The 115,343-nt window shown below is 48.4% G+C and carries 92 protein-coding genes and 2 pseudogenes (1 of these 94 running past the window's edge); 42 read left to right on the top strand and 52 right to left on the bottom strand.

Annotated features, from left to right (window positions below; all coding sequences use genetic code 11):
- The 3 genes from eat to L6J37_RS13580 form a co-directional block, all read right to left on the bottom strand.
- Positions 1–486, bottom strand: partial view of an ethanolamine permease gene (gene eat, locus L6J37_RS13590; protein ID WP_237795472.1) — the 5' end (the start) only. The gene continues 948 nt to the left of window position 1, outside the view; 486 of the gene's 1,434 nt are visible here — the first part of the coding sequence; the start codon lies at positions 484–486; the stop codon falls past the left edge of the window.
- 424 nt (positions 487–910) lie between these two features.
- Positions 911–2,344, bottom strand: coding sequence for a DUF1254 domain-containing protein (locus L6J37_RS13585; RefSeq protein ID WP_237795471.1), 1,434 nt, complete (start codon positions 2,342–2,344; stop codon positions 911–913).
- A 403-nt stretch (positions 2,345–2,747) separates the two neighbouring features.
- Entirely contained in the window at positions 2,748–4,322 is a 1,575-nt protein-coding gene (locus L6J37_RS13580) for a methyl-accepting chemotaxis protein (RefSeq protein WP_192016182.1), read from the bottom strand.
- A 481-nt stretch (positions 4,323–4,803) separates the two neighbouring features.
- Between L6J37_RS13580 and L6J37_RS13575 the strand changes: the two genes are divergently transcribed.
- The 3 genes from L6J37_RS13575 to L6J37_RS13565 all read left to right on the top strand — a co-directional run bounded on the left by L6J37_RS13575 (position 4,804) and on the right by L6J37_RS13565 (position 7,475).
- The gene (locus L6J37_RS13575) at positions 4,804–5,853 is read left to right on the top strand and encodes an alpha/beta hydrolase family protein (protein ID WP_237795470.1); all 1,050 of its coding nucleotides are present in this window, start codon (positions 4,804–4,806) and stop codon (positions 5,851–5,853) included.
- 100 nt (positions 5,854–5,953) lie between these two features.
- Positions 5,954–6,901: a helix-turn-helix transcriptional regulator gene (locus L6J37_RS13570; protein WP_237795468.1), complete on the top strand. Its 948-nt coding sequence runs from the start codon at positions 5,954–5,956 to the stop codon at positions 6,899–6,901.
- Between the two features lie 262 nt (positions 6,902–7,163).
- On the top strand, positions 7,164–7,475 hold the full coding sequence (locus tag L6J37_RS13565) for a GIY-YIG nuclease family protein (protein ID WP_237795467.1): 312 nt from the start codon (positions 7,164–7,166) through the stop codon (positions 7,473–7,475).
- A gap of 372 nt (positions 7,476–7,847) precedes the next feature.
- Here L6J37_RS13565 and L6J37_RS13560 read toward each other — a convergent pair whose 3' ends face one another.
- The 17 genes from L6J37_RS13560 to L6J37_RS13480 form a co-directional block, all read right to left on the bottom strand.
- Positions 7,848–9,716: a pilus assembly protein TadG-related protein gene (locus L6J37_RS13560; RefSeq protein ID WP_237795466.1), complete on the bottom strand. Its 1,869-nt coding sequence runs from the start codon at positions 9,714–9,716 to the stop codon at positions 7,848–7,850.
- 255 nt (positions 9,717–9,971) lie between these two features.
- A complete protein-coding gene (locus tag L6J37_RS13555) occupies positions 9,972–10,307 on the bottom strand; it encodes a DUF3613 domain-containing protein (RefSeq protein ID WP_237795465.1) in 336 nt (111 codons plus the stop codon).
- The gene (locus L6J37_RS13550; protein WP_192016175.1) at positions 10,307–11,062 is read right to left on the bottom strand and encodes a tetratricopeptide repeat protein; all 756 of its coding nucleotides are present in this window, start codon (positions 11,060–11,062) and stop codon (positions 10,307–10,309) included. Before L6J37_RS13550 ends, L6J37_RS13555 begins: the two co-directional genes overlap by 1 nt.
- A gap of 59 nt (positions 11,063–11,121) precedes the next feature.
- The gene (locus L6J37_RS13545) at positions 11,122–12,018 is read right to left on the bottom strand and encodes a type II secretion system F family protein (RefSeq protein WP_192016174.1); all 897 of its coding nucleotides are present in this window, start codon (positions 12,016–12,018) and stop codon (positions 11,122–11,124) included.
- Positions 12,019–12,201: 183 nt separating this feature from the next.
- Positions 12,202–13,098, bottom strand: coding sequence for a type II secretion system F family protein (locus tag L6J37_RS13540; RefSeq protein WP_237795464.1), 897 nt, complete (start codon positions 13,096–13,098; stop codon positions 12,202–12,204).
- Complete coding sequence (locus L6J37_RS13535) at positions 13,095–14,354, bottom strand: CpaF family protein (RefSeq protein ID WP_225445208.1); 1,260 nt, start codon at positions 14,352–14,354, stop codon at positions 13,095–13,097. Before L6J37_RS13535 ends, L6J37_RS13540 begins: the two co-directional genes overlap by 4 nt.
- Before the next feature lie 35 nt (positions 14,355–14,389).
- Positions 14,390–15,493, bottom strand: a complete 1,104-nt coding sequence (locus L6J37_RS13530) for a hypothetical protein (RefSeq protein ID WP_218385123.1) — start codon at positions 15,491–15,493, stop codon at positions 14,390–14,392.
- Between the two features lies 1 nt (position 15,494).
- The gene (locus tag L6J37_RS13525) at positions 15,495–16,625 is read right to left on the bottom strand and encodes a type II and III secretion system protein family protein (protein ID WP_237795463.1); all 1,131 of its coding nucleotides are present in this window, start codon (positions 16,623–16,625) and stop codon (positions 15,495–15,497) included.
- Between the two features lie 41 nt (positions 16,626–16,666).
- Entirely contained in the window at positions 16,667–17,719 is a 1,053-nt protein-coding gene (gene cpaB / locus L6J37_RS13520) for a Flp pilus assembly protein CpaB (protein ID WP_237795461.1), read from the bottom strand.
- Between the two features lie 64 nt (positions 17,720–17,783).
- Complete coding sequence (locus tag L6J37_RS13515) at positions 17,784–18,263, bottom strand: TadE family protein (protein WP_192016169.1); 480 nt, start codon at positions 18,261–18,263, stop codon at positions 17,784–17,786.
- The gene (locus L6J37_RS13510) at positions 18,251–18,652 is read right to left on the bottom strand and encodes a prepilin peptidase (protein ID WP_237795460.1); all 402 of its coding nucleotides are present in this window, start codon (positions 18,650–18,652) and stop codon (positions 18,251–18,253) included. Before L6J37_RS13510 ends, L6J37_RS13515 begins: the two co-directional genes overlap by 13 nt.
- Positions 18,652–18,864 (bottom strand): Flp family type IVb pilin, encoded by a 213-nt coding sequence (locus L6J37_RS13505; RefSeq protein ID WP_237795459.1) that lies wholly within the window; start codon positions 18,862–18,864, stop codon positions 18,652–18,654. The genes L6J37_RS13510 and L6J37_RS13505 overlap by 1 nt, the downstream gene beginning before the upstream one ends.
- A 191-nt stretch (positions 18,865–19,055) precedes the next feature.
- Complete coding sequence (locus tag L6J37_RS13500) at positions 19,056–20,330, bottom strand: GGDEF domain-containing protein (RefSeq protein WP_237795458.1); 1,275 nt, start codon at positions 20,328–20,330, stop codon at positions 19,056–19,058.
- 267 nt (positions 20,331–20,597) lie between these two features.
- The gene (locus tag L6J37_RS13495) at positions 20,598–21,554 is read right to left on the bottom strand and encodes a LysR family transcriptional regulator (RefSeq protein ID WP_218385181.1); all 957 of its coding nucleotides are present in this window, start codon (positions 21,552–21,554) and stop codon (positions 20,598–20,600) included.
- A gap of 339 nt (positions 21,555–21,893) precedes the next feature.
- Positions 21,894–22,247 carry a RidA family protein gene (locus L6J37_RS13490; RefSeq protein WP_120512607.1) on the bottom strand — a complete coding sequence of 118 codons (354 nt, stop codon included), beginning with the start codon at positions 22,245–22,247 and terminating at the stop codon, positions 21,894–21,896.
- A gap of 101 nt (positions 22,248–22,348) precedes the next feature.
- The gene (locus L6J37_RS13485) at positions 22,349–24,112 is read right to left on the bottom strand and encodes a sulfatase-like hydrolase/transferase (RefSeq protein WP_237795457.1); all 1,764 of its coding nucleotides are present in this window, start codon (positions 24,110–24,112) and stop codon (positions 22,349–22,351) included.
- Positions 24,113–24,347: 235 nt separating this feature from the next.
- The gene (locus L6J37_RS13480; RefSeq protein WP_192016163.1) at positions 24,348–24,890 is read right to left on the bottom strand and encodes a 3'-5' exonuclease; all 543 of its coding nucleotides are present in this window, start codon (positions 24,888–24,890) and stop codon (positions 24,348–24,350) included.
- Between the two features lie 205 nt (positions 24,891–25,095).
- On the opposite strand from L6J37_RS13480, the gene L6J37_RS13475 reads away from it, so the two are divergent.
- Positions 25,096–25,884: an AraC family transcriptional regulator gene (locus L6J37_RS13475; protein WP_237795456.1), complete on the top strand. Its 789-nt coding sequence runs from the start codon at positions 25,096–25,098 to the stop codon at positions 25,882–25,884.
- Between the two features lie 23 nt (positions 25,885–25,907).
- On the opposite strand, the gene L6J37_RS13470 is transcribed toward L6J37_RS13475, so the two are convergent.
- From L6J37_RS13470 to L6J37_RS13455, 4 genes are all read right to left on the bottom strand, one after another.
- Entirely contained in the window at positions 25,908–27,428 is a 1,521-nt protein-coding gene (locus tag L6J37_RS13470) for a putative bifunctional diguanylate cyclase/phosphodiesterase (protein ID WP_237795455.1), read from the bottom strand.
- Positions 27,429–27,836: 408 nt separating this feature from the next.
- Positions 27,837–28,586 carry a PEP-CTERM sorting domain-containing protein gene (locus tag L6J37_RS13465; RefSeq protein WP_218385096.1) on the bottom strand — a complete coding sequence of 250 codons (750 nt, stop codon included), beginning with the start codon at positions 28,584–28,586 and terminating at the stop codon, positions 27,837–27,839.
- A gap of 320 nt (positions 28,587–28,906) precedes the next feature.
- Positions 28,907–29,404: a copper resistance protein NlpE gene (locus L6J37_RS13460; RefSeq protein ID WP_192016159.1), complete on the bottom strand. Its 498-nt coding sequence runs from the start codon at positions 29,402–29,404 to the stop codon at positions 28,907–28,909.
- Entirely contained in the window at positions 29,401–29,670 is a 270-nt protein-coding gene (locus tag L6J37_RS13455) for a hypothetical protein (RefSeq protein WP_192016158.1), read from the bottom strand. Before L6J37_RS13455 ends, L6J37_RS13460 begins: the two co-directional genes overlap by 4 nt.
- A 142-nt stretch (positions 29,671–29,812) precedes the next feature.
- Between L6J37_RS13455 and L6J37_RS13450 the strand changes: the two genes are divergently transcribed.
- The gene (locus L6J37_RS13450) at positions 29,813–30,856 is read left to right on the top strand and encodes a hypothetical protein (RefSeq protein ID WP_192016157.1); all 1,044 of its coding nucleotides are present in this window, start codon (positions 29,813–29,815) and stop codon (positions 30,854–30,856) included.
- 119 nt (positions 30,857–30,975) lie between these two features.
- Here the strand turns inward: L6J37_RS13450 and L6J37_RS13445 are convergent, their stop codons facing one another.
- The 15 genes from L6J37_RS13445 to L6J37_RS13375 all read right to left on the bottom strand — a co-directional run bounded on the left by L6J37_RS13445 (position 30,976) and on the right by L6J37_RS13375 (position 46,452).
- Positions 30,976–34,104 carry an efflux RND transporter permease subunit gene (locus L6J37_RS13445; RefSeq protein WP_237795454.1) on the bottom strand — a complete coding sequence of 1,043 codons (3,129 nt, stop codon included), beginning with the start codon at positions 34,102–34,104 and terminating at the stop codon, positions 30,976–30,978.
- Positions 34,091–35,179 carry an efflux RND transporter periplasmic adaptor subunit gene (locus tag L6J37_RS13440; RefSeq protein ID WP_225445206.1) on the bottom strand — a complete coding sequence of 363 codons (1,089 nt, stop codon included), beginning with the start codon at positions 35,177–35,179 and terminating at the stop codon, positions 34,091–34,093. Before L6J37_RS13440 ends, L6J37_RS13445 begins: the two co-directional genes overlap by 14 nt.
- A gap of 179 nt (positions 35,180–35,358) precedes the next feature.
- Positions 35,359–36,687 (bottom strand): vWA domain-containing protein, encoded by a 1,329-nt coding sequence (locus tag L6J37_RS13435; protein WP_237795453.1) that lies wholly within the window; start codon positions 36,685–36,687, stop codon positions 35,359–35,361.
- Positions 36,684–37,211, bottom strand: coding sequence for a TadE/TadG family type IV pilus assembly protein (locus L6J37_RS13430; protein WP_237795452.1), 528 nt, complete (start codon positions 37,209–37,211; stop codon positions 36,684–36,686). Before L6J37_RS13430 ends, L6J37_RS13435 begins: the two co-directional genes overlap by 4 nt.
- A complete protein-coding gene (locus L6J37_RS13425) occupies positions 37,208–37,687 on the bottom strand; it encodes a TadE/TadG family type IV pilus assembly protein (protein WP_218385090.1) in 480 nt (159 codons plus the stop codon). The genes L6J37_RS13430 and L6J37_RS13425 overlap by 4 nt, the downstream gene beginning before the upstream one ends.
- Complete coding sequence (locus L6J37_RS13420) at positions 37,687–38,544, bottom strand: tetratricopeptide repeat protein (protein ID WP_330872798.1); 858 nt, start codon at positions 38,542–38,544, stop codon at positions 37,687–37,689. Before L6J37_RS13420 ends, L6J37_RS13425 begins: the two co-directional genes overlap by 1 nt.
- A 13-nt stretch (positions 38,545–38,557) precedes the next feature.
- On the bottom strand, positions 38,558–39,466 hold the full coding sequence (locus L6J37_RS13415) for a type II secretion system F family protein (protein ID WP_192016151.1): 909 nt from the start codon (positions 39,464–39,466) through the stop codon (positions 38,558–38,560).
- A gap of 5 nt (positions 39,467–39,471) precedes the next feature.
- On the bottom strand, positions 39,472–40,392 hold the full coding sequence (locus L6J37_RS13410) for a type II secretion system F family protein (protein WP_218385086.1): 921 nt from the start codon (positions 40,390–40,392) through the stop codon (positions 39,472–39,474).
- Complete coding sequence (locus L6J37_RS13405) at positions 40,386–41,711, bottom strand: CpaF family protein (protein ID WP_237795451.1); 1,326 nt, start codon at positions 41,709–41,711, stop codon at positions 40,386–40,388. Before L6J37_RS13405 ends, L6J37_RS13410 begins: the two co-directional genes overlap by 7 nt.
- Positions 41,711–42,856, bottom strand: coding sequence for an AAA family ATPase (locus L6J37_RS13400; RefSeq protein WP_237795450.1), 1,146 nt, complete (start codon positions 42,854–42,856; stop codon positions 41,711–41,713). The genes L6J37_RS13405 and L6J37_RS13400 overlap by 1 nt, the downstream gene beginning before the upstream one ends.
- 4 nt (positions 42,857–42,860) lie before the next feature.
- Complete coding sequence (locus L6J37_RS13395) at positions 42,861–43,433, bottom strand: hypothetical protein (protein WP_218385083.1); 573 nt, start codon at positions 43,431–43,433, stop codon at positions 42,861–42,863.
- Between the two features lie 14 nt (positions 43,434–43,447).
- Entirely contained in the window at positions 43,448–44,821 is a 1,374-nt protein-coding gene (locus tag L6J37_RS13390) for a type II and III secretion system protein family protein (protein ID WP_225445204.1), read from the bottom strand.
- Between the two features lie 30 nt (positions 44,822–44,851).
- Positions 44,852–45,778: a Flp pilus assembly protein CpaB gene (gene cpaB / locus L6J37_RS13385; protein WP_237795449.1), complete on the bottom strand. Its 927-nt coding sequence runs from the start codon at positions 45,776–45,778 to the stop codon at positions 44,852–44,854.
- A gap of 31 nt (positions 45,779–45,809) precedes the next feature.
- Positions 45,810–46,259 (bottom strand): A24 family peptidase, encoded by a 450-nt coding sequence (locus tag L6J37_RS13380; RefSeq protein WP_237795493.1) that lies wholly within the window; start codon positions 46,257–46,259, stop codon positions 45,810–45,812.
- Entirely contained in the window at positions 46,252–46,452 is a 201-nt protein-coding gene (locus tag L6J37_RS13375; protein ID WP_218385080.1) for a Flp family type IVb pilin, read from the bottom strand. The genes L6J37_RS13380 and L6J37_RS13375 overlap by 8 nt, the downstream gene beginning before the upstream one ends.
- A 213-nt stretch (positions 46,453–46,665) precedes the next feature.
- On the opposite strand from L6J37_RS13375, the gene L6J37_RS21435 reads away from it, so the two are divergent.
- Both L6J37_RS21435 and L6J37_RS13365 read left to right on the top strand, forming a co-directional pair.
- Entirely contained in the window at positions 46,666–49,686 is a 3,021-nt protein-coding gene (locus L6J37_RS21435; protein WP_237795447.1) for an Lcl domain-containing protein, read from the top strand.
- 17 nt (positions 49,687–49,703) lie between these two features.
- Positions 49,704–50,405: a DUF1566 domain-containing protein gene (locus L6J37_RS13365; RefSeq protein WP_237795446.1), complete on the top strand. Its 702-nt coding sequence runs from the start codon at positions 49,704–49,706 to the stop codon at positions 50,403–50,405.
- A 286-nt stretch (positions 50,406–50,691) separates the two neighbouring features.
- Here L6J37_RS13365 and L6J37_RS13360 read toward each other — a convergent pair whose 3' ends face one another.
- On the bottom strand, positions 50,692–52,695 hold the full coding sequence (locus L6J37_RS13360; RefSeq protein WP_237795445.1) for a replication initiator protein RctB domain-containing protein: 2,004 nt from the start codon (positions 52,693–52,695) through the stop codon (positions 50,692–50,694).
- A gap of 1,290 nt (positions 52,696–53,985) precedes the next feature.
- On the opposite strand from L6J37_RS13360, the gene L6J37_RS13355 reads away from it, so the two are divergent.
- From L6J37_RS13355 to L6J37_RS13335, 5 genes are all read left to right on the top strand, one after another.
- On the top strand, positions 53,986–55,203 hold the full coding sequence (locus tag L6J37_RS13355) for an AAA family ATPase (RefSeq protein WP_192016141.1): 1,218 nt from the start codon (positions 53,986–53,988) through the stop codon (positions 55,201–55,203).
- A gap of 3 nt (positions 55,204–55,206) precedes the next feature.
- Complete coding sequence (locus tag L6J37_RS13350; RefSeq protein ID WP_237795444.1) at positions 55,207–56,184, top strand: ParB/RepB/Spo0J family partition protein; 978 nt, start codon at positions 55,207–55,209, stop codon at positions 56,182–56,184.
- Positions 56,185–56,294: 110 nt separating this feature from the next.
- Positions 56,295–58,394 (top strand): tRNA(Met) cytidine acetyltransferase TmcA, encoded by a 2,100-nt coding sequence (locus tag L6J37_RS13345; RefSeq protein WP_237795443.1) that lies wholly within the window; start codon positions 56,295–56,297, stop codon positions 58,392–58,394.
- Between the two features lie 289 nt (positions 58,395–58,683).
- Positions 58,684–59,088, top strand: coding sequence for a hypothetical protein (locus tag L6J37_RS13340; protein ID WP_237795442.1), 405 nt, complete (start codon positions 58,684–58,686; stop codon positions 59,086–59,088).
- Between the two features lie 305 nt (positions 59,089–59,393).
- A complete protein-coding gene (locus L6J37_RS13335) occupies positions 59,394–61,064 on the top strand; it encodes a DUF342 domain-containing protein (RefSeq protein ID WP_237795441.1) in 1,671 nt (556 codons plus the stop codon).
- A gap of 105 nt (positions 61,065–61,169) precedes the next feature.
- Here the strand turns inward: L6J37_RS13335 and L6J37_RS13330 are convergent, their stop codons facing one another.
- Positions 61,170–62,474: a sigma-54-dependent transcriptional regulator gene (locus L6J37_RS13330; RefSeq protein ID WP_237795440.1), complete on the bottom strand. Its 1,305-nt coding sequence runs from the start codon at positions 62,472–62,474 to the stop codon at positions 61,170–61,172.
- Positions 62,471–64,288 (bottom strand): sensor histidine kinase, encoded by a 1,818-nt coding sequence (locus tag L6J37_RS13325; RefSeq protein WP_237795438.1) that lies wholly within the window; start codon positions 64,286–64,288, stop codon positions 62,471–62,473. The genes L6J37_RS13330 and L6J37_RS13325 overlap by 4 nt, the downstream gene beginning before the upstream one ends.
- A 256-nt stretch (positions 64,289–64,544) precedes the next feature.
- Between L6J37_RS13325 and pdxH the strand changes: the two genes are divergently transcribed.
- The gene (gene pdxH, locus L6J37_RS13320; protein WP_237795436.1) at positions 64,545–65,180 is read left to right on the top strand and encodes a pyridoxamine 5'-phosphate oxidase; all 636 of its coding nucleotides are present in this window, start codon (positions 64,545–64,547) and stop codon (positions 65,178–65,180) included.
- Positions 65,181–65,222: 42 nt separating this feature from the next.
- On the opposite strand, the gene L6J37_RS13315 is transcribed toward pdxH, so the two are convergent.
- From L6J37_RS13315 to L6J37_RS13300, 4 genes are all read right to left on the bottom strand, one after another.
- Complete coding sequence (locus L6J37_RS13315) at positions 65,223–65,933, bottom strand: helix-turn-helix transcriptional regulator (RefSeq protein ID WP_237795435.1); 711 nt, start codon at positions 65,931–65,933, stop codon at positions 65,223–65,225.
- A 563-nt stretch (positions 65,934–66,496) separates the two neighbouring features.
- Positions 66,497–67,687, bottom strand: a complete 1,191-nt coding sequence (locus tag L6J37_RS13310; protein WP_237795434.1) for a putative manganese transporter — start codon at positions 67,685–67,687, stop codon at positions 66,497–66,499.
- A gap of 86 nt (positions 67,688–67,773) precedes the next feature.
- Complete coding sequence (locus L6J37_RS13305; RefSeq protein WP_192016132.1) at positions 67,774–68,730, bottom strand: AEC family transporter; 957 nt, start codon at positions 68,728–68,730, stop codon at positions 67,774–67,776.
- Positions 68,731–68,782: 52 nt separating this feature from the next.
- Positions 68,783–69,061 (bottom strand): hypothetical protein, encoded by a 279-nt coding sequence (locus tag L6J37_RS13300; RefSeq protein ID WP_237795433.1) that lies wholly within the window; start codon positions 69,059–69,061, stop codon positions 68,783–68,785.
- Between the two features lie 399 nt (positions 69,062–69,460).
- Here L6J37_RS13300 and L6J37_RS13295 point away from each other — a divergent pair, with 399 nt between their 5' ends.
- The 4 genes from L6J37_RS13295 to putP all read left to right on the top strand — a co-directional run bounded on the left by L6J37_RS13295 (position 69,461) and on the right by putP (position 76,149).
- Positions 69,461–70,246, top strand: coding sequence for an AraC family transcriptional regulator (locus tag L6J37_RS13295; RefSeq protein WP_237795432.1), 786 nt, complete (start codon positions 69,461–69,463; stop codon positions 70,244–70,246).
- A 371-nt stretch (positions 70,247–70,617) separates the two neighbouring features.
- Positions 70,618–73,728 (top strand): bifunctional proline dehydrogenase/L-glutamate gamma-semialdehyde dehydrogenase PutA, encoded by a 3,111-nt coding sequence (putA, locus tag L6J37_RS13290; RefSeq protein WP_237795431.1) that lies wholly within the window; start codon positions 70,618–70,620, stop codon positions 73,726–73,728.
- A 29-nt stretch (positions 73,729–73,757) separates the two neighbouring features.
- Complete coding sequence (locus tag L6J37_RS13285; RefSeq protein ID WP_237795430.1) at positions 73,758–74,459, top strand: aldehyde dehydrogenase family protein; 702 nt, start codon at positions 73,758–73,760, stop codon at positions 74,457–74,459.
- Positions 74,460–74,652: 193 nt separating this feature from the next.
- Positions 74,653–76,149, top strand: a complete 1,497-nt coding sequence (gene putP, locus L6J37_RS13280; RefSeq protein ID WP_218385054.1) for a sodium/proline symporter PutP — start codon at positions 74,653–74,655, stop codon at positions 76,147–76,149.
- A 61-nt stretch (positions 76,150–76,210) separates the two neighbouring features.
- Here the strand turns inward: putP and L6J37_RS13275 are convergent, their stop codons facing one another.
- A complete protein-coding gene (locus L6J37_RS13275; protein ID WP_237795428.1) occupies positions 76,211–76,663 on the bottom strand; it encodes a MarR family winged helix-turn-helix transcriptional regulator in 453 nt (150 codons plus the stop codon).
- Between the two features lie 125 nt (positions 76,664–76,788).
- Between L6J37_RS13275 and L6J37_RS13270 the strand changes: the two genes are divergently transcribed.
- From L6J37_RS13270 to L6J37_RS13215, 12 genes and pseudogenes are all read left to right on the top strand, one after another.
- On the top strand, positions 76,789–77,214 hold the full coding sequence (locus L6J37_RS13270) for an organic hydroperoxide resistance protein (protein WP_237795426.1): 426 nt from the start codon (positions 76,789–76,791) through the stop codon (positions 77,212–77,214).
- A gap of 181 nt (positions 77,215–77,395) precedes the next feature.
- Positions 77,396–78,589, top strand: coding sequence for a tetratricopeptide repeat protein (locus tag L6J37_RS13265; RefSeq protein ID WP_237795425.1), 1,194 nt, complete (start codon positions 77,396–77,398; stop codon positions 78,587–78,589).
- 141 nt (positions 78,590–78,730) lie between these two features.
- A complete protein-coding gene (locus tag L6J37_RS13260; protein ID WP_370630687.1) occupies positions 78,731–79,396 on the top strand; it encodes a CatB-related O-acetyltransferase in 666 nt (221 codons plus the stop codon).
- A gap of 272 nt (positions 79,397–79,668) precedes the next feature.
- Positions 79,669–80,862: an acetate/propionate family kinase gene (locus L6J37_RS13255; protein WP_218385043.1), complete on the top strand. Its 1,194-nt coding sequence runs from the start codon at positions 79,669–79,671 to the stop codon at positions 80,860–80,862.
- Between the two features lie 374 nt (positions 80,863–81,236).
- Positions 81,237–81,683: a pyridoxamine 5'-phosphate oxidase family protein gene (locus L6J37_RS13250; RefSeq protein ID WP_218385041.1), complete on the top strand. Its 447-nt coding sequence runs from the start codon at positions 81,237–81,239 to the stop codon at positions 81,681–81,683.
- A 1,218-nt stretch (positions 81,684–82,901) separates the two neighbouring features.
- Entirely contained in the window at positions 82,902–84,353 is a 1,452-nt protein-coding gene (locus L6J37_RS13245) for a class I tRNA ligase family protein (protein ID WP_237795424.1), read from the top strand.
- Positions 84,350–85,351, top strand: coding sequence for a hypothetical protein (locus L6J37_RS13240; RefSeq protein ID WP_218385037.1), 1,002 nt, complete (start codon positions 84,350–84,352; stop codon positions 85,349–85,351). The genes L6J37_RS13245 and L6J37_RS13240 overlap by 4 nt, the downstream gene beginning before the upstream one ends.
- A 547-nt stretch (positions 85,352–85,898) precedes the next feature.
- On the top strand, positions 85,899–86,951 hold the full coding sequence (locus tag L6J37_RS13235) for a hypothetical protein (protein WP_218385035.1): 1,053 nt from the start codon (positions 85,899–85,901) through the stop codon (positions 86,949–86,951).
- Between the two features lie 62 nt (positions 86,952–87,013).
- Positions 87,014–87,892, top strand: coding sequence for a GHMP family kinase ATP-binding protein (locus tag L6J37_RS13230; RefSeq protein ID WP_218385033.1), 879 nt, complete (start codon positions 87,014–87,016; stop codon positions 87,890–87,892).
- Between the two features lies 1 nt (position 87,893).
- Positions 87,894–88,859 carry a pyridoxal-phosphate dependent enzyme gene (locus tag L6J37_RS13225; protein WP_218385031.1) on the top strand — a complete coding sequence of 322 codons (966 nt, stop codon included), beginning with the start codon at positions 87,894–87,896 and terminating at the stop codon, positions 88,857–88,859.
- The gene (locus L6J37_RS13220) at positions 88,856–90,085 is read left to right on the top strand and encodes an ATP-grasp domain-containing protein (protein ID WP_218385029.1); all 1,230 of its coding nucleotides are present in this window, start codon (positions 88,856–88,858) and stop codon (positions 90,083–90,085) included. The genes L6J37_RS13225 and L6J37_RS13220 overlap by 4 nt, the downstream gene beginning before the upstream one ends.
- A 193-nt stretch (positions 90,086–90,278) precedes the next feature.
- Positions 90,279–91,415, top strand: a pseudogene (locus L6J37_RS13215) (ISAs1 family transposase).
- An 11-nt stretch (positions 91,416–91,426) separates the two neighbouring features.
- Here the strand turns inward: L6J37_RS13215 and L6J37_RS13210 are convergent.
- From L6J37_RS13210 to tnpA, 4 genes and pseudogenes are all read right to left on the bottom strand, one after another.
- Positions 91,427–91,606 (bottom strand): annotated as a pseudogene (locus L6J37_RS13210) (IS256 family transposase); the annotation flags it as partial.
- Positions 91,607–91,633: 27 nt separating this feature from the next.
- Positions 91,634–93,136 (bottom strand): IS66 family transposase, encoded by a 1,503-nt coding sequence (gene tnpC, locus L6J37_RS13205; RefSeq protein WP_237795423.1) that lies wholly within the window; start codon positions 93,134–93,136, stop codon positions 91,634–91,636.
- Between the two features lie 88 nt (positions 93,137–93,224).
- The gene (gene tnpB, locus L6J37_RS13200; protein ID WP_218385025.1) at positions 93,225–93,569 is read right to left on the bottom strand and encodes an IS66 family insertion sequence element accessory protein TnpB; all 345 of its coding nucleotides are present in this window, start codon (positions 93,567–93,569) and stop codon (positions 93,225–93,227) included.
- Positions 93,566–93,865 carry an IS66 family insertion sequence element accessory protein TnpA gene (gene tnpA, locus L6J37_RS13195; RefSeq protein WP_218385023.1) on the bottom strand — a complete coding sequence of 100 codons (300 nt, stop codon included), beginning with the start codon at positions 93,863–93,865 and terminating at the stop codon, positions 93,566–93,568. The genes tnpB and tnpA overlap by 4 nt, the downstream gene beginning before the upstream one ends.
- A gap of 829 nt (positions 93,866–94,694) precedes the next feature.
- Here tnpA and L6J37_RS13190 point away from each other — a divergent pair.
- The 13 genes from L6J37_RS13190 to L6J37_RS13130 all read left to right on the top strand — a co-directional run bounded on the left by L6J37_RS13190 (position 94,695) and on the right by L6J37_RS13130 (position 114,860).
- Entirely contained in the window at positions 94,695–95,945 is a 1,251-nt protein-coding gene (locus L6J37_RS13190) for an ATP-grasp domain-containing protein (protein WP_218385021.1), read from the top strand.
- Complete coding sequence (locus L6J37_RS13185) at positions 95,942–96,868, top strand: DMT family transporter (protein WP_218385018.1); 927 nt, start codon at positions 95,942–95,944, stop codon at positions 96,866–96,868. Before L6J37_RS13190 ends, L6J37_RS13185 begins: the two co-directional genes overlap by 4 nt.
- A complete protein-coding gene (locus L6J37_RS13180; protein WP_218385016.1) occupies positions 96,865–97,344 on the top strand; it encodes a GNAT family N-acetyltransferase in 480 nt (159 codons plus the stop codon). Before L6J37_RS13185 ends, L6J37_RS13180 begins: the two co-directional genes overlap by 4 nt.
- Positions 97,345–97,368: 24 nt before the next feature.
- Entirely contained in the window at positions 97,369–98,679 is a 1,311-nt protein-coding gene (gene ectB / locus L6J37_RS13175; protein ID WP_218385015.1) for a diaminobutyrate--2-oxoglutarate transaminase, read from the top strand.
- Entirely contained in the window at positions 98,676–99,953 is a 1,278-nt protein-coding gene (locus L6J37_RS13170; protein WP_237795422.1) for a SidA/IucD/PvdA family monooxygenase, read from the top strand. Before ectB ends, L6J37_RS13170 begins: the two co-directional genes overlap by 4 nt.
- Before the next feature lie 14 nt (positions 99,954–99,967).
- Complete coding sequence (locus tag L6J37_RS13165) at positions 99,968–100,363, top strand: cupin domain-containing protein (protein ID WP_218385010.1); 396 nt, start codon at positions 99,968–99,970, stop codon at positions 100,361–100,363.
- Between the two features lie 12 nt (positions 100,364–100,375).
- A complete protein-coding gene (locus L6J37_RS13160; protein ID WP_218385008.1) occupies positions 100,376–101,938 on the top strand; it encodes a class I tRNA ligase family protein in 1,563 nt (520 codons plus the stop codon).
- Positions 101,935–102,471, top strand: coding sequence for a DUF3291 domain-containing protein (locus tag L6J37_RS13155; RefSeq protein ID WP_218385006.1), 537 nt, complete (start codon positions 101,935–101,937; stop codon positions 102,469–102,471). Before L6J37_RS13160 ends, L6J37_RS13155 begins: the two co-directional genes overlap by 4 nt.
- Before the next feature lie 24 nt (positions 102,472–102,495).
- Positions 102,496–103,515, top strand: a complete 1,020-nt coding sequence (locus L6J37_RS13150; protein ID WP_218385003.1) for an ABC transporter substrate-binding protein — start codon at positions 102,496–102,498, stop codon at positions 103,513–103,515.
- 440 nt (positions 103,516–103,955) lie between these two features.
- Complete coding sequence (locus L6J37_RS13145) at positions 103,956–105,599, top strand: ShlB/FhaC/HecB family hemolysin secretion/activation protein (RefSeq protein WP_237795421.1); 1,644 nt, start codon at positions 103,956–103,958, stop codon at positions 105,597–105,599.
- Between the two features lie 17 nt (positions 105,600–105,616).
- Positions 105,617–112,342, top strand: a complete 6,726-nt coding sequence (locus L6J37_RS13140) for a two-partner secretion domain-containing protein (protein ID WP_237795419.1) — start codon at positions 105,617–105,619, stop codon at positions 112,340–112,342.
- 89 nt (positions 112,343–112,431) lie between these two features.
- Complete coding sequence (locus tag L6J37_RS21430) at positions 112,432–114,519, top strand: DUF6862 domain-containing protein (RefSeq protein WP_237795418.1); 2,088 nt, start codon at positions 112,432–112,434, stop codon at positions 114,517–114,519.
- A 2-nt stretch (positions 114,520–114,521) separates the two neighbouring features.
- Positions 114,522–114,860: a hypothetical protein gene (locus tag L6J37_RS13130; RefSeq protein ID WP_192017279.1), complete on the top strand. Its 339-nt coding sequence runs from the start codon at positions 114,522–114,524 to the stop codon at positions 114,858–114,860.
- 109 nt (positions 114,861–114,969) lie between these two features.
- Here L6J37_RS13130 and L6J37_RS13125 read toward each other — a convergent pair.
- Positions 114,970–115,343: hypothetical protein (locus L6J37_RS13125; protein WP_237795417.1), on the bottom strand; the 374-nt coding region annotated here is incomplete at its 5' end.

The raw sequence follows: 115,343 nt of genomic DNA, 5'->3' as shown, positions 1-115,343 counted from the left end.
TGCTTCTCCGGCACCCCACAAATGGATACCGACGAACACACAATAAAAAGCCGCGTATACTATGGGCCCGTCAATACCGATTAACTCATTCACGTAGCCGCCGATAAAAATCGCAATCGCGGCAGGGGCAATGGCATACTCCAGCAAGATAGCGGTACCGGTCAGAAAGCCTCCCCACGGCCCCATGGCGCGACGGGCAAAACTGTAACCACCACCAGCAGTGGGAATCGATGACGACATCTCGGCCAGACTCAGCACCAGGCACATATACATCAGCCCCATGACTATCGTGGCCAATAGCATGCCGCCAAACCCTGCCCGCTCTAAGCCAAAGTTCCAGCCAGCGAAATCCCCGGAGATCACATAAGACACACCCAGGCTTGCCAGCAGTACCCAGCCTGCCACGCCTTTTTTGAGTTGTCGTTTACTTAAGTATTCGTCAGAAACGGTATGGGTTTCGACGGCTTGCTCGTTGCTGCCAGACATAACTTTTCCTTTTCTACAGTGAATGAAGTTAAATCGCACATCTTGTTAAGCTTTTGTTAACTTAATGGCGACATCTACTGCCCGGCAACAAGAATCAGTTAGGCTAAAACTAAGGTATAAGTTTTATTAATAGTAAGCGGCATTTCCGTGACGGCGAGCCGCTATGTGATGAATTTTAAGAAGAAAATAGCAGGTTTATGTGTTCGCTTATGTGTGACCGCTGATGCCGGGGCAAGACAGGAGCGAACGCCAGTGCAATCACCTCGGGTACCAGAAGCAAAACCGCTAACAGCAAAGAGGGGGGATGAAATAAGCACCGGCAGCATCTGAACATAACGAAGAGACCACCCCATGCTGCGGCGCATTATCACAACGCAGAATGGGGTGGTCTTTGTAAAATGATTCAAAGCACTGCAGGGTTACATCATTTTGCAGCCGGAACCGGAACCGGTTTTGGCTTCGGATAGTCACCGCTAATGATGGCTTTATCCGGTCCGTAGTTTCGCAACACAATCCAGAATGGTCCATCGGGTGATGGCAACCAGTTACTTTCCTTATCCGGCCCAGGTGACTCATGCTGGAAATAAATCGTTAATGAACCGTCATCGTTGCTTTTTACTCCCGGAGTCGTACTTGACAGCGAATATCGGTTGATAGGGTTTTCCACCAGCCATCGCTGTGGCAGTTTATACATAGTGAATGACCAGAAATATTTCACTGGTGGTATCTGCCCCGCAGGAAAAGTCACTGAATAATTATTTTTACTGGCATCAAGAGGCTGATCATTCGAATCAAGCGGAATAGAAAAATATACTGCCTGCTCATTAGCATTACCAAAAATACCCAGCACAACCCCCAATGTCCGCTTCAGATAATCCGTGCCAATCCGCTCGCGACTGCCAAACAGTGTGCCTGAATCCAAAGTAGGATCGTTTCCGGCTTTCTGGAATTCGGCCAGCGCATCCTGTACCCCCGCTCGCATCGCATCCTGAATCGAAGGATCTAAGGCTGAAAAGTCAAAAGGTTCGCCCGTGCCAATGCCTAAGGCTTTGAGTTTATTGTACTCCGCGGCATCATTCGCATTGGGTGACGTAAACGGGAGAAGAAAGTCAGCGTAGCGCCAGAATTGATCTGTTTTTTCATCGCCTTCTGTCCATGCCGGCCAGTCAATGGCCGGTGCTGGCGCTGGGGCGGGCTGACCCAGGAATTCGCTGAGCGGTTGCAGCTTGTACGCTTGCTGTATCTTCTCAACATTAGGCATATCATCCTGCCCTCCGATGAGCTGTGTACGTGTCAGCGTCCCCAGGAACTGACTCTCCCCGCGGATGACTCGTTTAATACCTTCTGGCGTTTCACCTTGCCAGTCCGGTGCAACGAGCATGAAGCTTCCGCCACCGTTGCCATCATTCAATGAGCCGGGATTATCAATAACATATGCCCACAAATCATCCCACTGGCTGGTGTAGTAACGCTGAGCTTCTATCTCAGGCAAAGTGACTACCCAAGGCTCAGACCGCAAATCCACCCAGGCATAAGAATAAGGGGTATCAATATTGGGTGTGACAATATCTGTGTCTGCGGGGGTAGACGTACCTAAATGCAGCCACTTGCCAAATGCCGCATCCCCTTTAATTGCCTGAGAATACATAGTGCGATAATTCAGCACTAAGGGGTAAACAAAAATGTACGCATCACGGGCATATTCGCGCGCCTGCTCAGCAGTTAAAGAATTCGATGAAGATGAGGTTGTCGTTGTAGCAGAAGCTGTATCCGCGGAGGTATTGGAAGCAGCTTGATTCGGATCGTTACACGCGACAAGCAAAGTCGTCGACAATGTCACGGCAAGTAGACGTTTCATGCGATCAATTCCTGTTGTTCATTTTTAGAAAAGATAACTGTTCGGACTTCGTGTACCACAATGCAAAAACACGCGAGCCAGCCTGCGTAGACGTTATTGCTACTGCTTCAAAGCAGACCGTTTGTAACTTTAGACCAAGACGGAAAGATAAGCATCTAATATCACAATACTTTCAGGCCAAGATTTCGGAATCAGACCATAACAACCAGAAGCAGGATGGTGACGAAAACACGACAGAATCCATTGTTAGGCAGGGAAATGAACGCAGTTGAACGAGCTTGAAGAATTTACGCAAAGTGAACATTTATTCGGGCAATGAAGCAGAACGCCTGCCCGGAAAGTAATGCTCGTTCAGCAAGGGAGAACCTGCTCCCTTGCTGAAGAGTCAGTTAATCAGAAATAACTATCGTACCTGTCTTGCCAGTTTGAAAGCCCCCACCAGTCGATCCAGTTTCTCAGCCAGGCCGGCCAGATCCTGACTGGTTTTTTCCAGCTCCATACTGGCATCCAGCCCGGCCTGCACCGCCTGATTCACCGTATCCATGTTGAGATTGATTTCATTGGCCACACTGGATTGCTGCTCTGTAGCCGTGGCAACCTGAGTGTTCATGTCCAGAATCGCGACAACCTGACCCGAAATTTCGTCCAGCGCACTCAATGCGTCTTCGGTGGCTTTGGTGCCTTCTTCAGTCAGGGATTTGCTGCTTTCCATCGCAGTCACTGCGTTTTTCGCTTCATGTTGCAGCTGGTCAATCATACGCTGGATTTCATCGGTAGACTGAGCCGTTTTAGTCGCCAGATTACGCACTTCATCCGCGACCACAGCAAATCCACGACCGGCCTCACCGGCACGGGCTGCCTCAATGGCCGCATTCAGCGCCAGCAGGTTCGTTTGCTCGGAAATGCCGCGAATCACATCGAGAATCGAGCCGATTGACTGCGTTTTGTCTGCTAACGTCGCAATCACAGCAGACATGTCATTCATTTCACCGGCCAGATGATTGATGGTATTGGTCGCCGCTTGCAACGTCTTGCGTCCGGCCTGAGTTTCGCTGTTTGCACTGCCTGCAGACTCTGCGGCACCTGCAGCGTTATTGGAAATTTCATTAATCGTTGCGATCATTTCATTCATCGACGTCACCACCAGTAGCGTCTGTTCGCTCTGGTCTTGCCCTCTCGACAATGCGTGCACCGACTGATCACGCAGCGAAGCTGCAGAGCGTCCCAGGCCAACACCTGTATCAACAACCTGAACGATGATGTCGTTGATCTTGCTGACAAAGATATTAAATGCTTCAGAAATACGGGCGATCTCATCATTCCCTTTTACCGGCAGACGCACCGTCAGGTTGCCATCGCCTTTGGAAATATCTTCCAGCGCCTGCTGCAATCCGGTAAGCGGCATGAACAAACGGTTCAGTATCCACATCAGAAAAGCCGCGCAGATGATAAAAATAATGATGATGGCGGTGAGCTGAGCAATCACAATTTCACTGGCGGCATTATCGACTTCTGTAATAGGAATGCCGACGTCGAACGCGCCGTAAAGCGATCCGTTCACATACACAGGCATCATGATGTCGTATACCCAGACTTTCTGAACATCCGCATACCATTTGGAGTGTTTCGGTTTACCCTGTCCTGCCCCTTCCACTGTGTAGCTGTCATCATAGACTTTGTTCAGCTTTTGCGGATCACTGTGGGCAATGGCCGTGATATGCTTATTAATCACTACGGCATAACTGATATCGCTGCGCTGCTTGAGCGACAACACCAGTGCCTGTAAATCGTCTTCCGGCTGCTGAGAGTTCTCAAGCACATACTCAACATTCTTTGCCAGTAGCTCAGCTTGTACCTGCGATTTTTTTAAAATAATACTGTCTATTTCCTGATGAGAAATATACGACGTAGACCAAATACTCGCTATCGCTGCAATGGCAAACATTGCACAGACAACCATCACTATAAATTTTTTCATTAAACGTTAACCCTGACTGTGTGGATTTGTAAAACTCATTGATATCAAAGGAATAGATACATTAACGAACTTATTTTTTGTTGTGCTGAAAAATCCAATGTTTGACCAGAAATGAGCAGACAAAATGCAAGCCTGATTTCATCAGACATGGGTTGCGATAATCCACTTTTTTAATACTTTATCTACATAATTTGAGGTGAATGCACATTTTAACGCACATTATTCTTTTTAGGTATCAATATAAAAGTAATCAAAAGACCACCCATTAAAAACACATAACGGGCATAATTTAATCACATTCAACTGTTTCAGAACTCTTTTTAACTAACGTCCGTTGATAGATAGCTTTCACCCTTCCTTAAAACAGCAAGCATCTTCCATCAAACAGCAAACAGCAAACAGAGACACGTTTTCTTTAGCCGTTCCCGCGATACTCTTGCTGGCACATTACACCTACTTTTAGCAGCTGATGGTGATCTGAATGAAACTGCTTGTTCTGTTATTCGTCCTGACGCTTTCGGCCTGTTCATCAGAAGAACACATTGTTTTCCAAAGCGGTGATAACCAGTTGTCCGGGGTGTATCTGTCGCCCACCAACGGGCAACCCGGCAAAGCCGTACTGCTGTTCGTACATGGTGACGGTGAGATGCCCTATGACGCTTACGGATATTACCCTTTGCTGTGGGATCAGCTCCGCGCCGAAGGGTACGCAATCATGAGCTGGAATAAACCTGGCGTCAGGCAATCTACCGGTGACTGGCTTGCGCAGTCGATGGCAGACAGACAGGCCGAAGTGCTTGATGCCATTCAATGGGTACAATCCCGCTATGGCTTTACGGCCCGGCAAACCGGTGTAGTGGGATTCAGCCAGGCCGGTTGGGTACTGCCGTCACTGGCAACCGATCATCAGGCACAGTTTGGCTTTATGGTTGGTATTGGCTTTGCGACCAACTGGATTGAGCAAAGTCGTTACTATACCCGGCTCAAACACACTGAGGCCGGCGCAACGGAAGCAGAGATTCAGGCAGCCCTTCTGACGTATGACGAAGAAATTGCCTTATTGCTACAAGCACCCGGCTATGCAGACTACCGGCAAGCGATGGGTGATCACGCCATGCTGGCAGACAGGTACCACTTTGTTCTGAAGAATCTGCAGTCAGATGCCCGGCAGGACTACCCGCTGATTCGCGCACCAACTCTGCTCATCTGGGGAGAGGATGATCTTAATGTCGATGCCCGGCTCGAATTTGAAAGACAGCAACACATTGCGAATCCTGCTGTCTTCGCCAGACTGATCGCAAGCGGCAATCACGGGCTTTTGGATTCAGCCTATTTTCCCAGACAGCGCATGGATACACTGGATCTGCTCAAACTGCACTGGCTTGGCGAGTCGGCACTGGCGCCCGGCGTTATCCCAACGCTGATCCACTGGCTGAACCTGCAGACACAACAAACGGCTCACTCACTCTGGCTGAGCCTGCTCCAGACTGACAGCCCGCATAAACCCATACCAGTAACACTGCAGCTGTAGCGAGCGAGGCAATCGCGAGCGAACCAGGACCAGCCATCGCCTTGAAATTCCATGTACAAGCGAGCATAGTGGCAATCACCTTCACTTCGCCTTTACAGCCATGAAGCAGACTGCGGATTCTTTTGATATCTCAACATCGCTCTATGAACTCGTGCCCGAGCGCACCCTGCTCGCGCCGTTGGCGGACAATATACGAAAGCGCTTCGAAATGGCTTTGCAGCTGATGCACAGCACACTCAGTGACAGGCTGACCTGGGAGCAAATTGCCAGCAGAAGTGCTATATCGCCCTTTCATTTTCACCGGCAGTTTACTCAGCTGTTTCATGAAACGCCGGGACAATATTTACACCGTATCCGACTGCAATACGCCATCTCGCAATTGTTGATGTCGCGAAACAGCTCAATTACCCAAATTGCGTTGTCTTCTGGCTATTCCTCGTCGCAGGCACTGGCGAAAGCCCTGAAACGAGAAACCGGTTTTCAGGCAAAACAAATCAAAGCTTTGGGAGAAACGGGCACGCCAGACGAAACCATCGCTTTACTCAGTAAACTGGCGCATCCCAGCCAACATCGCACCTCCGAAGTGGTACAGCCTCCCCTTGAACAGCAGTTGGCGGCTTCAATGCCATGTGAGCTGATCTGGTTTCCGGCAAGAGGGATCTTCACCCAGACAGCCCACAGAGGAGACTGGCACAATCTGTTCGATCAACACGGGCAGCAGACAGCTAAAATGCTCTGCGCCACACCCGTGTTGGAGCTGGATCGCCCCTGGCATGACATCACATCCGTCACAGGAAAATGGCGAACACCGCCAGAGCAAAGCGACCATCTGATTGCAGAAGGCTACTATTTATGTGCTAAAGTCCGCGTCGCCTCTGACATTGCTTACCTCAACGCCCTTGAGAGCCTGTTCCGGCAAGCCGAATTGCTTGGCTATCGCCTCGACAATCACGGCAGTCTGGTCGAAATACTGCTGGGTATGGATGCTCGTTTCACGGGCACAGCCAGTTTTCATTTTCAAATTCCGGTCCAGTTGGCAATCACATAAAGTGTCTGATTAAGGAAAACTGTAGCTGCACTCTCGTTGTGAGAAAGTAGTCCATATATCTCGAAGGCTGAATTCCATATTTACCATTTCATCCATTGCAAAGACGAATAACGCAAACTGCATCTAAGAAAAGTGAAATCACATTTCAACACTTTGGTGCTAGCTATTAACCATGTCGATAATTTCACTTAACTTAATTTATATTTACTAACAAAACCCTAATATAAATCAAAAAGCCACTTATGATGGATATATAATTAATATGGATAAACATCCTTGCGTTTACATTCTTGCCAGTAAGAAAAACGGAACCATGTATATAGGTGTAACGAGCAATTTAGTAAATCGTATTTGGTTACACAAACAGAAAGAAAAAGATGGATTTACTAAAAAATATAATGTGCTACGCCTAGTTTACTTTGAACAAGTAGACGATATGTATTCTGCCATCCAGAGAGAAAAACAACTCAAGAAATGGAGAAGGCAGTGGAAAATAAACTTGATTGAGAAATCTAACCCACAATGGCGTGACCTGTACTCTGAAATCACTGGATTCCCGCCTTCGCGGGAATGACATAAAAACTTACAACTGAGTGAATTATTGCTATTAAATCTTGAAGTTATCAGTCTGATAAAAAAACAAATCATCGCTATATTTTGAGACAGATAAGCTTAATATTCACAATCAAAAAAACCTTTTTATAAATTATTTAAATGGAATATTTAAAATATCAATTACGCCCTTGAACCTGCTTACAACATGATTATTAACTAAACATTATCTATAGTTTAAAATTATTGACACTTTAAATGTCACTTATAATTTAAATATCACTTATAATTTAAATATCACTTATAATTTAAACGTCACTTATAATTTAAACGTCATTCCCGCGAAGGCGGGAATCCATTGAAACATGAAATTCAAAACATTCTCATCAGCTCATTATTCAATCAAACCACCACCGTCAACTTCAATTGAGGTGACGAATACGTCGGCTGTGCCGACTTGGATGCCGAGGACCTGACTTAAAAGGACATCGTCAATAATCGGTGCAAGGACGGTTAAAATAATATCTCCAATCAAGCTCTTAATAATTGGAGATAAAGAGCCAGTAAGTAAATTAACAATATCAGTAACAACAGACAAAATACTTCCGTCACTTGGTTTAAGGGATACTTCCAGTGTTAAATTACTAACACCATCTTTTAAAGCACCTCCCAGACCTCCTCCGATTCCCTTCTCAACAAAAGGCATTTCCGAACCATTTACATTTACATAATGTTCAATGTAGTCGTTTTCTTCAATTGGTAACGATGCTAATACATTGATCGTTAATGATTCCTTGACAAGAGTAAGGCCTAATAACTTCAATGAGATTTCCGTACCAATCTTTATTGGATCATCTACATTTAAATCGCTCAAATCGCCAGATAATCCACCATCACCAATATAAACATTTGCTACACTAGGCTTTGTCGCAAATAATAGACTTACACCTTCGCTATTAAAATTGCAACCAGTTGCATCTAAAAGTTTAGTTTCAGCTTGAGCTGCAACCACTTTCAAACCAATCGTACTAGTATGTAAATCCACAGTCAGATCTACCAAGCCAAATACACTTACATTAACTTTATCTGTCAATATCGAAGGAGAGGGAATAATTGTGGCTTCTGTATACAGGTCAACCTGAGCTGTCTTTGCTGAAGCAACAAAATCACTTTCACTAGAACCAGGAAGAATCCCATAATTAAACTGTGGAGGTTCTATCACTTTTAGAGCGGTTTGCAATCCAACGATACCCAAGGGATTCACATTTAAATCAGGGATACTAATAAAATTATCTTTATTGGAAGCATAAATCGCTGCTGAAACAAGATCATACAATGCAATTTGACTAGCCAACGCAGCCTTTTTCACTTCATTATTCATATTGTTGTCTGCGCCTGAAGCTAACTTTATAATATCAGATAAGGTAAGGTTTAAACTGTCAACATTGGGCAAATCTAAAATTTGTTCCAATCCATTTGCAGCATCAACTGCGAGCACTTGGCTTTCATCGATTGCATCGATACTCGCGGTAATAATATCAGCTATAGTAATATCCGTATTTAATAATTCATCTAATGTCCCTATGGATAAATCAGCATCAAGAACATTATTTTCTCGCATTACTGAAAGCAATCGACCTAATTTCAATTTAGTTTTCACAAGACCATCATATGATGCCGCAGATAAATTTAATGTGTTACCTAATATCGCACCAAGTAAGGAATTATTTGAGTTGGTAAAATCTGCATCGACTAAAGTAGAACCGACACCAAAGTCCACTACAGTTTGCTTATACACAGCAGCCGAGGCACTTAAAGTGACATCATTGGGGTTATACAGCTGTGAAATCAAACTGCCGGGTACGGTTTTACTGATGGTGACTCTGCCGGCACTTTTGACTGTAGTGCTGGCAGGTTCGAATTCCCATTCGTTGCCGGAAATCTGTGCGGCACCGAATTCAATCGTTGGGTTTGAGGCTGTGGTATCAAAACCATTGGCTGCCAGATTCTGTTTTACCAGTGTCTCCAGCGTATCTTTATTGTTGATTCCGTCGATATAGCAGGCACTTCGCCCTAAGCTGAGTGCCGCTAAATCGGCCTGTTTCTGGAGCTTGCGTTTTTCCATGTACAGGCGGCCGGTGTCGACGGCCATTGCCAGGAACAGCACCATGCTGACCATGAGTAAAATCAGACCTACCCCAACCGCGCCGCGCTGGCGGGATATCCGAGAAAAACGACCAGGCGATCTCGATGTACTCAACATATCCTAGCTCCTCATGGCGACTGTGAGTGATAACACTGATGCCTCAGTGTGCCGCCAGTGCTGATGATTCTCATGCCTGTGCCAGCGCAGAGGTGTTATCAGTCAGCGTCATGTTCCGTTAAGTGGATTCCCGCCTGCGCGGGAATGACAGGTCAGTACGTGAAAACAACAAGTCAATACGTGAAAACAACAAGTCAGTACGCGAAAAAACGAGCCAGTGCGCCAAGTTCGTGTGAGTCGGCTTTTGATTCACCATTAACTGCCACCAAAGTTGTCTTTAATAAATTTATCCGGAATCGGGTGGCTGAAGCTCTGTTGCATCCGCTGCTGTGTCGCCTTCGCGGCTTCTGGCGTCAGGGTATCGGTCTGGGATGTTGCCATCTGGCCGCGCGTCTGCATATTCAGCCAGAGCTGAGTCATGTTCTTGCGCTCACTTCTCATGACCGGTTTTAACTGCGCTGTAGTGGTTGCCGGGTACGCACTGATTTCTCCCGGTTCTGTCGCTGAACGTGTTTCTGCCATAACCGGCGCGGCAGTGCCTGCAAGCGCAAACGCCATCGCAGTGATCAAAGAGGTGTTTGTCCTTTTCATCACAAAGCTCCTGTACTTTCTTTGCCCGATTGAGAAGGATCCAGCTGCAACGGCCTGAAGGCAGTAATGGCATCCATCATTTCCTGCTGATCGGCATAGTCCCATTCGAACCGGGAAGCCAGCGTCGCAGCCGCTTGTTTCTGGTTGGTTTTCAGTAAAACAAACCACAGATTTTTCGCCGCATTCGGATGCGACGGATTCAACTCCAGCGCAGTTAACAATTCATCTCTGGCTTTCTGATCCTGCCCTGTTACCAGCAGCAAAAAGCCAAGATCATTACGGACATCGGCTTCAACCGGGGCGGCTTTGGCCGCTTTTTCCATCCACTTCATGGCGTCCTGCATATTGCCCTGATACGAAGCGATCAAACCCAGTCCGTGATACGCACTGCCCGAAAGGCAGGTGTTAAGCATGCCTTTATACAAAGCGGACGCTTCATCCCATTTGCCCAGTTTGCGGTAGCTGTTAGCACGCATTATCCGCACGCTCAGGCCATCTTCATCCAGATCATCCAGTGCTGCCAGCGCCAGATAATACTGGCCTTGATCCATTTGCTGTTTCACCATCGACAGCTTCATGCCGTCTTTAGCGATCAGTGTTTCACCACAAGCGCCAGACTGTACGGCCTTGTTTGCCGTTTGCTGGGCCGTTTCTTCCTGAGGCGAACCCGAGCAGGCAGTCAGCGTTATTGCCAGCAGGCCGCCTGCCCAATAGCGGTAATACCTGATAAATCCGTTGCTAAACTGACTTTTCATATCCACATCCTTGTCATTCTTATTGTTACTTTACCGCCGCACGTTAATGGCAGGAGGCATCAACTGCCAATCGCCTTGACGAGTGCCATAAAGCCCGGTCCGGCTAACACGACAAACAGAGCCGGAAACAGGAACACCATCATGACCACTGACATTTTCCCCGACAGTTTGGTGACTTTTTCCTGCAGTTGAGTGCGTCGTCTGTCCTGCAACAACTGTGATAACTGATTCAGCGAAGCCGACATATTGCCGCCGGTTTCAGATACCTGTGCCAGCATGGTTAACAAATCCTGCATGCCGGTGGAATCGTTCACGCTGGCCACTTCACTGAATGCCGAGGAACGTTCCTGGCCCGCTTCAATTTTGCTGAGTACCAGTTTCAGTTCTTTATTCAGCTCAGGAGTCAGTTCCGACAGTTCACGGGTCAGGGTGCGCAACAAACTCTCCAGCGACAAACCGACATCCCACAAAATTTTCATGACCTGCAGGCCGATAATCATTTCTTCATCAATAATCCGGGTGCGCTTGGCCGCTTTTTTCTTAAGCCATTGAATAGTGAGATACGCCGTACCGAGCGCACTGATAAACGCCAGACTGATTTTATTGTTTACCGGCGCATCGGCCTGGATGAGCTGACTGGCGAACACCAGCTGAACGGCACACCACACGGCAGCCATCCTGAACACGGCCAGTGTCTGTTCGCGGTTGGAGATGTATCCGGCTTTGCGCATCATCTCCAGAATATCACTCAGAAATGAGGCATTACGCCGCTTGGTTTTCCCCCACAACATCTGGCCTGTCTGAATCACGCGCTCGCCGGGCGTCTTACCCAGCGACTTGGCAAGATTTTGCTCTACACTGCGTGCTTTTTGTAATTTGACTGACCAGTACATCAAACCGGCCCCGCCTGCAGTGAGCAATAAACTGGCAATGATCAAATAAGCGGTGACTGTCATTCTCTACCTCTGTCTATACCTACTCTGCTTTACCGTCCTTAGATTCCCGCCTTCGCGGGAATGACGGCGAGTCGGCGTGTACGTCATTAAGACTTCTCGCCACTGCACGCTTTTTATCTTTTTACTTCGTCATCCCCGCGCAGGCGGGGATCCATTAAGCAGCATGAACCCAGCCAAACCGCCTTATAACGACCGAACCATGCGCCACAACACCAAGGCACCCAGTACCTGCGCCCCAATGCCCAGCATCAGCGCCTGCCGGCCTGACTCATCTGCCCACATAGACAACAACTGCTGGGGATTAGACACCAGCATATAAATTGCCATGGCCGTCGGTGCCACTCCCATCACCCAGGCTGTCACCCTGGTTTCCCCTGTCATCGACTTCAGTTCACGCTGGCTTCGTTCCTGCTGATGCAGCAACTCAACCAAATTTTCTAGTGCCGCCGTCACGCTGCCGCCAAACTGATGATTCACCTTAAACACAGAGCCAAGCAGGGCAAACTCCTGAACACCCGTTATTTTTGCTTCTTTATAGAAGGAGTCATAAAGTTCTGTGCCCAGGCTGGTACGCTGAACCGCCCGTTGCGCAGCACTGCGTAAAGGGTTATTCATCGCGGGCAGTACCTGCTCGACTGCTTTGTTGAGCGACATGCCAACATGTATACGGCGATTAAGGTGATCAATAAATCCTGGTAACTGCTGAAGAATCTTCCGGCGTTTATTACTTTTTCGGATCTGCCCCAGCAGGAGAATAAATCCCACAGAAACAAGCAAACCAATGCCCAGCCCGCCAATACCAGACAGGCGAGCCAGCACGAAAGGCCCGCACAACAGGCAAGCCGCATAAACCACCAGCATGTAAACCGATGTGCTCAACCCCAGTCGCTGCCAGTTTTCCTGCAAGCGATCCTTGCGCTGGACAGGCCGTTCGTCTGCGCCCTGTTTCCGGGCTTTCTCTGTTGCAGCTTTTTCTTTTGCAGCTTTGGAGGTCGCAGCTTTGGGCCGCCTGGTGGCAATCACCATTAATACGCAGCTGGCAAGCAGCAATACCACCGCGATAAAGATCGCGCTGTTCATAGCCCCTCCTCCAGCTTTTTACGCAGGTGGACTGACATAGCATCAACAGGCACAAAATCTTCTGTCTGCTGGTTATATTTATACAGTTCCTGAATGCGGATCTGATCGTCTGCCACGTCTTGTACTTCAACAATGTGAGTAATGACCCGCTTACCGCTTGGCAGTCGTGAAACCTGAACAATCATATCCAGTGCAGTGGCAATAATTTGTTTAATCAGCGATTCGGTGGAAGTGAAACCGGCCAGTGTAACCATCATTTCCAGCCGCACCAGCGCATCGCGGGGGGAGTTAGCATGCAGGGTACTCATCGACCCTTGGTGGCCTGTGTTCATCGCCTGCAGCATATCCAGCACTTCACCCCCACGGCTTTCACCCAGAATGATGCGATCAGGCCGCATCCGCAGGGCATTTTTGAGCAAATCTCTGGCGGTAACTTCGCCATGGCCCTCAGAGTTTGGCGGGCGTGTTTCCAGACGGACAACGTGACCGTTCCTGAGCTGCAGTTCGGCGGCATCTTCAATGGTTACAATACGTTCACCGGTATTGATGTACTGGCTGAGAATATTTAGCAAAGTAGTTTTACCTGACCCCGTTGAACCACTGATCAGAATATTAAAACGCGATTTAGCACAGCTTCTCAGCAACTGATGCATGGCAACGCTCATCGCGCCATTTTGAATTAAGGTATCCGCCGTCAGACCTTCTTTTTTGAATTTCCGGATAGACAGGCAAGGGCCATCAATAGACAAAGGCGGGATCACCGCATTGATCCGGCTGCCGTCTGGCAAACGGGCATCCACCATGGGGTTGGACTCATCAATTCGCCGGCCAATTGGCGAAATCATACGGCGAATAACCCGCAAAACATGCTGATCATTCATGAACCTCAGGGAAATCCGGCTTAACTGACCGCTTCGCTCAACATAGATGTTTTTCGGGCCGTTAATTAAAATATCGTCGATGTTTGGGTCATCCAGCAGGTTCTGTAACGGGCCAAAACCGACGATTTCATCCATCAGTTCCGTGACCAGATCCTGTATATTCAGATGTTGATTCAGTTCCTTATGCTGCTGAAAATACTGACGAACGTAATCATGTACGTGCGGCTGCATTTCCTGACGCTCCATCTCGAACATCAGGCCATCTTCTTCCAACTGCTCTATGATGTAACGGTGTAATTCCGCTTTCAGAGCCAGCGTCGATTCTTCCTGCTGAATCACCAATTCCCTGCTTGGCCACACCATTTCATTTCCCATACCTGCTCCTGATTTGAGAAATCACCTAAGGATACTTACCAGCCCAGAGAAAACTGCCAGCGTGATTTTTCTGTCGACAGCCAGAGCAATTTCTCAACCGCCTTCATATACAACCTGAACTCACCACTGGGCGGAAACAGTGCGTTAGCATTGATGTCAGTAATGACTGCAAAGGTGTACGGTAAATCGCCGCGAACTAAGATCGGAAGCTGATTTTGGATCATCTCTTTCCCCGGCATCACTTCAGGGGAAAAAGGCGCCAGCACTAAATTCACGCTGCCCGGCCTGATCCCCTGAAGGTAAAGTAATTCAGCCAGATCGCAGGCGCTTTTCAGACTGACGTTTTTTTGATCGGCCAGCAGCCAATGCTGATCGCAGCGATTGACCATGAAAAACAGTAAAGGGCTGGGTGGCATACCGGTGAGATTAATAATGATATTGCTGTACATGCCTTCCAGCAGATCCATCACTTCCACCAGTGCTTCCATGGTTACAGCGCTGTAATTGTCCGAGTCCGGCATGCCGATAACATGAATACCGGTTGTGGCGTCCAGCTCTTGCTCCTGAAGCCACTGCGCACTGAGATAATCTTTTTTCTCCAGCAAGGTGAGAAAATCAATACGATCACCGCAGCCCAAATAAGAAGACACATCACTGTATGGTCGCCCCAGATCCAATAACAGGACGGGCTGATTGTGCTTTCGTTGCAGCTGTGACGCTGCAGCTATGGCCAGCAACGCACCATCACAGTCATTGCGGGGCGATAACAGCGCCAAACGCGATGTGGCGTCAAAAGACGTCATCTGCGTCAGATTCATGATCAGATCTGTCAGTCCCTCCAGCTCACACCAGTGAAGGTGTTTGCGGACCAGCTGGTTTTGCTGAATGCCATGCCAGTGCGCCTCTGGTGTCAGATCCACCAGAATGACGCGCCGGGGCGCAAAGTTGTCCATCAGGCTTTCGATATCGGACATTGGCCAGTCAGAGGCCACTAAAATCAGAATGCGCGTCTGTTTCCAGGCCAGGTTAGAACTAAGATGAGACGCATCTTCTATCCATGTCAGCGTACACCCTTCCGGGATCGCTTCTGACACATCCAGTTTGGCGTGATGATCCGCCGTATAGGCCATGAGCTGCATCTTAACCCTCCCCTGCAAAACCCATTTTTACGGGTAGTTCTCTGGGTTCAGCATCCAGAAAAATTAATTCGAAAAAGTTGGGTTTAAACTGACGATACATTTCGCCCGGTAATGGTGGTAGTGGCGCATTGCTGGCAAAGGGTTTCACCAGATGCGGCGTAACGACCATCATGAGTTCTTTGTCATTCTCTTCTAACCGGGTTGAGCGAAAAAAGGCGCCAAGAATTGGAATGTCACCCAATCCCGGAAAACGGTTGGCATTTTTGATCGTACTGCGGCTGACCAGCCCGCTGATCACGAAGCTTTCGCCGTTGCCCAGCTGAACTGTGGTGTCTGTGCGGCGTACCGACAATCCCGGCACTATAACGCCGGAGGCCTGTACACCCTGGGCATAGTTCAGCTCACTCACTTCAGGGGCCACTTTCAGCATGATGCGATCGCCCGACATCACAGTCGGCGTCAGATTCAGACGAACCCCAAATTCTTTAAACTCTATGCTGATATCATCATCACTGGTGCTTTTCGGATACGGAAATTCCCCACCGGCCAGAAAGGTCGCAGTATGGCCAGACATAGTCACCAGGCTGGGTTCAGCCAGCGTGTAGGCAAAACCGTTACTGTCCAGCGCACTCACTGTGCCGAGAAAATGATCCGCCACGTTGCCGATCACCAGATTGAACGCATCGCCACTGGATAAGAAGCTGCCACGAAAACCATTAAACGAAGCGCCAGTGATTGCACTGGCATTCCCAATACCCCAGAAGGTGCCGCCGGAGCCCTGCTTACCGAAAAAGAAGCCCGCTTCTTTGAGCGCACTTTTGCTCACTTCGACCACTTTAATATCTGTCTGCACCTGAATATTGGATGTTGCAACACCACCGGGATTGACAGAAATACGATGGCGAACGGGCTCATAAGCTCCCTGCTCCCAAATCAAAAGAGATGTCGTTCCTGTCTGCTTACCTGTCACCAGTAACTCAGAGGTACTTAACACTTTAACGCCCGCCACAGAGGGTTCGCCAATGGCTGCCCGCTGAATGCGTTTCCCGGAATGCACGGTCACTTGCTGGCCAACATCCATTTGAAAATCACGGGCATTGACGGACACACTCAGGCTTAGAGCCAAAAACACACATAATCCATTAACAAAACGCAGCATTCACTCTCTCCCTGTCAGTGGCTGGTGCGAACCAGAGTTCGGTTCTCGCCCTGAAACACCTCAACCCGAGGCGCAACGTAACGGTATTTCACCGGAGTCGGTTTTTTCACTTCCACTTCTGCTTCGCGATACCCACCCAGCGTTTTTAATGAGATGACATAGCTGTCGTCTTGTTTAACATCTTCAGGTTCTTTGATCGTTGAATGGCTGGGTGCTGTCATCATTACAGCAGGTGCGCCCTGTGAGGTACTGGCTGTTTTCTGCGAAGAAACAATGACTTTAGGCGCCTGGATAACGCCCGCTTTTTGATTGGTACCCAGTGGCTGATCAGGAACCGGCGAGTAAGCCATCATGCTCTCTGTATCAGCCGTTAACTCAACGGCAGGTGCCAGCTCCTGGGTGCCCACCACTGCCAGCCTGAGCTGCCCCGTGGTTTCAGCCAGCAATAACTGAGGCGTATCTGTGGCAGGAACGGCCAGCACTACGGTTCTGGCCTTATCGTTAATTTGCTTCTCTGTTTTTTTACTGTCGAAGTTCAGTTGATCCCCGACAGCCAGCACTTCTACGTTACTCAGAATGCGCCGGGCGGTACTGTTATCGCCCGATTCCTTATTGGCGCGGAGCAGGTAAATCACATCTACCCGATACCCGGGATGAACATGTCCGCCGACTGTGGTCAGTTCACTGGCTTGAATCGCAATCGCGCGGTATCCCTGAGGCAGAGACTGTGCAATGGGTAACTGACCCAGCAACAGAGCAGATTTGAGGCGGGTTCCTTTCACAACAGACAATTTCAGCTGTCTGCCAATAAAAGGGGAATAGTCGCGAATGTCTTCGGCGGTGGCATCGGTTACTTGTGTGGCAACCAGCATGTCTTCCGTCAACACAGCCTGTTTCGGTACATCACTAGCGAAAGCCCAGACAGTCACCACAGGCTTAGAAACAGAAACCGCTGGCGCTGAGGCTTGCGTTGAGGTGCGACCACTCAAGGTAACACCGTACCAGCCAATTAAGAGCGCCATCACCAATAAGACGGCAGCAGCAATTTTTAACGTGCGTCCCTGCATTTTACCCTCACTCTACTCGCGCTGTCTGGCAGCATAGTTTAAGAAATGCAAACTGAACGCATTTCTATAAATTCAATATTGCAGTCGATTTTAATTCGTCCGGTACAGGCAAACCGAAAGACGGTAAGAATGGTTTGTTCTTATAGTTATAGATGATGGTGACTTTACAGCAAAATGTATCTGAATCGATATTGATTGAAAGGTTATCATCCAGACTCTGCCCGAAGAGTGAGCCTCTCCCTGAATTTGATCCAGTATAGTTTTTTATTAATGATTCTGCAGACTGCTCAATATGATCTTTCAGTTCGGTACTGTCGCAAGCACCGCCGTAATAACAATTCTCATCCACATAGGAAATGCTCTTGCGAAGCGCTTCTTCTGAGACATAATTCAGCATCTGAATGGAAACAAAAATTAAGCTGTACTGGGCAATGGCATAAAAAATCATCAGCACGACAGGCAAAAGAAATATGGTTTCCAGAGCAGCAGAACCCTGCTGCTTTATCCGTTTGATCCTGAAGCACTTCTTTTTTATAGAATCCATAACGATGCGACCACCCCAACCAACAAGCTTGGCACAAAGGGAGCTTCTTTCTGGCCACGAGCAAACAACCACCAGTACACTGCGAAGCAGACAAATGAGTAAAGAAGTACATCCAGCATCTGAGAGAAAGACAATATTAGTGCCATGATTAACAGTATTTTCACGTCAGATGCACCAAAAACTGAAAAGTATAACCCTGGAAAAGTTAGGGAACAAATCAATATCATTGAGTTTACATCTATTGCTGTCCACCCTCTATTTTCTAGATTAAAAAAACTAAATAAAACGACAAATAAGAAAATAAACAACATCCAATTTGGCACTTTCATCCTTCTATAATCAACTAATGAAAATATAAAAAGAAAAGAAATCAGTATAATATCTTTCATTAAGATCCAGGAGTTATACCAGCTGATACCACTGTGTTATTTAGTAATGTACCCGCACCAGATATAATACCATCCAAATTTAGCAAACTCACAGCACCAACTATCACTGCCGCGATCAAGACATACTCAATGGCAGAGGCACCCTTTTCTTCTTTGACCAAACGCTGAATAAAGTCAGTTGTGTGAATCCAGGCTAATACTACGTACTTCATAGAACATACCTCACTTTGGTTAAGCATTCTGTAGAATAGTTTTTCTTCTTCCCTGTCTCAAATATTAGATTCTATACAAATTTTGTGTAAAAAATTTATTGGATTACTTGAACTTTTTTTTCATAAGCACCAATTCTTTATCTGACACAGGCTTATAAAATCAAAACAGCCAATAAAATGACACGCCAACACTACCTCATAGCCTGTTTGTTATCTGACACTTCTTCTGTAATATCAATCTGTTGCCAGATTTCTTCGCTCTGTGCGGGTGTCGGGTCATAATGAGCAAACTGACGTTTGCCCTGATGCTTAGCCTGGTACATGGCACAATCTGCTCGCTTAAGCAGTGTTTGGGCATCTTTCGCGTGCACAGGGTATCGGGCAATCCCGATACTGGCCGAGACGCGACACTGGTTGTCACCAAAATTAAAAGGCACGGTCAGAGTGTGCAGCAATTTTTCTGCAATGGTTTCCATTCTGAACGTCAGCTCTTCATCATTGTCTCCCCAGGTGAGAATGGAAGGATCACGGCGATCAGATTCATCTTCATCAAAGACAATATCTTTGGTGGGCTTATTGATCTTCACTGCATATTCACCCAGTGGCACCCAGACAACAAATTCGTCGCCGCCAAGACGAAAGACTTCATCTTCCACCCTGAGGCATCCTCGCATCCGCTTGGAAGCGTGCTGCAGCAAGGCATCACCCACATCATGGCCGAGGGTGTCATTAACCTGCTTAAAACCATCCAGATCGATAAACATGAGGCCGAATACTTTGTTCTCTACGTCCGGCGCAGAAAAGGCGGCTTTGAGCACTCGGTTAAGCGCCCGTGTGTTTGGCAGGCCCGTCAGCTTGTCCTGCAAAGCGGCCTGTTCCATTAGGCGCTGCCGTGCAATGACATCCGAAATATCCCGCTGTGTGCCTATCAGACGAGACGCGTCATTAACCAACCCCTGCACCACCAACTCCAGTACTCTGGGTTGCCCATCCAGCGGATCAATCATGTCGATAAGCAGCGTCTGCTGTTTATGTTTACCTGCGATTTGTCTCAACCGGATCACCTTGTCGCCATCACCACTTTTCAGGCGTGATATCCAGTCACTCAATGCCAGCTTACTGCCGACACGAACACCATAGAGATCATACAGATAAGGGCTCCATTGCAAGGTGTCGCTATTCACGTCCCATTCCCAGACACCTATGCCCGCCACTGAGGTTGCCAGGCTCATTCTTTGATTGGCACGGGCAAGCTCACGGTAAACACGGGAACGACGGCTGTGCTGCTTCCACAACAGGCTGACGACAGACAACAGCAATGCCACCAGTACCAAACCTGCCAGTACCAGCCAGAAGAAAGGAAAATTGACATGAAGTGAAAATAATTCTCTCCATACCGAGGTGAGATCGGACAGACTACCAATGCCGTTTAACACAGAACTCAGAAAAAACTCCAGCGAATTCATGATAGGTACACACTTCCATTTGTGTCTGCTGCGATAACCTCTGAAATATCAGACCCGTTTCACCCGATAGCGATTGTGATTGATTATTTGTACTGATAATTAGTACTGATAATTGGTACTCAGATCTCTCTGGTATTTTTTTGCTGCTATCGATAAATTCAACCTAGTCCACGCTGTTGATAATTACCAAAATAGAATGCGGAAATTGTTATATATGCGGGGTAGGAATCACACTTATTCTATTTAGAATCAAACAGTAGCCGGTTTTTAACCGGCATACAGGTCTTTATCCAGCCAGGGCAAAGCATCCCGGATCTGAGGAAAAAATCGTTCGTTAATAATTTGACGGCTGTCTTGCGCCAGAATATGTGGCAGGTTTCCCAACTCATTGTGACGACAGACCAGTGTCAGATTGCGATAAAAGGGTTCTTCGCGCGGAAGAGGGAGACAGGTGAGTGCTGCATTGGTCAGCCCGTACTGGAACATACAAAGCGGTGTCGTGATTGTCCAGCCAAGGCCGGCCGCGACACTGGATAACACGGCAAATGTATTATCCAGTTGCATCCTCACTGGCACGTTCATATCCAGTCGGCGTAAATAACGTTCAATCGTCACGCCTATCAGCGAGTCATTGGAGTAGCGGACAAAATCAAGCTGCTTTGCGACCTGTTGTAATCCCTGATACTGACTGGCGAACTGGCTGGGTATGACCAGAACAAAGGGTTCCCGTAACAGGCGGTAACGGCTGAGATGCTCGTTATTTTCCAGCGCATCGTCAGAAATAATAATATCAACGTTACGTGAAAGCAGCGCCTGGGCATGCATGTGGGAACGGCCAGTATTGATAGTCCAGTTTTCTGTATGCCGCTTAATGACCTCGACCAGAGGCTGTCCTAGCGAGGTGGCCAGAGAATCGACCATGGCAATGCGTAGTAAATGCAGTTTCTGAAAACTGCTTTTCGTCATCACACCGTGTGTTTTTTCTGCCTCGGCAAGTAGATGGCATGACTGGTCATAAAAATAGCGTCCGGCGACGGTCAGCTCAACCGGGCGAACGCTTCTGTCCAACAATGTCACTTTAAGATTGTGCTCAAGAGAAGAGAGTGTCTGAGAAACGGAGGACTGTGTGAGGCCCAGTTGGTTAGCCGCCATCGTCATGTTGCCAGACTGCGCGGTAGCCACAAAAACTTCTAACGAGCGAAGATCAAATCCCAATCCTTTCAATGCAGCTATCCTTTATTCAACAAACATCCACCGGAAAAATCTATTAACGGCAGTCAAACGGCTTTACGGCTGAGTGTTCAATACTGCGACAACCGCACCAAGACACCCAGTAGGTAACGTAAAGGCATAACTGACAAGTTAATATTCCTCACTAGCAAAGCTATCAGTTTTAATCGTCTGATAACAATATGTAAGAAACAAATAGCATGACTATCTATGGGGAAATAGCAAACCAGAATGGCGGCGAAGTCAGAAAAGTCGTATGCCAGTGAAAATGAACGAAATCAAAACAGAAGGAAAAAATTGCCACCATTTACAAAAATGATGGCAGCACATTCTCTATTTACCGGCAGCGGCAACGAAAGCAATCTCTACCAGGTAATCCGGATCCGCCAGTTCAACTTTTACGCAGGCGCGGCTTGGCGCAGCGCCTTCCGGCAGCCAGGCGTCCCAGGCCGCGTTGAAAGCAGCAAGGTTAGCCCAGTCGGTAATATAAATAGTGACAGACAAAATACGGGACTTATCACTGCCCACACTTGCCAGCATGGCTTCTGCCTGAGCAAAAACCTGCTCTGCCTGACCCGTAATATCAGCACTGGTATCAGATTCAGGGACTTCGACAAAGTGTGCAATACCATTGAACACAGTGACATCAGACCAACGTTTTGTTGGGTTAATTCGCTGAATATCCATTTTAATTCCTTAACTGACGTGAAAAGCCCAACAATGTATGTTTTCTGTCGTGATGAATCAATCAATGATGCTGTTTTTTGCCATAAGGCAGGAAATTCCTATCAGTCAGCATGCTGACTGACAAGCGCCCCCGGCATTAACCGGGAAGGCGTTAGCTGGGGCACACTTTTCCACTCATAGTCGTGCTGAGCATGTTCAGGAAGAAATAATTCGCTGGTATAGAATTTCCCGATCCGTTCCACCGGGTAAAACATGGCATCACCGTAATGCTGCTTCACAAAATTATGATCGTACCCCAGGATTTCAAGCACAGTGGGGAACACATTGAAATGCGACAATTGATGGCGGTTCTCCGCCAGCGATGACTCAAATCGCTGCCGCAGTTTCGGATGCCTCGTCAGCACCATCATGGGCACTATCCCCTGATAGGCAGAGCCGCTGTTACGATTGCAATGCGTCAGCAGCCCTTTTCCTTCTTCCAGTAAATCCTGTCCGTGATCAGAGGTATAAATCACCACAGTGTTGTCTAAATCAATGCGGGAGAGCAAACGCTCAAAGAAGCCGTCCACATTCCAGGCAATGGCATTTTTATAGGAATTAATCAGAGCCTGACGATCGCTGCGACCGATAGGTTCAAATAACGCCATCGCAGGCTGAAACCTGGTCGAGGAGGCCGGGTATTTCCCCTCATAGGGAAAATGCACACCCAGTTTATTAATATAAATAAAGTCTGGCTTATCATCTGCCACCAGCGACACTAAATGATCGACAATATCGAAGTCGATCCGCATGAATGCCTGATGCCTTTCAATTTGCCCGACGTTAAACTGCTTAACCTGGTTGATGAAGCTCAGCTCATCGATATTCATGAAATTAGCCAGTGTGCCCGGCGGTTTCTGGGCGTCAATATAGGTACTGGTATAGCCAGATGCCTGACTGTATTGCCAGATAGTCGGCACGCGTAGGGCTTGCTCAAAAGCGCCGGGGACAACTCCCCAGCGAAGCACAGCATTGCTATAGCTGCTGCAGTTATGCGCCGAGGTGGCGACACCGTAATTGATCACAGCATCAGCATGCGCCTTTAAGCTCGGCACGAGGGAATAATCTGTATCCTGCCCGAAAAAATCACCGCTGACACTCTCGTCCATGACAACAATAACATTGCTGATCAATGGCTTGCCGGCTTTGGTCGTGACCGGCCGTCGCTCTGGCCGCTCATCCACAACCTGCTCGTAAAGTATTACACTGAACAAGCTGGGCAGGGTATAAATGCCCGCCTGTCCCTGTGCCGCAGCCGGGCCTTTCATCACCACCATGACAGCCAGTATCCCTGTAACCAACCCAGGTAATCCGGCAGCAACGCAGGAGGAGGAAGGGCAATATCGGGAAAGCAGCCAGGTTCTGATTCTGTATAAAGACAGGCTGAATGCCGCAGCAATCAGCAGAGGCAGAAGAAGTTCTGACCAGTAAAAAAACAAAGCAGCACCTGCTTCGCCGCGTTCAATCCACATCCGCCTGATATCGAACAGGGTCAGGTTATCAGTCAGAGTCAAAAGCAGGGATAAATGGGCCAGCACAACCAGAGTAAAAAACAGATTCCAGAAAACATGCACAGCTGTTCGTCTGGCCGTTAACACCGCTTTCAGCGATGCAATGGCTATCAGCCAGATAACAGCAAATATCGCCACATTACGCATTGGATTTTCTGACTGGCTGAGAAAAATCAGTTGAGAGAAGACATCACGGGTCAGAAATAGCAGCACTCCCACCAACACGATGCCAGACACCAGAGTCACCAGTAAGTTTGGCACTGTGTTTCGTGCGGCGTTTGGTGCAAAGCTCCGACGGTTGTGACTGGCTGGCATAGGCGCTTCCCTTCTTCCGAAAAAGATACCGGGTACTTATTTGATTTAAGCTCGTCAGGGCAGGAAGTCAAAATAATCCACAAAGCACTATTTTGTCCTGTTGCCGATCCGGGAGACAGTAAACAATGAAAGGAAATGAGAGGAGAAAGAAAAGAGAGGGAGAAAAACACAGGCAACAGATCAGCACAAACTGTTCCCTGTGTTATAGCGGTTAGCGTCAGCTTACCGGCGGCCCTTAGTCAGACGGGCAGAGCATCACACGTGCTAACCGGGCCAGATTATAAGCATCAACATAGCCTGAATGCTGACGGCCTTCCCACTCCAGTCCGCTCATGCTCATGGCGGCCCGTAACCCGATGCGCTTGTTTTTAACGTGTGGCTGCAGTTTAAACAGGGTTGCCAGGTTCAGGTATTCCCTGAAAGGCACGTTCAGATCTTTTGTTTTGCACTCGGCACGCAGGATGGCATCGTCCCGCCCCCACGCCGCATAAATTTTATGGCGGCCACCGAATTTTTGCTCTATCGCAGTCAGAATACTGGCCAGGGGCTTACCATTTTGCGCGACAACTTCTGGCTTTATACCCGTAAGCTCAGTACAAAACGGGGATATTTCGTCGTTTTCCGGCTTAACATAGTATTGCGCCCGACGTGAAATCGTGCCCTTTTCAAGGTTCAGTTCAGCCACGCCAATCTCAATGATTTCGCCAGTGCGAGCGATACCTTCTTCATTCCAGCAACACATTTCAAGATCAAAACAAACGATGCGGTTAAAATTCATGATTTTCCATTATCCGTCATACCAAACTTCATAATCATCAGCTCTGATAGTAAACACTTACCAACACGGATGATTATTGAGTTTTAAACGATTAGCTTTGAACAAAGCGGCGAAGGATAGCATGTATGGCGGCTGGCTTCAGCCCCTTGCCAACAGCAGCCGATCAGAATTACTCTTGTGACAGCTTTTATGAAAGGATCGCGCCATGAAAAACGTCTATCGCCCGCTGTTTGACGATAACAACCCGCCCGGCGAGGTGTTTTTCGGCCATCAGGCATTTCTCCCCCATACAACCACCCCCAAGCACAGCCATCCCTGGGGGCAGTTACAGTTAATCAGTGGCGGTATTCTGGAGCTGAACGCTGAAGGGAAACGCTTTTTATCACCGTCGCAGTACGCGATATGGATACCGCCCGGTATAGAGCACGAAAGTTACATGCGCCGTAGCATGAATTACTGTTCAATGAACCTGATTCAACCGCTGGCTACATCGCTGCCGGGCTTCCCCTGTCTGCTGGAAGTCAACCCTATCATAGAAGCGATAGTCAATGATCTGCGTGACCGCCAGCTACAGGTCGCGGAAACCGCTGAAGATAAGCGTCTGATCGACGTATTGCTGGATCAGCTCAGGCATACCCGTATCCATGACCAGTTTCTGCCCAGCAGTGAAGACAAGCTCCTGCAGCCTATACTGCGTACACTGGAAAAAAATCCAACCGACGGCACAACCTTGGCGATGTGGGCAGAAAAGCTGCATACCTCTGAGCGTACTCTGGCCCGGCATTGCCAGGATACGCTCGGTATGAGTTTCATTGAATGGCGGCAAAGGAGAAAATTTATCTACTCTTTGCATTTACTGAGGAAAGGTTTATCTGTAAAAGAAATTGCACTGACCTTAGGTTATCATCAGGCTTCGCCTTTCATTAACCTGTTCAAACGGCATGCGCAATGCACACCAGAGCAGTACAGACAAAAGCAAATCCGGGCCCGGTAGCACAAACAGCACATCCGCCGGATTTAGCTGCCCACCGCTTTATCCGGTAAACCCACCAGCAAACGCCCGGCCGCATGCCTGCTGAGCGGGTGCCCTAACAGGAAGCCCTGACCGAACTGACAGCCCAGTGATTTTACTGTCGAGAGCTGAACGTCATCCTCAATTCCGACCACGGCCACCCGAACGCCCAAACTCCCGCTCATGCCCACAACAGATTGAATGAGCGCCTTGTTAGCGTCAGAGCCTGGCAGGGTGCCTACACAGGCACGGGCAATTTTTACTTTATCGAAAGGGAAATCGCGCAATATAGTCAGGCAGGCATTCCCGTTACCGAAATCATCCAGTACCAGGCTGACACCTATATGCTTCAGATCATGCATCATGGCCCGCACTTTCGGTGGGTCCTGCTGTACGGTTTTTGCGGTCAGTTCTATTTCAAGGCGTTCTGGCTCCAGCCCGGATTCCTGCAGCGCTTCCAGAACAGTCTGGCTGAAAGTGTCCGGTTTCAGCTGCTGAGCAGAAATATTGACTGATACACTCATTTCTTCCGGCCAGTCCCTCGCGGCCATACAGGCCTGCTTCAGCACCCAGTCACCCAGCGCCTGAATCAACCCGGCATCCTCGGCAACAGGCATGAATTCCTGCGAAGACACCATACCTTCGCGCTGATGGCGCCAGCGCAGTAAAGCTTCGAATCCTTGCAGCTGGCTGTTTTTCAGATCAAACACCGGCTGATAATAAGGTTCGAGCAAGTCTTGCGCCATGGCTTTGCGTAAGTCTCTTTCCAGCAATTGCCTTTGTTTTAACTGCTCGTCCATTCGGGTATCAAAGAAGCAAAACGTCGAGCCGCCATCCATCTTGGCGCGGTACATGGCTGTATCTGCGGCCCGCAGCAAATCGACAGGTTCAATATCATGATTGGACATGGCGATACCTATACTCACTCCCGCCAATATCTGCTGGCCGCGAATATGGTAGGGTTCAGACATCGCTTTAATAATGCGGGACGCCAGGGCCGAGGCTTCATCCGGCTCTTGTCCGCCAACATGGATCAGTGCAAATTCATCCCCGCCCAGTCTGGCAATGGTGTCATGCATGCGCAGCAAATGCTTCAGACGCCCGGCCGTTGCCACCAGCAACTCATCACCCACAATGTGGCCATAAGCATCATTGATCTGCTTGAACTTATTCAAATCCATCATTAACACAGCGACACAGGCATCGTTATCGCCGGCATGCTGAAGGGCTGTCTCAAGCTGCTGTGAAAAATAAAGCCGGTTCGGCAGTGCGGTCAAAGAATCATGCATTGCCAGTTTGTACATGGCGGCTTTGTCGCGTTCACCGGCTTTCAGCATGAGATTCATCTGACTGAGCCGTCGCCAGCTCAGTGCTACGAGAGCGAAAGGCAAAACGAACATCAGCGAGATGAAAGCGCCCAGTCCGAATTGATGATATTGCCCAACCCAAAGCGTAAAGCGTTCGAACAACTGAAACTGACTGGCTAACAGCAGCCAGATGGCTGCAAAGACAGCGAGTTTGATCAAGGTTCGCTTCAGGAACATTGAATGAAATAGCGATTGCAAGCTAGCCTCACGACCAGCCCTACCCTGCGCAGAATGGCTCATAAATGGATTACCTCGTCCCAAATTATCACCGTCACGTCCATCGCCAACTCGGGAAAATATGTGATTGTTTAGTGCTGTTTTGTTGTAATGCGGCCTTTTGATGTTCTGGCTCTGCTACAAACTTATTAGTTAACACGATCACATTTACGTGAAAATGACACTTACATTTTAGGCAAATTTCCCTTTCATGTGGCACTTCTTTGTTGGGTATTTCGTGATATCGCTGCAACTCCTTGCGTCGATTACAGAAAAAAATCCGGCGAGTATCATACTTCGCCGGAACATCAAAGCATTTCACAGATATGAAAAGGTAGTGTTGAACCCGGTTTACGCCAGTAACGGCGCTTGCTGCCCAGCCCCTTTGCGGCGCGAACGCCAGCCCAGCAGCCCTAAGCCTGTCATCAGCAACAGTAAACTGGCGGGTTCTGGAATCGGATTTCCTGGTCCGCCGGAAGTCATGTAATCAATACCGGCCAGATAAAAATCTGACAGCAATACGCCCGACAGAATAATATGTCTGACATTGTCTTCGCCATCCAGATCCCAGTAATTGCCCTGGAAATTCAGCTCGTTTGGCGTCAGAGCCGTCAATAAATCATCAATCCCCAGTAAATTGGTATTGATGTTCAGTTCAAATTCCGGGAAACCATCGTCAATCAGATAAGCTGTCGCCGATTCCAGCAGATTCAGGTTGTTCAGATATAAACCTTCTACTGTCGAAGGCTGATCAAAGCTCAGCACCAGAAACTCATGACCATCCACTTTGAAGTTATCATCGCCAAGCAACAACGTGTTGTCGATCAGGCCACCGTCAGAAATACTATTGACGCCGATACCTTGCCCGCTGTGTGACAAATTAACCAGTGACTGATCGCCAGTGATAATGCCATCCTGAAACAACCCGGGGACATAATAACGGTACGAAGAAAACGTTATTCCGCCAACAGTACTGGTTTGATTTCCATTCAGGCTTGAATAAGCACCGTCCGTGAAGTCGATTTGTGCCGCCGACACACTCATCGAACCACCCAGCAGTGCAAGGGCTGCTACCCCTGTCTTTATAAGCGATTTCATCATCTTGCTCCCTACTTGTGTTATGCCGTGTTGATTTATGTTCGTGTTTTTGTGTTCGCACAAGCTATTGCAGCTTACATGCCAAAACATAAGCCAATGAAAAGCAGCAGGTTTTTTCAGCATCAATATTGCAATGTAAAAAACACTGACACGATAAGAGGAGATCTGGACACAGGGTGTAAATTTCTCTGACGGGAAATCAGACAGCCAGGTTTGCTTATCTGCCTGACTGTCTGAAGAAACAGCAACGTGAAGGGCGGTTTAAGAGACAAAGATCCAGCGGCAAACACCAGGCAGGCGATAAAACACCGCCGCCGCGGTTATCACTGGCTGTGTTGTTTAGTCAGCACATACATATCAGCCAAGCTGCCGGTAATACGCTGGCCCTGACGATCCAATCGAAACAACTGGTTCTCTCCGACAAAAAACTGAATGCCTTCACCGCTGTCATTGGTTAACGTGATGGTATTCCCTGCGTCATTCCAGCTAAATTTTCCCCGATCGGAAAACTGCTCACCATCTTTGCCCAGATAGGTTTCAGTCAGTTCAAATGTCCCCTGCGGATCCAGAACAAGGACAGTTTCAATACCTTCACAGTCTGCACAGGGAATCGTACCGACATAAGTGCCATTCCAGTCCAGCGAATTACGCGCATTGTGTTCTGTGTCTACATAGGCTGTCGTCTGCTGATCGGCCACCTGCGTCTGAGCAGGTGCAGCATTTGATGACATGTCGCTTTCGGAAGCGGGTTTATCACAGCCTGCCAGCGCACCCGCCAGAGCCAAACTAATCGCAATAGACAAGAGTCGCTTTGTATTCATACCTTCTCCTGATACTGAGCCATCTCAATACGGCCCGACTTCGCCAAATATTCAGCAACAAAACCTTTCAGGGCCGCTGATGAGGTGTTGGACTGATAAATATCCGAAAAGTGCCCGACTTTCCGTTTGCTGTATGGGTGAATCCCGACATACCGGGTGAAACGGTGAAAACAGCAAATAACCGCATCTCCCACAAACTCCCGGTTATCTGCACCATCCGGTCGACAAAATTGTATTGCGCCGATCTTAAAATCGTTTCCTAGCAACAGAAAAACCTTTCACAGCCATTAACATATGCACGCCCACGTATAAAAATGGTGTTTTATACATAGGTGGATTTATTCACCAGACTCATTAACCAGATTCATTAACCACCAGCGTCTTCATCCCACAGGAAAAAGGATTTTTATGTTTATATCAAGACCGCGGCTCGTGAAAGGTTTCGCCTATTCTCTGTTTAGTTCGGCCTTCATCGCGTCCGTCATGGTTTCACCCAGTCTTCATGCAAAACAGCTTGCTGCGGAAGCAATGCCAGCCTCCACACAAAGCAACCACAGTGCAGACAGCAGGCTAAACAGCAAGAAAACCAAGCAGCTGTCAATCAATTGCCACCGCAGACCCCATGCATTGAAAAGTGCTCTCGAAAACAGAATCTGGCTTTCCGGTCCGATCAAAATAACTATCACTGGCCACTGCCAGGGCCCGCTGCTCATCGACCAGAGCGGGATTGAGATCACCAGCGACGGCGCCCACGGCGGTGCTATCGTGCTGGATCAGCAGGTGCAGCCCAGTGCTGCCATTATCATTCAGTCTGCTGCCGTCACGCTGCGAGATGTCCACATTTCAGTGCCCGTCGATGTACCTGCCGTGCTGGCTAAGGCCAACAGCAGTGTGACACTGGATAATGTCACCACGGATGCCACCAGTACGACAGACACCCCGCTGGAACAATTTACCGTCAGTGAAAGCAGCAGCCTGACCGTGACCAATATGACAGGCAATGCGATCCGGGTCGCGGGCAATTCATTTGCCGATTTTAAGGACAGTAACCAGTTACATACCCTCAATGTCAGCGACACGTCCTCCGCCCAGTCCAGCGCGGCCAACCAGTTTAATTCGGTACAAGTGTCAGGCAACGGCTATTTTCTGGGCGACAATGGCACCCAGATAAACGTGCTGATGATCTGGAGTAAAGCGGCGGTAGATATCAACAGACAAAGCTCAGTGGCACATTTGATGATGGGAGGACAAACCCTGTTTGGCGCCTATCGCAATTCCTCAATCACCGGCCCGTATGATCTTTGGGGCAATGTGGTCTTTGAATTAGAGCATTCAACAGCGGACAATTGGAAAGCGGTTGATAAACCCCATTCGATCATTTCAGGCAACAATGCCACAGTGAATGGCGTGCTTTACCCTGGCTGGTCGTGGACCGGACAAGATGGCATCTGAGTAGCGCCACTGTTTATGTACGTTTAACTCACAATGCAGCGAAGCTATGGCTGCATTGTGAGTTTTTGTTGCCCGCTGTGCCTCTGATGTTATTCATTACCACAAGCTGCTATGCCAGCTCACCCCAGCCGTTTCTTTTTCAACAGCACAGTATTGTCCTGCGCCAGCTCTTTCTCCAGCTGGCGGGTAACAAATTCCGGGCTGTTGGTGTGGCGGGCCAGCAGATGGTACACCACAGGGATCACCAGTAAGGTAAAGCAGGTCGCAACACTGATGCCGCACAACACCACTATCCCGATCACCAGCCTTGTTTCTGCCCCGGCGCCGGTCGCCAGGATCAAAGGAACCGCACCGGCAGCCGTGGTGATGGCTGTCATCAAAATCGGACGCAGGCGGGCACAGGCCGCATCAATGACTGCGTCTTGATAGGCTTTGCCCTGATCGCGCAACTGATTGGCAAACTCGACAATCAATATCCCGTTTTTCGCCGCCAGTCCCACCAGCATAATGATGCCTATCTGCGAATAAATGTTGAGGGTCTGACCGGTAAAGTACAGTCCCAGCAAGGCACCGAAGGTTGCCAGCGGCACGGTCAGCATGATCACCAGCGGGTGAATATAGCTTTCGAACTGGGCCGCCAGCACCAGAAACACCACCGCCAGCGCGAGGGCGAACACAAAGAGAATTGAATGGCTGGCGGTCTGAAAATCCTGCGACGGGCCTTTATAGTTCACCACCGCATCAGCAGGTAAATATTGCCTGACCAGTCCGTTCAGATAGGTTAATGCTTCTCCTAAAGTGTAATTATCAGCAAGATTAGCCTCTATGGTGACCGCGCGGATCCGGTTGAACCGGTTCAGGGTCGGCGCATCGGCATATTCAGACACAGTTACCAGGTTCGATAAGGGGATCAGTTCACCATTATGCCGTGAACGCACGTACAGATTGCTAAGATCCTGCGGGGTATTCTGTCGCGCCGGCTGGCCTTCGATCAGCACATCGTATTCTTCCCCGCGCCATTCGTAGCGGGTCACGACCCGGGAGCCCAGCATAGATTCCAGCGTCTGCCCGATTTCCGTCACTGAAACGCCTAAGTCCCCTGCCCGCTCGATGTTAATATCCACCCCAAGCAAAGGCTTGGTTTCTTTGTAGTCATGATCCAGGCCTTCCAGTCCGGGGTTATTCGCGGCCTGCTCCATGATAATGTCACGCCACTGGGCAAGCTGCTCATAGGTGCCGCCACCAATCACGAACTGCACCGGTTTGTTAACTCCGCGCCCGAACGGCTGGCGCATCACAGCGAATGCCGACACCCCGGCAAGATCACTCAGGCGCTGCTGAATATCTCGAATGATCACAAACGCATTGCGCCGCTCATCCCAGTCTTCCAGCACCACAATGGCAAAACCGTTGGAGAAATCTTCCAGCTGGCCCCAGCCCCGCGGCGCCCTAACCAGCAAGCGCATGATTTCCCCGCTCTCAACCATTGGCATCAGCCTGTGCTCAATCTCATTCATGTAGGGCTGCATGTATTCAAAACTGGCGCCCTGAGGGCCATTGATCAGAATGAACATGGCACCTCTGTCTTCCCGGGGCGCAAATTCCGTCGGGATACGGGTCGCCAGCCAGACGCTGCCGCACAGCATCACCACCAGAATGCCAATGATCAGATAAGGCCGGCGCAGCCAGTTCATCAGCGATGCGCGGTAAAAATCCGTCACCGCCCCCAGCACAGCACTGACTTTACGCACCAGCCAGGGTTCACTCTCGACCTGCTGCATAATTTTTGACCCCATCATAGGCGTCAGCGTCAGTGCGACCAGTGAAGACAGGATCACCGCGGTACTCATGGCGACCGAGAATTCCCGGAATAATTTGCCCAGATCGCCCTCAAGAAAACCAATCGGCAGGAACACGGAAATCAGCACCACTGTGGTGGCAACAATGGCAAAACTGACCTGCCTCGCCCCCAGAAAAGCGGCTTTCAGCGGCGATTCGCCCAGTTCGATACGGCGGTGAATATTCTCCAGCATCACAATGGCATCATCGACGACTATCCCGATGGCCAGGATCAGCGCCAGCAGGGTGAGCAGGTTGATGGTATAGCCCAGGGCGTAGAGAATAATGAAGGCCCCGATCAAAGACACAGGCACAGTCAGTGCCGGGATCAGCATGGCGCGAACACTGCCGAGGAACAGGTAAATCGTGATGATGACCAGGATCAGGGCAATAAAGAGGGTTTTATAGACCTCATCGATTGATGCCTGAATAAACACCGAGGAGTCATAGGATTCTTTGATTTCCATACCGTCAGGCAGGGTCGGATTGAGCTGGGCGACCAGCGCGTTCACCGCCTGAGCCACTTCCAGCGTATTGGCGGTCGATTGCCGGTTAATCCCCAGTCCTATCATGTCCTGCGTATTGCCGCGAAACATGATTTTTTCTTCTTCCGCCGCCAGTTCCACACTTGCCACATCCGCCAGGCGGATCAGATAGCCGTCTTCACCTATACCTATCACCAGGCGGGAGAAATCCGCGGGAACAAGAAAACTGCGCTGAGTGCGGATAGAAAACTGGCGGTTTTCCGATTCGATCGATCCGGCCGGCAGCTCAACATTGTCGGCCCTGAGTGCGTTTTCCACATCGGACACCGTCAGCCTTCGGGCAGCCAGTTTTTGCCTGTCTATCCATATCCGCATCGCATATTCTTTACCGCCTCCGATACGCACCGCCGCCACACCGTCCAGCACAGAGAAGCGATCGACCAGATAGCGGTTGGCGTAATCCGTCAGCTCAAGGGTATCCATCCGGTCTGAGACCAGATTGAGCCACATGATCACTTCGGAGTTGCCCTCCGCCTTCTGCACTTCAGGCGGGTCCGCTTCGTCCGGCAAATTATTGAGGATACCGGAAATACGGTCACGCACATCGTTCGCGGCGGCGTCGATATCGCGCCCGATGCCAAATTCCAGCGTCACATCCGACCGGCCGTCACTGCTGGTGGAGCTGATATTGCGGATCCCCTCAATGCCAGACACCCGATCCTCGACAATCTGGGTGATCCGGCTTTCCACAATGGCTGCCGATGCCCCCCGGTAGTTGGTTGAAATAGTAACAATCGGCGGATCGATATCCGGATACTCGCGCAGCGGCAGCCTTTCATAGGCCACCAGCCCGAAAGTAATCAAGAGCAAACTGATCACTGAGCCAAAGACTGGCCGCCGGACCGCCAGATCAGTCAGAAACATGGGCGGCCTCCCGGAAGGTGAAATGCTCCACAGGCTGAGTGGTCACTGTCTGTCCCGGCCGGACTTTATCCATCCCCCGGGTGATCACCTGCTCGCCTTGCTGCACACCGCTGAGAATTTCCACTTCACCGCGACTGCGAAAACCCAGCTCAACCAGCCGCTGTTCAACCACGTTCTCGCCGTTGACGACCATCAGAAAATGTTCCGCCTGACGCGGGATCACCGCTTCTTCAGGAACCACCAGCCCGGCACGGGATTCTAATGTCAGCGCCAGTGTCATCAGCATACCGGGCCGTAACAGCAATTGTGGATTGTCGACTCTGGCCCGCACCTCAACGGCCCGCGTCTGAGGGTCGACCCGGCTGTTGACCGTGGAAACCCTGCCGGAAAAAACCTGATCGGGAAAAGCGGCGACGCTTCCTTCCACCTGAGCACCAGGCTCAATCTGGCCGAGAAACCGTTCAGGCACAGAAAAATCCAGTTTAACCGTATCCAGGGCATCCAGGGTGGTGACCACCATACCAGGCGTCACCAACGCACCCTGGCTGATCTGGCGAAACCCCAGCACACCGGAAAAAGGTGCCAGCAGGGTTCTGGCTTCCAGCTCAGCCTGATTCTGAGCCAGGATGGCTCTGGCCACTTCAATCCCCGTCCGCAGTTTATCCAGCTCAGAACGCGCCACAGTGTTGCGGCGAACCAGACCTTCAATGCGTTTGTATTCCCGCCTTTGTTCGTCCAGATTGGCCTGTGCCGCCCTGACTTTGGCTTGTTGTTCACCCGAGGTCAGCGTGAGCAGTAACTCCCCCGCCCTCACCTGCTGACCGTCTTCAAAATGGATACGATCGACTTTTTCCGTCACTTTTGCGGTGATCTGTACTGACTCGCGCGATTTCACCGTGCCAAGGGCTTCGACAAGACGGGCAACGTTTTGCCGCACTACCGGCTGAACCACCACATTGGGCACAGGGCGTGACTGCTTCACCAGTGTCTGAGCACGTCGCTGGTATTCGGTATAACCAATACCAAGAACCAGAGCCAGCAGTAAGACAGTGCCGACTATCAGGGTGACTTTCATCCATGTGCTCCTGTGAACAAAGGCAAAACAGCAATGATATGTCGATTCCAGTTAAGTATAGCCAGCAGCGATTTTTTGACGTGTTGTCAATGGCGATGAAAGGTGGCGGAAGTGGGACGCAGAGAAGTCACAGACCCGGTTTACAGTGTAAAACCGGTCTGTGACGGTTATAACGCTTTTTATTTCACCAATGAAATGTCATTGATGGTATTGGCAATCACGCTAAAAACCGTGCGTATATTGCGTTCATTCGCGGTATAGAAGCCATCGGGACTGGCACACTGGCGCACAATCTGGGCATTGTTGCCATAGCCGATACTGAACACCTGGATACCCTGCTTTTTCATTTCACGGCATATCGCCACCTGTTTTCTGTCGCGTATCGCAGGGTTGACCCTGTGCTCGCCATCAGACAGCAGCACCATGACTTTGACATTATTCGGCATTTCATAGCTACGCGGCAGATCGGCCATGGCTTCCCGCCACAGTCCCTGCCACTGGGGCGAGAGTAGTCGCCATGCCCAGAGCACCCCTTCTGCGGTGTTGGTATTATTGCCCGGATAAAGCTGCTCTATGCCTTGCTGGTACTCATGCTGCGTTTTTGCCATCGCCATAATTGGACTGACACCGCAGTCCAGCGAGTCAAACAGGCCCAGCGAAGCCAGGGCATTTTCACGATAAGCATGTTCCGGGTTATCTGACGGATAAAAAGCTTTCAGCGCTGTGCCATCGGCATAGCGGCTGCCGGCTGGACGCTGCGTGGTATGAAACAGCTCAATCTGCTGACCGCGGGACGGCGCAAGTTCCAGCTGCCGAACCCAGCGCGACGAGACTTCACGCGATTGTGTTAACCCACTGCTGTCCTCCGCCAATCTGGCGCAAAACGCCTGCCTGTCCCGTCCCGGTACGGAAGGGTGCAAAAAGCTGTGCCAGTTCTTCTCTTTAAACAGGGTTTGCAGGTTGAAGGGCGGCTGCAAACTGGACGGCTCGAAAAACTGAGGATACGGCCCAATGTTCACCAAGCCGCTGGCCGGGATCAGGCTGATCACTCGGTTATCATTGCGCCTTTCTTTGGCAAAAAGCACATCAGCAAAATCCACCAGTCCTTTCTTGACCTGATTGAGCGGCTCTCCTTTCATCGAATCCGACACATCCACCACTACGGCAATTTCTACCGTGCTCTGCACAATCCGCGACGCAGCTTTAACCCCGATAGGAATGTCCTGACTGCTGCCTGTCAGCCGGAGGCTGGCCCCGTTCTCACCTGACTGAATCTGTGCGCTGGCATCGATGCGGTTTGATGTGAGCAGGGCTGCCACATCCCGGGATGGATCATCACTGTCCGAGGCCGACAGCAAGGCAATATCCGCCACACCGCTCAATCTGTCATGGTCATGATAAGCACGAATGATGGTGCTGACGGTGACGAGAAATCCCACGGCGCCGATCAACATCAGGATAAAACCGGCAGAGAAGGCACCTTTCTGACGATATACATAGACTGTCATTGTATCTCCTGTACATAACCGGCACGCAAGTTTGTCCCGGTGAGCCATTCGTTCAGCCAGCTGCCGGAGGCCACTTCGCCGGTTTTCAGGCACAAGGAGACCCGAACGAATATGCCCCGGGTCAGAGTTGGCCAGTCGCTGACTTCTGTACACAACCCTTCTTTGACCACACTGACCTCCTCACCTGTCGCCAGGTTTCGCCAGCCGATAGCCAAACCGTACTGGCTGCCGGATAGCTGTTTGCCTGTCAGTGCTGTTACCTGTTGTTCTGCATACCGGCCATAGAAGGTAAAGGGATTGTCCGCGTCAGTGTTGGGGGTAAATGCTGTCATGCTGACCATCTGCGTCAGGTTATATGCGAGATTATCCAGCCGCTGCTGCAAACGCAGCACACTGAGTAAGTCAGAGCAGGACAGGATGAACAGCACCAGAAAGCCGAAGACAAACACGGCTTCAACACTGGCCGCACCGCGCTGTTTGGCCGGGAAACCCGAACCGGTTAAAGAAAAGTCACGTCGGCTCATTCTGGCATCCTGTCTGAAAGCATGATCAAGGTCGTTCGGTATTCCAGGGTCCGCGCTTTGGCAAAAAACAGGGGATACACAGTCATGGCCGGCTTTAGTACAGCTGTCACCCGCAATACAGGATCAGACGGCGCCAGAGGGATCGCCTCGTCTGGTGCCAGCCCGCCGTCTGCCTGCAGCATCTCGGCCAGCGAACCATAACGGGTGACGGACAGACTGAAATCCGGTTTACCTATCAGGCTGGCCTGAATATCTTGTTTCAGCACTGTCGCGCTGGGCAGCCCTCCCCGAACGCTGTCGACCATGTGTTCGCGCAATACTCGTCGCATGGCATGCTCCAGGGTGCTGTATTGCCAGTGCACTCGCACCACGTCTGCAAACAGCAGCAACAACCCGATAAAGACAGGCAGCAAAAAGGCCATTTCCACGCTGACCACGCCCCGCTGGCGACAGGAAGTCTGAACCGGTTGATGCATCAGGACTGACCTTGAAGCGGAAGTAGCTGTATCTGCTCAAAACGGGCTGACAGCCTGCGTATATCGTGATCAACCTGAGTCGGCGACATGAAGCGGGACAGGATCAGCCTGGCCTGTTGCTCCTGCCCTTCCGCCAGCAATAACAGGGCATAGTTCATCTCCACCCGAGGGGGCAACTGCTGATAGTGCAGCAACGGGGCGAAGACCTCCCTTGCCGTGCGCACCTCGCCATCCATTAACCAGCCCAGCGCCAGATTGGCGCGATAGTATGCATCGTCGGGAGCCAGCGTCACAGCCCGCGAGAAAGCGGCTCGTCCCTGCACGTAACTGTTCTGATTTAACAGCACAACGCCCAGGCCGTTGCGTAATTTGGCTTCCTGAATCGCAGTCAAGCCTTGTAATGCCAGCCCCTGGTGGTACGCAGCCTGTGCCCGTTCTACCCTGCCATCATCCAGGCTGAATTTTCCGAGATAATAGGCAGCCTCCGGGGCGAGTTCTCCTTGCATCTCCAGCAGTTGCTGCAGCGTATCTCTGGCCGCCTGTTTCTTGTCCTGCTGGTACTGACTGCGTGCCAGCATCAGCAGGGCTTGCTGAAAGAAAGGAGTAGCCCGCGGGTTTTGCTGCCCCCTCTCACCGGAGGGCGCAGACGTATCCAGCATCTTCCGGTAAAGGGTTTCCGCTTTGACATACTGATGCGAGTCGAAAGCGGTTTGCGCCACAACCATGGCATTGGTCTGAGCCTTGGTGCTGACGGTATCGGCGTGACGACTGCAGGCACTCAGAGCCAGAGCGGCAAGTGCAATCCAGACATAGCGGCTGTTGCGCAGTAACAACTGAGCAGAAGTAGTCGTATTCATCAAAGTGTTCCTGTTATTCACTCAGGCTTTCAATCAGCAGATTCAGGGTAGGGGCTATGATTAACACCAGCAGTGGCAGCATGATAAAGCCCATTTGGATTAAGGTGATACGTCCCGGCAACTTGCCCGCCTGCTCTTCCAGCGCTATCTTGCGCATCTGACGGGCTTCTTTGCTGATGGTGCGCATGGTATCGGCCAGCGGCGACCCGTAACGCTGGGCCATTGCCAGCGTTGAAGCCAGCCGTTCCAGCTCAGGCAGGCCGGTTCGCCAGGCCAGTTTTTTCATGCACTGCGCGGGATCGCCCATGACCTGTACTTCGGCATGAGTGCGCAGGAATTGCTCGGCAAGACGGGGTTCGCTCGCTTGCAGATAACGTCCGACACGCTCCAGCGCGCGATCCAGTGACAGCCCGGCTTCCACTGTGATCACCAGCATATCAATGGCATCCGGTACAGCACGGCGTTGCTGCTCCCTGACACGTAAAGAGCGGCGACGCAGCCAGTACTCAGGCAGGTTAGCCCCCAGCACATAGGCAAACAGCAATGCCATCAGCAACATAGCCGTCAACTCGCCCTGCCAGCGCCACACCAGAGCCACCACGACCGCCGCCATGCCGCTCAGACATTTGGCCCCGCATACTCTCGCGACACCATCGTCACTATCAATACCGGCCTGAGCCAGCATTTTCAGCAGACGTTGTTTCTCTGCCGCCGACGCCGGATAGCGGCGGCCAATCCGTGCCAGCCAGTGCTGACGTTCAGCGCTTTTTTCCGAGACGTTTTCCATGCAATAGCGTACCCGCTGCACAGCCCAACGGGCATGCTGACGCTGTTGATACCAGAGCAATGCACATGACACGACAACCAGCCAAAGCAGCGCTATTGCCAGTATCAGGGAAGAAGAAATCAAAGGAATGGGCATAACAATTAAGCCTTTATCTGGGTCAGGCGGCGGATGAGCATCAGCCCGAACAAAATACTGCCGATCACATAGCCGACCACCATCTGGCCCTGCACAGTCATCATCAGATAATCGAAATGTTCCCGTCCGGCACTGAACAGCACCAGTACGATAAGAACCGGTAGCGCCGCCAGCACTTTGGCTGAGCTGCGCGATTCCGACGTAATACTGGCCACACTGGCTTGCAGTTCTTTACGTCCGCGCAGGGTATCGCCAAGCTGATTCAGTACCTCAGACAACCGGCCACCAGTTTCCTGCTGCAAGCTCAGCACTACGGTAAGGAAGCGAAACTCTGCCACCGGCATTCTGGCTGACGCTTTGGCCAGCACGTCGGTAAGCGGCTGGCCGACACGCAGCTCGTCATGCATCTGCCCGAACAGGCGGGATACCACGGCACGTTGATCCTCCGCTTCCCCGTACTGATCGGCGATCACCGCAAAGGTATCAGCCATTGGTGCGCCCACACGCACCGCCCGGATCATACCGTCGATCACTTCCGGCAGCTGATCACGAAAAGCATCCAATGCCTGTTGCTGCAACTGATGATAAACAACCCAGACGCCAAGCGCGGTCACAGACAGCGAAAGACTCAATGCGACAAACCAGGTCATGCCGTTGACCGTCAGCAGCAGCGTGATCGCCACCACAGCCGCGGGGACGGCACGTTGCCAGAATTGCACACGTTTCCCCCCCAGCACGGTCGCCATGGTCAGATACCATTCAGGCAAAGTGCGCGTTTCCTGCTGAGCGGGTGCACGAAACTGGCTGTAGCGCTGCGCCTGTTGCTGCCAGCATTCCCGCTGACGATAAGCCTGCCACCACAAGCCGAGGATCATCAGCCACACCGACACCACCAGCAGGCTTAGCAGCACTGTAATACTCAGCATACTGCCTCTCCTTGCTGGACAAGCGGCAGACTGCAGACGCTCATGGCCTGATCCAACCCGGACTGCGCGGCTTTTTCCAGCAGCGCCTCCGACATCCCGCAGGCATCAAACTCACCCTGGATACAAGAGTGATCAACATGCTGATAGCGAAAACGGAAGATCGGCTTCATCTGAATCGCGCCCTTGCTGATCCCGGCCACTTCGCTGATGGCCGTGATCCGACGCTTGCCGTCCCGCATCCGTTCAAGTTGCACCACCAGATCGACCGCACTGACAATCTGGGACTGAATAATCGATTCTGACAGCTTTTCTGCGCCCATCTGCAGCATATTCGACAGGCGGATCATGGCATCTTGCGGGTTATTGGCATGCAGGGTACAGAGGGAGCCATCATGGCCGGTATTCATGGCCTGCAGCATATCGAACGCTTCCGCCCCGCGTACCTCGCCAAGAATGATGCGGTCCGGCCGCATCCGCAGCGCATTGCGTACCAGAGCACGAATGGTCACCTCGCCTTTCCCTTCCGCACTTTCATTGCGGGTTTCCAGCGGTACCCAATGCGGCTGATCCAGCGACAGCTCAGCAGCATCTTCAATGGTCAGGATGCGCTCGTCATCACCAATATGCTGGCTGAGGGCATTGAGCAGCGTGGTTTTCCCCGAACCGGTTCCGCCCGATACCAGAATGTTAAATCGCCCTTTAGCGGCCAGGGCCAGAAACTGAGCCATGGCCGGCGACAGGCTCTGATTCGTGACCAGTGCGTCCAGTGTCAGGCGGCTGGCCGGAAATTTACGGATAGAAATGGTCGTGCCGTGCAGTGCCAGCGGCGGGGCAATAACGTTTACCCGGCTGCCGTCGGCCAGCCGGGCATCCACCATAGGCGTCGACTCATCCACCCGACGCCCCACAGCGTTGACGATCCGCTGCGCCACATTCAGAACATGCTGTTTGTCGTGAAAACGGATCTTAGTTCGCTCCAGCTTGCCATATCGCTCGACATACACATTGTGCGGACCGTTGACCAGGATATCGGAGACACTCGGATCATCGAGCAGCGGCTGGATCGGCCCGATGCCGATCATCTCATCCACCATTTGTCTGGTCAGCAGTGCCAACTCGCCACTGTTATAGGGCAACAGTTTTCTGGCGGCTATCACGTGCAAAGCATCGCTGACCTTGAGCGCCAGCGCCTGAGGCGACAGCTTGGCAGCCACCGACGGTTCAACCTGCTGATAGAAGGCTTCTCTGGCCTGCTCTGACATCGTCAGCAGTTCCTCTTCCTGCATCGCAAGCGCTGGCGGGGTATGTTTACCAAACATTATGCCGCACTCCGTTTCACGGCAATGGAAGCACCGCCACTGATCACTGTCTGAGTCAGCTTTCTCAGCTGTTTAGCCAGCTTACCGCCCACGCAGGCCACTGGCTGACCTGATTGCTCCGATTTCACCACAGCAGCGGCATCAAACGGCAGTGTCATCAGGGTTTGTAATCCTGACGCCTGCGCCATTTCGGCCTCAGGTACCCGGCTGGTTTTCGTCCGGCACTGGTTAGCCACCAGCAGACGACGCTGATGCGTGCTGGCCTGCCGGAACTGCCATTTATTCAGCAGCCGCATTGCACTGAGACTGCTGTCATGCAGTATCAGGCACAGATCGGCCTGCGCAGCCAATGCACGCCAGGCCGGATCGCGCAGGTCAGGCACATCGACCACCACAGTGCTGTAATGGCCGGCAACCATAGCCACACTGCTGATAACCTCCTGCGACAATTGGGCAGGAGAGTCCTGAACCCCGTCCTGGCTGTAAAACAGGTGCAAGCGTTCACTGACCTGATGGGCCGCATGGCTCAATAATGTGTCATCCAATCGCTCGGCCTCAGTAAAAATTGAGTGCTGGATATGCTCATAATCAACCCCCAATAAAATGGGGTGCTGGCTGTGATAAGTGTTGAGATCAACCAGCGCAACGTGCTGATGATGTTCATCTGCCAGCAGCCAGGCCAGATTGGCCGCGACGGTACTGGTGCCGACACCGCCTCCTGAGCCCACAACAGCAATCACTCGGCCGCGGCGCAGAGGCGCCGTTGCAGGGCGATCCACCATGGCCAGCAAACTCAGGCGCAGGGCATCCGCATCCAGCGGTGTTGCATGGTAATCGCTCACTCCCAGCTGCATCAGACGGCGGTAGACATTCAGATCCTGCCGCTGGCCAAGCACTACCAGTTTCATCGTTGGCGGGCAACACTGCGCCAGCCCGGATAGGTCAGACTCCAGCTTGCCACAATCACCGGCATCCACGATAAGCACATCGGGTGCGCCTTGATTCAGGCAGTAATCACAGGCAGCCTGCATATCGCCCTCCCGGACTGTCATTACCACATCCGGGAGCTGCTCACCGATTAAGTTCAGGCTGTGGCGGCTTGCGTCAGTGAGGACAAAGGCCACCAGTTGCTGTTGTTTACGCATGACTTTACTCCCCTGTTGTGCTCTGGCTGCTGGCATGTTTGATCTTGTCGTCATAAAGACGCTGCACGGCCCCTACATCGAGCGCGCTGGATGTCACTTCATACTCCGCACCTTCGAACCAGTGAGCTGTGGTTGTCATAGCCCGGAACTGATTGCGTTTCAGTAAACAGGTATTCATCGATACCTCGGCCGGCCCCTGCTGATAACGGCAGGTATGCGGCTGCAACGTCACCGTCAGAGCAACCTGGTATCCGGACTGGTTGGCAGGATGATGCTCCACCAGGGTTGGCATCGCCAGTTGCTGCTGCAATACAACCGATAACTCAAGTGATTGGCGCGGCTCAGCCGGACCGGTGATTGTCACCCTGAGTATGCCGTCTTCCAGCCGCTCAGCCAGCGGGCGCAGAGCAGCCTGCAACGAGGGTTGCAATTGCGCGGCATTCACCCGATAAGTGGCGGTTTCCAGATAGTTTTCAGTCGTCTTCTGGCTGTCGTTCCAGTTGTCCAGCCGATCGACACAGCCCGTCAGCGCCAAAGCCGTGAGTGGCAGCAGCAAAGATCTTGCATTCAGTTTCATAATAAATCCCAGAATCAGTAGCTATAGCCGTACTGGCCGAACAGCGTTGCCTGTCCCTGTACAGCAGGGGCTTGCATGTCGCCAAAATCACTGAAGAAAAGCCGTTCAAACCGGCTTGGCGGGCGGTAGAAATCCAGCGGTGTGGCCAGTTCAAGCGGGTTACTGGTCGGCTCGACCAGACGGGCCGTCGCTATAATCACCAGCTCGCTTTCCCCTTCCTGGTAAGTGGTACTGCTGAAAAACGGCGCCAGAAATGGTATTTCTCCCAGCACAGGCAAAGCTTCAACATTCTGATCGCGGTAAGTGCGTACCAGACCCGCCAGCGCAAAGCTCTGGCCATCGGCCAGCTCAACCGTGGTGGTGGTGCGGCGGGTTTCGATCCCCGGTACCACGACACCGCCAATGGAGACACTGTTTTCACGGCTCAGAGTGGACACTTCCGGTGAGACCGTCAGACTGATGCGTTTATTGCTCAGCAGGGTTGGTGTCAGTCCCAGTGAGATACCAAAGTTCTTGAACTCGATTTCCGGGCCATCGTCACCGTTACCGACAGGAAACGGAAACTCACCGCCAGACATAAAGGTCGCCGCCTCACCAGATTTGGCCGTCAGATTGGGTTCAGCCAGCACAGTCACCAGGTTGTTCTGCACTAACGCATCAATAATGGCGTCAATTTTGACCGTATCTCTGCCAATCAGACTGTTGTCTGCCGGCGTGGGATACAGATTGCCCGGCGACACACCCAACTGCAGATATTTACCTATTGCACTCCAGCGCATCCCCAGCTGTTCGCTGGTGGAGCGTTCCATTTCGATGATACGGACAGAGATGTTGATCTGATCTGAACCGGCCAGACGCAAGCGATTGACCACATGAGGATACTGGCCTTCGCCCCCGCCGGGTACAGCGTCTTCCGGCCGCTCGTTGGTGGAACGCTCACGCCCCTGCGAAAGCGGTTCCTGGCCGTTGGTCGCAAACAGACCTCTGGCAAAGCCGGCAGACATAGACAAAATATCGTGTGCCTGCTGGGCACTGATCACTTCGCCGGCAACTACTATCGCTTTGGAGGTGTATTGAAAGTCTAATGGCGTGTCGGGATAGGCACGCTTTGCCGCTTGTTCCAGCGCGGTAAGATCGGCCTCCACACGCACGTCAAAATGGCCCAGGGTCTGTCCCTGATGACCAGTGATCACCAGATCTGTTTTACCCACGGCTATGCCGTGTACCAGCAGGTGCTGCTCTGACGGGCTGTGCAATTTGGCCACATTCCCGTTGGCGATAAACACATCTTTCACCGGCTGGTCAAAGCGCAACAGGCGGGACTGATCGGGTTTGAGCATTAACGGTTGAGCTGCCTGAGCAACAGTGCTCAGGAGTGCAAATAACATGAATGAGATACAACGCATGACACACGGGCCTTAATTGGAGGAACCGGATTTATCGGCTTTATCAGCATCGGAATCGTTTGCCGGCTTACCGTAGGCAATACGAACCCCATGCGTGGGAATGGCTTTCGGATTATGGTTTTGCGAGACCTGCTCGGCCCAAACCACGGCTTGCTCTGTTGCCGCCATGCTGTCGAGAGCAGGGCGTCGACCACGAAGCACCAGCGACAGTTCGCCAAGTTTGTTGGCCAGCAACAGCCGGGCCGCTTCCTCGGGCAACAACTCGAAAGTTACATTCACCAGATCAAACTGTTGCTGACCTTTAGCAGAGGCGCCACGCTGACCGAGATCAATCAGTTGCGCTTCAATAGCCAGTAGCTTGATATCTGACAGCACCTGCTCGGCAGACAGGCCGGATACAGCTTCGTCACCCACCAGCTTGCCCGCATTACTGTTATTGCTGGTCAGAATGACATCGACCCGGTTTCCCGGACGCAGCAAGCCGTGACTGACCGCTTCCGGTGTCAGTGCCAGGGTCACGGCACGGGTGCCTGGCGCCATCATGGCGGAAAGATAATGGCTCTGCTCCGGGCGTATCACGTCTTCTGCCGACAAGATCTGCCCGGTTTGCAGTGAACGGGTGATCAGGCTGCCGGACAGGTTTTTAGACTGAATAAATCCCTGCAGGAACAGACCCGGCAGGTTCCCTTCATCGGATGACGGCAAATCCGCCCAGCGCAAGTCTTCCTCGCGCAGCAAAGCTCCCGCCTGCAGCGGATGTGCCGCTACCAGAATCCGGGCACGGTTTTGCACCGGCTCGGCACGGTTTCGTTCGGTGGCGTTATCGGCCTCCGCAGCCCGTGCCTGCTCTGAAGACGACTCAGCTGGCTGCACCCAGACAACAGCAAGGGCTGCCAGCAGCGCTCCTGACGCTATGACAAATAACAGAAATTTTTTCATGATAAGAACTCTCCGGGATTGATTCAGCCCGTCATGGAAAGAGGATCAAAGGCGTCGACATCAAGGCTCCCAGTGTAATGGCAACCCCGTAAGGCACAGTGCGTACGGCTGGGTAAGCCGGCTTCCAAGCCAGCAACAAGCGGTTTCGTGCCAGATACGCCAGACTCAGCACTCCGCCAGACAAAGCCGTTACCAGCAGACATTCCGGCCAGTGGTCCTGAGCGGCGTACAGGCAGACTGCCAGCAGCTTGCTGTCCCCGGCTCCCAGCCACCCTTTTGCGTATGCGGCCAGCCCGAGGCTCAGGCAGGCTATTGAAACCAGCACATTCATCAGGCTGAAAGGCACCAGCAGCACGGACAGGATCAGCAGCACAACTATGGTGACATTGGGAATCCGGCGCTCAGTCACATCAGTAACCACCAGCCAGGAGAACATCAATGCCGCCAATCCCTGAGCGACGACTATGCCGGTATCAGCCATTTTCACCGATATTCAGATCTTTAATGATCGCCTCAAACTTTGCCTTCAGTGCGGTAACGAAAACACCGTCTGAGCCAAAGATTGCCAGAATACCGGCGGCCAGCCCTGCTGCCAGGATGCCGTATTCAATCGCCGTTGCCCCCTGTTCATCTTTCAGATACCGCTGAATTAACTTGGCCGGAAACACTTTCATTATTCACTCCATCAATAGGTTAAAAAAACAGACGCGAATGATATTGATTATCAACATCACTTTCAATAGTATCTCCGCCGATTAAGTAAAAAATCGCTAAATAACTGCAACTAAAGAAAAAAATAGAGTCACTTGTGACACAAAGCTCCAAATAGGCAGCGTCTTTGATAGCTGAGTCAAGCCGGAACACCAGAAGGAAGGAAAACAACTGAAGTGAATATTCATAGTAAAGATAGATTTAAGGTATTGATCAGCGCAGCGCTGGTTGCCGGACTGAGCGGCTGCAATATCGAACCGGTGCGAGACGGTAGCGAAAGACAGACGGGGTCACCCTCTGCGTTGTTACCGGATCAGCCTGACTCAGGGTCTGACACGGGAGGCACAGTCAGCCCGCCTCCGCCGGTCCAGCCCGATCCCACACCGGATCCGGCACCCAAGCCAACTCCGGATCCAACGCCAGACCCGACGCCGACCCCGGATCCTGCGCCCGAACCTGTCACCACCATCACTTTATCCGGTGCTGTTCTGGGGGATCGCGGCCAGCAGTACACTGTCAGTCTGAGCGATGGTAAATCTGAAGTTAAGGCCCGCACCGCTGAAACCGGCAGTTATCAGTTCGAATTACAGCTGCGGCAATGGCAACGTCAGTCATCGTTAAGCCTGACGGCCACAGACATTGATAATCCCGGCATGGTTTTCCGGCACACCCTGCCCAATATCGATAGTCTGTTACTGCTTGATGGTGATAATAATCAACTGATCGATAATCAGGAATTGCTGCCGCTCGCCCTCTCTCCGGCCAGTATTGCCTTTGACGCTGTCGCGCAGCACCTGCTTGGACGCAGCGCACTCAGTCAAAGTGACAGAGAAGCCGCCAAGCGGCAGATGGCCACGCATGCCACGCTTAACCAGGCTTTCGTGCGCGACCTTGCACAGCTGCTCTCAGAAACGCAGGCTAAACCTGCCGACAGCGATGTTTCAGCCCTGCCGCTGCTGGGATTAACGCAAACGCAGCTTACCGCTCAGCTGGTGGGCGCCAAAGCTGCCACTCCAAACCTCTCGCTGGGCGAGCTGTATGGCCAATTGGCAGATACACGTCAAATCACACTGCCGGCAACAGCTGAAGCTCAGTTGGAAGCCAGTTTTACTGCAGGGCAAACCCTGAACACCCTGAGCGCAGCATACCGCTGGCAGGAATCTTTCTATCCGGTCTATACACTTCGCCTGAGCGGGGCTTTTCCGGCAGAGCTGACAGACGCCAGAGTCAGTGTTCTCATTGGAGCCAAGCCCAATGACGACACCCGGGGTGAGTATTATTACAAACCAGAGCGTCCTCACCGGGTTATTCCCTTGATGCTGACAGATGACACTGGCCGTCAGACCCACAGAGTAAACGTCAAGGGTCAGCAGCATTACACCCTGACCGTTCGCCTCCATGACACCGCTGACGGATTCAGCCAGTGTGCTCCCGGCTTCATCGGCGAGTCCTGGGAAGGTAAAATGACAGACGACAACCTTCAGGATTTACTGACCCTTCAGATTACCGATCACAGTTCCAATGTTGAGCTTCGCTCGGTATTGGGGCCGCTTTGTGAGCTGATAGCCCTTGATTCCAATCAGGACGGTACCCTCGATAGCAGCGAGTATGCCCGCACCAACATAGGGTACATTTCGTCTGCTCAGGAAGTGCTGCTAAAGAAGACAACTCTGGCCAGCTACGGCTCATTTATCGACTGGAAGCCGCTGAGTATTGCGGAAATTGATGCGCTGATGACGCCATTCCCGCGCCAGCAAACTGAGCTTCTGGCCGCTTTCGCCGCCCTTCAGGCGAAGCAGTCACTGTTCAGTGAACCCGTAGATCTGATTGAAAGCGCAAGTTTTTATCAGGATCTGCTGGGGCTGGTCGGTATTAACATGCAGGCAGAGTACAGTATTGTCTCAAACAGTAATCAGATCCCTCAGCTGAACATTCTGCAATCCCTGATGGGAGAAAACGCGGGGCTGGCTCAGTTGCTGATCAATCACCCTGATAACAATATCTCGCACATCCTCAAAGCGGCCACCAGCCTGTTAGCCGATTCCACCCCCGATCAAGCCTACTTTGACAATCAGCCGCCACCAGGACGCTGGGTGCAAGTGTACCCGAACAGCCATCTGTCCCCCATCTGTCAATCCAGCGGGCTGGTCAGCTACGATCAGGTCACAGGCATTGCTATCATCGGTCAGGGGGTGGACAGCACCTCTGGTCAGCACTGGGTTACGCTTGACTGGCAGGAACAGGATTACGTGAGTGAATATACGCTCGGCTGGGATACAAAGCCCTTTACCGCCATCACTGATGCCGCCAATCGCCAGCAAACCAGCCGCACCCGGGCAACCGTAAGCGGACTGGATAAATGGCAGACGTACCGCATTCGTATCGGAACACCGGGTGGCAGCCTGAGTGCAGAGCTGCAATACACCCCGGGGCGTATCCATCTCAATGATACCCGGATCACCCAAGGCATTCTCGGTGACGACAGCACCCGTGGGCGCGACACCCAGAATCAGTGCGATCCGTTAAGCGGGCTGGCCTATAACAGTAACCGGGACGGTGAGTTGGGGGCTCGTTATATCAAGTTGGATACAGAAGGAAAACGCCTGCCACGTCAGGATCTTGCCTGGAAGCAGCTCAAATTCAGTTGCGTGGCTGACGCTAATACCGGCCTGATCTGGGAAACCAAATCGGCGACGGATCTTGAGCACCCCAGCCTGCACGATGATCTGTACTATTTTTCCTTTGACGGCAAAGACAGCAGTATTCCTTTTAACGGCACCTGTTACAACCCGGACACCGGAAAACTGGCTTCAGATCGTACCCAGTGCAGTGCGGCTAACCAGGTGACTAAAGTCAACGAAAGCAAGCTGTGCGGACTGAGTAACTGGCGACTGCCCAGCCAGCAGGAAATTTACGGGATCATGAACCTGCAGGGCGATCAGTCAACCGCACTGGACAGAAGCTACTTCCCGAATATCAGCGGATTAAAAACCACCTATTTCAACTGGAAAGATGATCAAGATAAAAGCCGACATGAAACTATCTATCACGGTTTCTGGACAGCCAATCAGCATCCGCTAACTGCAGAAGCGCTGACGCGCACCGTCAGGCCGTTGAAGCAACGTGGGAATGCACTGACACCAAACCAGCAGCCGCACATGATCATGCTGGTCAGCGATGGCTTTAGCGCGCAATAAACAACAGGGACATCAAGATGAAATCGATAAGCATACTGATTGCGACTCTAGTAATAACGTGCGCCGCGCAGGCCAGTGACAATATTCAGACGGCCTGTAACGCAAATTACACCCCGCCATCCGGGCGCTTTACTCAGGCAGTGCTGACAACTACTGCAGGTCCGCTCAAAGTGGTGAATGACAAGCAAACCGGGCTGCAGTGGCAATTCTGCTCATTAGGTCAGCAACTCAGCGAGGATCAACTCAGTTGTCAGGGTGATCCTGAGATAATAGACAAAGATGCAGAGGCCAATGCTCATCTGGCCAAACAGGCGGTGATCGTGAGTAACGAGAACAGCCGGCTGGGTGAAACCGCTCATCCCTGGCGAGCTCCTGATGTGAACGAACTGTTAAGTATCTACAATAACCAGTGTTCGCCTGCCTTGTATCCGGCCTTCAGTTATCCGTCTAAAACACTGGCAGAGCTGCAAACCCTGAAAGAGGCTGGTAAATTTGATCCGCTCTATCATAAGTTTGTGAGCTACTCAGAGCTGTATTATCTCACCGACAGCTGGGGCACAGATGGGCGCTATGCCTTTGTGTCGTTCAGCAACCTGAACCTTCCCCTGCTCACAGCACTGAATAATGATCCCTGGGGTGGGCCGGAGAAAAGGAATGCCAGTTATCACGATTACAATATCTGGGGAGGGATGCTAAGGCTGGTCCGTGAAATCCCTTAGCTTCAATATTTATGCCGTGTCCTCAGGGGCATGGCATAGTCCGTGACCTGAAAAACAGATAAAAAAAAGCGAGCCGGGACGGGCTCGCAACAAACTCACATATTGCATTTTCGAGAGACTCACAAGATAACTGACCCGCCATCCTTGCCAGGGGTTACCTTTCTCATCGAAAGGGACAAAGGTTATATCAAGATTCATTTTGGCTTTTTTTGTGCACCTAATGTCATCGTAATGTCAAAACATATTGATTTGACTCAGATTTGACTGAAATCTTTGATCTTGCTTCCTATCTGCCGCTGGCAATATCATCTAGCGCCGTCAGTACCTGGTCATTAATGTGTCCTTCGTACACTAACTTACAGACCTTACGGCGTACGGCTAATCCTGAGATCAGCTTTTCTATCGACAGATGGCGCTCATCATGCTGACTGTTAAACAGCTCAACCGTTTTACTCAGGATTTCGTATGGCATCACCTCACCACTGACACGCAGCCAGTCAAGCTTGTCCATAAAGGCCTGGCACTCTTCAGTAATCACGCTGACAGGATGACCAGACATAGCAGACAGCGCAGTGATACTGCGTTGCAAGGCCTCCTGAGAGGTATACTTCGACAGTACTATGGTTAACTCATCCGCATTGATCTCGACCAGGTGCTTTCGCAATTTAACCCGTCGCCCCAAGCGGCCCTTGGGACGCCCTTCTTTGCGTTGGATCGGTTCAAACTCGCCGTCAATGATCTCAGACAACTGCTCCAGTTCCTGGCGGGGCAGGATCTCATTGCGCAGCGGGTTGGGCATAGTGGGGGCCATGGATCGCTTGCCTTCATTGTGCATCTTGGCCCGGGAGAAACGGATCACTTCATCAGCATCGCATTTGATCTCAATATTATAATCCTGATAGCGCGATGCCTTGCCTTCTGCCGGGCTGATCGTCAGGTGATAGCCCCACAGATTGACGGCAAATAACGACTCCGTCACTTTACCTTCAGCCAGCTTTTTCAGCTCGCGGATCAAATCGGTAGAGAAACGGCGCCATTCAATGTTACGGGCCAGTTTCTGGTTCAGCTCGCTCAGCAGCATGCTGTCATGGCCACGGCGCGACATCCGGCTGCGGAAGAAGGTATATAACTGGAAGACCAGAGTATGCTGACGAAGAATCTCTGGCGGGAACAGGAAAAAATAATCCCTGGTCAGCAGCTCTTCAAAAAACGAAGGCTCCCAGACCAGAATGTACAGATTCGGTTTAATGCGGATTTCGCCATCTTCGCCTTCCTGCGGTGCTTCTTCCGACGCGGTTATGGTCCGGGCCAGAAAACGAAAACGATCACTTTTAAAACCTTCCGGCATGTTCTCGCTTAACCAGCGACCAGTCAGTTCATGCAGCTGAAAATCGGTAAACTCGATCCTGTCTATGCTTTCGCGGATCGAATCACGGGCCGGGCCGCTGTCTTTTTTCCCGCGCAATGCCAGAATATCTGTGATGTAAATCGGTGTTTTATTGCTCATGTGCCGCGATTGCAGCTCGTAATCTGACAAATGATGATCATGATACTGCACCGTCAGGGTAAACAGCGCGAACAGCGTCATCATGTCGTCTACCGTCATGATCGCTTTCGATGATCGTGTTTCAATAATTGCGCGTGTGCCAGATATTGCTACCATAGATTTCTGATAGCTTTTCTTGGTGCGTGGCGGCGCCAGTGCCTGATCAATAATCCCTGCCCAGCTGGTGGGTGAAACAACAATCTGATCGGCTTCGTCGGGCATCATAGGCGGCGTGCCCAGGCCATATTCGTTCAATAACCGTTTATTGACCTGGTTCTGTGCCAAAGCTTTAGAACGTTTTTGTTTTTCTTGTTCTTTACTTTGAGCAGACTGCAGGCTGGCAGTGCCCAGCTGAGAAACCAAAAGAGCAGGATTAATGAAGTGATGCAGCATGGTCTTGCCTGCCAGCCCTTCTTCGAAGCGTACCGGTTGCTGGTTGAATAAACCAATACTCACAGCCGCACGTAAGCGTTGCTGGATGGCTGCACGGGTAAGCTGACCTTCAGTGGCTTCCACCAGTTCCGTGGTTGACACTATGCCGTCCTGACTGGACAGGCCACGTAAAGAGATCAGGTTCAGCAATTCAATAATGCTTCGGGTTACCCCTTTGAAGTGTTGATATTGAGGTAACCAGTCGACAAGCGCGTTGGGAATGGCAAACAAGTGTCCGTCTTTGTGTGATCGGGGAGCTGAGATCAGGATCTTTTCATCATATTTCTCATCACGTGTAACCATAGATTTCATTTGCCATTCGCCGTAAATTGACCATCTTTCCGGAAAGAATAATAAAAAAATACTGAGAAAGAAAGCTTTTTTTATTGAGGCTTTTTAATAATGATCTTTTTGATTTTAAAGATCTAATTGATAATGTGATCTTATGATCCGGGTAACAAAATTGCTATAACTCACTGATTACAAAAATATATTTTTTTACACGATCCGGAAGTATGATCAATGTGCTTTCGGAGTGGTGATCATGATTCTTCTGTAAGCATGATCAAACAAGGCCCAGAACCATGATCATTAGTGTTTTGTAAGTATGATCAACGAAATATCAGAACTATGATCAATGTGTTTATACAGGTTATCCACAGAGTTATACCTGAGAGGTGCTCATCCGGTCAGTAAAATCGACGGTTCACTCCCCTTTCTCGTGCTTTTTTCCTGTTTTCTGGTCCAGAACGATGATCAAGTATTCGCTTTTGAACTTGGCGTAATTCGTTTTTTACGCCTGACTCTCTCATGTTGCTGTTGATTTCATCGATTTCGGAAAGACAACCACCGTAATAACAGAGCGCTTTTATATGTGTCCGGTAATGGAAAAATGATCAAGCTGTCACTTTTGTCATTTCAACCTACTGATTGTGATGGTGGTTGGTGCAATCGCTGCCAATGGTAGTGATAACAACCCGATTTGATTCAGGTATATCGGGCATTCACCGTAATTTAGCGGTACTTGACTATGCTTCCGCAGGTATTGAACTTGATCCCTGGTGAGGATCTTCATCTTGATCATTGATCCGATCTTTCCTTGCTTTAAGAGCACTGTTTTCAGCTTACTATTTCGCCTGCTTTCTCCTTGATCATTGTTGCGTAAACGGCAAATAATGTCTGAAGCATGATCAAGGTACAGTGCTCATTTTTACTCCATTATTCTAGCTGGCCTCATACTATCGCCTTTTTCGCTGCGCCTGTTCTGATCCATCAAGCCTATTTTGGTTTTTTACGGGTTGAAATGACAGTCACTGTAGATTAGCCATCTTTTTTCAGGCTTCCAGCCAAAATTGGGTTCATTTTCTTTACATTGTAAATTTGTGACACTGTGACATTTTAATTTATGAGCTGTTATCTGAATCGTAACAGGTAGAAGTGACGCTTTGGTTTGTAAGGATTTGGTCAATTCGTACGGCTTTTATCCGAACTGGCATGGTTTTTACTTGAGATCTTTATCACAGTGAAACGTTCAGCTTTTTGTTGTTTTTGTGTATTTATGTTGTACAATTTTGACAAATACTCTGTAGGGTGATGAACAAGATGAATCGGGTAGAAACAATAGAAAATTTGCTCAAGATCGCTGAGCAGACAAAACAGGTTCAGGCGGACCGAATTGAAATCGTGCTGGAAGAGCGCAGGGATGACCACTTTCCCTCTATGTCAAAAGCACTTATGGAGACCCGTTCTGGCCTGACCCGTCGTAAGTTAGATGAAGCGATTGCCCGGATGGAAGAAGCGGGACATCAATTTACTAAAAATAACGCCAATCATTACTCTATTACGCTAAATGAAGCACATATGCTGATGGATGCGGCAGAGCGCCCTGCTTTTCACGAGCGCCAAACCGGCAAGCGTAAGCCATGGGTGGTGAATGTGCAGAACCAGAAAGGTGGTACAGGCAAGTCGATGACGGCGGTTCATTTGGCGGCTTGTCTGGCCTTGGATCTGGATAAGCGCTATCGCATCTGCTTAATCGACCTGGATCCGCAAGGCTCTCTTCGTCTGTTTCTGAACCCGCAAATCAGTGTCGGCGATCAGGAAAACATTTATTCTGCGGTTGACGTAATGCTGGGAAATGTGCCGGAAGATCAGGCTACGGACAAAGCATTTCTGATGAATAATGTGGTTATGCCAACTCAGTATCCTAACCTGAAAACCATTGCGGCCTTCCCGGAAGACGCCATGTTTAATGCTGATGCCTGGCAGGATCTGGCTGTAAATCAGAATCTGGATATTGTGCAATTGCTGAAAGAGCGAGTCATCGATCAGATAGAAGATGAATTTGATGTCATCATGATTGATACAGGCCCGCACATCGACCCATTGGTGTGGAATGCGATGTATGCGTCAAATGCGCTGTTGATCCCTTGTGCGGCTAAACGTCTTGACTGGGCATCTACGGTGAATTTCTTCCAGCACTTGCCTACTGTGTATGAAATGTTCCCGGAAGACTGGCATGGACTGGAGTTTATCCGTTTGATCCCTACCATGTTCGAAGATGATAATAAGAAACAGGTCTCTGTATTAACTGAAATGAACTATCTGCTTCAGGAGCAGGTGATGATGGCGACAGTGCCCCGTAGCCGTGCTTTTGAAACCTGTGCTGATACCTACAGCACCGTTTTTGATCTGACGACTGCAGATTTTGAAGGTGGTAAAAAAACCTTATCGACTGCCCAGGACGCGATTCAGCGGGTTGGCCTTGAACTCGAACGCGTTATGCATAGTCACTGGGCTAATTTGAACCAGGAGAAATAACAGGTGGCGATTAAAACAAACGATCTGAATGCCCGTCTGTTTGGTAAAGCAGATAAGCGCCGTGCGACCACAGTGGCTGAGGCGCAAAGTGCGGCAAAAGATAAAGCAGCAGTTATTGAGCTGGCAGTTGCCGGTGAAACCACTGTGGCGTTTGAACTGGTAAAAGTGAAAGCCAGCGAGATTGGCGAACAGACTCAGGTGTTTGCTCAGAATGCCCGTGAGCAGGCATTTTTAAACGAACATGCCTTAGCCGATATTCTGACAACACTGAAAGACCGGGGACAACAATATCCGGCAGTGGGTCGTTGGCTGGATGACGGCCGCATTGAAGTGCTTGACGGTAGCCGGCGGCGGATGGCCTGTTTGCTGTCGAAACAGGATTTTCTGATTTATGTAGCCAAAGGCATAAACAGTGATCATGCCAAGTTTCTTTCTGATGTGGCCAATGCGCACAAGCCGCTGTCATTGTTTGAACGCGGCAAAGAAATGCAGGCTTTGCTGGCTACCGGCAAAGTGGCTGATCAAAAAGCTTTGGCTCGATTTTGCCAGTGCAGCGAAGCGCTGGTCAGCGGCGCGTTGAAAGCGGCCAGTTTGCCGATGGAGCTATTAATGGCTTACCCGAGTGTGGGCGAATTAGGTCGGCCGACCATAGTTAAGCTGCATAAACTCTACTATTCACTGAATGATGAGCAGCAGAAAGCCTTTGTGAAGGAGCTGTCTCAGCAAGATAAACCTGTGTGGCAAAGTGTCGATGCACAGGGTATTACGCGTATTACCCGTGAAGTCACCAATCACATTGAGCATCTTGGTGAGGTCGTGCGTCCCAAAGTGCAGCAGAGCAGTAAACCTCAGTCGGTTGAACTGGTGCGCGGGCAAGCAAGTTATGTCAGAGATGGTGACAGACTCCAGCTCAAACTGAGCAAGCTCTCTGAACAGCAAGCTGAACATATACTGGCCTATCTGGCCGATTACCTCAATTAATCGCATCTTTGTTATCTCTAAGCCACGTCTGATGACGTGGCTTTTTTTATTGTGCTTGGTAGTATACAGACCTGTTTCTTCTATCTATTGCTGCAGCATCAGAGGCCGGTATGTCTGAACTGTCTCGTTTCATTTCTGACTTAGTCAGTCGCGCAAAACAATCCCGTCACCGTTATTTGCTCTGCATTGAGAGTGAGCACAGTTGGGGGATCAATACGGCTTTGCTTGCTCAGGCGCATTACTCTGACGGCCTGTGGCTGAGCGATAAGGCGCCGCCAAACGTGCTATCGGTATCGGCAAAAAAAGCACAAGCCTGGTTAGGGCAGGACTGTGATTTTCTGACCGTAGATTTGCACCAGGGCTTAGCGCTTGAGGCCATGGCCGCTTTAGCCGGCACCATACGTGGCGGTGGTCTTATGGTGATGTTGTTACCCGGCCCCAAAGGCAGGTCAAGCGATTGGCAGTCCCCTTTCATGCAGCGCTTTTTATCTCAGCTTTCCAGCCATCATGTACTGACGATAAAACCCGGGCGCGATGGCAAGATGTGTTTGCCTCTGTTGCCTGAAGAACCTCCAGCCATTAACGATATGACAGAGCGGTGTTATGGGTGCCTGAGTGATGAACAGCTCAATGCTGTTGAAGCCATCCGGCGGGTAGTCACAGGCCACAGACGTCGTCCCTTGGTTATCACCGCGGATCGCGGGCGAGGAAAATCATCCGCTTTAGGTATCGCCGCGGGTATTCTGATGAAGGAGAAGCCTCGTAAGATACTGGTGACAGCACCTCGTCAGCGTAATGCCGAAACTGTATTTCAGCATGCGGCAAACATCCTTGGGCTCGCTGCAGATTCGTCTTATCAGTTGCAACGAGATGGTAGTCAGCTTTGTTTTATTGCGCCTGATACCTTGCTGGCAGAGCGCCCTTCTGCGGATCTGCTTATCGTTGATGAAGCGGCGGCTATTCCTGCCCCGTTACTGCAAAAGATGCTGTCGAGTTATTCCAGGGTGGTCTTCGCATCGACGATACATGGTTATGAAGGTACCGGACGGGGGTTCGCGATTAAGTTTACATCTGTACTGGATGCAATGACCCCGCAATGGCGTGCCTGCTCAATGACATCCCCTATTCGATGGGCTGCGGGCGATCCGCTGGAATATTGGCTTTTTGAGACCTTGTTACTGGATGCTGAACCGGCCTGTATTGCTGAGCCTGTGTCTGCCGCGGATGTTCAGTATCAGCCGATATCGCCACTATGGCTGGCTGAGCGTCCGGACAGCTTATCCCAGTTGTTTGGTTTGCTGGTCAATGCACATTATCAGACCTCACCGAGCGATCTTAAGCAATTGCTGGACGATCCAGACTTAGCTATTTTTGTCGCTCTGCAAGATGAGCTGATTGTAGGGTGTGTATTGCTTTCGTGTGAAGGTGGTTTCTCTGCTGAACTTGCCCAAGCCATATGTCTTGGCCAGCGCCGGCCCAGAGGGCACTTGCTCGCGCAGTCTGTTGCTGCGCATCTTGGTCTGGCTGAGGCTGCCAGCCAGCATTGTGGACGTATTTTACGTATTGCTGTTCACGATAGTGCGCGCAATATGGGAATAGGTTCGGCCTTACTGGCACAGGTTCAGGACTGGGCGGTGCATAAACAGCTGGACTTTTTGGGTACCAGCTTTGCAGCCAGCAGTGAATTATTGCCGTTCTGGCACAGCGCTGGCTATGTTCCAATTCGGTTGGGGATTGTTAAAGACGGTGCCAGTGGCTGTCATTCCCTGTTGTCTGTGCTGCCATTATCCGACGCGTCCTGGTCCTGGTTTGAAACGGCAACATGTTCCTTCTCGCTCAGTTTCCTGGCCCAGGCTTGCGAACAGTTTCGGCTGCTTGATAAAGCGGTTTTTTTGCCTTTATATTCCCAATGCCTGGCTCAAACGCAATTACAGCAGTTACCAAGCACGGCACAGCGCCAGTTAATGCACTTTTCTCAGGGAGGGCTTGGCTATGATTTACTCGTTGGCCAGTTGTCACTCTGGCTGCAACACGGACTTCAGTCTGGAGAGCTTACCGCTCAAAACGGTATTGATGTGATGTTGGCTAAAGTGATTCAGCGACAATCGTGGGCTGAATTGCAGGAGCAGTTTGGCTTTACAGGCCGTAAACAGGCAGAGCAGTTTTTGCGACATTTTGTTGGTCATGCGCTGCAATATCTCCCTCATTGATTACAATTTACAGTGTAAATAGGTCACATCTCGTATTTACACTGTAAATTACTGCATACTGGTTAAACTTAACTAGCGCCTTATTCCTGATCTGGTGGTTCAGCCTTTCATTTCCTGCATTATAAGGTTAGTATTTACTAACAAATTCTGATAAGCAGTCCCGAAAAAAGTTCAAGGTATTACCACTTAAACCACAAAATTAGACTAGAGTTATTTAACCTGAGCATGAAAAACGTACTGCTGATGGCAAGTACAGGATAATTATTAGAATGCCGTTAAGGGGTAGGATATGAGTTTAGTTAAGGTAGAAAGCAAGGCAATGAGATCCTTGTTGGAACCCGGCGTACGCATTGCCAAACCCAACATGACATTCAGCCTAGTGGCTGGCGGATTTGCTGCGCGATTATTGAAAAAAGCCAATAGCACGACAGAGCAGGCGGTTTCTGAAAGTGGCAATCTGGGGTTAAAAGTGCGGTTGAATAAGTTAAGTAAGAATTGCATCTATTTTTCAGCTATGGTGCCGTTAGACTTATCTGCGTCTTATCAGTTGCAAGTTCAGGGGCTGAGAATGCTTGACGGTTACCTGACGTCGGAATCATCTGATGATAACGATCTTCAATTGCCCAGTATTTATCAGTTTCATCCAAATGACTGGCTAACAGATGATGATTTGAATTGGTTAGGGATAGATTAATTTTTGTTTGAGACGCTTTTTGCGGGCGAGCAAGGTTATCCTTGTTCGCTTTATTCTTTATCTCTCTTTCCAATTCATCAATAGCTCTGGCTGGGGTACGCCGAGTGGGTACGTTGAATAAGGAGTGGCGGTTTATTCTCTTATTGGCTTTTTATCTGGTTTCCTGTTTTCCGCTCTTGCTCCCCAACCACAAACCCTGCTGTTGCTTGTTGTGCGAAGTGTGACTCCCTTCTATGTCTACTCGATTGAAATTTCTGTAAGATTTACACTCAAACGGGCTACAGGCCAGGAAGAAGGAGCCTTCCATGACGGATTCAGTGCTTATGTTGGAGCCAGATGGCTCACAACTGCGTCTGGTTGTATCCAAACAAATGGAAAATAGTTGTCAGTCGCTACAGCGTACCGATATTGAATCGTTACTGGAGCAGTCAGATTACTATGCCTATAGTCGTCTCGAAGAGGCGATTCAAGATGCAATCGACTATTACAACAATTCGAAATCAGACGCTGGGCAGTCGGCATTTATTATTGCAGAGCGAAAAGATGTAGAGCTTGAAATCTCTATTTCAGACGACTGCATGTTTGCTTACGTCACTCTGACTGGTGCATACGGTGGCGATCGTTTAACAGCGCAAGGGCTGATAGTCACACTGAAGCAGCAGCGTATTCTGCGTGGTGTCAGCAAAAAACGCCTGCAATATCTCCTGCAGAAATCCTGGGAGCTCGATCCGGGTGAAACCTTCACACTGAAAATAGCGGCTGGCCGACCAGCCGTTGCTGGTACAGATACCCGCTTTGAACCTTTAGTAGCGGATGCCTCTCAGCGTATTCTTGCCCCTCAGGACAGTGATCACGGAAAAGTCGATATGCGTGATCTGGGTAAACTGATTACGGTTGAAATCGGCCAGCCTCTGATGCGACGCATCCCGCCCACTGCTGGTGAACTTGGTTATGATATCCATGGCAACGTGGTTGAGGCGATTGCGGGTAAAGTCATTGCTTTCGATGTTGGTTTAGGAACCCGGATTTCTGATTCCGACCACAATGTATTGATTGCCGATAAAGAGGGAACACCGCGGCACGGCCTGACAGGCATGGCCGTGGATGACCTTTTAACTGTCGATAGTGTGGATGTCACTACAGGCCATATCGATTTTAACGGCGCGGTACTGGTGCTTGGTGATGTCAGCTCAGGTATGAAGGTGAAAGCCGGCGGTAATATTACAGTGACAGGTGTGGTGGAACTTGCTGAGTTGACTGCCGGTGGAAATATTACGATCGCTAACGGTGTGATAGGCCGGCTACAGGATGGCAAACCGGCATACTGTCACTTGCAAGCGCTGGGTAAAGTCTCGGCCAAGTTCGCTCAGTACACGCAGATCGAATCTGGCACAGACACTGAGCTGCATCTGCATCTGGCACATTGCATGGTCAAAGCCCAAGGCGTCGTCAGGGTTATCGATCCTGCGCAACGTCACGGTACTGTGACCGGAGGGGTGATTGTCGCCGAGGGAGGTCTCAGTGCCAGAGTGTTAGGGGCAGAAGCCGGCATTGACACCCAGATCAAACTGTTAAGTCAGTTTGATGATCTCAAGGCTGATATGGACGCCTTGAAAGCCGAGATAAAAAATCAGGAAGAGCGACTACATCAAATTGTTCTGTTGCAGATGAAGCTCTCGAAAATTCCGAAAGAGAAGCGCTCTCAGGAATTAGCAAATAAAGTGACAGACAGTAAAGGGCAGTTTATGGCGACGTTAGCTGAGATGAAAAGCCAGTACCAATCTTTGCAGCAAAGCTACCTTCAGCAGTTTTCTGCTGCTCAGGTTGAAGTGAGTAGCTTGATATATCCAGGGGTATCTGTTCGTATCGCTGACAAAGAGTTTGTCGCTGAGCGAGAAATGACAGCTTGCCGGATACATTTAGAGAAACAGAAGATTGTTTGTCAGCCACTAAGCACTACTCGCAGCCAGGTATGATACGAGAGATTTACAGTGTAAATAGCGTACTGACTGCTGACAGCGGAGGTTTGTATTTACACTGTAAATCAGGATGTTCGGGCCCAGGTTCAGGTCGCTTTGCAGCTACTCTTTGAAATCTTGCTTATCTAAGCCATGTTTTTTCATTTTGTCATACAAGGTTTTTCTTGCCAGCGCTAATTCCGACTGTACTTCTTTTAAACGGCCATTGTGCCGGCGCAGTGCGTCACTGATTAAGGTAAATTCAAATTGGTGTACACGTTCACTCAATGAGGGAAGAGGGGCATCAAGATCGAGTGTTTGGTGTTGGTCAAAATGGCTACCAAGCAGTACCAACCTTTCTGACACAGATCTTAATTCGCGCACGTTTCCTGGCCAGTCGTAAGCAAGTAGCTTACTTTTTTGTTCGGCATTGAGTACGGGGGCTTCGATGTTATAGCGGGAAGCCGCAGTACGAATAAAGTTTTGAAATAATAATTCAATGTCTTCCTGGCGTTCACGCAATGGGGGTAGTGACAGAGCACATTGCTTCAGGTGCTGGAAAAGCTCACGGGAAAACTGTCCTTGCGAGGTTAGCGCATCAAGAGAGCGACTGCTGCTGACTATCACGCGTGTCTTGTTGTGGTTTGAATCTACGGCGAGCTGGTCTTGTTGTGTAAGCTGATAAAGTAATCGCTGTTGCGATGCAGCAGCCAGCTGGTCGATATTCTCAAGGTACAGTGTACTGCCTGTCGCATCTGACCATTTTCCGGCATAGCTGGCGTGCCCGAAGCACAACTCTTCAAATTGCTGTTCAGTCAGGTCCTGACACTTAAGCGATATCAAAGGCAGATGCTGCCTGGGGCTGTGGTCATGAATAAACTGTGCCACCATGCGTTTGCCTGTCCCTTCTTCGCCTTCCAGCAATATAGTCGATTCATCCGCCTGCAGCTGATATAAGCTTCGCCGAAGTTGTTTAATGGCTAAGCTGTTACCCAAAATACGAGGGCCTGGACTACTTTGCGATGCCAGCTCTCTCTTCAGTTCTCTGTTCTCAAGTACCAGTTCCCGCTTGTCACAAGCTCGCTTTACCACATCAAGCAGATGCTCGGTCGAGAATGGTTTTTCCAGAAAATCGTAAGCGCCGATCCGCATGGCATCAACGGCGGTAGAAATATCGCCATGCCCTGTCAGCATAATCACCGGCAGCTCTGCGTCAATCGCCAGTGCTTGTTGCAAAAACGTCATACCGTCCATGCCTGGCATATTAATATCTGTGATGATGACGCCGGGAAACTGATTGTCGAAAACGCTTAGCGCCTGGCGGGCACTGGAGAACAACTGAACCTGATAATCTTCCAATTCGAGAGTTTGTCCGAGTGAATCCCGGATAGTTTTTTCATCATCGATAAAGATGACTGGAGGTTTCATGCTGGTTCCTCTTTGCTCAGTGGCAGGCTGATTTGAAACTCGGCTCCACCGCCTGTGTGGTTATGTACGGTTAAACTGCCGGAAAACATATCAAGGATACGGCGACATATAGTCAGCCCCAGCCCTAACCCATCGTGTTTGGTGCTGAAAAAAGGCGTAAAGATCCGTTGTTTTTGCGTGTCATCCATGCCTGGGCCATTATCCCAAAGGGTAATGACAGCGCGCTGGCGGCCGGCATGCAGAGTAATACCGATTTTCTTATCGGCGACAAGCTCCTGTGCCTGAATGGCATTTTGCAGCAGGTTCACTATTACTTGCTCAAACTGCACCGCATCGATGCGGACAAAAACATCTTCAGTGAGATTGAGTTGCAGAGCGACTTGGTGTCTGGTCAGCGGTGTATGCATCAGTTGAATAGCATTGCGAATCGATTGGGCGGCATCGGAACTGCTGTTGAGTGATTGCCCTTTACGGGCAAATATCTTGAAGCGAGCAATAATGGTGGAAATACGTTCGTTTAAATCAATGACCTGTTCAAGGTTACTGGCTACCTCCTGATAGCGTTCTTTCTTTAACAATTTCAGGCCATTTTCACAGTAGGTACGCATTGCTGACAGTGGCTGGTTAATTTCATGATTGATGCTGGCTGAGAGCTCGCCCAGCATGGCCAGCTTGGCGGCCTGGATCAATTCGGTTTGTGTTTCTTTCAGTTGTGCCTGAGTCAGTTCGTATTGCTCAATAGTGTGCCACAACTCTTGGTTAGCCAGATGTAAATGTTGGGTTCTGTCTGCAACCTGATGCTCCAGCGTGTCGTTCAGTTCCGATAGCGCTTGCTTGGCACTGACGGTCTGCCACCAGTAAATCATGACAAGAATCAGCAGCACGTAAAAGGCGATAAACAGAAGAATGCTTTCAAATACATTGGTATAGATATGCATGCTGGGTGTAAAGCCATAGATTACCCAGCCTGCCGTCGACATATCATGGTGAGCCAGCAAAAAGGATTGGCTGCGTTGCCGTTGCGGCAGGTATATCTCAGCCTGCTGGTTTGTATTCAGTACTGTCAGGCTTGGAAACTGGGTCAGAGGACGCAATGAAGCATTACCGTATTGGCGGCTTTCTCTTACTTGTTGCTGCTGTGTAGCTGATAGGGGCACCAGGCTGTGGTATAGCCAAGTGTCAATTGAGCTGTAAAAAACGACGCCTTGAGGATCGCTGATCACGTACTCCAGTTCTTTGTATTGCCAGATTTCATCGACCAGATTGAGGTCTATTTTGATAACAATCACCCCCTCTATCTGCTTCTGAGTGTTATAAACGGGGGCGGAGAAGAAATATCCCCGTTTGCCTGAGCTAACGCCAAGCGCAAAAAACTGACTGAGTGACCCTTTAATAGCATCACTGAAATAGGGTCGGTAAGCGTAATTATTACCAACAAAACTGTCGGCTTGTCCCCAGTTGCTGGCCGCCAGGGTATCGCCCTTGGCGTTTAGCAAATAAATGGTGTCGGCACTTAATGTCTTTGCCCAGTAAGCCAGCAGAAGATTGGTTTGCAGCATTTTTGCATCGCGCTCGCGCTGAGGACTTGATTGTGCATGCAGCGAATCTAATAGCCTGGGATCATGGGCCAGCAACTGGGGTAACTGCTGGTAGCGGGTAAGGCGCTGGTCGAGTTTCTCGCCGAGTAACCGGATATCAGACCTAATTTGTTCTGATAGCGTACGCGTAAAGTGCTGCTGGGTCAGGAAACCGATAAGCACAGAAAGTAGTATGCCCAGTCCGGCAATCAGGCTCAAGGTACGTGATTTTGGCAAAATCGGCGCTCTGTTTAAGTCAAAGTGGAATGTGCAAAATTAGCATCTTTCGCAGTCAGGCACTAAAGCTTATGGTTATCAAATTGATCCTGATCCTTGTCTCGCCTTTTGCCATCAATAAAAACAGCTTACTTTGCAGGAGGTGCTTGTTTTTCCACACACTAAGGCGGACAATTTGCTGCATTAACCAGTCCTAGCCTGAGTTCACTGAACCATAGTGTTGGTGAGCCCTGGCAGTAAGTAAACGGAGAATACAATGGAGCTGTCTGATATTCGTCGCGAGTACACTCGGGGTGGGTTGCGCCGCCACGATCTGCCGGAACAACCGATTGAGCTTTTCAATCACTGGCTGCAGCAGGCTATTGAAGCGGGCCTGACCGATCCTACCGCAATGACGGTGGCAACAGTCGACGCAACGGGTCAACCTTTTCAGCGCATTGTATTGCTGAAACATTTTGATCAGCAAGGTTTTGTTTTTTATACCAACTTAGGCAGCCGAAAGGCATCTCAGATCGAGCATAATAATAAAATCAGCCTACACTTTCCCTGGCACCCGCTGGAGCGACAAGTTCATATTACCGGGATTGCAGAGAAACTGACCACGCTGGAAGTGATGAAATATTTCTCATCCAGACCTAAAGAGAGCCAGATTGCAGCCTGGGCCAGTAAGCAAAGCGCCAGGTTAACCGCTCGTCAGGCACTGGAAGGAAAATTCATGGAAATGAAAAAGAAGTTTTCCGCAGGCGAAGTACCCTTTCCTACTTTTTGGGGCGGCTACCGTGTGAGAGTGACATCAATGGAATTCTGGCAAGGTGGCGAGCATCGCCTGCATGACCGTTTCTTGTACGAGCGTGAAGCTGATCATTGGCATATTGACCGTTTAGCGCCGTAAACAGACACAGAAAGGCCACCGCTCGTGGCCTTTCTGTAACGGTTATTCTTTCAGAATGATGGATAGCTGACTGGTAAGCATGCTTTCAGGAATGTGCGAGCCAAAGCCGAGATCTAAAGCTAAATCGATCAGTTCATTTTTTGAATTAGCATTAAACTTTTCGCGAAGCTTAATCACGTAGTTTTCAACTGTTTTCACTGAAACATTGAGCACCTTAGCAATGTACTGAGGTTTTTTACCGTAAAGCAGTAAGAACAAGACTTCAGATTCTCGCGTATTGAGCTGCACCTTTTGGCGATGAAGGTCCAGGCTGAATGATTTTTGGTGTTGATCATTCAGCCCTGCAGCCCTGCAAATCCAATGACCGACTTCAAGAATCGCGGTATCTTTCAGTTCAATGCCGGAAAAGATGGTGCCGACGACTTCATTTTCTTCATTATGCCATGGCATTTTCGTGAACAAGTGCGCCCGCCAGTTACCATCAGAGTACGGGTGAATATCCAGTACTCGCATGCGTTTTCCGCTGAGCATGACTTGATTGTCCTGATCTCTGAAGCTTTCAGCACACTCAATGGTGGGGCTTGGCATATCGAAATCTGTGCGTCCTGCACAGTCTAAATGGTGCCCTACACCTATAATTTTTCCATATTCATGATTGGCATAAACAAATACAGAATGTATATCTTTACAACCCCAACATCCAGGAAGCTGATTAAACATATGTAACAAAGTGGGATCGAGTGAATCTTTCACGCTTTACGCCAGAGTTTATTATTTTGGTGGGTGGATTAGGTCTGAGTTTAATGGAAGCGCAGAATGTTACAATATTAGCTGACTGAAAAATTAGACAAGTATGGAATAAAATAGAAAAAAATGCCGGCCAAACTGGCCGGCAAAGACAAGAGTTTAACTCCGAAGAGTTCAATCCTGTACGACGTGTAGAAGAGGTATCCAATCAAGTTTGCATCTTTGATAAGAGGGTATATATCAAAGAACCTCATTGGGATGTATCCGGTTAGGATACTGCAGACGATTTTAGAAAGGGTTTCCTCAACCGCCTACAGTTGCAACTATAGTGAAGCGGTCTCTTTTCGTTAAGGGGGGAAATCACCTATTGACAATAAGTGATGGTTGTGAACTGAGATTAATTACCGTTTGCAATATGACACCAGATGCTATTAAACGATAAGAATTGGATGCATAAGATAATAAAAAATCGACCAGAGGTCGATTTTTTTTGTGTTTTATCTCGAATAAATACGTCGGTAGCCCATAAATATGCAATCAGACAGTAAGTGTAAATGTAAAAAGTGATACTACTCAAAAAAATAATAATAACTGTAAGCAACAAATAAGGCAGGCAGGCTGGAATACACAGTAGCAATTAACGCAGCCTTGGGAGCGAGTGCAATGGCGGGAAAGAGCGCATCGCCATCATTGCTCAGCGCATTGCCCAACTGTGCCGACATAGGGATCGCGCCGTGAAGATAAAAGCTAGTGATGAGAATTTGCGGCCCGCAGCCAGGAATAAGACCAATTAATACACCGGCTAACGGCAGTGCAGCGCTCCAATGGCTGAGTGACGCTGCTATATCCCAGCCTGTCAGCTTGATGGTGACTTCAAAGCAAAGGAAAGCACCAATTACCCAGGTAGTGACAAAATTCGTGTCCTGAGCCACACGCTGAAACAGGCTGGCTTTGTCAGATTTCGGATCTTCGGAAACGGCATCCTGATAACCCTGGATGTCGCGGCTAAGTGACCAGAGCAACATGGCGATCAGCGCAAAAAACGCCCCCAATACAGTGATGCTACCCTCGGGTAAATGTAACAGTGCATCTGTGTTGAGCTGAAACGAGCCCATCACAGCGATCACTGCACTGGGAATCAGCAGCCACTGCCAGAAGGTTCCCTGCCAGCGAACCGCTGGTGCCTGGTTACGGGATGAGGTCGTGCGACAACAAGATGCCGTCGCTTCAGCGTTTTGGGGTTGCAAAAAGGCACCGCCATGAAGCGTATCGACCAGCCATCCACTGAGTATGCCAACCACTAAACCGATCATAATAATGAACAGTCCGGTGGCCGGTTTCGCCGCAAGTAAAAGAAAGGCGGCATCCCCCATAGTGGCTGTCAGCACAGCGACAACAGAGCCAAAGCTTAACTGACCTCGCACAAATTGCGTGATCACTATAATTGCGCCTCCGCAACCGGGTAAGGCACCCATAACAGATGCAAAGACAACCTGATATCGCCGGCTGCTTTTTAGCCGTAGGGTTAAAGCGGACTGATGGCTCAGCCTTTCTGACAGAGAGTGATACAGTGCGAGAGTGATGGCGACGTAGGCGGCGACCTGCCAGAACGCATCCGCAAGCACACTCACTGTCAGCTCACGAGTCGCAGGTGCTGCCAGCATAGCTATCAGCAAGACGGGAAGCACAAGGCGTTTATTGGCGAGACGCCAGCGATAACCCAGTTTTTGGAAAGGCGCGGATTTAACCTGAGATGTCATGGTCACACTCAAACGACACTGAATAGGAATAGTTCTTATTTAATATCAAGTGAGAGTGATTATCAATTCTATTTTTGGATCATAAATCAGATAATTCCGACTGTTTTTAGCAAAGTCAGGCCAAGGCTGCAGGTGAACATAGAGCCAAGTGTTGTCATCGCAATGATATTGGCCGCCAGACTGGCGTTGGCCCCCATTGCCCGTGCCATGACGTAGCTTGCAGCGGCTGTCGGGGCAGCACTCATCAGAAAGATAATGCCCAGCTCTGTGCCTCGGAAACCGTAGCAGTAGCCAGCGAAGGTGATCAGTAACGGAGCGATGATCAAACGGGCACTGGTTGAGAGGTTGGCATTGCCTGATTCCTGTTTCAGCTGTCGCAGATCCAGGCTGGCACCGGTACACAGAAGCGCCAGAGGTAATGTCATGTCGGCAAAGTACCGGCCCGACTGCATCACAACATCCGGCAGCCGGAGATCGAGAAAAGTAAAAGGCAGAGCGCTGCAGATACTGATGATCAAGGGATTGGTGATGATCGACTTCACGACGAAACGATGATCAAGGGAAGCATTGGCAGCGCTGGAACGGCTGAGCGTGATCACGGCCATGATGTTATAAAGCACAGTGATCACGGCAACATAGAGGGCACCGACCACTATGCCGGGTTCGCCGTACGCATTTGCCACATAAGCCAGGCCTATGATACCCGTATTGGCTCGAAAAGCGCCCTGAACAACAACTCCTCGTTCAGATGGCTCCTTGATCATCTTTCCGGCAATCACTTCAAATAAGAGGAATATCGCAATGTTAGCTAACGCGGCAAAGATAAAGAGCTCCCCGCTGCCCAACTGGTGTACATCAGCATTGACCAGATTGAGGAACAATAATGTGGGCAGGGTAACGGTAAACACCAGCTTGGAACCGGCCTGAGTAAAGGCATCATTGATGATTCCCCAGCGTTTTAAGGCTATTCCCAACGCCAGCATGATAAAAATAGGGCCTGTAACGGTAAATGAAAATGAAAGCTGCGTGAGAAATTCGTCCATTACGTGTTCTTTCCACTCGGGTAAACAGCCATACGTTTTATCACAAAGCGGTTCAGGCAACAGCCACTAACCGGTTTATCTGTAACATTTTTTCGTTCTGTTCCCTTTCGCTGCTCGCAAAGTAAAGGATGGGAAAATATCTGTTACAAGCCGATATAAGCAGGGCGATTACACTGGAAAGATGATCAAGTAAGGATAAATAACGGGCATTGTCATTTTGACTGGAAAGATGATCAAGCAGGATCCTTGATAATCTGACAAACCAGAGCACACCATCTGCCGCAAACCTTGACAGTATGATCAAGCGGGTTTGATTGAAAAGCTGTTCCATTGCTCCTCTCGGAAGGAGGCAAAGCAATCAGATCGGATAAAAAATCAAGAGTTGTTTTTGTATTATATTGATTTTTAATGGTATTTTTGTTTTCTCTGCACGAGAAAACAAACGTCTTGCCCGTTTCTCTTTCAGCGCGGGGGCAAGGTGTTGTGGTGGCTGAAAATTCAGCGGGATAAAATCCAAATGACATTGACCGTAAAAAGTTGAGTCTTGATCACGCTTCCGAGGTGTTTTTGATCGAAATCGGGCTGTTGCGCTGGAAAGATGATCAAGGTGGCCTGGTGCGAGATCAACAGAAATTAGCCAGCCTCTTTTCATTGTCGGGGCTTATCTATTATGATTCGCCTTTATATCGCGCCAGATGGCATACCTCAATTATTCACGCAGGAAGAACAGATGAAGGATAGTACCCATCCGTCAGGGTTCAAACCGGCGGAAATCATGAAGTTGCCTGAACAGATGGATCATCACAACCATGGATATAATCAGGTAGTGATTGCTCTGTCCGGGCAAACTGAGTTTGAAATTGAAGGTTATGGCAGTCTGGTCTGTCCGGGGCAGGGGTGTCTGGTGACGGCAGAATCTGAACATGGTTTTTCCGGCGTGGGCAACAATGAGATTCTGGTGCTGAATGTGTCTGTCAGTGATGCTGTACCCGACTATGGCATCGAGCGCATGCAGAGGCTGTTCGAGCAATCCTCCTACTTTCATCTTGATAACCAGGCGCAGACGCTGATCCGCGCTCTTTCAGCAGAAATGCTCGGTAACCCGGACGACTGGCTGTTGAGTAAAGCCTGTACTGATACCCTGATGTGTGTTTTGCAGCGACATTTCAAGCCGCTGGCGTCTGAGCGCTATCTGCCGCGCCTGAACATGGATGTTATCGATCATTACATCCATCAGCATCTTTCGCGCAAGATCACTGTCGCCCAGCTGGCAGGGCTGGTTTTCCTTGGTGAAAGCCAGTTTCACGTTGTTTTTAAAGAGCAGACCGGTGTCACGCCGCACCAGTATGTGCTGCAAAAGCGATTGGAGCTGTGCCGTCATCTGATGGAAGAGTCGCGCCTGAGTCTGGCCCAGATTGCTCAGGCGTGTGGATTTTCAAGCCAAAGTAATTTCACCCAGGCCTTTTCCCGCCATTTCGGGGTGTCACCCGCTAAGTACCGCCGTCAGTGGAGCTGATAGCCGGATTTGCTCAACTGTCAGCACAGACGTTGCTGGCTGCCCTCTAGCCGATAGTTGCTTATCTCACTATTTTCAACCACAGTTTTATGACTTTCCCTATCATTTGATAAGGGGATCGGGCATCAGAACCGACTGTTTGCTGTTTCTTACATCAATTAAATAGAAAACAGTATTTTTTGCTAAATACTTGGGTCTGATTTTGTTATAAAGCGGACTTTTTAGATAAATTATCGGAGTTTTTGGTAAGACTCTGGGACAGGTACGAAATAAAATCCCCCGCTAAAGTAACACTGGTGTAACATTTATCCTGAATCACATGACAAACTGTGTTGATGGTTATTCAGGTCCACTATATTGAGGGAATGACTATGTTCAATGCGGCAGATGCCCTTCAGCCATCTTTTATTGAGCAACCTTTAGATGCACTATGGCAGCAGATTTCACCGTTATACTCGGTAGAAGAATCTGCCTGGCTGGAACAACTGTTGCCCCTGGCTGAGCCTTCTGAACAAGAACGCCAGTTCACTGTCGAGAAGGCAACTCGCCTGATCGAGCAGGTGCGCGCAGATCGTACCGCGATCCAGATGATCGATGCCTTGCTGCTGGAATACAGCCTGGACACCAAAGAAGGCATCCTGCTGATGTGTCTGGCCGAAGCCCTGATGCGTATCCCGGATACGGCCACTGCTGATGCACTTATCCGCGATAAGCTGAGCGTGGCGGACTGGAAGTCTCACCTTAAAAACTCTGATTCCCTGTTTGTGAATGCTTCTACCTGGGGCCTGATGCTGACCGGTAAAGTCGTCAGCATGGAATCTAAGGAAGATGGCAGCCCGGCCCGGGTGATCAACCGTCTGACCAATAAGATGTCTGAACCTGTTATTCGCAAGGCGATGCATCAGGCCATGAAAATCATGGGTCACCAGTTCGTACTGGGACGGTCCATCGCTGAAGCGATGAAGAACGGTCAGGCCAAGCGTGATAAAGGCTTCACGTATTCCTTTGATATGCTCGGCGAAGCGGCGCTGACTCAGGACGACGCCAAGAAATACTTTAACGATTACATTGAAGCTATCGAGGCTGTGGGTCTGGATAATAAAAAGCACTCCAACTCACCTTGCCCGACTGTGTCCATTAAACTGTCGGCATTGCATCCGCGCTACGATGTGTCCAATGAAGGCCGTGTGCTGACAGAAATGTACGACACAGTGCTGGAGCTGCTGAAACGCGCCCGTGCGCTGAACGTTGGTATCACCATTGATGCTGAAGAAGCGGATCGACTGGAACTGTCGCTGAAACTGTTTGAAAAACTGTACCGTTCAGAAACAGTGCAAGGCTGGGGGCGTTTTGGTCTGGTTGTGCAGGCCTATTCGAAACGTGCTCTACCTGTGCTGACCTGGCTGGCGGCGCTGAGTAAAGAGCAGGGCGATGTGATCCCACTGCGTCTGGTGAAAGGCGCATACTGGGACAGCGAGCTGAAAATGTGTCAGCAAAGCGGTTATGAAGGCTATCCGGTTTATACCCGTAAAGAGGCGACGGATACCTCTTATCTGGCGTGTGCCCGCTTCCTGCTGTCTGCCCATGTTCGTGGCCTGATTTTCCCGCAATTTGCGAGCCACAATGCACACACTGTCACTGCCATTCTGGCGATGGCCACACACCGCGATTTTGAATTCCAGCGCCTGCACGGTATGGGCGATGCACTGTATAACCATGTGATGGACATCTACGGTGTGAATGTGCGTATTTACGCACCGGTCGGCAGCCACAAAGACTTGCTGCCTTACCTGGTACGCCGCCTGCTGGAAAACGGCGCCAACAGTTCTTTTGTACACCGCCTGGTTGATGCGCGCTGTCCGATTGACTCTCTGGTACAGCACCCGGTTGATGTGCTGCGCTCGCGCCCAACCCTGCATAACCACTTAATTCCTTTGCCAAAAGATATTTTTGGTGACGATCGCAAGAACTCGGCCGGTATTAACATTGAGATCGAATCTGAATGGACCCCTTTCCGTGATTCGGTCGAAGCATTCAAAACGCATCACTGGATAGCCGGCCCTATCGTTAATGGCGAAGTACAGTCAGGCGATATTTTCCACGTTACGGCCCCTTACGACCGTCGTGAATCTGTTGGTGAAGTGGCTTTTGCCTCAAGCGATCTGGTAGCAAAAGCGATTGATGTCGCCGCCGAAGCCTTCCCTGGCTGGTCTGACACTCCTGCCAAAGAGCGCGGTGCCTGCCTGCAGCGCCTGGCTGATCTGCTGGAAGAAAATACCGGTGAACTGGTCGCACTGTGTCATCGTGAAGCGGGTAAAACCATTCAGGACAGTATTGACGAAATCCGCGAGGCGGTAGACTTCCTGCGTTTTTACTCCCATCAGGCGGCCACGGAATTAGCGCAAGGCAAATCAGTGGTTGCTTTTGATGGCCAGTCACGCACCTTGTCGTATCAGGGACGCGGTGTCTTTGCCTGTATCAGTCCGTGGAACTTCCCTCTGGCGATTTTCCTGGGTCAGGTATCGGCGGCACTGGCAGCGGGTAACACAGTGGTGTGTAAACCGGCTGAACAAACCTCGCTGATTGCGTTCCGTGCAATCCAGATGATGCTGGAAGCAGGTGTACCTGCAGGTGTCATCCAGTTCGTACCTGGTCGTGGTGCGGAAGTGGGCTCAGTGCTGACTTCTGATGAACGTATTGCGGGTGTGGCCTTTACCGGCTCGACAGAGACGGCACAGCGCATCAACCGCACACTGGCGGCGCGTGACTGCGATCCTGTTCCTTTCATCGCGGAAACCGGTGGTCAGAACGCCATGATTGTCGACAGTACGGCACTGCCTGAGCAGGTTGTGCGCGATGTGGTTCGCTCGGCATTTGCGTCAGCCGGTCAGCGTTGTTCGGCGCTGCGGGTGCTGTTTGTACAGGAAGACGTGGCGGATCGCATCATCACGTTGATCAAAGGCGCTATGGCCGAATTGTCGGTGGGCCGTCCTGAACTGCACAGCACCGATGTTGGCCCTGTTATTGATAAAACCGCCAAGCAGAAATTGCTGACCCATATTGGCGCGCTGAAAAATCAGGCCAAAATGGTGGCTCAGGCCAGCATAAGCCCAGATTGCAGCTATGGTGATTTTGTTCTGCCGACGGCGTTTGAAATTCGCGGTATCAAGGTACTGCAGAATGAAAACTTCGGCCCGATTCTGCATATCGTGCGCTTTAAGGCAAACGAGCTGGATCAGGTGATTGACCAAATCAACCAAACAGGCTTTGGTCTGACTATGGGTGTTCACAGCCGTAACGAGCGTACGTACAGCCATATTGAACGCCGTGCCCGTGTGGGTAACTGCTACATCAACCGCGATCAGGTTGGTGCTGTGGTGGGTGTTCAGCCATTTGGTGGCCAGGGTCTGTCTGGTACAGGTCCGAAAGCAGGGGGCCCGCACTACCTGTATCGCTTCACTAAAGATGTGTTCACTGCGTAATGGCTGCCGGAATTGGGAAGGAAAGAAAGATGACAACTAGTATTCAAGCGCTCGTCGATCAGAGCAATGCAGCCTGGGAAAACTGGAATGGCCAGGGCTATGAAAAACGTATTACTAAGCTGACTCAGTGGAGCAGCACGCTCGACGCGGAAGTGGCAGCTATGGTGGCGTTTCAGTGCCGCAATGCCAACGAGCATGTGGCAGAAACGGAATTAATGCCAGGGCCAACCGGTGAAACCAATGAACTGTATTGCGCCGGCCGCGGTATTTTTGTGGTCACAGCCGAAGCGACAACCCCTCTGGTGGCAGTTGCCGGCCAACTGACGGCCGCTTTGGTAACCGGGAATACTGTGCTGTTGTCTCTGCCGGAAGGGTACGAGAAATCAGCTCAGAAAATTGTCACTGAATTGGAAAAGGCTGAACTTCCGAAAGGCGTTGTACAGTCAGTGAGCACTAACGAACTTGACGTGTTAGTACGCCATGCTGGTGTTGCCGGTGTGGTGTTTGCAGGAAAGCGCGAGACAGCTTTGTCGCTGTCCCGTGATTTAGCCGCCCGTGACGGGCTGCTGGGCCAGTTGATTGCAGAGTCGGATTTTGAATCTTATCCTGTGATTGGCAGCCCGACTTATTCGCTGCGTTTCGTAACTGAAAGAACACGTACCATCAATATCACGGCGGTGGGCGGAAACGCGACGCTGTTGGAATTGGGGAGTGGCGAAGAAGCACATTAATGTTGATGGTGACTGTTACCAGTGACTCGTGACCTGAACCGTCAATCGATGGATTGGCGGTTTTTTAACAAGGACTCTCAGGTACGTTGTACGAGGTGGAGCAGAACCCAGTCAGCACAGAGGCTGAACTAAATCAGCATCATTCAATAAGCTCTTGCAATGACGGGAGCAACAATAATGAGGGAACTCAAACATGATAGAAAATAGCTTTGCTATCACAAGCACGTTTATCGTGTATCTGATTGCTATGCTTGCAATCGGTTATTACGCCTATAAACGTACTGCCAACTCATCTGATTACTTTCTTGGTGGTCGTTCGCTAGGGCCTTGGCCAGCGGCACTGTCTGCCGGTGCTTCTGATATGAGTGGCTGGCTATTACTCGGATTGCCGGGCTATGCCTTTGCAGCGGGTATCGAATCACTGTGGCTGGCGGGTGGCCTGTTGTTAGGTACTTACCTGAACTGGCTGATTTGTGCCAAGCGTCTTCGTACTTATACCATTACCGCTGAAAATGCGATCACCATTCCTGAGTATCTGTCGAACCGCTTTAAAGATAACTCCAAGCTCATTCAGACAATTTCAGCCTTCTTCATTTTGTTGTTTTTCCTCTTCTATACCAGTTCAGGTTTAGTGGCAGGCGGTAAGTTGTTTGAAACCGTATTCGGTATGGATTACAAAATTGCCGTTGTGATCGGTACGCTCTGCGTAGTGTCTTACACCCTGTTTGGTGGCTTCCTGGCGGTATCCTGGACTGACCTGGTGCAGGGCCTGCTGATGGCGGCGGCACTGATGATAGTGCCTATCGCAGCAATGCAAGGCGGTTTTGGCGATCTGGCGGCGTCTCTGGAAGCCAAGAACCCGGAATTAATGACCTTGTTTAACGACGTGAAAGGTGAGCCGCTGACGGTAATCAGTATTATTTCTCTGGCCGCCTGGGGCCTGGGTTATTTTGGTCAGCCTCACATCCTGGCACGTTTTAACGCTACCCGTTCTAACCGTGATATCACAACGGCGCGTCGTATCGCTGTGATTTGGTCGGCGCTGTCTATGGCCGGTGCGATCCTGGTGGGTCTGGTCGGTATTCTGTATGCCGATAACCAGCTGGGCGGTAATCTGGCAGATGGTGAAAAAATCTTCATGCTGCTGGTGAATGCCATTTTCCATCCAGTGCTGGCCGGCATCCTGCTGGCGGCGATTCTGGCGGCGATCATGAGTACGGCTGACTCCCAGTTGCTGGTGTCGTCTTCCGCGCTGGCTGAAGATTTCTACAAGCAAGTGATCCGTAAAAACGCCTCAACAGAAGAAATCGTTACTGTGGGTCGTGTGGCGGTTATCGTACTGTCGATTATTGCACTGATGCTGGCAATGAATCCTGACAGCACAGTGCTGGGTCTGGTGTCTTACGCCTGGGCGGGCTTTGGTGCCGCGTTCGGTCCTGCTCTGCTGCTGAGCCTGTACTGGAAAGAAATGAACCGTAACGGCGCATTGGCGGGTATTGTTATCGGTGCCCTGACCGTGGTTATCTGGAAACAACTGACAGGCGGCATCTTCGACATGTATGAAATTGTTCCCGGATTTGTCTTTGCTACGGTTGCCATTCTTGTAGTCAGCAAAATGACAGGGGGAGCGTCTTCAGAATTGCACGCCCAGTTCGATACCTATGAGAAGAATCTGAAAGAGTTTGACTAAAACCTTTAGCAAACCCTGACTCTCTGAATGCGCAGCTTTGGCTGCGCATTTTTTTTACCCGTTACTCTACAGCAGACAGTTGCGTATAGAGCGTATCGCAGGTGGATTTGAGGGCTTTTAGTGTTTCCAGCGGCATATCCAGTTTGCAAAACAATGCGGCTGGCACTTGCTGCGCGTTCTGCTGCAGGGCTTTGCCTGCATCTGTCAGGCTGATCTCGCGAACTCGTTCATCCGTTTCACTGCGTTTGCGACTGACCAGTCCTTTCCCTTCAAGGCGTTTCAGCAGCGGTGTTAATGTGCCTGAATCGAGATGAACTTTCTCGCCTAACGCTTTGACACTCAGGCATTCTTTTTCCCACATCACCAACATCACTATGTATTGCGAATAAGTGAGATTGAGCGCATCCAGTATGGGCCGATAAGCGCGGATCATGGCGTTAGAGGCGCTGTACAGCGAAAAACAGATCATGTCATCCAGTGTGACTCGGGCTGGTATTTCAGTGGAATTGGCCATGTTCCATCTCCTGAATGGATAGAGTTCAATTAAATTGCGCACAATATACTTGCGTTCGAACTGAAAATCGATATAAGATTGCGTGAAATTAAATTGTACACAACTTAATTATTAGAGGTTATCTGATGAAAACAATTTACACCACTTCCGCAAAAGCAAGCGCTGGTCGCAATGGTCAGGTGAAGAGTGATGATGGTTTGCTGGCTGTTTCTCTGAGCTATCCCAAAGCACTTGGCGGCAGCGGAGAAGCTACGAATCCAGAGCAACTCTTTGCCGCGGGTTACTCGGCTTGTTTCTCAAATGCAGTGCTGCATATTGCGGGTCTTCAGAAACTGGGCTTGCGTGAAGCACCGACAGAAGCAAAGGTTCGGTTACTGGCTAAAGAAAGTGGCGCTTTTGCGTTAGCGGTTGATTTGTCCGTTGAACTGACGATGGATGATCAAGCAGCCATTGAATTGGTGAGGTCAGCCCATCAGGTATGCCCTTACTCCAATGCCGTACGCGGAAATGTGGAAGTCAGCCTGACTGTGAACGGCATTTCGCTGGATTAAGCGTCGCAGACATTAGTGATTTTTCTGTCCCGGTTTTCGCAGAATCTCTGCTCAAACCGGGATTTTTGTGCTGTTTTTGGTGCCCTGATCTGACCAGCTTCAAAATCAGAGAAAATATAACTTTAGATTTATCCCAAAATGCCGTTATTACAAAGAATACAGATTTGTTTTAAGAGGGGTTATGTCACAACTCGGTTTAGGCGTTTGCCTGGGCATTGTATTGCTGATTGTGGCGGTTTCCCGGTATTTTGCACTGATGAAAGACGTTCGTGAGGCTGCCAGAGAGCAGGCACTCAAGGATGAAAAATACCGACAGGTATTAGAACAGGCAAAGGCTGTTGAACACGAAGAAAAAGTCAAAAAGGCGCAGTCAGGTCATATTCCCAGCATTTTATCGTTAGCGAAGGAAAATGAAGTTGGCAATCTCCGTGTGGCATTAGGCTGGTACCAGAAAGCTGCTGAACTAGGGAATGAAATCGGACAGAATGCGTTGGCACGGTTGAGTCGTCAGGATGTCGATGATCCTCACGGTGAAGCCAAGTCGCGTTATTGGGAGTGCCTGGTCAAATCAAACAACAATGAACCAGAGGCCTTGTTTGAACTCGGTCGTTTTGAGATCCGAGGCTATGGTACTGCGATCAATACCACTTCGGGTGTCGGCCACCTGATCAAAGCGGCTGAAATGGAATATGTGCCGGCACAGCTGTTTCTGGGTGACTGGTACGTGGTGGAGTCGAATCCGACCCCATCGCCGCGTCGTGCCTTTTTCTGGCGTTTAAAGTCGGCCGTGAATAACGATGCGATGGGCTGTATTAAAGTCGCCTATTGTTTCCAGACCGGAGTGGGGGCGACGCGAGATCGCCGGCGAGCCATTTACTGGCTGGAGAAAGCGGCCGAGCTCGGCAACCTGGAGGCCCAGTATCTGGCGGGGAAAATGCATCTGAACAATGACCAGCCAGTTACCAATGTCACCGATGCCGCTGTTGCGTATATCTGGTTTTCTGTGGCGTTTGCTTCGGGATATCTGGATGCCAAAAAAGAGCGGGATACAGCGGTTCAGCATGTGGGCATTGAGTCAATTTTGAATGTTCAGAAAGTGGCGAAGCAGATTTATAAGTATTTGCACAACCCGCCAGTACCTGTGCATTCCACCATGGATTTGCTCGACAAAATGTATGACAGGTCTAAATACCGTCCGACTGATGCTGAGCTGGACGCCGCTTTAGGCCGCATCAATGAAGACATTGATGTGGATTCAGGGGTGCAAACGAATCCTGGTCCTTCTGCGTCCGGGCAGGGTAACGGTTCACAAAATACGGCAAAAAAAGACTGGAGCGGTGAAATGATCGCTGCTGAGTCAGTGTCATCCGCATAAGCGAAATCTCTGCCATTTTTCAGCCGTTGCTGAGTTGTTGTCTTAGTTGGGTGACAGCATAGCGCGGCTGCTTCCAGACAGTTACATTATACTGACATAAAAAGTCGCAGTTTTTTGCGCATGTTTGAGTATGAGGTAATGATGGCGACTATCTTTCCTTCCTGGCTTGGTGGTTATGAGCTGAATAAAAAAGTGACTAACCCGAACATTATTGTCGGGGACTTTACTTACTATTCCGGCTATTACCACGACAAGCACTTTGAAGATCATTGCGTACGTTACCTGATGGGCGATCACTCCACAAAAGCGGTGTGGGAATCCGGCATTTTTGGTGAGGTTGATAAACTCATCATAGGTAAATTCTGCTCGATCGCTTCGGGTGCCATTTTTATGCTGGCAGGCAATCAGGGACACAGACACGATTGGATATCGTCTTACCCGTTTGAGGTCAGTGAATTTGGTGACAAAGTTAAAGCCGGTTTTGCCAGAGCGGGTGATACGGTTATCGGCAATGATGTCTGGATCGGCAGTGAGTGCGTCATAATGCCGGGTGTACACATAGGTGATGGCTCAGTGATTGGCGCGCGGGCAGTGGTCACCAAAGATGTTCCGCCTTACAGTATAGTGGTCGGTAATCCTGGCAGAGTTGTTAAGTCACGGTTTAACGGCAGCGAGGTGGCTAAGCTTCTGGAAATGAAGTGGTGGGACTGGCCATTATCCATGCTGAAAGCCAATATGGATGTGATGTGCAGCAACGACGTTGAGGCTATGTACCAAAGGTATCTGTCTTCGTCTGAAGCGAACTAGGCGCTATACCCGTGACGGATCAGCGGATGTACATCTCTTCTCTTTGTTGAACTATCGCTCTGTTTTTTGATTCCTTGCAAAAAAATTTTGTATTTTTACATTAAATTTGAATATTGTGTTGAATCATTCAAAAAAAATTGAGTATTATGGTGCAGCACAAGATGCTATGAATCTGTTGCTCCACATCAATTTCTTAGCATCTGTGCCGACAACATCTGTTGTCAGGGGGCACTGAGTGCCAAATAAGCCGACAATCTTCTGGTGGAATCCCCATGCGCCATTCACTTGTACTCGTTATTAATTCCGGAAGCTCTTCGCTTAAATTTGCTTTGATCGATGCCGTCAGTGGTGATGCAAGACTGACAGGGCTGGGGGAGTGCTTTGGTCTCAGCGATGCCTCTGTCAGCTGGAACTATGACGGTGAGAAATCCAGCTTTGCGCTGGAAGCGACAGGCAATCATCATCAGCAGGCGATTGATCGTCTGGTGCTATTGCTCGATGAACTGGGCCTGAAGCAGGACATCATTGCCATTGGCCACCGTGTGGTTCATGGCGGCGAGCGTTTCAGTGAAACTGTGAAAATCGATGAACATGTGCTGACAGAGATTGAAGCGCTGAGTGAGCTGGCGCCATTGCATAATCCGGCGCACGTTATCGGCATCCGCGCGGCGATCAGTGCTTTCCCCTACCTGCCGCAGTACGCAGTGTTCGACACAGCCTTCCATCAAAGTATGCCTGCTAAAGCGTATCGCTATGCGTTGCCTCAGAAGCTTTATCAGGACTTGGGTATCCGTCGCTATGGCTTTCACGGCACCAGCCATTTCTTTGTTAGTCAGGAAGCGGCCAAACAGCTGGGGAAACCGGCAGAAAAAACCAATGTGATCACTGTGCATTTAGGCAACGGTGCATCGATTTGTGCGGTGCGTAATGGCCAGAGTGTTGATACCAGTATGGGCTTTACCCCAACAGCCGGCCTGATGATGGGCACCCGCTGCGGCGATTTAGATCCGGGTATCGTGGATTTCCTGATCAACAAAGGCTGGAGTCAGGCGGATGTGCAGCAAGCCCTGAACAAAGAAGCAGGCTTCCTGGGTGTTTCCGGCTTAACCAGCGACTGTCGCGGCATTGTTGAAGCCATGGAAGAAGGCCATGCCGGTGCGAAACTGGCTTTCGAAATCTTCACTTACCGGGTGGCGAAATACATTGCTTCTTACATGGTGGCATTGGAAGAGTTGGATGCCATCGTATTCACTGGCGGCATTGGTGAAAACTCCCTGCCGGTACGCAGTGAAGTGCTTAAGTACCTGAAAATTTTCGGCTACCGCGAAGATGCCACGGGTAATGCTAACGCCCGTTTCGGCGAAAAAGGCGTGATCACTAAACCCAATACCCCTATGGCGATGGTGATTCCGACCAATGAAGAATGGGTGATCGCCAGAGAATCCATGGCGCTGCTGCATGCATAGCAGAAAGTCATGCTGATATTGAAGAACGGCCCCGAGTTAGACTCGGGGCTTTTTTTCGCGCAGATAATCAGTCGGGCTGAATCACTTGTCTGGTGACGAATCTCTGAACGGGAAACCACGTTGCCACCGTGTTGCGGCAAATCATTCGTATGTACCTCCGATTCACATATCTTCATCGCGTCTTGTCCTGAGCGATGTAGTTTTTCCTGTGCACATTGATGGGGATTCAACCGCTTCATTGCCGTTCAGCAATGGGGCAATACAGGGGGTAGAAATGAAATTATTCGAAGGTGTGATGTCTGTCTGCTTTTTTTTTTGACAATGAATGAAGCGGATATTAAAAATTATGCAACGGTATTCTCAGGAGACGAAAAATGCAGCTGAAAGAGTACGCTGACAGAAGTGTTTTGTGCTGGTTAGCGACTGTTGGACATGATTCACGACCCAATGTATCTCCGAAAGAGATTTTTACGCTCTTAGATGAGACATTGATGCTCATTGCAAACATTGCTTCACCAGGGAGCGAAACAAACATTCTGCTGAATCCTCAAGTCTGTGTGTCTTTCGTTGATGTTTTTGAACAACGCGGGTTTAAGGTTACCGGAAGTGCAAGGATTGTAAACCAGGAAGATAGTCGGTGGGAAGGCTACTTGTCTGAGTTACGCAAATTGGCTGATGAAAAGTATCCGATAAAGAACATTTTTGAGATTCGTATTGAATCATTCTCGAAAATTGTTGCACCTGGTTACCATTTATTCGCTGATACAACGCCGGAAAGCCAGATTGAAAATGCTCTATCGACCTACAAAGTGAGTCGGTAGTGTCACCGATATAAAGTGATGAGGTTTGCTTTGCAATAGAGATGACCTCGAATCAGTGGCTCAGTGAATTGTGCAGGGCAGGAGCATACTTTGTTAAATCGCATCAACATTGCATTCCGAGGCAATAATTACGCCTATATATGCACTTTTACGTTTTAACGCCTATAGAAATTGAGCTAAAAACATACTAAATGTTTGCATGATAGGCATTTGTTAACGTTTTTTACAAAGTGTGCTCTAGCCCTGGTGAATTGTGTCACGATAAATACTATTTAACTTTCAGGAAAGCCTCTGATGCGGTGCTGAGGCTGTCTGACGTCCTGCCAAGAGTTTATCAACGGCGACTGATGAAATAAGACAGTATTGAATATTATCTGCGGATAGTCTGAGTCGTCACTGTGAACGTTTTCATCCTGTGAACTGAGAACATTAAAAATAGTTACATCAATAATAAGTCAATTGATAGTGATATAAAAAACTAAAGTTTCCTCATCTTTCTGACAATCAATCAAAAAGCATCAGAAATTGATTCCTCGGTGGTCTGAATCTCGGAGTTATCGATGAAATCGGAGAGGAAAAGTTATTTTCAGATAAATTAAATTTTTCGTACAGGGTTGAATACTTTGAATCAATATTTGGTGCGCTTATTAAATGGATCTGAGTATTCAAGGAGGGGAGGTGGTGTCGAAAACCATCCGATAGAAGTATTTAATCGCATTCAAGACAAGTAATGATACCCACGGAAGCAGAGTCACATTATTAATTACAATATTGTCAATATAAGGTGTGTTTTTTGTTGGTTAATTCATCTTTATGTCTGGAAATGTTAACATGGTTGACTTATTATCTGTACATTGTTTCATTTTGGTTGTTGTGTTGTTTGATTTCGTGAGGGGCATCTGTAAAACCGTATAGAAGGGATTCATCGATAAATGGTGGAGATTAAAATCATTATTTTTTGCAGATCGCTCGTCAAAAGTTTAGCGGCTTATTGCGATCGGTATCTAAGTCGTAAGAGATTTTTCAGCATAAGGAAAGTCTGGTTTACGATAGAGGTGTTGTATATGAGGTCATAAGAAAACTTATGAGATGTTCAAAAAATAAGATCTGATACATTGACTTTTAGATAAATTATCAAAGTTTTTGATGAGCGACCGATAATAGCGGTGATTTCAGTCTATCGTATTTAAAGCAGTGATTAAAATAAATGGAGTAAAAATGATTAGTGGAAATAATTCACCAAGGATGTTTATTGTTTCACCACCACCAACCCCAAACGGTAGCTTACATTTAGGTCACATGAGTGGGCCATATCTTGCCGCTGATATATACAAAAGAATTCAAAAATGTAAAGAAAAAACCGTTTATTGTATCAGCACTGATGATAATCAATCCTATGTAGATAAAACCGCTGAGCGGTTAAATGTTTTCCCGACTGAATTAATTAAAAAGTCAAAACACGAAATCCTTGAAGTTCTTGAATCATTCTCGATTGATATTAACCTCTTTGGAGAACATGATAAAGAGTATGAAGATTATGTTACAAGTTTTTTTAGTGATTTATATAAGTCTGAACAAATTAAAATTGTTGAAACAGAAGTTTATTATGACCCAATTACGAATCAATATCCGATTGAGTCCTTTATATCTGGAATATGTAAAGAATGTTTTGATGAGTGTTGTGGTGGAATTTGTGAAACGTGTGGTTTTCCCAACAATGGAACAGATCTCATTAATTACAACCCATCACGACTAATTAAAAAAAATGAACCAAGATTAGTCATTGATTTAGAAGAGTTCAGACGAGAGATCGAAAAAAATTTATCAAATATCTCGATGCGTCCACGGTTAAAATTACTTGTCGACAGAATATTAATTAATCGATTACCAAAGGTAATATTATCACATAAGCTACCTCGTGGAATTAAACTTGAAGATTTGGGATTGCAAGGTCAAGTTTTGAATGTATGGGCTGAGATGTATCCTGGACACTTTTATTTTTTGAATAAAGCGTCAGGCGAAATGACAGGTGAAGAGGAGTATGTACAATTTTTAGGTTTTGATAATTCATTTTTTTATGTTTTTCTTCATCAGGCATTACAAGTAGCAGGATTACGTATTAAAAAGGAACTGCCAAAAGTCTCAGAGTTTTATACGAATCAATTTTATAACTTGGATTCAGATAAATTTTCAACCAGTAAGGGACATGCTATTTGGGCAATCGATCTTGCGCAGAAATACAATTCTGATGCGATTCGATTTTATTTGGCAAAATTTGCACCTGAATATTCTGAACAAAGCTTTATCCTGGAGCATTTTTTGGTTGAAGGGAGAAGGTTTTGCTCACTGGTCAATGATATTTTGACATCCTGTGATCAAATAGAAAATAAAAGAACAAATGGTAAACTAGGGGATAAGTTATTTCTTTCTGTTCAGGAGAAAGGGCAATTTTCTATAAGGGAGATAGCAAAAGACTGTGAACTTAAGTTAAAGCATCTGCAAAGAATGATCCATGCTGGTGAGATTACAAAAGATGATGTGTATAAGACTTTACAAAATTTGCTATACCCGATTGCACCTAAATATAGTTATGTTTTAAAAAAAAGTTGTGATAATAAATTAAATAATTATGAACATTATGAGTTTTCTAAGTTAGAGTTTGAATTATGATTTATGATATCATAGTTTTGGGCAATGGCATTTTAGGTTCAATGGCTACCTATTTATTGTCTGAAAAATACGGAAATATTTTAAATATATCAACACCATATGCTTTTAGAAATGAAATATATTCTAGTCATTTTGATGAATCTAGGATTGTGCATTTCGATGATCAAGATCCATATTGGAATGATATGGCTAAAGAATCTGATAAATTTAATAAAGAAATATCAGTTAATTTGGATAGTCCGTTCTACCGGGATGTAAATTTTTATCAGTCAACACATGCCTGGCAAAAGCTGCATGCACAAGCGGAAAGCACCGAGAGTATAGACGGAGCACCTAGAAATGGTGCAATTCTGAATCCGATGCTTTACATCAATACATTGAAAAGTATGGCAGTTGAAAATGGAGTAAAATTTATTGAAAACATAGCAAACATAGAATATAGCAAAATGTTTTCTCATTATTATGTTCAGTCGAAAATGCGTACTTTTGTATGTAAGCGCATAATTGATACAAGGGGGGCTTATATTTGTTTAGATGACTTATCTATTGGTAAGGTTGCTGGGAAATCGTTGTACTTCTTTGAACATGATGCAGGAGTTAAAGATTTTTGTTTTTTAGTACCCATTTCTCATGAAAAATTTACAGAATGTTACGGTGTATACCAATATGACAAAGTTCGTTGTGTTGGTCAGTTGAAAATAGGATTTTCGGAAATACAGCCGGAGTGTCTCGATTCCAAGTCTTCAATTATCGATTGGTTTAGAAATTCAAGTTCGAGGGAATATAAGCATGCAGATGCAATTTATTTCATTAAAGAAAAGTTTAGTAACATTCAGAATGTAGCAATTAAACCCTGCATGTTTACTCTAACACAATCTGGATATCCTAAAATAGTGAGAGATAAGAATCTGATTAGAATTGCAGGATGCAATGGTAAAGCTGCAAAATGTGCATATTCAATGATTCGTTCAATTCTTACTGATGAGGGCTTTTTTTAAAATTGATGAAGATTGCCAACATTATATGCCGGAGAATATATGAAAATTAGAAAGTTTACGATGAACGATATAGATAAGTTGATCCCGTTGTCAGATCAATATCGTATTATTTATCAGCAAAACTCTGATGCTGCTGCTTACTTTTATTTTTTAAAGGCCAGGTTTAAAAAGATGACTATCTATTTCCTGCTGCAGAGATTGATGGTTTAATTGTTGGCTTCAGTTAAATATATCCTAATTCCTCTCCGGTGAAATTAAAGCCGCTTTGGATTTTAAATGATTTATATGTCTCGGATTATTATTGAAAACGAGGAATAGCTGAAAGGGTTTTAAAGTATGTTGATAAATATGCACAGAATAATACGATTGAGTTCATTTAATTAGAAAAATACAAAGAAAAAGTCAAGCGCAAACGTTGTATTAAAATAGATGAATTTTACTTCCATTTCAATGAAAGGGTTTAGTTATGTATATCCTGCATTTATATTTTTTTATAGCATTTTCAGTTTATAATTTTATGAGAGTCTCTATAAGCAGTTATTCACCTATGTTGGGTGAATCTGTTTTAATGATGACTGTGTTATTCTCTTTAGTTCCAATCCTGTTGGGAGGATACATTGGAACCATAGTAGATAAGTTGCCTGTTGAAAAAGTGATGGCAGTATCAACGTTTATCGTCCTTTTGTTTGTGTCTCTGTTCGATTTAAGCATCTATATGTTGTTTATCATGACACTATTAATTTCGACACTTTCTGTCATTGTAAATATTGGATGTATTAAGTTATGTAAAATTCATTTTGGTAGTAAGGGAATATACACACTAGCTTTTGTTGTCTCTTTTACAGGAATGTCGGCACCATTACTGTTCTCGGTAAAAGAAAAGTATAGTCTGGATTCAGGTGCAATTGTGATGACTTGTTTACTGGTGATGTTCATACTATCTTTGTTTGTTTTGTTAAAAAAACGTGTCTTAAGTGAAGATATCACAGAGCAAGCAATAAATTCTGATTCTAAAATTAGCATACCAAAACTAGCATTAATTAATACCATTGTTGGTAGTTATATGTATGTTTATGTTGCCTTTTTTTTCTTATTTATTCCAAGTTTATTCACAAAAAGTAGCTCATTAGAAGAAATCGGTTTTCTGATGTCACTTTATGGAATCGGTGTTGTCTCGATCCGTCTAATTATTTCGAAAACAAAAATTTCACTAACGAACAGTTATTACCTTATGGGAGTTGGTAAGTTGTGTTCGTTGATTAGTCTGATTTGCTTTTTCTCACTGCTATATTTCCATTACGAATCTTATGTTTTCGGATTTTCATCATTAATGATGGGCATCGGAACTGGATTAATGTTACCGACAAGCATCGTGATTAATCAAAATTTAACGAGTAATCTAAATTCTGGTAAAAACATGGGTAAGTTTACTCAAATTAACAAACTGTTTGAGTTAATTGGAGTTTCACTCATTGTTCTTACTTATGCATTGACAGGAAGTTGGTTGAATACGTTGTTATTATTTGTATTTATGTCATTGATAGTTGGTGCTATATATTTCATCCCTTTTCAAAGTGTTCGCACTGCAATAATTAGATAATACTATGTCGTTAATACGATGAGAATAAAATATAGCACTCAATTTGATACTGGAGTTAAATTTTGTCTAGTGAAATATTAGCGGAAGCATACATCATAAATGGTGTTGAACATAGCTGTCCAATCTCGATTGGTGAACTTATTCAGGGGAAAATAAAAATAAATGGAAACTTGGTGAATTTCTTGGTATCAGTGCCTGTGCAGTCTAAAAGAACTGCAAAGATTTTTATGGTTGATAAACATGTGCGCCAAGATAAATACTTGAAGGCATATAAAGCGATCCATATGCTTAAAAAAAAGTTTGGAATCAAAGATAATTTAGTCGTCGAAATTGATAGTCCATCAAATATTATACCATCGAAAGGATTCTCAACATCTTCTGCTGATATTGTTGCTACCTGTCGTGCTTTCTTTAAACTTTATGCTTTACCCGATAGAGATGATGTTATTTTAAATATTTTAAAAAATATAGAACGTTCAGATCCGGTTCTTTATTATAAGCCTTCTATCTTTTTGCAATCTGAATGTATATTGCTTGGGTTTATCAACTTACCAAATCTTCAGTTTATTGTTGTTGATGATGGCGGTTTTCATGATACGAGCAATAGTGAAATAGAATATTCTGAGAACGAAATTAAAAATTTTGATGATATGGTGAAGACCTTATTATCTGAAAATGAGTTATCGATCAATAAACTCTATAATTTTAGCTTGCAAAGTTCTCAGATTAATCAGAGGGTATTAAATAAGTCTTGTCTGAAAGAGCTGATAGAAATTTCTGAAATGTTCCATGTTGGTGTTAGTGTTGCTCATTCTGGTACTGTTGCTTTCTTATATTTCCCTGTTAACGAAGAATCTGAACAGCTCACGAACTCTATTCAAAATGAACTATATAAACGTGGGTTAAATATTTACTCCTATTTCCATTCTATTAAGGTATAATATGTATCAGTCTCCACTTGAATACTATTCTTCACCTGATTTGATAAAGGTTTCAAATAAAATTTATGCTCTAAGTTTTAAATATATGAAGGTTCCAAGTGTAAAGTTCGTGATTGATAAGTTGATACTTGAGAACAAGATTGATCCGACGATTCATGAACTGGTTGAAACATCGAGTGGTACTTATGCAATGTCACTTGCGATCGTATCAAAACAGATGAAATTAAAATCCACGATTATTATCGATGGATCTGTCGATGAAAATTTTCGCATGATGCTGAAAGCATTAGGAACAAAAGTTATTAAAATTTCTGATAATAAACTGAGTCAGAATGAGCGTATTGATTTTACAACGCGGTACATCTCTGAACAGCCAGAGACTCGACTATGGTTAAATCAGTATGATTCACCGGAGCATAGTGAAGGCTATGAAGCGATTGGAAAATTTATTGCTGGTCAGTTGGGCGCGGTTCAATTGGTTGGTGCTGTTGGCTCTGGTGCTTCAACGAGTGGAATATATCAGGGCCTGTCTGATGCAGAACCTGATACAAAACTTATCGGTATCGATCTAGTTGGTAGTGTAATTTTTGGTGGAGAGAATGGTATCAGAGATATATCAGGAATTGGAAGTGCGATTGTGCCTAAGAATGTGAACCATAATTTGTATGATCGGGTCCACTACTTATCGTCAACTTATATAAAAAAAGCAACCCTTGATTTAATTAAAGAGACAGCATTGTTTTTTGGCTACACAAGTGGTGCTGGTTATTTAGTATCTAAGTATGAATCTTTAAATAGCGAATTACCGATAGTGTTCATTTGTCCAGATATGAAGGAAAGATATGATCAACAACTGAGAAAAAGCTTTAAAACTGAAGGATTTGAGAGTTTTGATTTTGGTTTGCCAGATATTGTTTCCTGCGCTAAACATGTCTGTTCGGATTGGTCAATCATGAGGTTGAAATGAGTGGTTGGATTGTAATTATTGATGGATTTTCTTCTGGTTCTTATTATCCTGAACTTTTTAAAAATTTAGGCTATAAAATTGCACATGTTCAAACTAAGTTGGACATGCCAATTTATTTCATCAGAATGCAAAATTTAAGTCTATATGATAAAAAATTTTTCAAAGATGATGTTTCTTTATTTGAATTTCTTGAATCTGAGCCAGTTCAGAATTTCATAGCAGGATCAGACCCGGCGGTTGAGTATACAGATTTCTTGCAAAATAAATATTTACCAGAGAAAGCGAATGATTATGACTCGGAAGTTAGAATTAACAAGTTCTGTACCCATGAAAAATTAAGAAACTCTGATATCAGATCGATCCGCCAGCGACTTGTTCATAATGAGGATGAACTGATGCTGTTTGCAGACAATTTGGGGCATCAGAATTTGGTTTTAAAACCTGTCGTCGGTACAGGCGTAAACCATACAGCCTGTTTTGATAATCAAATTGTGGCGAGCGACTTTTTAGTTAAAGTTGTTGGTGGTAAAAATATTTATGGGAATATTATTGATAGTCTTTTGGTTCAAGAACGAATTATCGGTCAGGAGTTTATCGTAAATACAGTTTCATCTTTTGGTGAGCATCATGTGGTTGAAATATGGAAAGTCAGAAGAGAAAATATGGGTGTTCCATTGCTTGATTACATGACGCTGGAAAACATTAAAGATACAAAGTATCAGATGCTTATCGAGTACTCTAAGCAGTGCCTTGATGCTTTGGGGATTAAATTTGGTCCCTCACACTTAGAGCTGATGATTGATCAAGACGGTCCGGTGCTTATTGAGATAAACAGCAGGCTTCATGGTGGTATTTGCCCGGTATTATTTAACGCAACAGTCGGAAGTAATCATATTAATGAATCTGTCAAGTGTTATCACCTTGGAAGAGATTATGATTATGAACCAATGGATCATCAGTTAAACATGATGAGAGTTTCACTCAGGTCAAATGTTGAAGGGAAAATTTCAAGGGATTTAAATGAGAGCGATTTTTCATTTATAAACTCAAGTTTTTCAGTCAAGTCATCATTAACAGGGCGAGACTCAATTCAAAAAACATTTTCAGTTGGAACTTCCCCCGGGACCATATTTATGGCTGCTGGCACTGTTCGTGAACTCAATGATAATTATTATAAAATCAGGCATCTGGAGCAAAATGTATACAGAAGTATTCTGGTTGATTAATCATACAGATAATTCAGCGACCAGTTAAAACGTAAGCGGGGAGGCTGTTCATAGTTCTGTGTCAGCATAAGTCACAGATCCACATATTGATCGACCCTATTCGGCAGGGCGGGATCATACTTTGAATTTTAATGGAACTTTCTGATTTTACAGCGATCTGATCGTTATTCATTCCTTTATGAGCTTTGCTGACATGGACTTTTTTACTCACTTATCCCTTATTGAAGACCCTCGTAGCCACGTTAACCGTCAACATAACCTCGTCGATATCATGTTTCTCGTCATGGCTGCGGTCGTTTCAGGATGCGAAGGCTGGCAAGAAATCGAGGACTTTGGAGTGAATAAGCTTGATTGGTTGCGCAAGTATCGACCATTTGACAACGGTATTCCCACCCGACATTCGATCGCGCGTATCGTTAAAGGCGTCAAGATAGAAGTGCTGGTAGAGTCGCTCTTTTCTTGGGTCAATGCTAAGCGGGAAAGCGAAGGTCAGCCCATCATCGCCTTTGATGGTAAAACCCTTCGCGGCATCGTCAATCAACAGGGCAAAGGCAAGGCCCTGCACTTGGTCAGCGCTTTTGATACCGGAGAAGGCCTCGTCCTTTGCCAGCAATCGACCAAGCAAAAAAGCGAAGAAATTGACACGGTCAGGCAGTTGCTTGATTGCCTTGAAATTAAAGGGGCTATCGTGACGATGGATGCCTTACATTGCCAGAAAAAGACCCTAAAGAAAATCACAGAGAAAGGTGCAGACTTTGTCATTCAGGTAAAGAAAAACCAGCCCAAATTGCTCACGGCAATCCAGCAACAATTTGAGCCTTACTGGGCATGTGATGGAGAAGGACTGACCAGCCACTCTACCCGAGATGATAATCATGGACGGCGAGAAGAAAGGACAGTGTTTCAGATGGTGTCGGCCCTCCCCGATGAGATAAGCTCACTCTGGCCTGATATAAAGAGTGTCATCGCGGTGGAGCGGAGTCGCAGCCACAAAGGAAAAGGGACATTAGATACTCACTATTATGTCAGCTCATTAGATGTGGAGCCGGAGTTGGCTGGCAAAGCGGTGAGGCAGCATTAGCACATTGAAAATCAACAACATTGGGTGCTGGATGTGACATACCGAGAAGACGCCAGCCGACTGGGAGACAGAGAGGCGGCAGAAGTTTTTGCTCTACTAAGACGAGTAGCACTGAACATGGCGCAGCATCACCCGAAATCAATCAGTAAACGCCGAAAAATAAAGTGCTCCTGCTGGAGTGATGACTTCCGAATGGAGATGTTTTTTGGGGTGGAATCTGGTGATAAAAGGCAGAGCGAGAAAGTATAATCCCGCCCTGCCCTATTCGGGAAGTGGATGCTCAACTGGGATAACGTCAGATTCCAGTTCTGTACCGGATGCGTCCACTTCTCAGAAGCCTTCAACATCCCCGCATAGAGCAGCTTTAGCAAGCTGGTTTCGTTAGCGAAGCCGCCCTTGGTTTTGGTCAGCTTGCGGAACTGGCGGTGTACCGCTTCAACGTAAGCGCTCAATAAAGCAGTGAAGCCCTACTCAATGCCACTCAGATCAACACTCCAAGGCATCAGATCCGACATATCATCGCCCACCGAACGTTTGGGCAACTCTGTAAACAGATGCCGGAAGTAGTAATATGGGTTGATATCATTCGCCCGACACGTCATCACCAGGCTGTACAGGTTAGCACTGGCCTTCGCTCCACCCACTGAGGTGGAGAACATCCAGTTCTTTCTGCCTGTCGTGAACGGCCGGATATCTCGCTCCGTCACATTATTGTCAATACTGATGTTGCCATCATCAAGGTAGGTCAGCAGCTTCGGCCACTGGTTTTTTGCATAGATGATGGCTCTGCCTAGCGCTCCTTTGGGCAACACATGCTGACTATCCAGCCACTGTTTGAAGTCATTCAAGACAGGAAGGCTTTCTTGCATTCTGAGTTGTTGCCGCGCTTCTGCTGACAGGTTTTTTGCTCGCCGCTCTATGCTGTACAACTTGCCAATGAAGGTCAGGGCTTTTTCCGGTTTACCTGCTTTCGTTGAAGGTGAGGCCTTTTGCGCATCGGTAAATTCCCGGCGGACATGGGCCATGCAGGCGGCTTGTGTGACCCCTTTGAGTGTGTCGTAAGCACTATAGCCATCTGACAGCAGATAGCCGACGTAACCCGTTAAAAAATCACGTACACAGGCGCCCGCCCGACTCGGCTGATAGTCGTAAATCACCACCGGATTGTCAGTATACTCGCCACTGCGATAAACCCACATGTAGGATTTGGATTGCGCCTGCCTGTCTTCTTCTCTGAGCACTTGCACTGTCGTTTCATCCGCACAGATGAGAGGCTCCTTGAGGAGTTGCGCTTTCATCGCATCGATGATGGGCTGAACTTTGCTGCCTAGCTGCACACACCAGTTGGCCAAGGTGGCACGGCTGATATCAATGCCTGAGCGGTTGAGGATATCAACCTGACGGTAAAGCGGCAGCGCATCGACATATTTAGCCGTCACCACAGCGGCGAAGGCCTCCGCACTGCCAAGGCTTTTGGGGATCATGCTGGCCGGCCTCGGGGCGGTAACCACCTTGCTGGTCTCTGCCGTCTGCTCGCACTGACGGCAGGCATACTTAGTGCGTTCGTGGCGGATCACACTGACTCTCTGCGGCAGGATTTTCAGTGTCTCACTGACTTCTTTACCGCACTCGTGTAAGGGTGCATCACAACAGTCGCAATACGGGGCATTTAAGGTGTGGTTTTGTACTTCTCGCTCAAGGTTGGCAGGCAGCGGCTTACGGCCGGTTTTACCGCGTTCGGCGGCTGGCTTGGGCAAGGCATTCTGCTGCTCGGCTTCGTTGAAGGTGCCTTTGGCGACTTTTTCACTTTGCGCGGCGAAGCGTTTGGATTTGTTGAGATTAAGCTGTTCAACCAGTAGCTGTACCTGGGTTTTCAGGGCGGCGACTTCCTCCTCCATCGCTTGCTTCTCTTGCGAGAGCTTGAGCAGCATCGCTTTGAGTTGTTCTACATCATCAGGGAAGTCAGTCATGGGGCATCGTCTTTACAACATTGAAGGTTGTCCAGTGTGACGGCTAAAAAGGATCGTTCAAGCGCAATATGATGATCAGTGTCAAGCGTCACACTTCCAGCCCGTTCAGGGGGCGATGGGCTTTGCTGTTCTCCAGCGACAGACCAGATAACAGCCAATGAAGCTGGGGTTTACTGATGGTGATAACACCATGAGGATTGGGGCGCGGCCACTTGAAAGTGCCTTTTTCCAGTCGGCGATAGTAAAGCCAAAAGCCATTCGTATCCCAAAACAGGATTTTGAGTTTATCCCGTCCCCGATTACAGAAGATAAACCAGGCTTCACTGAACGGATCCATCTCAAGCTGCTTGGCGACAATGAGCGAAAGGCCGTCGATGGACTTTCGCATGTCTGTCACGCCGGAGACCAGAAAGACCTTACCGGATGGCGTCATTGCAAGGCGTCCACCCAGTGTTTGATCTGAGCCGCACTCAATATCGCGGGTAACTCAGCGCGAATGCCGTTGGCAAAGACAATGATCACCGACTCAGACTGCGAGTGGTTATGTTCATCGAAGACGATGGGTTGCAACGTCTGCGTCACGTCAGGAGAACGCAGCCGCTTGGACCAGTAGAAGAAGGTTTGATAACTGATGTCGTTGTCTGCACAGAATTGCTTGATGGATAGCTGGCTGTGTTTTTGTTGTTCCACGATCGATACCCAATGGGCGCGCTTTTGTTCTTGGTTCATAGTACCTCCGCTGAAAAAGGCACTATGTCAAAGCGCGCGCGTTATTGGTATGTGGGGTTTATTGACCGCTTACATAGAATCATGGCACTCGGTACTGTTTTGTGAGTTTTGGATGTTTGGCGACTGATCAGATCGCACAAACGCTACCGAGTTCCTTTCAATTTCTACTTACCAGTGATCTACATTTAGGAACAGTTATTTAGAAAGGCTCACTCAATAGGAAATGGTGGATCCAGTGCTGTCGGTCACACTTCAGTGGCTGTCAATCGGAGACTGGTGAACGCTTACGTATCCTTTGCTCCGGCAATTGAGAATCACTTCCTGAATTGTATGATGTGAGTCGTAGTGCTCTTGGCGACAGCTTGAATCTGATATTGCTGTTAAGGAAATTTTATGATTTTCGGCTCAAAAAATGTTTCATATTTTGAGAGTCCATATTGAATATTATTTTGTAAAGTCCTATATATTCAATTACTTAGATTGTTTCATAAAAAAAATCTCTTTCTCTAATTCGGTTTTTTATTCTGATTTAATTTTATAAATAAAGTAAATGATAAAAACCATCATTAGATTAAATAACTATACACTATTTATTTTAAAGTTAGATCATCTGCTATTAATTGAATGTGCTCCAAATGTAAGGGTGTTTTGTCATTTTTTATTGAGTTCATTATTTTTGACTTTATTGAGTGGGAAATATTAAATTAGATAATTATTCCAACAATAAGAGTAATTCCAAGATCACATGCTGATAAGGTATGGGTAGTAACGTTTACAACTAAGAAACACTTTGGTAACCTATTTCATATCAAAGTAGTGGTAGTGACACATGATGAATATAGTTGCGATTGTCGATCCTTATTCTAGTGGGCAATATCTGGCAAATGAGTTTTTTGGCAGGGGGTACGCTTGCGTTTGTATCCATAGCTCAGTTGACATCCCTGATGCGTTCAAGGGCTCTTACTTCAAAGATAACTTTGTTGATTACATACATTTTAACGAAGAAAATCGGTCTGAAATTCTGGACTTTATCAAAACGTTTGAATGTAAAGCTATTGTTCCAGGTTCAGAGAGCGGTGTACTGCTGGCAAACCAACTGGCTAATGAAGCAGGGCTGCCAGGTTGTGAGCCTTCATTGTTAATTTGCCTGCGTGATAAATATCTTATGCAGGAGCGAATTGCTCAGGTTGGGCTTCGTTCAATTTCACAAGTAAGAACTTCAGATTATGAAACGCTCATTCCGTGGATTGAGAAAAATCAGATTGAAAAGGTCGTTATTAAGCCAATAAGTTCAGCCGGTACCGATAGTGTGAAGTTCTGTGAAAACACAGATCAGATTCAAATGGCAATGGATGAAATTATCGGTAAAAGAGATCTTTTAGGTAATTATAATGATGACGTATTAGCTCAGCAGTATATTTCAGGGAATGAATATGTGGTTGATAGCGTCAGCTTAGATGGCTTTCATTATGTTACGAATGTATCTCTGTATCGAAAGGAAAAATTGCATAGCGGTGCTATAGTTTATGTGGAAGAAATATTTATTCATCCTTCGACTATTGAAGTTACTGCGATTGTTGATTATGCCAAAGCCGTGTTGGATGCACTCGGCATTTGTTTTGGCGCGGCTCATATTGAAATTATGTTTGATGATGAAGGGCCGGTTCTTATTGAAGTCGGGGCCAGATTGCATGGAGCTAAAGCACCCCGTAATGTGCAGTTTTTCTCAGATGTATCACAGTTAGATCTTTTAGTGGATGCTGCAATTGATCCAGAAAGATTTAAAGAGCGCACCAGTAAACCTCCTGTTTGGTCAAAGCATTCAAAAGCAGTGTCCTTGATAAATTATGAAACAGGTAAAGTATCCTCGATTCCGGGAAAAAAATGGGCTGGAACCCTTTCCTCTTATACATTGTCCTTCTGGAATATCGAAGTAGGTCAGGAGATTAAAGAAACAAGTAATTTGTTTGACAGTCCTGGGGGTATTTTTCTAGCGAATCAAAGCCTGCAGGCTCTTGAATCAGATACGCAGCGTATTCGTGAAATGGAGAATGCGGGTAAACTATGGATACTAGAATGAATAAAGGTGTGATGTTTGTTCTCACTTTTGATGTCCTCTCTGCTGCTCAGTCTGTTTGGCTGGGATCGTTGCTTCAGGGTGTCAAAATTTACAATATCCTATTTGTAAATTTTGCAATTATCTCTTTGACTTTTGCACTCATGAATCATTTTAACAAGAAAGATAAAGCCACGATAACAATCAAGGATAGTTTTCTTTTTCTCGTACTTAATATTGGAACACTTGGTTCATGGCTGTTTTTATACATATCTCTGAAGTATATTGAACCCGCATTAACCGCTGCTACGATATATGGCATTAATCCGCTGGCGACATTATTGGTGAGTTTGATAGTTTGGAAGGCGTTTAGTGAGCTTTCCAAAGCTAAATTGTTTGTCAGTATTTTGACGATTGGTTGTATGGTTATTGTCGGATTAACGGTTACCGGTGGCTATTCATCGGTAACGAATGATGGTCATCATGAGTTAACACTTGGGTTTATCATGGCCATCATGACTGGTTTTTGTATGGCTATAGTTAATGTTATTTCTAAGAAAATTTATGAAAATGGATTTAATTTATACCAACTTATGTCAATGCGTTTTTTCCTGTTGCTCGTAGTTTCATTTTATATGGGGAGTAACATTGTGAATGATATCCAAGAACATGCTTTTGCATTTGTTGTTATTGCAATATTAGGAAATGTTATTCCACTGTTCATGCTTCAAAAGGGTATTGCTCTTATTCCACCAAGACAAGTCTCTTATCTGTTACTCTTAACGCCTCTGTTTGTATTTTTATTCCAGTATTTTGATAGTCGCTTACAATTGTCATTTTACTCTTTGCTTGCCATTATGAGTGTCGTTGTATTGTCTGTTCTCGGCTCATATATTGAATCCAGAAAGAAAGAGAAAATTATATTAAAAGAGGAGGAAGCTCGGTGAATCGCAGTTATGTAATTGCGTCTAAAGGACGTATTGTCAGTGTTGATGATAGCAATTTTGAAAAATTATTAGATTTAATGGAATTGTATCAAAGGTTTTATGGCGTTGCAGAGCCAGACAGAAAAGTGAACTATCAATTTTTCAGTAAATTTATCAGTGAGCATGATAAAGGCAGGCAATTTATTTACCTGGATTCATCAGGTAAGGCTATTGGCTTTATTACATTATATTTCACGTACTCAAGTGTTAGTGCCGTTGAAAGTGTTCTTTTAAATGATTTGTTTGTTCTGAATGAGTGTAGGAAAAAAGGTGTTGGTCAGGAGTTAATTAAGTTTGCCTATGATTGGATGAGAGAACAACAGAAATATAACTCTCTGAAATGGGCAACACAACTTCATAATGAAACTGCACAGCGTCTTTATGACAAAACAGAAGGCGTGGGTAAAACGTGCTGGTTTCAATACCAGTTAAAATAGAGTATTACTCTTAGTGAGGACAATATGACTTTTTCCATTTTTGAAAATCTAGAATCAGAAGTGCGAAGTTACTGTCGCAGTTTTCCTGCTCTCTTCGCATCAGCAAAAAATGAAATCATTTATGATGAGAATGGTTCTGAGTATCTAGACTTCTTCTCTGGTGCAGGATCTGTGAATTATGGCCATAATGATGCCGATATGGTTTCAGCTGCAATCAAGTATTTGCAAGATAACGGAATCATTCAGGGAATGGATATGTACACAACACAAAAGGAGAAATTTATTTCTGCTTTTAATCAACATATTCTGATACCGAGAAGTCTGGATTATAAGATTCAGTTTACAGGGCCAACAGGCACCAATGCTGTGGAAGCGGCGTTAAAACTGGCCAGAAAGATCACAGGTCGTCATACCGTTGCCTGTTTTACTGGCGGATATCATGGGATGTCACTTGGCGCATTGGCGGTTACTGCGAATGATTCCAAACGTAAACTCACGGGCGTACAAATGCCGGGAGTACTGCGTTTGCCTTATGATCAATTTTCATTTGGTGATCACGAAACGCAAATCAATTTCCTCAGAGATATGTTGTGTCATCCGGGAAGCGGCGTTGAACTTCCGGCGGCTTTCATATTGGAGTGCGTTCAAGGCGAAGGCGGCTTAAATTGTGCTTCTGCTGAATGGCTACAAGGGATTGCGAAGCTGGCGAAAGATATTGGTGCTCTGTTGATTATTGATGATATCCAGGCGGGCTGCGGTCGTACCGGAGACTTCTTTAGTTTTGAATTTTCCGGCATCAAACCTGACATTGTTTGTCTTTCTAAATCATTGAGCGGGTCTGGGCTACCGATGTCGGTCAATCTGATTTCCCGGCAATATGACTGTTGGCTTCCTGGCGAACACAATGGCACATTCCGAGGTAACAATTTAGCCATGGTAACTGCAACAGTTGCACTTGAAAAATTTTGGAGCAATGATGTTTTGTCTCGCAAAGTTCGAAGTGATTACCATGTATTGAGTACATTTTTAACTGAAAAATTAAATGACTTGAATGTTCCTGCTGTGGTCTGCGGTCGGGGCCTGATGATCGGAATGAAATTTGCTGACAACACCTTTGCCAAAAAATTAAGTAAGCGACTTTTTGAAAAACAGTTAATTATTGAAACTTGTGGACCACGGGATGAGGTTCTTAAATGTATGCCAGCTTTGACTGTTTCCAGGGAACAGCTATTGAATGGTGCAAATTTTATTATTTCAGTAATTAAAGAAACGCTGGCTGATTCAGCCTGTGAGAGAAAATTAAACAGTGAAGTTGCTCAGCAGGAGTTATTATGAATCGCAATGAATATGATTTGATAGGGATTGGATTTGGTCCTGGAAACATTGCATTGGCTATTTCTTTGGAAGAAAAAGACCTTTCATCATCTATGTTATTTCTGGAAAGTAACACGGCTCCTGATTGGCAACCGGAGATGTTGTTGGATGGTTCGGATATCCAACATAATCCGTTACGGGACTTTGTAACGCCCAGAAACCCAGTCAGTCCTTATGGTTTTCTGAGTTACTTGAAAGAAGAGGATCGATTGTTCGAGTATCTGAATTTAGGTTTAGAATTTCCACTGCGTAAGGACTATGCCCGTTATGTAAGGTGGGTCGCAAGGAAGTTTGATAAATGGGTCAGTTATGGTGAAAAGGTGATTGGTATTTCCCGTGATAGCGACAATCCGATTTTCTGGCGCATTGACACGAGCCTGAACAGAACACTTTATGCGAAAAGTGTTTCATTTGCGCCCGGCAGAACACCTTATATTCCTCCCGTGTTTGCAGAGAAACGTTTATCCCGTGTGGCGCATTTTACTCGCTACACATCGTCACTGTCACAGTGGGAACATGAATCAGAAATTAAATCCATCGCAGTTGTAGGGAGCAGCCAAAGCGCCATTGAGTTGGTACTGGACTTATCGGCACGTTTTCCGGATATGCAGATACATAACATTCTGAGAAGTTATTCTTACCAGTTAAAAGATGTCAGTCCGTTTACTGAGGAAATATACTTCCCTGAATTTGTAAATGATTTCTATAATTTGCCTCTTGATGAACAGAAAAATCTGACGCAGACTTTATGGCGTAGTAATTACAGTTCCGCAGATCATGATGTTATTCATTCTCTTTACGCAAAGATGTATGAAAATAAAATTGATGGCCGTGAACGTATCACCATTCATAATATGTCAGATATTATTGATTTTGAACAAAATAATAACAATGTAGTTCTTGTTACGAAGAGTAAATTTTCAGGCAGAGAAAAAGAACTGGTTGTGGACGGTGTAATTTTAGCAACCGGATTTCGGAATATGGGTGGCGGAGAAAATCAGGAGTATTTCCATCCATTATTGTCGGATATTGTGCAGCATTTTCACCTGCGGGAAGATGAATCACTCCATGTAAACCGTGACTATAGTCTTGAACCAATCAATGCTGCACCTCCATTTTATTTAAATGGTCTTTGTGAATCTACTCATGGTTTTGGTGACGCTGGGTCATTTAGTCTGCTTTCACTGCGTTCATGGAATATAGCTGAAAGTATTGAAAAAAAGTTGATTAAATAAAGGATGATTAAGCAATGGAAACAGCAGTGTCAACAATCGAAAAATATATACGAAGAAATACAGCGGCTGAATTTACTGATGAGTACAATTGTAAGTTGCGCCGGTTATTCCCATGGGATAATAAGGTAAATACCCGCCGTCCTCTTACTGAGTTTGGCTGTATTTGGGTTGTTGTTGAGCCTGGCAAAGATGTTGACCGCCATTCTCATGATGAAGAGGAAGCTTTTATTGTTTTGAGTGGCGAATGTCAGCTCGAAATCAATGGTGAGCACACACATATCTCACAGGGTGATGTTGTCTATATACCGCGTCATTCGGAACATCAACTTCGCAACCGTTCATCAGCATCTCCCTTTGTCATGATTGACATTTATTGGGATATGGGTGGTCAGTCAGACGTGACATTATAACGAGGCATGATAATGGAACCTACAAGCTTCATTGTTACATTACCCCCCCCAACGCCTAATGGTGGACTTCATGTCGGACATATGAGTGGTCCATTTTTAGCGGGAGACGTATTTGCCAGAGCATTGCGTCTCCAGGGAGCCCCATGTTTTGTCAGTTGTTATAGTGATATTCATCAGTCTTATGTCCGGGTTACTGCACAACGGCAGAATCGTTCTCCAGAAGAACTCAGTCAGTTTTGGAGTGAAGAGATTCATAAGACGCTGACACAGTACAATGTCTCTGTGGATGATTACTTTGTACCTGAACAGGAAAGTAAGAACTTTGTCAGAGGTATTTTCCATCGTTTATATGAAGACAGCGTGCTGATCAAAAAGAAAATGCCATTCTTTCGTATGAAGAATGACAAGGTTTGGCTGGATGAAGCTGGCGTGTCTGGCTTTTGCCCTTCATGCATGGCTGGCTGTAAATGTGGTATCTGTGAGGCTTGTGGTAATCTCACGAACGCAGAGACACTGATTGAACCGAGAGTGACCAATACTCCAGAAGCTGAACTGGAACTTGGTTACCATGAAGTGCTGACGCTGGAGCTTGAACGTTTCAAACCTCAGCTGCAGGAATTTTATCAGAACAATCCAAGGTTTCGTCAACGCTATCGCTGGTTGACGGAGGATGTTCTTCGTGAAGATTTACCGGCATTTCCGGTGACCGTTCCGGGGACCTGGGGGATTGCTTTTGAGCATCCGGATTTTCCCAGACAGGTGATTAATGCATGGCCAGAGTTAATGGCGCAATTGCTTTACAGTTACCAGAGAGCGATCCATCAGGATGATAGTTTAGGAACATTCCCGGTACCTGTGAATTTCTTTGGGTTTGACAACTCTTATTTCTACGCACTGGTGCATGCTGCACTGTTGACTCAGATAGAACAAGGTCGATGGTTGCCATGGTCAACGGTGATTAATGAGTTCTATAACCTCGATCATGCGAAATTTTCGACAAGCAACAACCATGTGATATGGGCATCTGACCTTGCCGAAAGATATCCTGTTGATGCGATTCGTTTTTATGCAGCTTTTAATGCGCCCGGATTTGAAAAATCTAATTTCAATGAAGCTGATATGCGTAATGTTCTTGAAAGAACACTATATGCACACTGGAGTCAGATTGCTCAAACCTGGAATATATGTATTACCGGAGAGAACTTAACGATCACTGTCAGCGGTGAGACAACGCAGACCGGGGAAGCTATCCGGCATCGAATTCTGACTAGTTTCTCCCCTGAGCGTTTTCACTTACGTCAGGCTGCTGAAGATATTTTACACCTGCTCTCATATATCGAACACTTGCTGAGCAAGGGGAATCAACTTAGTGATGCGGGTGAATTATTGGTTTACTTTGCTCAGGCTGCTGTCCCTTTGATGCCGGAAAGCAGTCAAAATCTCTACGCCTTACTGACTGGTAAAGATTTAATCGGGTTGGAAGCGCCGCATGTGCTGCACCTGCAACATTTGCCGGAAAGTTTCCATCAACTGTCATGCAAGGAAGCGACGAGCCGAGAGGAGGTAATCGTATGAGTTCCCGTGTCTGTCTGATGACATTTTCTATACTTCGGGCGCCATACGGAGACAGCAGAGTACGTGAGTTTGATGATCGCACACCTGATGTTTTTCTTGAGGCTGAACAATCCCCGGGATTTATTGATCGCGCTAGGCCTGTAGAAGATATTGAATGGATGTCTAATTACCAGAAAGACTGGGGCCGATGGGGACCATTTGCTGTCCCGCGTTTTTATCTTGATGGGATTGCGAAGGGGCACAGTACTCAGGCGCAGACCATTTCAATCTGGCAAGACTTAGAGAGTGTATTCCGGTTTGCTTACCAAGGGTCACTCCATAAAGAGGCCTTACGCATGCGTAAAGACTGGTTCGGTAAACAAAACTGGCCGATCTACGTGGTGTGGTGGATTGACGAGCAGCATCAGCCAAATTGGCGGGAGGCTTGTCATCGCCTTGAGCACTTGCATGATCATGGGAGTACGCCGTATGCCTTTTCATTTAAAACGCCATTTGATGCTACTGGTCAGCACTACAAAATCTCCCGCCCATAATGAATCATTGATACAAGAGTTCTGATGGAATCAATATTTCTGACCGCCCGTTTTCAGGGCGGTCCTGATTCACCTGTCATAATTTTGAGTGAAAGTGACGGGCCAAATAAAGACGATTTGTTGGCTGCAACTTATCTGGCTGTTTGTGACAGTGGTATTCAGGTGAAAGTGAAGTACTTTGATGATGGGCATAACGCATCCCAAGCCTCAGGTGTGGCTCATCAGATCGTTACTGAAAAGGCCGCAGCTGTGATTGGTCATTTCAGCAGTATTTGTGCGCTGGCAGCCAGTGAAATTTACGAAGAAGCCAGTCTGCCTTTTTTAGCGCCCGGCAGTTCGAATATTGCTTTATGTCAGAACACTATTTTTACGCTCCGCTTTTTCGGTCGTGATGACGATCAGATAGCGTGCATGGCTGCTGAAGCTGTTGCTGGTGAAAGCGTGATTATCATCGGTCAGAAAAATAATAATGGTGAGCTGCTGGCTGAAGCTTTAGTGCGAAATTTATCGGACAAACGTATTGAGAGCCGTTGTTATTTGCTGGAAGAAAAAGCATCACTTGGCATGCTTGCTGAAGTATTCGCGACCCGTGTTCCTACGATATATATTCTGGGCCGCAAATCATTTTGCTTTGATGTGGTGCGCCGCTGTACATTTCATGAGCGAAGCAGGGTGATTTTATCTGATGATGCCTGGGGCATTGATTTGTCTGAGTTACCGCATGACAATATTCAGGTTCCTTTTTTACATGCTTATGGGTCTGGAATTTTTGACAGTTCTGTTTCTGAGCTGAAACAACGTGCGATGGATTTATGCGGGAAAGTGCCCGGACCTTACTTTATTACCAGTTATCTCGCGGTGCGTGCGTTAACGTGTGCGCTGAAGACACAACCAAATCTCAGAGGAAGAGATCTGATCAATACTTTTAAAAAGAGCGTATGGACGACGCCATACGGAGATTTGTCATTATCAGAGAATCATGAGCTACAGGGGCTGCATTGGAAACTGTTTGGGAAGAGGAACATGCAAACTTCTGAAGCATAGGCAGAATGTGTGCTCTGACGATTTGGTAAGGAGCAGCAGAAGAGGTATCACTGCTTTGAATGAATTCTCTTCCAGTGAGGCGCTCATTGAGTTTTAGATGCCCACTTTGATCGGAATTCACGCGCTTTTAATTATATTTTTTTGCAATTATGGTCGCCTGCCCCACTCAGGTATTTGAATGAAGTGTAATCAATGTGAGCGGCGGGTGATGATTTCTTTCAAGACTGTTATTTGATGTTTTCAGACACATGGCATGAGCCAAAACTCATGCCATGTGTCTTTTTGTTGTTGTCTTAACCAAAGTGTTTAGGGGAAGGGCAGACCGGATTTGGAAACCCGTCTCAATGAAGGCACGCTTGTGTTGCGTGTTCTCCCGCCGCCATTGAATTGATGCATCGCTGCATCTTTGATCTCCAGACATTGCTGTCGATTTGGGTGTTATGCATTATCGCTTCGCGTTTTTATTGTTGATCTCTGCCAGTGTGCCAGCACTGGCCGCCCTGCTTTCCCCTGCGGTAAAAAGCGATATTGAGACTGAGCAGGCAAAACGCCTGCAATCTATTGAAGCGTCCCAACAGGCGATAGAGCAGTTACAGGCCTTGCCACCGCCAGCGCCTGTCCTGCCAGCTCAGGATGCACAATGCTTTGCGATTCAAAAGCTGACGCTGCGCGGTAATCAGCACATAGCCACAGACATTTTATTGGCAGCGATCGATTTCAGAGCCGGAGACTGCATCGGCATTGAAGCCATAAACAATATTCTGAAAATCGTCACTAACACCTATATCGACAAGGCCTATGTGACCTCCAGAGCGGTGCTGTTACCGCAGAATCTCTCCAATGGTGAGCTGGTTGTCGACGTGCTGGAAGGCAAGCTGGAAAGACTGCAGGAAAACGGCATGCCGTCATCGAGTTTGCTGCATCTCTATCCTGGTGAAAGTGGCCGTATTTTAAGTTTGCGCGATGTCGAGCAGACGCTGGATCAAATGAACCGTTTGTCCCGCTATAACGCGACAGTGCAAATGCTGCCCGGCACCCGGCCCGGTTTCAGTCTGGTCGATATTCAGACCAGAGCGGGCGCATGGTGGCGGGGTGAGCTGGGTTACAGCAATTCAGGGCAAGACAGCACGGGCAAGGAGCAACTCTCCGTCACGCTGGTGGCTGAAGATCTCTTGGGGCTCTACGAGAGCTGGAGCCTGTCCGGCGCGAAAAGTGCTGAGTTTGTCGATAGCCGGGACAGCCAGAGCCTGCAGCTGGGATGGGGAATGCCGTTCGGTTACTGGACCCTGAACTACCAGTACGCCTACAGCGATTATTTGACCACAGTGAACAGCCAGAATTTCTCGTTCGCATCCAGCGGCGAAACCCAAAGGCACGCACTGGATAGCCAATGGTTATTTCATCGGGACAGCATCAGTAAGTCTTCACTTCGGGTGGGGCTTGGCTATGACCATGAGAAAAACTTTATTGACAAAACTTTACTGAACGGCAGCAGTAATGAACGCGCGTCGGTGACGGTTTCTGCTGAACACAGCACACGGCTGGCTGGCGGGTTTCTGACAATGTCGCCCCTATATGAGCGCGGACTGACCATTCCCGGTTATCGCGCTGTTCCCGGCAGTCCGGAAGAGGAATTTAACAAGGGCACAGTTACGGTGAATTATACCTACCCCTTGTCACCGGATTGGACGTTCTCGACCACGCTGTTTACCCAAATTGCCGCCAAGTCGTTACCCGGCAGTGAGCGGCTGAGCATAGGCGGTGAATATTCGGTACGTGGTTTTCAGGGGCAGTCGCTGTCGGGCGATGCTGGCTACTACTGGCGCAACGACCTGAACTACCACTTGGGGCAATGGCCTTTTCTGGGGCAACTGGATCTGAATGTTGCACTCGATACGGGGGCGATACTTCCCGACAACACCGACCCCTTTGAACGTGGCCACTTAACCGGCGGAGCGGTGGGGCTGCGTGCTCAGTCGGGTGTTTACCAGAGTGCTGTTTTAGCGGGCTGGCCCATCGAACATCCTTCCTGGATGTCGGTGGATGATTACAGCCTGAATTACCGTTTTTCACTGAGATTCTGAATTTTTCCGAGGGCAGCATGCGGCATCGCAATCATAAATTTACGCAAGTACTGACTTACGTTTTGTGCTGGATGCTGGCGACTCAGCCTGTCTGGGCAACCATTCAGGTCGATAGCAGCAGCAAGAACAACACCACGATCTCTGCCGCCGCTAACGGCGTGCCTGTGGTGAACATTGCCGCCCCCAATGCCAGTGGTTTATCGCATAACCAGTTCCAGCAATACAACGTTGGCAAAGAAGGGCTGATCCTCAACAACTCAACCGAAAAACTGGCGCAATCCCAGCTGGGCGGCTATTTGCAGGGGAACGCTCAGCTGAACGGGCAGGCCGCCTCTGTCATTCTCAATGAAGTCACCGGGGCCAACCGCAGCCAGTTGAATGGCTATACCGAAGTGTTTGGCCAGCAAGCGAACGTCATAGTCGCCAACCCGTATGGCATTACCTGTAACGGCTGTGGTTTTCTCAATACCCCGCGCGCCACATTAACCACGGGTGTACCTCAGTTTCAGAGCGGCTTGCTGAGCGGCTTTGACATTCGCCAGGGCGATGTCACTGTCACCGGGCAAGGGCTGGATGGCACGCAGCAGGACTATTTCGATATTCTGGCCCGCACGGCAAAAATCAATGCGGACATTCATGCCAACAACCTGTCTGTCGTTACTGGCCCAAACCAAATTGATTATCTGACCAATGACGTCACAGCCACGCATGATGTGAAAGATAAGCCTTTACTGGCAATCGATTCTTCGGCGTTGGGCGGCATGTATGCCGGACGAATTTCGCTGGTGGCGACCGAGCAGGGCGTCGGCGTCAACACGGGCAGGTTGTTCAGTACTGTGGGTGATATTCAGCTCTCAGCTGACGGCCAGATCAGCCTAGGGGATGTCAGCAGTAAGCAGTCACTTACTGTGCAGTCGAATCAGTCGGTGACGACCACAGGCACGCAGCAGGCCGGACAGAACATCGAGTATGTCGCGGCCGGTGATTTGCTTCTGAACAGTGAAAACTCAGCTGCTCAGTTTCAGGCAACGGCGGGTGATCAGATTCATCAGAACAGTCTGGTGGCAGCCACAGAAAGTGCGTCGTTCTCGGGGTCTGAAGTGAATTTTCAGGATTCAGAAACCGTCAGCCAGACAATCAGGGTTCAGGCGGATGCCATTCGATTGCAAAACAGTACGTTAATTGCCGGTGTGGCCGCAGACGGCTCAGAGAGTCTCAGCGGACGGGTGGATTTGACAGGCGCAGACGTGAGTTTGAGTGACAGCAGGATACAGGTGTCTGGCGAACTGAGCAGCGTGGCTCAAACCCTCAGCCTGGATGCACCGAGCCAGATTGCAGCAGAGCACGCCAGTCTGGCGGGGATCAGCCAGTTAACCAATGAGGGTCAGATCGCCGTTAAGCATACACTGATAATCGCCAATCCTCAGTCGCTGACACTGCAGGGCGCAGGGACAACCCGTGCCGGTACGCTGGAACTACAGGCGGGAACGATTCAGAACCACAGCCAGCTCATTGCCAATCAGCTGAACGCAGAGGCAGAAACAATCGATAACAGTGGCAAGCTGGTATCGGCTGGCGGGCAAACCTTGCGTGTCACAGGTTTGCTCACTAATCAGGGCGCGATTCAGTCTGCCGGTGAACAATCCATCACAGCCGGCACCTTTCACCAGCAAAGCACAGGTGTGACGACATCGCAGGCCGATCAGCAGATTGTGGCCGATCAGATCGACAATGCCGGAACGCTGGCGGCTGCCGGAGCGCAGCGTCTGAGCGTATCGGGTCAGCTGACAAATACGGGACAGATCCAGGCTGTAGGTGATCAGTTTGTCGATGCAGACTGGTTTGCCCAGAAAGGCAGAGTATCCAGCGACGCCAATAGCCAACTGACCGCAGGTAGCCTGATTAACGATGGTGATCTGACATCGCTTGGCGATATGAGTATCAGTGTGGATACCCTGACGCTGAATCAGGCGGCGACGGCAAATGGCGATCTTGATGTTAATACCACGGGCGATATGGTTCTCAACCACAACCTGAGTGCTGGCGGAGATGCCCGTCTTTCTGCCGGCGGCAAGCTTTCAAACAAAGGCAAGTTGGTGGCTCAGGGACAGACGACCGTCAGCGTTGGCGGCACCTTCATCAATCTGGCCACCGGCCTGATTTCAGGTAATACCACTGTACTGAATGCCGGTATGCTGACGAATCAGGGAACGATACAGGCACTGACCAACCTGATGGCGACCCTGACGCAGTTCACCAATCAGGGCGCGACGCTGGGGATGCAGGACACCACCTTAAATGTGGCCGGTAACCTGACCAACACCGGCCTGCTGTATGCCGGTGATCAGGGGTATTTCTATGTCAAAGGCCACCTGATCAATACCGAGGCCGACATTTTAACCGGCGGCAACATGGTGATTGCCGGGGATGCTAGTGGGGCCATGGCAAGCTCGGTGCAGAATATTTCTGGGGTAATTCAGTCCGGTGCTGATCTGGATATGAAAGCTCAAAACATCGTGAATAAGCGGAAAGTACTGGAGATTGAAAAATCCTCAGGCGAAGGGGTACAGCTTGAGCCTCACTACAATCAAGCTGAGTTCACTGTGGCAAATGATTCTGAGTTTGCACCAACATATAAATGGAAAGAGTCAAAAGGTGGTGGCGGAGCGAATGGTAATAGCAATATTCGGTACACTTTAGTCATCACCGGGGGAAAACATCTTGATTTTGTGACTAAAAATGAGGTGGTCACGCTTGAAGCAGCATCTGCGTCTGCTCAGATGCTCGCTGGAAAGAATTTAACAGTTCTAGGAAATAACTTAGAAAATAATGCCAGTCTAATTAGTGCAGCTAACAATTCATATTTTACAGTAGACTTTCTTAAAAACATTGGGTATGCAATCGGTGGTATAAAAGAGACAGCTGCCTACGATTACGCATATCATCGGAATTTGACTAGTCAGACAGTCAAAGAATTTGTTTTCAAACGCACCAGTCATGATGTGCAAAAGTTCGACCAAGGTTTTATCAATTCCACCATTTCATCCGGTGGTAGCACTGTTCTCAATGTTAAAAACAAGCTGAACAACTCAGAAATTAAATCAAACACAGGTGCCAAGAGTAGCGGTAAGCCATCACAACAGGCGCAACAAGCGGGTGTGCAAACCGCTGCGGGCAATCAGCTTGACTTTGTACTTCATACATCAATCAATAATATTCCGTTCCCCGATTTCCGCCTGCCGACCAGCCCGAACGGCCTGTTCGTGTATAACAATGGCCCGGACAGTCAGTATCTGATTGAAACCAATCCGGCGCTGACCCAACTGGATCAGTTTCTGGGATCGGATTACTTCTTCGACAGCATAGGCTTCGATCCGCAAAAGGATCTCAAGGTGCTGGGGGATGCCTTCTATGACACCCGCACCATCACCTCCGCCATTTTTGAACAAACGGGTCAGCGTTACCTCAATGACGATGTCGGCACGGATCTTGACCAGATGCAGCAACTGCTCGACAGCGCAGGCCAGCAGAAAGACAGCCTGAACCTGCAGGCCGGGGTGGCACTGACGCCGGAGCAGGTCGCCGGGCTGACGCAGGATATTGTCTGGTGGGAACCGGTTGAAGTGAACGGCCAGCAGGTGCTGGCACCCAAGCTCTATCTGTCGAGAGTGACGCAGGACAATCTCAGCGGCGGCGCGTTGATCAGCGGCAGCGAGGTCTATGCAGAAGCCGGCAATATCATCAACAGCGGCCAGATGGACAGCAAGGGCAAACTGCATCTGGTTAGTGATGACAATATCAGCAACCTGGGTGGCAGCATGACCGCGGGTGGCGATATTGAGATGGACGCCGTTAATGATATTCAGAATATCAGCGGCCAGATAGCCGGTGAAAATATCGCACTCAGCACGGAAAAGGGCGACATCATCAACCGCACTGAGGTTGAGCGTGTCAGCATCACTCAGAACGGCGCAGTAACCACAGCCGATGATGCCAGCGGTGTGGTATACACCGATACCCGAGTCGGTGAGACGGCCAGCATTAACGGACGCGGTACGATCACCATGAGTGCTGGTGGCTCGATTAAAAACACTGCTGCCAATGTCACTGCCGGTGGCGATCTCAGCGTCAAAGCCGAAAAAGACATCATAGTGACCGCCGAAACCCAGCGCGATTACCTCAAAACCCGCGATCAGGAACACCTGGATGTTGCTGTGCTGGGATCCGGTTTATCTTCCGGCGGCAACCTGAGTTTTGATGCCGGAGAAAATATTTCGGTCACCGCATCGAACATGTATACAGAGGGCGAGCTGGCAATGATTGCCGGGTGGGACGTTGCGCTCAATACCCTGGTGAATGAAGTCTTCAGCCGTGAGAAAACGCACAACAGTCAGTCGGTCAGTCATATCAGGCAGCATCAGGGGACGCAACTGGCGGCCAATGATGGCGTGTTTATTCAGTCTGGCAACGATATCACGGCAACCGGCAGCCAGATGTCTACGCAAGGTGACGTGGTTGTGCTGGCGAAAGGCGATATCACTTTCCAAGCTGCTAACGACAGCGAATACCGTTACGACCAAACCACTAAGAAGAAATCCTTTGGCCGCAGAGAAACCTCCATTCAGGAATCGCTGACCGAAACTGTGGTCGGTGCCGATGTATCGGCGGGCGGCAAAATCATCGTTAAAGCCCAGAAGTTTGGCAGCGTCCAGACCGCAGGCGGCGACAGCGATATCACTATTGTCGGCTCCAACTTTACCGCGGGCGAGGGCATCGAAGCCTCGGCCGATGGTGATGTGACCGTAATCGCGCAGCAGTACCAGAGCTACAGCCGCGACGAGACCATCAAACAAGGCTTTGGCGGCCTGTCGGGTTCGCACAAATCCGAGGTGGATTCCGCTACCTTGCTGGATGCCAGCGGCATGATGAGCAGCGATAACATCGACATCACCTCAGGCAAGTCGATTACGCTGGTGGCCAGTGATGTCGAGGCAGAGGGCGATATTACTGCCACCGCCGTCGATGAGGTCATTATTGCGGCCGGACAGGAAAGCCGTCAGCACGAAACGTTCGAGCAGGAATACGGCGCCTTCAGCGGTGGTGATCTGTTTTCAATGGACTCTGAACGCCAGGGAGAAATTCACAACACTGCTAAAGGCAGCGCCCTGTCGTCCGGCGGCACTGTGAATATCAACGGTGGCAGTGTGACTGTGATCGGCTCTGATGTCAGCGCAGAAGCCGACGCCAATTTCACGGCAGATACTGGCAGTGTCACCGTGCTGGCGGCGGAAGAAAACCATAGCACCTGGTCGCCCACGGAATCCCTGTCGGTTAACGTGGAAGATGCTCTGAAATCAGTGGTGAACCCGTATGAATCGGTGAATTTTGACGGCGGTCAGGCCAAGCTGACACTGGCAAAAGCCGAGTACAGTAAAGCTGACAACAAGACCGATGCTACCACCCATCGCGGTGCGTCCATCATTGGCAAAGGCACGGTTCTGATGGACGCCGCCGAAGACATTGTGATCCAAGGCTCTGATGTGCTGGCCGACGCCGATGATGATGGCAACGGTAACATTGAACTGACCGCGGCGGAAAATGTGCTGATCCGCGAAGTGCTCGACACGGAATCGACCACCTCTTCCAGCATGCAGGGTGAAGCCGAGCTGAGCCTGGTGGTGCAGCATCAGGCCGTGGAAACGGGCAAAGCGGCGATCGCACTGAAAGAGTCTGCAGACAAGCTCAAACAGGCAGAAAAAGATTACCGTCAGTACCAGAAACAAGTCGACAGCCTTGAGCAGACGCTGTCTGAGCTGGAACAGGCACTGGCGAACCATGAACCGGGTGTGAATGCGGCGGATATTGCCGAGCTGCAAGGCATTATCAGTGATGTCAAAAGCGATGAGGCGTTCTATCTTGCCAGCATTACATTGGCGACAGTGGATGTGGCGTCGAAAACCACCTTGCTGATGAAGCAGGGAGCCGCCGCGGCGCAAAGCACCAGTACACTTGGGATCGATGCGGGTCTTCATCTTGACATGTCAGTCACCCAGACCGACAGCAAGAGCAGCAGCTCAACCGCACGCGGGTCGTCGCTCGCGGGTCAGAATATTGTAGTGAAGTCCGGGACCCAGACCGATCAGCAGATACTGGTGCAGGGCAGCTCGCTCACCGCCAAAGAGGGCGTGACGCTGGATGGCGGTACGGTCAGTGTATTGGCCGCTGAGCAAACACAGCAGAGCCAGTCTCAGACGGAAAGCGGGACCATCAGCGCGTCGATGACGGTGCACGGCAGCAGCACCGGCGGCAGTCTCAACGCCAGCCTGAATCAGTCGGAGCAGCGCAGCCAGTCGACCACGTATGTGAACAGCGGGGTGTCGGGGAGTTACATCACCATTAATTCCCGTGGTGATACCCATATTCAAGGTGCCAATGTCGATGCTGCTGAGTCGCTGAGCCTGGATATCGGCGGCGATCTCAGTGTGGCTTCGGTGCAGGATCGCCACAGCTCAAGTAACCAGGGGGCCGGTATCAGCGGCGGTGTCAGCCTGAGCGGCCAGGGAGAGACCACCGGCAGTAATGGCGGCCTGAACGCCAGCAGTGGCCGTGTATCAGCTCGGAAACCCAGCTCACCACGCTCACCTCGGGCGGCAAGGCCGAGATCAAAGTCGCGGGTAACACCGATATCACCGGCGCACTCATTGCCACTGTCGATGAAAACGGCAACGACCTCAACAACCTGACGCTCAACACCGGCAGCCTGAGTTACAGCGATCTCAACAACACCGACTACCGTCAGGATCAGTCGGCTGGCCTCACCACCAGTGTCGGCGTGCAGCAAGGGGGGATCGACTCCACCTACAACAGCAGCAACCTGCAATATAAAAACACCTCGTCCTACAGCAAAGACAAGACCCTCGCAACCTTGGGGCAGGGCGAAATCACCCTGAGCGATGACAGCGACCTCACGGCGCTGAACCGCGACATCAGCAACACCAGCCGCGACCTGTTCGAAGTCGACCGCCAGCAGGGCAACGTAGATGTCACCCTCGACCACCGCCTGCTGACGGAAGAAGGCCGCCATAACATTGCCGAGGATGTGAAGCGGAATGAACTTGGCTTGTCCTCGCTCGCCGATGTGGTCACCAAAGATTCCGTCTCTGTCGGCGATACTTTTGAGCATGTTGATAACGTTCAGAAAAACCTGGATGTTCAGAAGCTGGTTGCATCGCAGGCAGAGGGCAAGTTTGCGGTCATATTAAATAACCTGGATACAGCAACAGCTTCAGAGAAGCAGGCCGCGATTAATGCGTACGCCGCTGCCTATGCCGAAGTGTATGGCGTTAATATCGATTCGGCATTGGTTGTTGCGGTCACCAAGATGACGCACGGGGCACATTACATGAATGGTAATGGTGCCAGCAAAATCGTTATCAATGATGAAACCATGAAGAATGCGAAGGACTACATGACAACGTTAGGTCATGAAGTCACGCATGGTCAGGTTGCGCAGGGCGGATTAGACAGCCGGGAAAATAAAACGCTGAATGAAGAATACGCCAGCCTGATGGGCGGGTATTCAGCGGACAACTACGCCTTTGTATTGGAAAACAGCGGGCTGGGAACGGTTAGAGAAGGAGATATCAACCGCCATCATGGGAATCAGTCAGCACTCATCAGTCGTAACAGTTCCAACTATCTGGCGGATGAAGCGGTATTGCCCGCAGGCAGTATCGAGTACTACCTGAATCAGGAAGAAGTACAGAAGAAACTGTCTCTGCTTGCCAGTTGTAACCAGCAGGGGGCAGGTTCTGCGGCTTGCCAGCAACTGAATCAGACCAATCAGCTTGACCACATGCGGGATGCAGAGCTTCAGGCGGCTTGTAAGGACATGAGCAGCCCTGGTTGCCGGGCACAGATAGCGAAGGCACAGGCCGCGTTGGATTCGTTTGATGAAGGGGCATCACCCTGGGACGACACTCGCCTTGGGCAGGAGCAGGAAAGCATTCGTACTGTGCTGAATGATCCGTCCGGTGAGGAGCGCCAGAATCAACAGGCACAACTGAACGCGTTGTTCGACGGTTTAATGGAATTCACCCCGGGGGCCGGGGATGTGAAGGGTTTTGTTGACGCGGAAAGCGGCATTGACTATCTGGTCGCGGGCCTTGGACTGATACCGGTAGCCGGTGATCTGCTGAAAAAAGCCAAAGAAGCGTTCAGTGCCGGTCGGGTCGAAGAAGCCAAAGCTTTACTGGGTAAAGCTCAGGAACACATCCAGCATATGGATGCGGACTTTGACCTGCCAGATCTGGCTCTGCCGGCCCCCGCCCCCCATTTAGATAAAGCTCCGACTACGGATTTGGATGTGTCGGGGACACGTTTGGGTAGTGCCGTTGGGGACGTTGATGGTAGGATGCTTGGTGATATACCTGTTGTTAAGGTTGATTCATCACAAGCTGTTAAAGGTACGCCAGAATACGAGGCATTAAACAATCCGTTACCTAATACTCAGTATGAACTCGATAATGGGACTACGTTTAGAACAAATGAAAGCGGTTTCGTGGATGAAATCAGTTTTACGCCAGTTGACGTTAAGATGCCTAGGGATAGTCGTCAAACAGCAGTTGGAAAAGAAGGCTTAGATACAGATGTTGGTGGGCATATTCAGGCGTGCCGATATGGGGGAACTTGTGACCGATATAATCTTTTTCCGCAAGATAAAAATTTCAATAATAGCGCCTACAAACGTTGGGAAAATGAAATTAATCGCGCTTTACAAAATGGTGATAATGTCGGCAGTGTAAAAGTGAGATTGAACAGGGCCGACCCGAACAATCCAAGGCCAGATAGTCTTGAAGTTGAGTATCAAATTAATGGTCGAACGTATACTAAAGAATTTGAAAATCAGGCTGGAGGGTAAATATGAATAATCCAATTGCAGAACAACGCAAATTGATCGAGCAGCTTTACCTCGTTGTGAAGAAGAGCTGTCCAGTTGATGCCACGTCAGCTAAGTGTCGCTTTGAATATGATCATGGCTATGAAGATGGTAGTTTGAGTGTAGGGTCCGCTTTTAGTTATGTAGCCAGTGATGAAGAATTTTTCCCAGCGCTTGATAGAGAACTTCGGCGTTCTGTTAAGGATTTAGTGCTCCAGCTTCACGCTAATATGAAAGCACATACAGGTGGAGACTGGAATGCGTTCACACTGTTTATCAATGAAGACGGAACTGTGGCAACTAAATTCGAGTATCCAGATTAAGAATCATCTATTGAGGTTGTTCATAGTTCTGTGTCAGCATAAGTCACAGATCCACATATTTATCAACCCTGTTCGGGAAGTGGAGGCTCGACTGGGATAACGTCAGATTCTAGTTCTGTACCGATGAATTTTTAGTTAACCCAGTAGCATACGCCCCAAAAAGCATGTTGAATGCAGTTATCCCTGATGACTTTATTAATTGGTGGTCAGAGACAATCTCACATCTTTCTGGTTTAAAGAATATGTTGTTACTTTTTGGCGGCGGGATTTTTCTGGTTGCGTTCATTGTTGCCGTAAAGCGCTTTCCAAGCCAAGAACGAACGGAACTACTCATTAACTTGTGTACTGGTATTTTGGGGCTGCTTTCATTGATAGGCAGCATGATGATAATCGGCTCCTTTAACGTACAGCCGTGGTTCATCACTTTGCCAATGTTTTTATCTCTAATTTCTACTGTTCTCTTTTTTGGATTTCTTCCATCAC

The sequence above is a fragment of the Photobacterium sp. WH77 genome, from assembly GCF_022014395.1.
Classification (GTDB): domain Bacteria; phylum Pseudomonadota; class Gammaproteobacteria; order Enterobacterales; family Vibrionaceae; genus Photobacterium; species Photobacterium arenosum.
Note: the sequence above shows the minus strand (reverse complement) of the source record. Positions and strands in the feature narration are given on the sequence as shown.

What these genes read in the sequence shown, in the direction of transcription:
- cpaB (WP_237795449.1), bottom strand. Translation starts at nt 45,778, where the DNA reads ATGAAAAAATTTCTGTTATTTGTCATAGCGTCAGGAGCGCTGCTGGCA.
- L6J37_RS13160 (WP_218385008.1), top strand. Translation starts at nt 100,376, where the DNA reads ATGGAACCTACAAGCTTCATTGTTACATTACCCCCCCCAACGCCTAAT.
- L6J37_RS13425 (WP_218385090.1), bottom strand. Translation starts at nt 37,687, where the DNA reads ATGCATCAACCGGTTCAGACTTCCTGTCGCCAGCGGGGCGTGGTCAGC.
- L6J37_RS13485 (WP_237795457.1), bottom strand. Translation starts at nt 24,112, where the DNA reads ATGCCAGCCAGTCACAACCGTCGGAGCTTTGCACCAAACGCCGCACGA.
- L6J37_RS13560 (WP_237795466.1), bottom strand. Translation starts at nt 9,716, where the DNA reads ATGTTGAGTACATCGAGATCGCCTGGTCGTTTTTCTCGGATATCCCGC.
- L6J37_RS13465 (WP_218385096.1), bottom strand. Translation starts at nt 28,586, where the DNA reads ATGATGAAATCGCTTATAAAGACAGGGGTAGCAGCCCTTGCACTGCTG.
- L6J37_RS13270 (WP_237795426.1), top strand. Translation starts at nt 76,789, where the DNA reads ATGAAAACAATTTACACCACTTCCGCAAAAGCAAGCGCTGGTCGCAAT.
- L6J37_RS13430 (WP_237795452.1), bottom strand. Translation starts at nt 37,211, where the DNA reads ATGAGCCGACGTGACTTTTCTTTAACCGGTTCGGGTTTCCCGGCCAAA.
- L6J37_RS13405 (WP_237795451.1), bottom strand. Translation starts at nt 41,711, where the DNA reads ATGTTTGGTAAACATACCCCGCCAGCGCTTGCGATGCAGGAAGAGGAA.
- L6J37_RS13435 (WP_237795453.1), bottom strand. Translation starts at nt 36,687, where the DNA reads ATGACAGTCTATGTATATCGTCAGAAAGGTGCCTTCTCTGCCGGTTTT.
- L6J37_RS13300 (WP_237795433.1), bottom strand. Translation starts at nt 69,061, where the DNA reads ATGGAACAGCTTTTCAATCAAACCCGCTTGATCATACTGTCAAGGTTT.
- L6J37_RS13420 (WP_330872798.1), bottom strand. Translation starts at nt 38,544, where the DNA reads ATGAATACGACTACTTCTGCTCAGTTGTTACTGCGCAACAGCCGCTAT.
- L6J37_RS13345 (WP_237795443.1), top strand. Translation starts at nt 56,295, where the DNA reads ATGTCTGAACTGTCTCGTTTCATTTCTGACTTAGTCAGTCGCGCAAAA.
- L6J37_RS13155 (WP_218385006.1), top strand. Translation starts at nt 101,935, where the DNA reads ATGAGTTCCCGTGTCTGTCTGATGACATTTTCTATACTTCGGGCGCCA.
- L6J37_RS13540 (WP_237795464.1), bottom strand. Translation starts at nt 13,098, where the DNA reads ATGAACAGCGCGATCTTTATCGCGGTGGTATTGCTGCTTGCCAGCTGC.
- L6J37_RS13360 (WP_237795445.1), bottom strand. Translation starts at nt 52,695, where the DNA reads ATGAAATCTATGGTTACACGTGATGAGAAATATGATGAAAAGATCCTG.
- L6J37_RS13250 (WP_218385041.1), top strand. Translation starts at nt 81,237, where the DNA reads ATGCAGCTGAAAGAGTACGCTGACAGAAGTGTTTTGTGCTGGTTAGCG.
- L6J37_RS13235 (WP_218385035.1), top strand. Translation starts at nt 85,899, where the DNA reads ATGTTGGGTGAATCTGTTTTAATGATGACTGTGTTATTCTCTTTAGTT.
- L6J37_RS13265 (WP_237795425.1), top strand. Translation starts at nt 77,396, where the DNA reads ATGTCACAACTCGGTTTAGGCGTTTGCCTGGGCATTGTATTGCTGATT.
- tnpB (WP_218385025.1), bottom strand. Translation starts at nt 93,569, where the DNA reads ATGACGCCATCCGGTAAGGTCTTTCTGGTCTCCGGCGTGACAGACATG.
- L6J37_RS13185 (WP_218385018.1), top strand. Translation starts at nt 95,942, where the DNA reads ATGAATAAAGGTGTGATGTTTGTTCTCACTTTTGATGTCCTCTCTGCT.
- L6J37_RS13480 (WP_192016163.1), bottom strand. Translation starts at nt 24,890, where the DNA reads ATGAATTTTAACCGCATCGTTTGTTTTGATCTTGAAATGTGTTGCTGG.
- L6J37_RS13545 (WP_192016174.1), bottom strand. Translation starts at nt 12,018, where the DNA reads ATGACAGTCACCGCTTATTTGATCATTGCCAGTTTATTGCTCACTGCA.
- L6J37_RS13245 (WP_237795424.1), top strand. Translation starts at nt 82,902, where the DNA reads ATGATTAGTGGAAATAATTCACCAAGGATGTTTATTGTTTCACCACCA.
- L6J37_RS13565 (WP_237795467.1), top strand. Translation starts at nt 7,164, where the DNA reads ATGGATAAACATCCTTGCGTTTACATTCTTGCCAGTAAGAAAAACGGA.
- L6J37_RS13550 (WP_192016175.1), bottom strand. Translation starts at nt 11,062, where the DNA reads ATGAAAAGTCAGTTTAGCAACGGATTTATCAGGTATTACCGCTATTGG.
- L6J37_RS13330 (WP_237795440.1), bottom strand. Translation starts at nt 62,474, where the DNA reads ATGAAACCTCCAGTCATCTTTATCGATGATGAAAAAACTATCCGGGAT.
- L6J37_RS13380 (WP_237795493.1), bottom strand. Translation starts at nt 46,259, where the DNA reads ATGGCTGATACCGGCATAGTCGTCGCTCAGGGATTGGCGGCATTGATG.
- L6J37_RS13145 (WP_237795421.1), top strand. Translation starts at nt 103,956, where the DNA reads ATGCATTATCGCTTCGCGTTTTTATTGTTGATCTCTGCCAGTGTGCCA.
- L6J37_RS13450 (WP_192016157.1), top strand. Translation starts at nt 29,813, where the DNA reads ATGTTTATATCAAGACCGCGGCTCGTGAAAGGTTTCGCCTATTCTCTG.
- L6J37_RS13375 (WP_218385080.1), bottom strand. Translation starts at nt 46,452, where the DNA reads ATGAAAGTGTTTCCGGCCAAGTTAATTCAGCGGTATCTGAAAGATGAA.
- L6J37_RS13585 (WP_237795471.1), bottom strand. Translation starts at nt 2,344, where the DNA reads ATGAAACGTCTACTTGCCGTGACATTGTCGACGACTTTGCTTGTCGCG.
- L6J37_RS13580 (WP_192016182.1), bottom strand. Translation starts at nt 4,322, where the DNA reads ATGAAAAAATTTATAGTGATGGTTGTCTGTGCAATGTTTGCCATTGCA.
- L6J37_RS13410 (WP_218385086.1), bottom strand. Translation starts at nt 40,392, where the DNA reads ATGCTGAGTATTACAGTGCTGCTAAGCCTGCTGGTGGTGTCGGTGTGG.
- L6J37_RS13140 (WP_237795419.1), top strand. Translation starts at nt 105,617, where the DNA reads ATGCGGCATCGCAATCATAAATTTACGCAAGTACTGACTTACGTTTTG.
- L6J37_RS13190 (WP_218385021.1), top strand. Translation starts at nt 94,695, where the DNA reads ATGATGAATATAGTTGCGATTGTCGATCCTTATTCTAGTGGGCAATAT.
- L6J37_RS13505 (WP_237795459.1), bottom strand. Translation starts at nt 18,864, where the DNA reads ATGAAGTACGTAGTATTAGCCTGGATTCACACAACTGACTTTATTCAG.
- L6J37_RS13260 (WP_370630687.1), top strand. Translation starts at nt 78,731, where the DNA reads ATGGCGACTATCTTTCCTTCCTGGCTTGGTGGTTATGAGCTGAATAAA.
- putA (WP_237795431.1), top strand. Translation starts at nt 70,618, where the DNA reads ATGTTCAATGCGGCAGATGCCCTTCAGCCATCTTTTATTGAGCAACCT.
- L6J37_RS13490 (WP_120512607.1), bottom strand. Translation starts at nt 22,247, where the DNA reads ATGGATATTCAGCGAATTAACCCAACAAAACGTTGGTCTGATGTCACT.
- L6J37_RS13130 (WP_192017279.1), top strand. Translation starts at nt 114,522, where the DNA reads ATGAATAATCCAATTGCAGAACAACGCAAATTGATCGAGCAGCTTTAC.
- L6J37_RS13460 (WP_192016159.1), bottom strand. Translation starts at nt 29,404, where the DNA reads ATGAATACAAAGCGACTCTTGTCTATTGCGATTAGTTTGGCTCTGGCG.
- L6J37_RS13415 (WP_192016151.1), bottom strand. Translation starts at nt 39,466, where the DNA reads ATGCCCATTCCTTTGATTTCTTCTTCCCTGATACTGGCAATAGCGCTG.
- L6J37_RS13275 (WP_237795428.1), bottom strand. Translation starts at nt 76,663, where the DNA reads ATGGCCAATTCCACTGAAATACCAGCCCGAGTCACACTGGATGACATG.
- L6J37_RS13335 (WP_237795441.1), top strand. Translation starts at nt 59,394, where the DNA reads ATGACGGATTCAGTGCTTATGTTGGAGCCAGATGGCTCACAACTGCGT.
- L6J37_RS13555 (WP_237795465.1), bottom strand. Translation starts at nt 10,307, where the DNA reads ATGAAAAGGACAAACACCTCTTTGATCACTGCGATGGCGTTTGCGCTT.
- L6J37_RS13500 (WP_237795458.1), bottom strand. Translation starts at nt 20,330, where the DNA reads ATGAATTCGCTGGAGTTTTTTCTGAGTTCTGTGTTAAACGGCATTGGT.
- L6J37_RS13170 (WP_237795422.1), top strand. Translation starts at nt 98,676, where the DNA reads ATGAATCGCAATGAATATGATTTGATAGGGATTGGATTTGGTCCTGGA.
- L6J37_RS13530 (WP_218385123.1), bottom strand. Translation starts at nt 15,493, where the DNA reads ATGCAGCTCATGGCCTATACGGCGGATCATCACGCCAAACTGGATGTG.
- L6J37_RS13165 (WP_218385010.1), top strand. Translation starts at nt 99,968, where the DNA reads ATGGAAACAGCAGTGTCAACAATCGAAAAATATATACGAAGAAATACA.
- L6J37_RS13310 (WP_237795434.1), bottom strand. Translation starts at nt 67,687, where the DNA reads ATGACATCTCAGGTTAAATCCGCGCCTTTCCAAAAACTGGGTTATCGC.
- L6J37_RS13510 (WP_237795460.1), bottom strand. Translation starts at nt 18,652, where the DNA reads ATGAAAGATATTATACTGATTTCTTTTCTTTTTATATTTTCATTAGTT.
- tnpA (WP_218385023.1), bottom strand. Translation starts at nt 93,865, where the DNA reads ATGAACCAAGAACAAAAGCGCGCCCATTGGGTATCGATCGTGGAACAA.
- L6J37_RS13575 (WP_237795470.1), top strand. Translation starts at nt 4,804, where the DNA reads ATGAAACTGCTTGTTCTGTTATTCGTCCTGACGCTTTCGGCCTGTTCA.
- putP (WP_218385054.1), top strand. Translation starts at nt 74,653, where the DNA reads ATGATAGAAAATAGCTTTGCTATCACAAGCACGTTTATCGTGTATCTG.
- L6J37_RS13255 (WP_218385043.1), top strand. Translation starts at nt 79,669, where the DNA reads ATGCGCCATTCACTTGTACTCGTTATTAATTCCGGAAGCTCTTCGCTT.
- L6J37_RS13340 (WP_237795442.1), top strand. Translation starts at nt 58,684, where the DNA reads ATGAGTTTAGTTAAGGTAGAAAGCAAGGCAATGAGATCCTTGTTGGAA.
- L6J37_RS13515 (WP_192016169.1), bottom strand. Translation starts at nt 18,263, where the DNA reads ATGGATTCTATAAAAAAGAAGTGCTTCAGGATCAAACGGATAAAGCAG.
- L6J37_RS13225 (WP_218385031.1), top strand. Translation starts at nt 87,894, where the DNA reads ATGTATCAGTCTCCACTTGAATACTATTCTTCACCTGATTTGATAAAG.
- L6J37_RS13440 (WP_225445206.1), bottom strand. Translation starts at nt 35,179, where the DNA reads ATGAAAGTCACCCTGATAGTCGGCACTGTCTTACTGCTGGCTCTGGTT.
- tnpC (WP_237795423.1), bottom strand. Translation starts at nt 93,136, where the DNA reads ATGACTGACTTCCCTGATGATGTAGAACAACTCAAAGCGATGCTGCTC.
- L6J37_RS13355 (WP_192016141.1), top strand. Translation starts at nt 53,986, where the DNA reads ATGAATCGGGTAGAAACAATAGAAAATTTGCTCAAGATCGCTGAGCAG.
- pdxH (WP_237795436.1), top strand. Translation starts at nt 64,545, where the DNA reads ATGGAGCTGTCTGATATTCGTCGCGAGTACACTCGGGGTGGGTTGCGC.
- L6J37_RS13220 (WP_218385029.1), top strand. Translation starts at nt 88,856, where the DNA reads ATGAGTGGTTGGATTGTAATTATTGATGGATTTTCTTCTGGTTCTTAT.
- L6J37_RS13400 (WP_237795450.1), bottom strand. Translation starts at nt 42,856, where the DNA reads ATGCGTAAACAACAGCAACTGGTGGCCTTTGTCCTCACTGACGCAAGC.
- L6J37_RS13365 (WP_237795446.1), top strand. Translation starts at nt 49,704, where the DNA reads ATGAAATCGATAAGCATACTGATTGCGACTCTAGTAATAACGTGCGCC.
- cpaB (WP_237795461.1), bottom strand. Translation starts at nt 17,719, where the DNA reads ATGCAGGGACGCACGTTAAAAATTGCTGCTGCCGTCTTATTGGTGATG.
- ectB (WP_218385015.1), top strand. Translation starts at nt 97,369, where the DNA reads ATGACTTTTTCCATTTTTGAAAATCTAGAATCAGAAGTGCGAAGTTAC.
- L6J37_RS13285 (WP_237795430.1), top strand. Translation starts at nt 73,758, where the DNA reads ATGACAACTAGTATTCAAGCGCTCGTCGATCAGAGCAATGCAGCCTGG.
- L6J37_RS13295 (WP_237795432.1), top strand. Translation starts at nt 69,461, where the DNA reads ATGAAGGATAGTACCCATCCGTCAGGGTTCAAACCGGCGGAAATCATG.
- L6J37_RS13475 (WP_237795456.1), top strand. Translation starts at nt 25,096, where the DNA reads ATGAAAAACGTCTATCGCCCGCTGTTTGACGATAACAACCCGCCCGGC.
- L6J37_RS13305 (WP_192016132.1), bottom strand. Translation starts at nt 68,730, where the DNA reads ATGGACGAATTTCTCACGCAGCTTTCATTTTCATTTACCGTTACAGGC.
- L6J37_RS13535 (WP_225445208.1), bottom strand. Translation starts at nt 14,354, where the DNA reads ATGGGAAATGAAATGGTGTGGCCAAGCAGGGAATTGGTGATTCAGCAG.
- L6J37_RS13570 (WP_237795468.1), top strand. Translation starts at nt 5,954, where the DNA reads ATGAAGCAGACTGCGGATTCTTTTGATATCTCAACATCGCTCTATGAA.
- L6J37_RS13445 (WP_237795454.1), bottom strand. Translation starts at nt 34,104, where the DNA reads ATGTTTCTGACTGATCTGGCGGTCCGGCGGCCAGTCTTTGGCTCAGTG.
- L6J37_RS13395 (WP_218385083.1), bottom strand. Translation starts at nt 43,433, where the DNA reads ATGAAACTGAATGCAAGATCTTTGCTGCTGCCACTCACGGCTTTGGCG.
- L6J37_RS13240 (WP_218385037.1), top strand. Translation starts at nt 84,350, where the DNA reads ATGATTTATGATATCATAGTTTTGGGCAATGGCATTTTAGGTTCAATG.
- L6J37_RS13390 (WP_225445204.1), bottom strand. Translation starts at nt 44,821, where the DNA reads ATGTTATTTGCACTCCTGAGCACTGTTGCTCAGGCAGCTCAACCGTTA.
- L6J37_RS13150 (WP_218385003.1), top strand. Translation starts at nt 102,496, where the DNA reads ATGGAATCAATATTTCTGACCGCCCGTTTTCAGGGCGGTCCTGATTCA.